At 71.2% G+C, this 111,684-nt stretch carries 103 protein-coding genes and 2 pseudogenes (1 of these 105 only partly in view); 46 read left to right on the top strand and 59 right to left on the bottom strand.

What is annotated here, in order from left to right:
- Positions 1 to 309: the 3' portion of an alkyl/aryl-sulfatase gene (locus tag D458_RS0101140; protein WP_017584888.1), read on the top strand. Its footprint begins 1,494 nt before the window's first position; 309 of the gene's 1,803 nt are visible here — the last part of the coding sequence; its start codon lies off the left edge, out of view; the stop codon is at positions 307 to 309.
- Positions 310 to 456: 147 nt separating this feature from the next.
- Here the strand turns inward: D458_RS0101140 and D458_RS0101135 are convergent, their stop codons facing one another.
- From D458_RS0101135 to D458_RS0101120, 4 genes are all read right to left on the bottom strand, one after another.
- A complete protein-coding gene (locus D458_RS0101135; protein ID WP_017584887.1) occupies positions 457 to 1,356 on the bottom strand; it encodes a GlxA family transcriptional regulator in 900 nt (299 codons plus the stop codon).
- A gap of 24 nt (positions 1,357 to 1,380) precedes the next feature.
- Positions 1,381 to 1,989, bottom strand: a complete 609-nt coding sequence (locus D458_RS0101130) for a cysteine hydrolase family protein (RefSeq protein WP_017584886.1) — start codon at positions 1,987 to 1,989, stop codon at positions 1,381 to 1,383.
- 68 nt (positions 1,990 to 2,057) lie between these two features.
- Positions 2,058 to 2,249 (bottom strand): hypothetical protein, encoded by a 192-nt coding sequence (locus D458_RS36665; protein WP_204366875.1) that lies wholly within the window; start codon positions 2,247 to 2,249, stop codon positions 2,058 to 2,060.
- Between the two features lie 23 nt (positions 2,250 to 2,272).
- On the bottom strand, positions 2,273 to 2,722 hold the full coding sequence (locus D458_RS0101120; protein WP_017584884.1) for a GNAT family N-acetyltransferase: 450 nt from the start codon (positions 2,720 to 2,722) through the stop codon (positions 2,273 to 2,275).
- A 107-nt stretch (positions 2,723 to 2,829) separates the two neighbouring features.
- Between D458_RS0101120 and D458_RS0101115 the strand changes: the two genes are divergently transcribed.
- Positions 2,830 to 3,066, top strand: a complete 237-nt coding sequence (locus D458_RS0101115; RefSeq protein ID WP_017584883.1) for a hypothetical protein — start codon at positions 2,830 to 2,832, stop codon at positions 3,064 to 3,066.
- A 152-nt stretch (positions 3,067 to 3,218) separates the two neighbouring features.
- Here the strand turns inward: D458_RS0101115 and D458_RS0101110 are convergent, their stop codons facing one another.
- From D458_RS0101110 to D458_RS0101100, 3 genes are all read right to left on the bottom strand, one after another.
- Positions 3,219 to 4,055: a TIGR03619 family F420-dependent LLM class oxidoreductase gene (locus D458_RS0101110; RefSeq protein WP_017584882.1), complete on the bottom strand. Its 837-nt coding sequence runs from the start codon at positions 4,053 to 4,055 to the stop codon at positions 3,219 to 3,221.
- Positions 4,056 to 4,119: 64 nt separating this feature from the next.
- Positions 4,120 to 5,103 carry an endonuclease/exonuclease/phosphatase family protein gene (locus tag D458_RS0101105; protein ID WP_017584881.1) on the bottom strand — a complete coding sequence of 328 codons (984 nt, stop codon included), beginning with the start codon at positions 5,101 to 5,103 and terminating at the stop codon, positions 4,120 to 4,122.
- A 144-nt stretch (positions 5,104 to 5,247) separates the two neighbouring features.
- Complete coding sequence (locus tag D458_RS0101100; RefSeq protein ID WP_026118875.1) at positions 5,248 to 8,586, bottom strand: BTAD domain-containing putative transcriptional regulator; 3,339 nt, start codon at positions 8,584 to 8,586, stop codon at positions 5,248 to 5,250.
- A 140-nt stretch (positions 8,587 to 8,726) separates the two neighbouring features.
- Between D458_RS0101100 and wrbA the strand changes: the two genes are divergently transcribed.
- The gene (gene wrbA, locus D458_RS0101095) at positions 8,727 to 9,356 is read left to right on the top strand and encodes an NAD(P)H:quinone oxidoreductase (protein ID WP_017584879.1); all 630 of its coding nucleotides are present in this window, start codon (positions 8,727 to 8,729) and stop codon (positions 9,354 to 9,356) included.
- Between the two features lie 78 nt (positions 9,357 to 9,434).
- A complete protein-coding gene (locus D458_RS32755) occupies positions 9,435 to 10,391 on the top strand; it encodes an arylamine N-acetyltransferase family protein (protein ID WP_017584878.1) in 957 nt (318 codons plus the stop codon).
- A gap of 21 nt (positions 10,392 to 10,412) precedes the next feature.
- On the opposite strand, the gene D458_RS0101085 is transcribed toward D458_RS32755, so the two are convergent.
- Positions 10,413 to 11,315, bottom strand: a complete 903-nt coding sequence (locus tag D458_RS0101085; protein WP_026118874.1) for a LysR family transcriptional regulator — start codon at positions 11,313 to 11,315, stop codon at positions 10,413 to 10,415.
- Positions 11,316 to 11,488: 173 nt separating this feature from the next.
- Here D458_RS0101085 and D458_RS0101080 point away from each other — a divergent pair, with 173 nt between their 5' ends.
- The 3 genes from D458_RS0101080 to D458_RS0101070 all read left to right on the top strand — a co-directional run bounded on the left by D458_RS0101080 (position 11,489) and on the right by D458_RS0101070 (position 14,865).
- Positions 11,489 to 12,496 carry an NADP-dependent oxidoreductase gene (locus D458_RS0101080; protein ID WP_017584876.1) on the top strand — a complete coding sequence of 336 codons (1,008 nt, stop codon included), beginning with the start codon at positions 11,489 to 11,491 and terminating at the stop codon, positions 12,494 to 12,496.
- A 192-nt stretch (positions 12,497 to 12,688) separates the two neighbouring features.
- Complete coding sequence (locus D458_RS0101075; RefSeq protein ID WP_017584875.1) at positions 12,689 to 13,507, top strand: aldo/keto reductase; 819 nt, start codon at positions 12,689 to 12,691, stop codon at positions 13,505 to 13,507.
- A 470-nt stretch (positions 13,508 to 13,977) separates the two neighbouring features.
- A complete protein-coding gene (locus D458_RS0101070) occupies positions 13,978 to 14,865 on the top strand; it encodes an alpha/beta fold hydrolase (RefSeq protein WP_017584874.1) in 888 nt (295 codons plus the stop codon).
- Positions 14,866 to 15,066: 201 nt separating this feature from the next.
- Here the strand turns inward: D458_RS0101070 and D458_RS0101065 are convergent, their stop codons facing one another.
- Complete coding sequence (locus D458_RS0101065; RefSeq protein ID WP_026118873.1) at positions 15,067 to 15,666, bottom strand: HAD family hydrolase; 600 nt, start codon at positions 15,664 to 15,666, stop codon at positions 15,067 to 15,069.
- A 473-nt stretch (positions 15,667 to 16,139) separates the two neighbouring features.
- Here D458_RS0101065 and D458_RS0101060 point away from each other — a divergent pair, with 473 nt between their 5' ends.
- On the top strand, positions 16,140 to 17,819 hold the full coding sequence (locus D458_RS0101060) for a BCCT family transporter (protein ID WP_017584872.1): 1,680 nt from the start codon (positions 16,140 to 16,142) through the stop codon (positions 17,817 to 17,819).
- A gap of 31 nt (positions 17,820 to 17,850) precedes the next feature.
- On the opposite strand, the gene D458_RS0101055 is transcribed toward D458_RS0101060, so the two are convergent.
- On the bottom strand, positions 17,851 to 18,693 hold the full coding sequence (locus D458_RS0101055) for an aminoglycoside phosphotransferase APH(3') (RefSeq protein WP_017584871.1): 843 nt from the start codon (positions 18,691 to 18,693) through the stop codon (positions 17,851 to 17,853).
- 253 nt (positions 18,694 to 18,946) lie between these two features.
- On the opposite strand from D458_RS0101055, the gene D458_RS0101050 reads away from it, so the two are divergent.
- Complete coding sequence (locus tag D458_RS0101050; RefSeq protein ID WP_017584870.1) at positions 18,947 to 19,717, top strand: nucleotidyltransferase domain-containing protein; 771 nt, start codon at positions 18,947 to 18,949, stop codon at positions 19,715 to 19,717.
- A 169-nt stretch (positions 19,718 to 19,886) separates the two neighbouring features.
- Here the strand turns inward: D458_RS0101050 and D458_RS0101045 are convergent, their stop codons facing one another.
- Positions 19,887 to 20,858, bottom strand: a complete 972-nt coding sequence (locus tag D458_RS0101045) for a GNAT family N-acetyltransferase (RefSeq protein WP_017584869.1) — start codon at positions 20,856 to 20,858, stop codon at positions 19,887 to 19,889.
- A 185-nt stretch (positions 20,859 to 21,043) separates the two neighbouring features.
- Positions 21,044 to 22,258 carry a benzoate/H(+) symporter BenE family transporter gene (locus tag D458_RS0101040; protein WP_017584868.1) on the bottom strand — a complete coding sequence of 405 codons (1,215 nt, stop codon included), beginning with the start codon at positions 22,256 to 22,258 and terminating at the stop codon, positions 21,044 to 21,046.
- 171 nt (positions 22,259 to 22,429) lie between these two features.
- On the opposite strand from D458_RS0101040, the gene D458_RS0101035 reads away from it, so the two are divergent.
- Complete coding sequence (locus D458_RS0101035) at positions 22,430 to 23,191, top strand: class I SAM-dependent methyltransferase (protein WP_017584867.1); 762 nt, start codon at positions 22,430 to 22,432, stop codon at positions 23,189 to 23,191.
- A 63-nt stretch (positions 23,192 to 23,254) separates the two neighbouring features.
- Here the strand turns inward: D458_RS0101035 and D458_RS0101030 are convergent, their stop codons facing one another.
- From D458_RS0101030 to D458_RS0101010, 5 genes are all read right to left on the bottom strand, one after another.
- A complete protein-coding gene (locus D458_RS0101030) occupies positions 23,255 to 23,608 on the bottom strand; it encodes an antibiotic biosynthesis monooxygenase family protein (protein ID WP_017583371.1) in 354 nt (117 codons plus the stop codon).
- Between the two features lie 555 nt (positions 23,609 to 24,163).
- Positions 24,164 to 25,012: an alpha/beta hydrolase gene (locus D458_RS0101025; protein WP_017584866.1), complete on the bottom strand. Its 849-nt coding sequence runs from the start codon at positions 25,010 to 25,012 to the stop codon at positions 24,164 to 24,166.
- 324 nt (positions 25,013 to 25,336) lie between these two features.
- A complete protein-coding gene (locus D458_RS0101020; RefSeq protein ID WP_017584865.1) occupies positions 25,337 to 25,768 on the bottom strand; it encodes a VOC family protein in 432 nt (143 codons plus the stop codon).
- Positions 25,769 to 25,858: 90 nt separating this feature from the next.
- The gene (locus tag D458_RS0101015) at positions 25,859 to 26,674 is read right to left on the bottom strand and encodes an SDR family oxidoreductase (RefSeq protein ID WP_017584864.1); all 816 of its coding nucleotides are present in this window, start codon (positions 26,672 to 26,674) and stop codon (positions 25,859 to 25,861) included.
- Between the two features lie 164 nt (positions 26,675 to 26,838).
- Positions 26,839 to 27,258 (bottom strand): hypothetical protein, encoded by a 420-nt coding sequence (locus tag D458_RS0101010; RefSeq protein WP_017584863.1) that lies wholly within the window; start codon positions 27,256 to 27,258, stop codon positions 26,839 to 26,841.
- Positions 27,259 to 27,510: 252 nt separating this feature from the next.
- Here D458_RS0101010 and D458_RS0101005 point away from each other — a divergent pair, with 252 nt between their 5' ends.
- Both D458_RS0101005 and D458_RS0101000 read left to right on the top strand, forming a co-directional pair.
- Positions 27,511 to 28,236: an SDR family NAD(P)-dependent oxidoreductase gene (locus D458_RS0101005; RefSeq protein WP_017584862.1), complete on the top strand. Its 726-nt coding sequence runs from the start codon at positions 27,511 to 27,513 to the stop codon at positions 28,234 to 28,236.
- Between the two features lie 127 nt (positions 28,237 to 28,363).
- Positions 28,364 to 28,870: a GNAT family N-acetyltransferase gene (locus D458_RS0101000; protein ID WP_040702043.1), complete on the top strand. Its 507-nt coding sequence runs from the start codon at positions 28,364 to 28,366 to the stop codon at positions 28,868 to 28,870.
- Positions 28,871 to 28,930: 60 nt separating this feature from the next.
- On the opposite strand, the gene D458_RS0100995 is transcribed toward D458_RS0101000, so the two are convergent.
- A complete protein-coding gene (locus D458_RS0100995) occupies positions 28,931 to 29,242 on the bottom strand; it encodes a hypothetical protein (RefSeq protein ID WP_017584860.1) in 312 nt (103 codons plus the stop codon).
- Positions 29,243 to 29,659: 417 nt separating this feature from the next.
- On the opposite strand from D458_RS0100995, the gene D458_RS0100990 reads away from it, so the two are divergent.
- Positions 29,660 to 30,514, top strand: coding sequence for an SGNH/GDSL hydrolase family protein (locus D458_RS0100990; RefSeq protein ID WP_017584859.1), 855 nt, complete (start codon positions 29,660 to 29,662; stop codon positions 30,512 to 30,514).
- A gap of 125 nt (positions 30,515 to 30,639) precedes the next feature.
- On the top strand, positions 30,640 to 31,644 hold the full coding sequence (locus D458_RS37815) for a GNAT family N-acetyltransferase (RefSeq protein WP_017584858.1): 1,005 nt from the start codon (positions 30,640 to 30,642) through the stop codon (positions 31,642 to 31,644).
- 39 nt (positions 31,645 to 31,683) lie between these two features.
- Here D458_RS37815 and D458_RS0100980 read toward each other — a convergent pair whose 3' ends face one another.
- Entirely contained in the window at positions 31,684 to 32,898 is a 1,215-nt protein-coding gene (locus D458_RS0100980; RefSeq protein ID WP_017584857.1) for an ADP-ribosylglycohydrolase family protein, read from the bottom strand.
- 240 nt (positions 32,899 to 33,138) lie between these two features.
- On the opposite strand from D458_RS0100980, the gene D458_RS0100975 reads away from it, so the two are divergent.
- Together D458_RS0100975 and D458_RS0100970 are read left to right on the top strand one after the other, a co-directional pair.
- Complete coding sequence (locus D458_RS0100975) at positions 33,139 to 33,711, top strand: NADPH-dependent FMN reductase (RefSeq protein ID WP_017584856.1); 573 nt, start codon at positions 33,139 to 33,141, stop codon at positions 33,709 to 33,711.
- A 223-nt stretch (positions 33,712 to 33,934) separates the two neighbouring features.
- Positions 33,935 to 34,768 carry a MetQ/NlpA family ABC transporter substrate-binding protein gene (locus D458_RS0100970; RefSeq protein WP_017584855.1) on the top strand — a complete coding sequence of 278 codons (834 nt, stop codon included), beginning with the start codon at positions 33,935 to 33,937 and terminating at the stop codon, positions 34,766 to 34,768.
- A 14-nt stretch (positions 34,769 to 34,782) separates the two neighbouring features.
- Here D458_RS0100970 and D458_RS0100965 read toward each other — a convergent pair whose 3' ends face one another.
- From D458_RS0100965 to D458_RS0100950, 4 genes are all read right to left on the bottom strand, one after another.
- Entirely contained in the window at positions 34,783 to 35,631 is an 849-nt protein-coding gene (locus tag D458_RS0100965; protein WP_017584854.1) for an alpha/beta fold hydrolase, read from the bottom strand.
- A gap of 134 nt (positions 35,632 to 35,765) precedes the next feature.
- A complete protein-coding gene (locus tag D458_RS0100960; protein ID WP_026118872.1) occupies positions 35,766 to 36,689 on the bottom strand; it encodes a F510_1955 family glycosylhydrolase in 924 nt (307 codons plus the stop codon).
- A gap of 94 nt (positions 36,690 to 36,783) precedes the next feature.
- Positions 36,784 to 37,458, bottom strand: a complete 675-nt coding sequence (locus tag D458_RS0100955) for a DUF305 domain-containing protein (protein ID WP_017584852.1) — start codon at positions 37,456 to 37,458, stop codon at positions 36,784 to 36,786.
- Positions 37,459 to 37,567: 109 nt separating this feature from the next.
- On the bottom strand, positions 37,568 to 38,101 hold the full coding sequence (locus D458_RS0100950) for a hypothetical protein (protein WP_026118871.1): 534 nt from the start codon (positions 38,099 to 38,101) through the stop codon (positions 37,568 to 37,570).
- A gap of 176 nt (positions 38,102 to 38,277) precedes the next feature.
- On the opposite strand from D458_RS0100950, the gene D458_RS0100945 reads away from it, so the two are divergent.
- On the top strand, positions 38,278 to 39,843 hold the full coding sequence (locus D458_RS0100945) for a long-chain-fatty-acid--CoA ligase (protein WP_017584850.1): 1,566 nt from the start codon (positions 38,278 to 38,280) through the stop codon (positions 39,841 to 39,843).
- A gap of 162 nt (positions 39,844 to 40,005) precedes the next feature.
- Here D458_RS0100945 and D458_RS0100940 read toward each other — a convergent pair whose 3' ends face one another.
- The 4 genes from D458_RS0100940 to D458_RS0100925 form a co-directional block, all read right to left on the bottom strand.
- Positions 40,006 to 41,658 carry a glycoside hydrolase family 10 protein gene (locus tag D458_RS0100940; RefSeq protein WP_017584849.1) on the bottom strand — a complete coding sequence of 551 codons (1,653 nt, stop codon included), beginning with the start codon at positions 41,656 to 41,658 and terminating at the stop codon, positions 40,006 to 40,008.
- 290 nt (positions 41,659 to 41,948) lie between these two features.
- Positions 41,949 to 42,515 (bottom strand): type I-E CRISPR-associated protein Cas6/Cse3/CasE, encoded by a 567-nt coding sequence (locus D458_RS0100935; protein ID WP_017584848.1) that lies wholly within the window; start codon positions 42,513 to 42,515, stop codon positions 41,949 to 41,951.
- 189 nt (positions 42,516 to 42,704) lie between these two features.
- Entirely contained in the window at positions 42,705 to 43,667 is a 963-nt protein-coding gene (locus D458_RS0100930; protein WP_017584847.1) for a GNAT family N-acetyltransferase, read from the bottom strand.
- Between the two features lie 269 nt (positions 43,668 to 43,936).
- Positions 43,937 to 44,935 (bottom strand): ABC transporter substrate-binding protein, encoded by a 999-nt coding sequence (locus D458_RS0100925; protein ID WP_017584846.1) that lies wholly within the window; start codon positions 44,933 to 44,935, stop codon positions 43,937 to 43,939.
- A gap of 336 nt (positions 44,936 to 45,271) precedes the next feature.
- Here D458_RS0100925 and D458_RS0100920 point away from each other — a divergent pair, with 336 nt between their 5' ends.
- Positions 45,272 to 46,117 carry a PP2C family protein-serine/threonine phosphatase gene (locus D458_RS0100920; protein WP_040702041.1) on the top strand — a complete coding sequence of 282 codons (846 nt, stop codon included), beginning with the start codon at positions 45,272 to 45,274 and terminating at the stop codon, positions 46,115 to 46,117.
- Here D458_RS0100920 and D458_RS0100915 read toward each other — a convergent pair.
- The gene (locus D458_RS0100915) at positions 46,077 to 46,277 is read right to left on the bottom strand and encodes a hypothetical protein (protein WP_017584844.1); all 201 of its coding nucleotides are present in this window, start codon (positions 46,275 to 46,277) and stop codon (positions 46,077 to 46,079) included. The two genes, D458_RS0100920 and D458_RS0100915, sit on opposite strands and share 41 nt — an antisense overlap.
- 458 nt (positions 46,278 to 46,735) lie before the next feature.
- On the opposite strand from D458_RS0100915, the gene D458_RS0100910 reads away from it, so the two are divergent.
- Positions 46,736 to 47,707: a TauD/TfdA dioxygenase family protein gene (locus tag D458_RS0100910; RefSeq protein ID WP_017584843.1), complete on the top strand. Its 972-nt coding sequence runs from the start codon at positions 46,736 to 46,738 to the stop codon at positions 47,705 to 47,707.
- A gap of 149 nt (positions 47,708 to 47,856) precedes the next feature.
- Positions 47,857 to 48,249 carry a RidA family protein gene (locus D458_RS0100905; RefSeq protein ID WP_017584842.1) on the top strand — a complete coding sequence of 131 codons (393 nt, stop codon included), beginning with the start codon at positions 47,857 to 47,859 and terminating at the stop codon, positions 48,247 to 48,249.
- Positions 48,250 to 48,288: 39 nt separating this feature from the next.
- Here the strand turns inward: D458_RS0100905 and D458_RS0100900 are convergent, their stop codons facing one another.
- From D458_RS0100900 to D458_RS0100890, 3 genes are read right to left on the bottom strand one after another with little or no spacing between them, the layout of a single operon-like run.
- Positions 48,289 to 49,599: an MFS transporter gene (locus D458_RS0100900; protein WP_017584841.1), complete on the bottom strand. Its 1,311-nt coding sequence runs from the start codon at positions 49,597 to 49,599 to the stop codon at positions 48,289 to 48,291.
- Between the two features lie 56 nt (positions 49,600 to 49,655).
- Positions 49,656 to 50,618 carry an NADP-dependent oxidoreductase gene (locus tag D458_RS32750; RefSeq protein ID WP_017584840.1) on the bottom strand — a complete coding sequence of 321 codons (963 nt, stop codon included), beginning with the start codon at positions 50,616 to 50,618 and terminating at the stop codon, positions 49,656 to 49,658.
- Between the two features lie 17 nt (positions 50,619 to 50,635).
- Entirely contained in the window at positions 50,636 to 51,319 is a 684-nt protein-coding gene (locus tag D458_RS0100890; RefSeq protein WP_026118870.1) for a DsbA family oxidoreductase, read from the bottom strand.
- A gap of 115 nt (positions 51,320 to 51,434) precedes the next feature.
- Between D458_RS0100890 and soxR the strand changes: the two genes are divergently transcribed.
- Together soxR and D458_RS0100880 are read left to right on the top strand one after the other, a co-directional pair.
- Positions 51,435 to 51,884 carry a redox-sensitive transcriptional activator SoxR gene (soxR, locus tag D458_RS0100885; protein ID WP_017584837.1) on the top strand — a complete coding sequence of 150 codons (450 nt, stop codon included), beginning with the start codon at positions 51,435 to 51,437 and terminating at the stop codon, positions 51,882 to 51,884.
- Between the two features lie 598 nt (positions 51,885 to 52,482).
- A complete protein-coding gene (locus D458_RS0100880) occupies positions 52,483 to 53,562 on the top strand; it encodes an RNA ligase (ATP) (protein WP_017584836.1) in 1,080 nt (359 codons plus the stop codon).
- Positions 53,563 to 53,694: 132 nt separating this feature from the next.
- Here D458_RS0100880 and D458_RS0100870 read toward each other — a convergent pair whose 3' ends face one another.
- The 3 genes from D458_RS0100870 to D458_RS36005 all read right to left on the bottom strand — a co-directional run bounded on the left by D458_RS0100870 (position 53,695) and on the right by D458_RS36005 (position 55,977).
- Entirely contained in the window at positions 53,695 to 54,321 is a 627-nt protein-coding gene (locus D458_RS0100870; protein WP_017584835.1) for a TetR/AcrR family transcriptional regulator, read from the bottom strand.
- A gap of 168 nt (positions 54,322 to 54,489) precedes the next feature.
- Positions 54,490 to 55,671 (bottom strand): anhydro-N-acetylmuramic acid kinase, encoded by a 1,182-nt coding sequence (locus D458_RS0100865; RefSeq protein ID WP_017584834.1) that lies wholly within the window; start codon positions 55,669 to 55,671, stop codon positions 54,490 to 54,492.
- Between the two features lie 135 nt (positions 55,672 to 55,806).
- Positions 55,807 to 55,977, bottom strand: a complete 171-nt coding sequence (locus D458_RS36005; protein WP_017584833.1) for a hypothetical protein — start codon at positions 55,975 to 55,977, stop codon at positions 55,807 to 55,809.
- A 156-nt stretch (positions 55,978 to 56,133) separates the two neighbouring features.
- Here D458_RS36005 and argG point away from each other — a divergent pair, with 156 nt between their 5' ends.
- Positions 56,134 to 57,582, top strand: a complete 1,449-nt coding sequence (gene argG / locus D458_RS0100855) for an argininosuccinate synthase (protein WP_017584832.1) — start codon at positions 56,134 to 56,136, stop codon at positions 57,580 to 57,582.
- Positions 57,583 to 57,688: 106 nt separating this feature from the next.
- Here the strand turns inward: argG and D458_RS0100850 are convergent, their stop codons facing one another.
- On the bottom strand, positions 57,689 to 58,447 hold the full coding sequence (locus tag D458_RS0100850; protein ID WP_239647875.1) for a class I SAM-dependent methyltransferase: 759 nt from the start codon (positions 58,445 to 58,447) through the stop codon (positions 57,689 to 57,691).
- Positions 58,448 to 58,631: 184 nt separating this feature from the next.
- Between D458_RS0100850 and D458_RS0100845 the strand changes: the two genes are divergently transcribed.
- Complete coding sequence (locus D458_RS0100845) at positions 58,632 to 59,138, top strand: HIT family protein (protein WP_017584830.1); 507 nt, start codon at positions 58,632 to 58,634, stop codon at positions 59,136 to 59,138.
- Positions 59,139 to 59,153: 15 nt separating this feature from the next.
- Here the strand turns inward: D458_RS0100845 and D458_RS0100840 are convergent, their stop codons facing one another.
- A complete protein-coding gene (locus D458_RS0100840; protein ID WP_017584829.1) occupies positions 59,154 to 60,836 on the bottom strand; it encodes a DUF885 domain-containing protein in 1,683 nt (560 codons plus the stop codon).
- Positions 60,837 to 60,956: 120 nt separating this feature from the next.
- Between D458_RS0100840 and D458_RS0100835 the strand changes: the two genes are divergently transcribed.
- A complete protein-coding gene (locus D458_RS0100835; RefSeq protein ID WP_026118868.1) occupies positions 60,957 to 61,388 on the top strand; it encodes a Fur family transcriptional regulator in 432 nt (143 codons plus the stop codon).
- A gap of 34 nt (positions 61,389 to 61,422) precedes the next feature.
- Entirely contained in the window at positions 61,423 to 63,642 is a 2,220-nt protein-coding gene (gene katG, locus D458_RS0100830) for a catalase/peroxidase HPI (protein ID WP_017584827.1), read from the top strand.
- A gap of 165 nt (positions 63,643 to 63,807) precedes the next feature.
- Here the strand turns inward: katG and D458_RS0100825 are convergent, their stop codons facing one another.
- From D458_RS0100825 to D458_RS0100810, 4 genes are all read right to left on the bottom strand, one after another.
- On the bottom strand, positions 63,808 to 64,464 hold the full coding sequence (locus tag D458_RS0100825) for a response regulator (protein WP_017584826.1): 657 nt from the start codon (positions 64,462 to 64,464) through the stop codon (positions 63,808 to 63,810).
- On the bottom strand, positions 64,461 to 65,816 hold the full coding sequence (locus D458_RS0100820; protein ID WP_017584825.1) for a sensor histidine kinase: 1,356 nt from the start codon (positions 65,814 to 65,816) through the stop codon (positions 64,461 to 64,463). Before D458_RS0100820 ends, D458_RS0100825 begins: the two co-directional genes overlap by 4 nt.
- A gap of 50 nt (positions 65,817 to 65,866) precedes the next feature.
- The gene (locus tag D458_RS0100815; protein ID WP_017584824.1) at positions 65,867 to 67,903 is read right to left on the bottom strand and encodes a serine hydrolase domain-containing protein; all 2,037 of its coding nucleotides are present in this window, start codon (positions 67,901 to 67,903) and stop codon (positions 65,867 to 65,869) included.
- Positions 67,904 to 68,089: 186 nt separating this feature from the next.
- A complete protein-coding gene (locus D458_RS0100810; RefSeq protein WP_017584823.1) occupies positions 68,090 to 68,704 on the bottom strand; it encodes a TetR/AcrR family transcriptional regulator in 615 nt (204 codons plus the stop codon).
- 74 nt (positions 68,705 to 68,778) lie between these two features.
- Between D458_RS0100810 and D458_RS0100805 the strand changes: the two genes are divergently transcribed.
- Positions 68,779 to 69,603 carry an SDR family NAD(P)-dependent oxidoreductase gene (locus tag D458_RS0100805; protein ID WP_051049561.1) on the top strand — a complete coding sequence of 275 codons (825 nt, stop codon included), beginning with the start codon at positions 68,779 to 68,781 and terminating at the stop codon, positions 69,601 to 69,603.
- A 79-nt stretch (positions 69,604 to 69,682) separates the two neighbouring features.
- Here D458_RS0100805 and D458_RS0100800 read toward each other — a convergent pair whose 3' ends face one another.
- Together D458_RS0100800 and D458_RS0100795 are read right to left on the bottom strand one after the other, a co-directional pair.
- Positions 69,683 to 70,285, bottom strand: a complete 603-nt coding sequence (locus tag D458_RS0100800; RefSeq protein ID WP_017584821.1) for a response regulator transcription factor — start codon at positions 70,283 to 70,285, stop codon at positions 69,683 to 69,685.
- Positions 70,282 to 71,418: a sensor histidine kinase gene (locus D458_RS0100795; RefSeq protein WP_017584820.1), complete on the bottom strand. Its 1,137-nt coding sequence runs from the start codon at positions 71,416 to 71,418 to the stop codon at positions 70,282 to 70,284. Before D458_RS0100795 ends, D458_RS0100800 begins: the two co-directional genes overlap by 4 nt.
- Positions 71,419 to 71,581: 163 nt before the next feature.
- Between D458_RS0100795 and D458_RS0100790 the strand changes: the two genes are divergently transcribed.
- The 5 genes from D458_RS0100790 (at position 71,582) to D458_RS0100770 (ending at position 75,363) form a co-directional block, all read left to right on the top strand.
- Positions 71,582 to 72,484 carry an ABC transporter ATP-binding protein gene (locus D458_RS0100790; RefSeq protein WP_017584819.1) on the top strand — a complete coding sequence of 301 codons (903 nt, stop codon included), beginning with the start codon at positions 71,582 to 71,584 and terminating at the stop codon, positions 72,482 to 72,484.
- 64 nt (positions 72,485 to 72,548) lie between these two features.
- Positions 72,549 to 73,265, top strand: coding sequence for an ABC transporter permease (locus D458_RS0100785; RefSeq protein WP_017584818.1), 717 nt, complete (start codon positions 72,549 to 72,551; stop codon positions 73,263 to 73,265).
- Positions 73,266 to 73,336: 71 nt separating this feature from the next.
- On the top strand, positions 73,337 to 73,978 hold the full coding sequence (locus D458_RS0100780) for a GOLPH3/VPS74 family protein (RefSeq protein ID WP_017584817.1): 642 nt from the start codon (positions 73,337 to 73,339) through the stop codon (positions 73,976 to 73,978).
- Between the two features lie 43 nt (positions 73,979 to 74,021).
- A complete protein-coding gene (locus D458_RS0100775) occupies positions 74,022 to 74,756 on the top strand; it encodes a CPBP family intramembrane glutamic endopeptidase (protein ID WP_017584816.1) in 735 nt (244 codons plus the stop codon).
- Between the two features lie 169 nt (positions 74,757 to 74,925).
- Positions 74,926 to 75,363 carry a ChaB family protein gene (locus D458_RS0100770; protein WP_017584815.1) on the top strand — a complete coding sequence of 146 codons (438 nt, stop codon included), beginning with the start codon at positions 74,926 to 74,928 and terminating at the stop codon, positions 75,361 to 75,363.
- Between the two features lie 40 nt (positions 75,364 to 75,403).
- Here D458_RS0100770 and D458_RS0100765 read toward each other — a convergent pair whose 3' ends face one another.
- On the bottom strand, positions 75,404 to 76,297 hold the full coding sequence (locus D458_RS0100765) for an SDR family NAD(P)-dependent oxidoreductase (protein ID WP_017584814.1): 894 nt from the start codon (positions 76,295 to 76,297) through the stop codon (positions 75,404 to 75,406).
- 110 nt (positions 76,298 to 76,407) lie between these two features.
- On the opposite strand from D458_RS0100765, the gene D458_RS0100760 reads away from it, so the two are divergent.
- The 3 genes from D458_RS0100760 (at position 76,408) to D458_RS0100750 (ending at position 80,008) form a co-directional block, all read left to right on the top strand.
- Positions 76,408 to 76,785 carry a winged helix-turn-helix transcriptional regulator gene (locus D458_RS0100760; RefSeq protein WP_017584813.1) on the top strand — a complete coding sequence of 126 codons (378 nt, stop codon included), beginning with the start codon at positions 76,408 to 76,410 and terminating at the stop codon, positions 76,783 to 76,785.
- Positions 76,786 to 76,909: 124 nt separating this feature from the next.
- On the top strand, positions 76,910 to 78,094 hold the full coding sequence (locus D458_RS0100755; protein ID WP_026118864.1) for an alcohol dehydrogenase catalytic domain-containing protein: 1,185 nt from the start codon (positions 76,910 to 76,912) through the stop codon (positions 78,092 to 78,094).
- A gap of 105 nt (positions 78,095 to 78,199) precedes the next feature.
- Positions 78,200 to 80,008, top strand: coding sequence for a thiamine pyrophosphate-requiring protein (locus D458_RS0100750; protein ID WP_017584811.1), 1,809 nt, complete (start codon positions 78,200 to 78,202; stop codon positions 80,006 to 80,008).
- Between the two features lie 53 nt (positions 80,009 to 80,061).
- Here D458_RS0100750 and nrfD read toward each other — a convergent pair whose 3' ends face one another.
- The 4 genes and pseudogenes from nrfD to D458_RS0100730 form a co-directional block, all read right to left on the bottom strand.
- Complete coding sequence (nrfD, locus tag D458_RS0100745) at positions 80,062 to 81,138, bottom strand: NrfD/PsrC family molybdoenzyme membrane anchor subunit (protein WP_017584810.1); 1,077 nt, start codon at positions 81,136 to 81,138, stop codon at positions 80,062 to 80,064.
- Positions 81,135 to 82,043: a 4Fe-4S dicluster domain-containing protein gene (locus D458_RS0100740; RefSeq protein ID WP_017584809.1), complete on the bottom strand. Its 909-nt coding sequence runs from the start codon at positions 82,041 to 82,043 to the stop codon at positions 81,135 to 81,137. The genes nrfD and D458_RS0100740 overlap by 4 nt, the downstream gene beginning before the upstream one ends.
- Positions 82,044 to 82,046: 3 nt before the next feature.
- Positions 82,047 to 85,316: pseudogene (gene fdh / locus D458_RS32745) on the bottom strand (formate dehydrogenase).
- Positions 85,317 to 85,368: 52 nt separating this feature from the next.
- Entirely contained in the window at positions 85,369 to 86,223 is an 855-nt protein-coding gene (locus tag D458_RS0100730; protein WP_017584806.1) for an SDR family oxidoreductase, read from the bottom strand.
- A 213-nt stretch (positions 86,224 to 86,436) separates the two neighbouring features.
- Between D458_RS0100730 and D458_RS0100725 the strand changes: the two genes are divergently transcribed.
- On the top strand, positions 86,437 to 87,414 hold the full coding sequence (locus D458_RS0100725) for a TIGR03557 family F420-dependent LLM class oxidoreductase (RefSeq protein ID WP_017584805.1): 978 nt from the start codon (positions 86,437 to 86,439) through the stop codon (positions 87,412 to 87,414).
- Positions 87,415 to 87,500: 86 nt separating this feature from the next.
- Here the strand turns inward: D458_RS0100725 and D458_RS0100720 are convergent, their stop codons facing one another.
- Entirely contained in the window at positions 87,501 to 88,631 is a 1,131-nt protein-coding gene (locus D458_RS0100720) for a helix-turn-helix domain-containing protein (protein WP_017584804.1), read from the bottom strand.
- A 130-nt stretch (positions 88,632 to 88,761) separates the two neighbouring features.
- On the opposite strand from D458_RS0100720, the gene D458_RS0100715 reads away from it, so the two are divergent.
- The 4 genes from D458_RS0100715 to D458_RS0100700 all read left to right on the top strand — a co-directional run bounded on the left by D458_RS0100715 (position 88,762) and on the right by D458_RS0100700 (position 95,092).
- Positions 88,762 to 90,084 carry an MFS transporter gene (locus tag D458_RS0100715; protein ID WP_017584803.1) on the top strand — a complete coding sequence of 441 codons (1,323 nt, stop codon included), beginning with the start codon at positions 88,762 to 88,764 and terminating at the stop codon, positions 90,082 to 90,084.
- 99 nt (positions 90,085 to 90,183) lie between these two features.
- Positions 90,184 to 91,467 (top strand): ArgE/DapE family deacylase, encoded by a 1,284-nt coding sequence (locus D458_RS0100710; RefSeq protein ID WP_017584802.1) that lies wholly within the window; start codon positions 90,184 to 90,186, stop codon positions 91,465 to 91,467.
- Positions 91,468 to 91,749: 282 nt separating this feature from the next.
- Positions 91,750 to 93,021, top strand: a complete 1,272-nt coding sequence (locus tag D458_RS0100705; protein ID WP_017584801.1) for a DUF418 domain-containing protein — start codon at positions 91,750 to 91,752, stop codon at positions 93,019 to 93,021.
- 178 nt (positions 93,022 to 93,199) lie between these two features.
- Positions 93,200 to 95,092 (top strand): calcineurin-like phosphoesterase C-terminal domain-containing protein, encoded by a 1,893-nt coding sequence (locus tag D458_RS0100700; protein WP_083936203.1) that lies wholly within the window; start codon positions 93,200 to 93,202, stop codon positions 95,090 to 95,092.
- Positions 95,093 to 95,185: 93 nt separating this feature from the next.
- On the opposite strand, the gene D458_RS0100695 is transcribed toward D458_RS0100700, so the two are convergent.
- From D458_RS0100695 to D458_RS0100675, 5 genes are all read right to left on the bottom strand, one after another.
- On the bottom strand, positions 95,186 to 95,572 hold the full coding sequence (locus D458_RS0100695; protein ID WP_017584799.1) for a VOC family protein: 387 nt from the start codon (positions 95,570 to 95,572) through the stop codon (positions 95,186 to 95,188).
- 190 nt (positions 95,573 to 95,762) lie between these two features.
- Positions 95,763 to 97,562 carry an ATP-binding cassette domain-containing protein gene (locus D458_RS0100690; protein ID WP_017584798.1) on the bottom strand — a complete coding sequence of 600 codons (1,800 nt, stop codon included), beginning with the start codon at positions 97,560 to 97,562 and terminating at the stop codon, positions 95,763 to 95,765.
- Positions 97,552 to 99,288 (bottom strand): ABC transporter ATP-binding protein, encoded by a 1,737-nt coding sequence (locus D458_RS0100685; RefSeq protein WP_239647865.1) that lies wholly within the window; start codon positions 99,286 to 99,288, stop codon positions 97,552 to 97,554. Before D458_RS0100685 ends, D458_RS0100690 begins: the two co-directional genes overlap by 11 nt.
- 485 nt (positions 99,289 to 99,773) lie before the next feature.
- The gene (locus D458_RS0100680; RefSeq protein ID WP_017584796.1) at positions 99,774 to 100,244 is read right to left on the bottom strand and encodes a hypothetical protein; all 471 of its coding nucleotides are present in this window, start codon (positions 100,242 to 100,244) and stop codon (positions 99,774 to 99,776) included.
- A gap of 48 nt (positions 100,245 to 100,292) precedes the next feature.
- Positions 100,293 to 101,174 (bottom strand): LysR family transcriptional regulator, encoded by an 882-nt coding sequence (locus tag D458_RS0100675; protein ID WP_017584795.1) that lies wholly within the window; start codon positions 101,172 to 101,174, stop codon positions 100,293 to 100,295.
- 82 nt (positions 101,175 to 101,256) lie between these two features.
- Here D458_RS0100675 and D458_RS0100670 point away from each other — a divergent pair, with 82 nt between their 5' ends.
- The gene (locus D458_RS0100670) at positions 101,257 to 101,991 is read left to right on the top strand and encodes an SDR family oxidoreductase (protein WP_017584794.1); all 735 of its coding nucleotides are present in this window, start codon (positions 101,257 to 101,259) and stop codon (positions 101,989 to 101,991) included.
- 93 nt (positions 101,992 to 102,084) lie between these two features.
- Here the strand turns inward: D458_RS0100670 and D458_RS0100665 are convergent, their stop codons facing one another.
- A complete protein-coding gene (locus D458_RS0100665; RefSeq protein ID WP_017584793.1) occupies positions 102,085 to 102,336 on the bottom strand; it encodes a PLD nuclease N-terminal domain-containing protein in 252 nt (83 codons plus the stop codon).
- A 617-nt stretch (positions 102,337 to 102,953) separates the two neighbouring features.
- Between D458_RS0100665 and D458_RS0100660 the strand changes: the two genes are divergently transcribed.
- Positions 102,954 to 103,667: a YwqG family protein gene (locus D458_RS0100660; RefSeq protein ID WP_239647863.1), complete on the top strand. Its 714-nt coding sequence runs from the start codon at positions 102,954 to 102,956 to the stop codon at positions 103,665 to 103,667.
- Positions 103,668 to 104,262: 595 nt separating this feature from the next.
- Here D458_RS0100660 and D458_RS32740 read toward each other — a convergent pair.
- A complete protein-coding gene (locus D458_RS32740; protein ID WP_152521023.1) occupies positions 104,263 to 105,114 on the bottom strand; it encodes a hypothetical protein in 852 nt (283 codons plus the stop codon).
- A 224-nt stretch (positions 105,115 to 105,338) separates the two neighbouring features.
- Between D458_RS32740 and D458_RS0100650 the strand changes: the two genes are divergently transcribed.
- Entirely contained in the window at positions 105,339 to 105,542 is a 204-nt protein-coding gene (locus tag D458_RS0100650) for a pentapeptide repeat-containing protein (protein WP_017584790.1), read from the top strand.
- A 213-nt stretch (positions 105,543 to 105,755) separates the two neighbouring features.
- Here the strand turns inward: D458_RS0100650 and D458_RS0100645 are convergent, their stop codons facing one another.
- The 4 genes from D458_RS0100645 to D458_RS0100630 all read right to left on the bottom strand — a co-directional run bounded on the left by D458_RS0100645 (position 105,756) and on the right by D458_RS0100630 (position 109,526).
- Complete coding sequence (locus tag D458_RS0100645; protein ID WP_017584789.1) at positions 105,756 to 106,919, bottom strand: oxygenase MpaB family protein; 1,164 nt, start codon at positions 106,917 to 106,919, stop codon at positions 105,756 to 105,758.
- Between the two features lie 18 nt (positions 106,920 to 106,937).
- Entirely contained in the window at positions 106,938 to 107,990 is a 1,053-nt protein-coding gene (locus D458_RS0100640) for a polyprenyl synthetase family protein (protein ID WP_017584788.1), read from the bottom strand.
- Positions 107,983 to 108,228 carry a hypothetical protein gene (locus D458_RS0100635; RefSeq protein WP_040702084.1) on the bottom strand — a complete coding sequence of 82 codons (246 nt, stop codon included), beginning with the start codon at positions 108,226 to 108,228 and terminating at the stop codon, positions 107,983 to 107,985. Before D458_RS0100635 ends, D458_RS0100640 begins: the two co-directional genes overlap by 8 nt.
- A 1,046-nt stretch (positions 108,229 to 109,274) precedes the next feature.
- Positions 109,275 to 109,526, bottom strand: coding sequence for a hypothetical protein (locus tag D458_RS0100630; protein ID WP_152521022.1), 252 nt, complete (start codon positions 109,524 to 109,526; stop codon positions 109,275 to 109,277).
- 9 nt (positions 109,527 to 109,535) lie between these two features.
- On the opposite strand from D458_RS0100630, the gene D458_RS32735 reads away from it, so the two are divergent.
- From D458_RS32735 to D458_RS32730, 3 genes and pseudogenes are all read left to right on the top strand, one after another.
- Positions 109,536 to 109,976 carry a TRM11 family SAM-dependent methyltransferase gene (locus D458_RS32735; RefSeq protein ID WP_017584785.1) on the top strand — a complete coding sequence of 147 codons (441 nt, stop codon included), beginning with the start codon at positions 109,536 to 109,538 and terminating at the stop codon, positions 109,974 to 109,976.
- Between the two features lie 83 nt (positions 109,977 to 110,059).
- A pseudogene (locus D458_RS35165) lies at positions 110,060 to 110,407 on the top strand (tyrosine-type recombinase/integrase); the annotation flags it as partial.
- A gap of 511 nt (positions 110,408 to 110,918) precedes the next feature.
- Positions 110,919 to 111,684: ice-binding family protein (locus D458_RS32730; RefSeq protein WP_017584782.1), on the top strand; the 766-nt coding region annotated here is incomplete at its 3' end.

Here is a 111,684-nt window from a genome sequence, read left to right as displayed (position 1 = left end):
TTCGAGTCCCTGGCGATCCGGGTCAACGGCCCCAAGGCCTGGGAGGAGCACTTCGTCATCGACTGGGTGTTCACCGACCGGGACACCACCTACCGGACCACGCTCTCCAACGGCGCCCTCACCACGAGGGAGAAGCCGCGCCGGGGCGAACCCGACCTCACCATCACCCTGAACAAGTTCCGGCTGCTGCGCCTGCTCGCGGGCAAGGGCACGGAGGGCATGGGGTTCTCCGGGGACGAGGGACTGCTGGACCGTCTGCTCGGCCTGCTGGACCGCCCCGACCCGGCCTTCGACATCGTCACCCCCTGACCGCGCCCCTCGGCGGAGGCAGCGAGCGGTTCCGCCGCAGGGGAGAGCGCCCGCCGAAGGACGGGACGCCCTCCTGCCACGGTGGAGCGCTCTTCGGAACGCGGGAGCGCTCTCCGGAACGCGGGAACGCTCTCCCGTGCGGCCGGGTCAGGCTCGCGAGCGCAGGCGGCGGAGCATCCGGGCGTCCTGGAAGCCCACGGTCCGCGCCGCCGAGTCCAGGGTCGAACCCTCACCGATCATCTGCTCGGCGCGTTCCAACCGCAGCTGCTGCTGGTACCGCAGCGGGGTCAGCCCGGTGGCCTCGGCGAAAGCCCGGGTGAGGGTGCGTTCGCTGACCCCGGCCGAGGCGGCGAGCTCGGCCAGCGGAAGGGGTTCGGTGAACCGGGCGTCGATGGTGTCCTGTACCCGGTGCACCACGTCCACCGGGTGGCCCCGGTGCCGCAGCATCGCGCTGGCCTGGGGTTCGTCGCCGTTGCGGCGAGCGTAGACCACCATCTCCCGGGCCACGGAGGCCGCCACGGAGGGCCCGTGCCACCGGGTCGCCAGATGGAGGGCGAGGTCGATACCGCTGGCGATGCCCGCCGAGGTCACCACCCGGCTGTCGGACACGTACAGCACGTCCGGTACGACACGGGCGCGCGGGTAGCGGCGGGCCAGATCGGCCTGGAGGGAGTGGTGGGTGGTGCACCGGCGCCCGTCCAGCAGTCCGGCCCGCGCCAGGACGAACGCCCCCGAGCACACGCTCGCCACCGTGCCCCCGGCCGCATGGTGCGCCGTCAGCGCCCCGACCTGGCCCGGAGTCGCACTGGGTGCGGGCCCGGAGGTCCGCCAGCCGGGGACCAGCACCAGGTCGTCGGGGCCGAGGGAGGGCCAGTCGACCGCGGCCCGCAGCCCCACTCCCTGGGCGGTGGGCACGTCGGAGGTGGCGGAGACGTGGTGGAGCTCCACCGGGTGGCCCAGGCCGGCCAGGGTGGAGAACACCTGGGCCGGGCCGGCCAGGTCCAGCAGGTGGAGCCCGGGCAGGAGCAGGAAGACGATCTTGCGCACGATCCGGTCACCCTAGCCGAACCCTCAGCGGTCGCCCGCGACGATCTCGTCCACCGTCCGCACACGGGCGAAGCGGCCGGACAGGGCGTAGACGGTGCGGGTGACGACGTCCTTGGGCAGAAGGGTGCCCGGGTCGTCGAGGACCTCCTGGAGGGAGCGGCCGGGAGCGCTTCCCGGAGCCTCGATGGGCTCGGTCGCCGTGGCGTCCACCGCGAAGGTCATGGTGAACCCCAGCTCCGAACCCGCTCGGGTGGTGGTCTCGCAGCACTGTTCGGTACGCACCCCGCAGACGGTGACCTCGCCGACACCCCAGTCGGTCAGCATACGTTGCAGGTCGGTGCCGGTGAACGCGCTGTGCGCGGTCTTGGTGAGCAGGGGTTCGCCGTCGGCCGGGGCCAGACCGGGCATCGGCTCCACGAACCCGCGGGCGGGGTCGAACACCGTTCCGCTTCCGGGTTCGGTGTGCATGACCCAGACGACCCGGTCGCCCCGGCTGCGGAAGTGGTCGACCAGCCTGCCGATCGGTTCGGCGACCCGGGGGTCGGAGGAGGCCTGCCAGCTCTCGCGCTGGAGGAAGGACCGCTGTGCGTCGACGACCAGGAGTGCTCTGCCGGTCCCGTGTTCAGTGCTCATACCTGAACCCTTCCAGCGGGCCGCGCCTCGGGCCAGGCACGATCCCGACCGCTACCGGACCGATCCGGTCACAGGTCCAGGGCCCGCTCCCGGCCGACGGGGCCGTGCCCGAAGCCGTGCTGGGGCTCCTCCGCCACCGGGGCGGCCCCGGGCTCCCGGAGCCCGGCGCAGCGCACCCGAAGCCTCGCCCCGCAGCGCGGAGCCCTGTCCGGCCTCCTCGCCACCGGCGACGCCGCCCGGGTGACCCGGGCGGTCCGCACCGACACCACCACCCTGTGACGGGTCAGATCAGCCGCTTCTTGAAGCCGATGTGGCTGGCCTCGTAGCCCAGCCGCTGGTAGAAGCGGTGGGCGTCCTGCCGTTTGACGTCCGAGGTCAGTTGCAGCATCACACAGCCGCGCCCCCGGGCCTCCCGTTCGGCCCACTCCAGCAGTTCGCTGCCCAACCCGCTGCCGCGCTCGTCCGCGTGCACCCGGACGCCCTCGATCTGCGCCCGTGTGGCGCCGCGCCGGGACAGGCCCGGGACGACGGTGAGCTGGAGGGTGCCGACCACACGGCCGTTCCGGCGGGCCACGGCCAGGTACTGGTGGGGGTCGGCGTCGATGACCTCGAAGGCCTCGCGGTAGTGGGACAGGTCTTCGGGGGTCTCCCGCTGGGCTCCCAGAGGGTCGTCGGCCAGCATGGCCACGATCGCCTCCACGTCGGTCTTCAGCGCGCGTTCGATGGTGAGCATGCACTCAACCTAGCGACCCGTTCTCCGGGGCCCCTTGGATACCGTTCGTTTTCCGCCGTCTGGTTCTGGACTCGCCCGATTCGGGATGGGTCAATTACAGTTGACCCATGGACACCGAACACCTCAGCGCGCTCGCCCGGGCCATGAACGGCGACGATCCCCTGGCGGGGTTGGGCGCGGTCGTCCAACTGCGCGGGGAGGCCGAGCGGGCCGAAGCCGTCCTGGTACGCCGCGCCCGCAACCAGGGCGCCACCTGGGCCCGGATCGCCGAGGCCCTCGGGGTGTCCAAGCAGGCCATCCACAAGAAGTACGGCGGCCGGGGCCTGCTGCGCAACCAGGAGTAGCTGGGGGCGGTCCGAAGGACTGCCCCGGAGAAGGGGCACGCCGGAGGGCCCCTCCGGGTGCGTCCACCCGGGCACACACCCGCGGCCCCACACCTGCGGGCACGCCTCCGCGGGCACACACACCCGCGGGGCGCGTCCGCCGGAGCGCGTCCTCAGCGCAGTGCCGCCACGAACCGCACCATGCGCTCCTCGAAGCCCTCCACCTCCCCGAACCAGACCGCCACCGAGTCCGCGCCCGACGCCGCCAGCTCACGGAAGCGCGCGACCGCCGCGGCGAACTCCTCCTCACCCCCGGCCCACGCCATCCGGACCCCGGCCCCGACCGGGCGGCGGGTGAGCTCGCGCAACCGGTTCCGGGCCGCCCGGAAGGCCTTCGGAGCCGGGTCGACCCCCTGCCACTCGTCGGCCCACTCCGCGGCCCGGCGCAACGCCGCCTCCGAGCCCCCGCCGACCATCACCCGGATCCGTTCCGCCGGACGCGGCTCGAACACCCCCTGCTCGTAGGCGTGGAACCTCCCCTGGAAGGCCCCCTCGCCCTCGAACAGGTGCCGGAGCAGCGCCAGCGCCTCGTCCGCCCGGGCGCCCCGGCTGGTGAAGTCGGACCCCACCGCCGCGAACTCCTCGCGTGCCCAGCCCACGCCCACTCCGAGCGTGAACCGGCCGCCCGACAGCCGGTCCAGTGTGGCCACCTGCTTCGCCAGGACGAACGGATCGCGCATCGGCAGCACCAGCACGGACGTGCCCAGCCGGACCCGCTTCGTGCGCGCCGCCAGGTACGCCAGGGTCACGAGGGGCTCGTACACGCCCCCGAAGGCGCTCCCGTAGGGCTCGGGCGGCAGCAGGTGGTCGGGCAGCCACACGGTGTGCGCGCCGAGTCCCTCGGCGCGCACACCCAGCTCCACGAGGGTCTTCGGGGACATGTCGGGCGACTCGTCGGGCAGGACGACCTGGAGACGGGGGCCGGTCAGGGGTTCGGTCAGCTCGCTCATGCGGCGACGGTAACCCGTCACACCGGTGTGAGGGTCAAAACGCCGTGATGAGCGCCGAACTTCCTCAGCCCTGCCCGCCCGGCAGGGTCAGTCGCGCCACCAGGGCCCGGTGCGGGGTCCCCGCCACGTCGAGGATCTCCAGCTCCTCCACGGAGATCCGCTCGTCCACCAGCACGTGGTCGATGGCGGCCTTGGGCAGCGGATCGCCCACCGGCCAGGTGCCGGTCAGGCCCTGCCCCAGGTGGGCGGCGGCGTCGGTGTAGCCGCCGGCCAGGACGTCACGCATCCCGGCGTGGTCGAGGGTGGCGTTGAAGTCGCCCGCGAGGACGCGGACGGTGTCGTCGCCGGCCTCGGGCAGCCCTCGCAGCCCGTCCCGCCAGGCGGCCATCGTGGAGGGGCGGCGCGGCGGCATCGGATGGACGGACACGACCTCCACCGGCCCCGAGGCGTCCGGGACGGCCAGCCCGGCACGCGGCATGGCCAGCGAACCGATGTCGTGCCCGATGTCGCCCAGGTCCTCGAGCGGGTACACCGAGTGCACCGTGCCCCCGGCCGCCGCCGGTGCGGAGTGGTCCACCGAGTACGGCAGCAGCTCGCCCAACCCGGCCGTGTCCAGCCCTTCGGCCATCTCGGGGGTGACCTCCTGGAGGGTGAGCAGCTCCACCCCGTGCTCGCGGACCAGGTCCACGACGGTGTCCGGTTCCACGTGCCCGAAGTGGACGTTGAGAGTGAGCAGCCCCAGGGGCGGCCCCTCCGACGCCACGGCCGGGCCCTCGAAGGCGCGCGGCAGGACCGCGGTCGCCAGCAGGACCCCGGCCAGGGCGATGGCCGCCGCCGACCACCAGCGCCGCAGCAGCGCGGCACCCACCAGGGCGACCGGGGCGGCGAACAGCACGAGAGGGGTGTAGGCCAGCAGGGGGACGAGCGGGAAGCCGCGCTCCAGGCCCAGGATCCGCACCAGTGCGTACAACAGGAACCCCGCCGCGGTCAGGGCGACCACTGCGGTCACGGCCCGGTGCCGCCTCGGGGCGGTCGTGTTCGGATCCACTCGGCGCTCAGCTCCTCGACTCGGGTATCGGTACCCGGGTGGGACGGCGCCCGGCCCCGCGGGGTTCGGAGGAGCCGCCCTCTTCGAGCACCTGCGCACCGGTCCCCTCCCCGGACGCTGCGCGCCGGTCCCCTCCCCGAACACCTATGCCTCGGGTCTTTCCCCGGACGCTGCCGCACTGTGCCCTTCTCCGAACGCTGCCGCGTAGGCGTCCCCTCCGAGCACACCCCGGGCCGCCGCGCTGATCCGGTCGACGTCCCCCCGCTCCGCCTCGGGCAGGGGCGCGCCCGCCGACTCCCGTTCGGCCGCCGCGGTGCCGAGCAGGCGCGCCGCCTCCGCCGCGTCCCCGGAGAGCACCGCGACCCCCGCCAGACCCTCGTGGGCCAGTGCCACCGCGCGTGGATCACCGGTGGCCCGTGCCGCGGCCAGCCCCTCCTCGTGCAGCTTCCGGGCGGTGTCGGCGTCACCGCGCATCTCCGCCACGAACCCCAGCTCGGCCTTGGCCAGCGCGATCCCCGGCAGGTAGCCGCTCGCGCTGTTCCACTCCACGAGCCGGGTCATCCGTTCCTCGGCCGCGTCGAGCCTGCCGCGTCTGCGGTCGGCCAGGGCCAGACCGTTCTCCGCGAACGCCGTGCCGCTGCCGTGAGCGCGCTCCCGGGCGATGCGCAGCGCGCGTTCGTGGAGTTCGGCCGCTGTGTCGAAGTCCCGTGTGAGCAGGGACAGTCTGCCCAGGCTGGACAGCTGTTCCGAGACGGACACCCACAGGTCCAGGTCCTCGGCCACGCGCAGGGCCTCGGTGTGCAGGGTGCGCGCGGTGTCGTGGTCACCGCCGATCTCCGTCAGCGTGCCGAGGATGCGGGTGGCGCCCAGGGCGCCACCCGCGTCCCCGAGCTCCCGGAACAGGTTCAGGGCGCTCTCGGCATCGGCCCGGGACCGGCTCAGGTCGCCGCTGACCATGCGCTGTTCGGCCCGCACCACCAGGGTCGAGGCGATGCCCCACCGGTCCCCGAGGCGGCGGAAGACGGCCAGCGCCTCCTCCGCGAGCCGCAGGGACACGACCAGGTCCCCGGTACCCAGCATGGCGCCCGCGCACAGCAGCCGGGCGTGCGCGGCGCCCTCCGGATCGTCCGCGCCCGCGTGGGCCTCGAGGAGGACCCGGAGCTGTTCGTTGGGGTCGCCGCCGCCGGGGCCCAGGTGATCGGAGGACAGGAAACCGAGCCCGGTGAGCCAGGCCATGGCCCGCAGCCGGGCGGGGGAGCTCCCGCCGACGTCACCGGCGCTCCTCCGGTCGGCTCCACCGGCAGCGAGCGCCGCGGTCAGCTGCCGGCGCGCCTCCCGCAGCCGTCCCCGCATCACCCAGTACCGCCCCAGGGAGGAGACCAGCCGGAGGGCGAGGTCGGCCTCACCTCCGCCGACAGCCCATTCGAGCGCGCACCGGAAGTTGCCGGACTCGGCGTCCAACCGGCGCAGCCACTCCCGCTGCCGGGCCCCGCGCAACCCGGCGTCGGAGGCCTCGGCCAGAGCGGTGTGGTGTTCGGCGTGGGCGCGCCGGGTCCGCTCGACCTCGCCGGCGTCCGCCAGCCGTTCCAGGCCGTACGCGGTCACCGACTCCAGCAGCCCGTACCTGGGGCCCGAACCGTCGTCCTCGACCACCACCAGGGAGCGGTCCGCCAGCCGGGCGACCACGTCCAGTACGTCCGCGCGCTCCACCCCGCCACCGGAGCAGACCAGCTCGGCGGCCTCCAGGGTGCAGCCGCCCCGGTGGACGGAGAGCCTGCGCAGGACCGCTCGCTCGTCGTCGGCGAGCAGATCCCAGCTCCAGGCCATCACCGCGCGCAGGGTCCGTTGGCGTTCGGGCGCTGTGCGATGGCCTCGTCCGAGCACCTGGAAGCGGTCGTCCAACCGCCGTGCGAGTTCACGGACCCCCAGGGTGCGGACCCGGGTGGCGGCCAGTTCGAGGGCGAGGGGCAGCCCGTCCAGGCGACGGCAGACGGCGGTCACCGTCTCAAGATTGTCCGCGGAGAGCACGAACCCCGGGGAGGAGCGCTCCGCGCGTTCGACGAAGAGGCGTACCGCGGCCGACTCCTCGGCCCCGCCGGTGTTTTCGGGCAGGTCCAGCGGCGGCACCGGGTGGACCCGCTCGTCGGCCAGCCCCAGCGGCTCGTGGCTGGTGGCCAGGGCACGGACCTGCGGTGCCGAACCGAGCAGCCGTTCGCACAGGCTGGCCACAGGGTCCAGCAGGTGCTCACAGGTGTCGAACAGAAGCAGCGCCCGCTGGTCGCCCAGAGCCGTGCAGAGCTGGTCGACGGCCCCTCCCGGGGCGTCCTCCCGCGGCGCGTGCCCGAGAGGCCCCTCCCGCAGTCCGAGGACGGCCGCCACCGTCTCGGCGATCTCCTCGGCGCCCACCGGGCCCTGAGCGGTCGCTGCCGTTCCCGGACCGGCTCCCGCTTCGGCCGCCTCCCGCGCGGCCGGTCCGGTGAGCCCGCCGAGCGCGATCATCCACACGCCGTCGGGGAACCGGTCGGTGATCCCGCGGAGGGCCTCCACCGCCAGCCGGGTCTTGCCGACCCCGCCCGGGCCCACCAGAGTGACGAACCGGTCCGCCGCCAGGAGCTCCCGCACCCGGGCGATCTGGGCGCTCCGGCCGATGAGGCCTCCGTCGGCCCTCGCGCTGAGCGGCTCGGGCAGGTTGCCGACACGTCGGGGGATCGGGGGAGCAGTCTCGGCCGGCGCGTCCAACGACGGGTCCCGGGCCAGCAGGGACCGGTGCAGGGCGGCCAGTTCCGCACCCGGGTCCAGGCCCAGCTCCTCGGCCAGACGCAGACGCAACCGCTCGTAGCTCTCGAGTGCCTCGCTCTGGCGGCCCGACCGGTGCAGGGCCAGCATGTGGGCGGCACGCAGGCCCTCGCGCAGCGGGTTCTGCTCCACCAGGTCGCCCAGCTCCCCGACCAGCAGCCGGTGTTCGCCCAGGTCGAGCCGGGCCCTGGCCAGTTCCTCCACCACGGTCAGCCGGAGTTCCTCCAGCCGGGCGGCCGCGTGGTGGGCGTACGCCGCCTCGGCGGAGTCGGCGTAGGCGGGGCCGCGCCACAGGCTGAGCGCCTCGCGCAGCAGCTCGGCCCCGGAACGCGGCTCGGCGGCGCTCCTGGCCCGGTCCACCAGGGCGCGCATCAGGTCCGCGTCCACCTCGGCCGCCTCCAGCGCCAGGCGGTACCCGGCCGGACCGTGTTCCACCAGTGCGCGACCGCCCGGTTCGGCCCGCTCCAGCGCCCCGCGCAGCCGGGACACCTTCGCCTGGAGCGCACCGGCCGTCCGCTCCGGCGGGCGGCCGTCCCACAGGGCGTCCACCAGCCGGTCCACGGAGACCGGGTGCCCCTCGTGGACCAGCAGGGCCAGCAGCAGGGCGCGGACCTTCGTTCCGGGTATCCGCACCGGCTCACCCCTGGAGGTCCACACGGCGAGTGGACCGAGCACCCCGAATCTCATGCCGCCCACGTTAGGCCGTCAGCGCCGACGGCGGAGGGTCAGCGGACGGTCAGCCGACGGTCAGCGCCGGAACCCAGAGTGGGACCGAGCCGGACAGCGCCGAACCCGAGGGCGCCGGCACCGACGCAAGGGAGGAACCGATGAGCGCGCAGAACGCCCGCATCACCGTCGTGTACTACTCGTCCACCGGCAACGTCCACCGGCTCGCCGAAGCGGTCGTGGACGGGGCCGCCGACGCGGGCGCCGAGGTCCGGCTGCGCCGGGTCCCCGAGCTGGCCCCCGCGGAGGTGGTCGAGGCCGATCCCGCCTGGCGGGCCCACCTGGACGCCACCGCACACGTCCCCGAACCCTCGCTCGACGACCTCCGCTGGGCCAACGGCTACGCCTTCGGCACACCCACCAGGTTCGGGAACGTCGCGGCCCAGCTGCGCCAGTTCCTGGACACGACCAGCGGGCCCTGGCAGGCGGGTGAGCTCGCGGACAAGCCGGCCACCGGCTTCACCGGGAGCTACGAGGAGCACGGCGGCCAGGAGTCCACCCTGCTCTCCCTCTACAACACGTTCTTCCACTGGGGAGCGGTCGTCGTGCCCACCGGATACGTCGACTACGAGGTGGTCCACCGGGCGGGCGGCAACCCGTACGGGGTCAGCCAGGTGGAGGAGCGGGCCGCGGTGGACGCCGACTACGCGAAGGCGGTGCTCACGGCCGCCCGCTACCAGGGCGGGCGGCTGGCGGCCTTCGCCGGAACCCTGGCCGCGGCCAGGCCGTAGCCCGACCCCGCCCACCCCGCTCACCCCGCTCGTCCCGACCGCCCCGCCGAGCAGCCCTTCAGCCTTCAGGAGTCACCGATGACCACTCAGAACACCGCTCCGAACAGCCAGAACACCCCTCGGGTACCCGAGGGACACTCCGGCGCGGGTGAACTCCCCGACCTGTCCGCGCGCTGGGACTCCGACCCCCTGGACCTCGCGGCCTACCTCGAACGGATCGGCTACGACGGACCCCTCGACCCCACCCTGGCCACCCTGCGCGCACTCCAGGCCGCCCACCTGGAGGCGATCCCCTTCGAGGGGATCAACCCCTACCTGGGCCTCCCGGTGCCCCTGGACATCGGCTCCCTCCAGGACAAGCTGGTGCACGGTCGGCGGGGCGGCTACTGCCACGAACAGAACATCCTGTTCGGCACGGTCCTCGACCGCCTCGGCTTCCAGGTCACCGGCCGCAACGCCCGCATGCTGATGGGCGCGGACGAAGGCGTCATGACCGCTCGCGGGCACGCCGTCCTGTCCGTGGTGATCGACGGGACGGACTGGCACGTGGACGTGGGCATCGGCAACGTCGGACCGCGCGAGCCGGTCCCCCTGACCGAGGGGGCGAGGGTGGCCACGGGACCGTGGGAGTACCGGATGGACCGCACGGACCTGGGGCACTGGCTGCTCCGCTACCGGAGGCCGGGGCCGGGCGACTGGTTCAACGTCGTGCAGTTCACGGAGGAACGCCACTACCGGTCCGACTACGAGGACGCCAACATCATCGCGGCCACGCACGGGTCGTCGCCGTTCACCCAGCAGCCCGTCGTCGCCCACAACGGCGCGCGGGTGCGGCGCTCGCTCGCGGGTCGGACCCTGAACACCTACCTGCCGAACGGGGAGAAGCACACCCGCGAGATCTCCGCGGAGGACGTGCCGGAGACCCTGCGCTCGGTGTTCGGAGTCCACCTGTCAGAGGCACGGGAACGCGAGCTGGTGGAGCGTCTGCGCGACTGGACCGGCCCGGACCCGGACGCTGCTCCGCACGGCCAGTAGCGGTGGCCCCGGGCCCGGCCCTCACCAGGTACGGGCGGCCCTGGTCAGGTGGGAGCGGACCAGCTCCAGGTGGGGGTTGTCGGACGCCCCGGGACGCCGGGCCAGGTAGACGGTGTTGAACGGCGGGTCCTCCGGCTCCAGCAGTGCCACCAGGCTCCCGTCGAGCAGGGCCCGCTGGCACAGGTAGCGCGGCAGGACGGACGCCCCCGCCCCGTTCACCACTGCGGACATCACCGAGCGCAGGTCCGGCACGGTGAGCTCGGGGGTGTGGGTCAACCGCACCCCGAACACGTGCCGCCAGTACCGGCGGGCGATGGGCAGGTCGTCGGCGTAGGTGACCAGGGGGACCCCGCACAGGGCGGCGCAGCCCTGGCGCTGGACCCGGGCGAGGCCGACCCGCTCCGCCCAGGAGGGCGCGGCGACCAGGACGAACTCCTCGTCCATCAGCGGTTCGGCGAGCACAGCCCGACCCCGGGGCCGGACCGTGGACAACACCAGGTCGTGCCGCCCCGCCCGCAACCCCTCCAGCAGGTCGTCGGTCAGCCCGGTGTGCACGCGCAGCCTCAGCTTCTCCCCGGCGACCAGCGGGGCCAGGGCCGGCAGGACGCGTTCGCCGATCAGCTCGGCCGGGCCCGCCAGCCGCAGCGGCGCGGTCGGCTCCGACTCGGTCCCGGGGTGGCTCTGGAACGCCACCGTCTCCAGGTCGTCGAGCGGCCCCGACACCCGGGCGGCGAGGTCGTTCGCGTCCGTGGTGGGTGCCACACCGCGGGGGAGGCGTTCGAAGAGCGCGTGCCCCAGGCGCCGTTCCAGGGCCCGTATCTGGGTGGTCACGGTCGGCTGTGACAGACGCAGCAACTGGGCCGCGGCCGTGAAGGAGCCCGAGCGGTGCACGGCGAGGAAAGTGCGGAGCAGCTGGAGGTCCAGCGGTCCGTCCGCCCTGGGGGTGGTTTCGATCGAGGCCGAACCATTGGAAATTCTATAGGTCACTTCGCCGATTCTATTGGTCCCCGTATGGCGTTCGGGTTTAGTGTCGGGAGCCCGTGGTCGTATCGATACCCCGATCCCACGAAGCCGCGTTCAGGGGGAGTGTTCCAACCATGCCCGTTTCCAAGGAAGTCCACCTCGTCGCCCGTCCCTCCGGGGAACCGAAGCCCGAGGACTTCGCCGTGGTCGAGACCACCGTCGCCGACCCCGCCCCGGGCCAGGTCCTGGTCCGCAACGACTGGATGTCGGTCGACCCCTACATGCGCGGTCGCATGAACGACGTGAAGTCCTACGTGCCGCCGTTCGAGCTCGGCAAGGTCATGGAGGGCGGCGCGATCGGCACCGTCGTCGCCTCCGAGAGCCCCGACGTCCCCGTCGGCGCCAGCGTCCTGCACTTCCAGGGATGGCGCCAGTACGCGCTCGTTGAGGCGTCCCGGGCCAAGGTCGTGGACACCGACGCCGTACCCGCCCAGGCCTACCTCGGCGCGCTCGGCATGGTCGGCCTCACCGCCTACGCGGGCCTGACCGCCGTCGCCGGGCTCAAGGAGGGCGACGTGGTGTTCGTCTCCGGCGCCGCGGGCGCGGTCGGCAGCCTCGCCGGCCAGATCGCCAAGCAGCTCGGCGCCTCCAAGGTGATCGGCTCCGCCGGCGGCCCGGAGAAGAAGCGCCGCCTGCTGGAGGAGTTCGGCTACGACGCCGCCATCGACTACCGCGAGGGCGACCTGGAGGGCCAGCTGGCGGAGGCCGCGCCCGAGGGCATCGACGTCTACTTCGACAACGTCGGCGGCGACCACCTGCGCGCCGCCATCCAGGGCATGCGCGTCCACGGCCGGGCCGCGCTCTGCGGGGCGATCTCGTCCTACAACGCCACCGAGCCGGTCCCGGGCCCGGACAACCTCGGGCTGCTGGTCGGCAAGCGGATCAAGCTCCAGGGCTTCCTCGTCGGAGACCACGGCGACCTCGCCCCCGAGTACTACAAGAACGCCGCCCAGTGGCTGGCCGAGGGCAAGCTGCGCACCGAGGAGACCGTGGTCGAGGGCATCGACAACGCCGTCGACGCGTTCCTCGGCATGATGCGCGGCGCCAACACCGGCAAGATGCTGGTGCGCCTGCCCGCCTGATCCCGGTCCGGTCCGTTCCTCAGGGGGTCCCCGCGATTTGCCTGGAGTGCACTCCAGGTCGGCATCATGGGGACCCCCGGGTCCCCGCCCCCGGCATCCCGGGGAATCCGCCGCCACGGGCCCGGACTCCGTGGGAGCAACCGCGGCACGTCCACAGCCGCGACCCGCACATCACCGTCGAAAGGCACCCCTTTGCAGTACGTCACGCTGAACAGCGGCCTCACCATGCCGCAGCTCGGTTTCGGTGTCTGGCAGGTCCCCGACGACGAGGCCTACAGCGCCGTCACGACCGCCATCGAGGCCGGTTACCGCAGCATCGACACCGCCCAGCTGTACCAGAACGAGAAGGGCACCGGCCGCGCCGTCGCCGACTCCGGTGTGGCCCGTGAGGACATCTTCCTCACCACCAAGCTGGGGAACGGTGACCAGGGCTACGACAAGGCACTGAAGGCCTTCGACGCCAGCCTGGAGCGCCTGGGCACCGAGTACGTCGACCTGTACCTGATCCACTGGCCGCTCCCGGAGCGCGACACCTACGTCGAGACCTGGAAGGCGCTGGAGCGCATCCACGCCGAGGGCCGTGCCAAGAGCATCGGCGTGTCCAACTTCACCGCGCAGCACCTGGAACGCCTGGTCGGTGAGACCGAGGTCGTGCCCGCGATCAACCAGATCGAGCTGCACCCCTACTTCTCGCAGACCGAGATGCGCGCGGCCAACGCCGCCAAGGGCCTGCTCACCGAGGCCTGGAGCCCCCTGGGACAGGGCAAGGAGCTGCTCGGGGACCCCGTCCTGGCCGAGCTCGGCACCGAGCACGGCAAGTCCGCCGCCCAGATCGTGCTGCGCTGGCACCTCCAGCTCGGCAACGTCGTCATCCCCAAGTCCGTGACCCCGTCGCGGATCCGGGAGAACTTCGACGTCTTCGACTTCGAGCTCACCGCCGAGGACATGGACCGGATCAACTCGCTGGACCGCGGCGGACGCATCGGCCCGAACCCCGACACGCTGAACTGACCCCGACCGACCGGACCGGTGCTCAGGACGGCCCGCCGTAGCCCCGGCGGTGTTCCTGGTCACGGTCGCGGCCACGGTCCCCAGGCCCGCCGAGTCGCACTCGGCGGGCCTGGGGCGTCCCGGAGGCCCCGGGTCCACCGGTCGGACGGGAGGGCCGTCCGTTGGTCCGTCCAGCGGCCGGACGCCGTGCCCGGACCGTCGGGAACCGCACCGCGACGGAAATAAACTCCGTGACGGCGGATGACCGCTTCCGGACGGGATCGACACCCCTCACACCAGGGGGAACACGCCCAACAGGGGACACTTCGCGAGGGGTAGGGACCTGTTGTGCGCAGCTCGTCGGCAACACCACACCGAGGACCCCGGGTCCTGAGTGGCGGGTGGCCGGACAGAGGCGTACAGTCCTCTCTGGTGCGCCGGGAAAGTTCACACGGCGGACACCACACCTCTCTCTAGGCGAAACCAGATCCATGACCGTCGTCCCCCTGCGCGCCGCGCGCGTCTACCGCTCCGAAACCGCTGAGCGGTCCGTGCACGCCTGGTGTCACAAAGCCCTGAGCCAGTGGCCCGAACTCGGACCCCTTCCGCCCGTGGAAACCCGTCTGGGCCCCACACAGGCCTTCCGCGCCTCGGGTGGAACCGGAACCCCGGTCCTGGTCCTGTCGGGTACCAACTTCAACGCCGCCACCACGGTTCCCGCAGCCCGCGCGCTCGCCGCGGACCGGCCGGTACTGCTGGTCGACCCACCGGGACAGCCCGGTCTGAGCTGCAGCCAGCGGACCGCGGGTTCCCGGACGGAGACCTACGGTGCGTGGCTCGACGAACTGCTGCCCCGGATCACCGACGGCCCGGTCATCGTCCTGGGCCACTCGCGGGGCGCCGCGATCGCGCTGGCCTCGACCCCGAACCCGCTCGTCGCGGGGATGCTGCTGCTCAACCCGGCCGGGTTGACCGCGGCGGGCGTCAGTTCGGAGTCGATGCGCGCCACCCTGCCGTGGATGATCCACCCCAACGAGCAGACCAGCACCCGGCTCGTGGAGTTCCTCAGCGGTCCGGCGACGGACACCGGCTGCGAGGAGCACCGCTCCGAGGCGGAGTGGCTGACACTGGTGTCGCGCCACTGCCGTACCCACTCCCACCCGACCCCGCTCCACGCGGAGTCCTTCCTCGCCTGGGCCGGGACCCCGGTCCGAGTGGCCACCGGCTCCCACGACCCGTTCTTCTCACCCGCGCGTCTGCACGGACCGGCCCGCCGGTTCCTCGACTCCGACGTGCACACCATCGAGGGGGCCGGGCACCTGTCCCTGTACGAGCAGCCCGAGAAGGTCGCCGAGCTCCTCCGCGAGCTCGACGCCTGAGCGGCACCCGCCCCACGGGCGGCCGACGACCACCGGTGGCGGTTTGCTGCCGCCACCGGAGCGTGGCTCCGGCCCCCGCGGCCGCCACACGGCGGTGGTGGCACGCCCCGGCCGATCCGGCGCCGACCGGTTCCGGCGGTCCTGCCGTTCCTGACGGCGCTGCGGTCCCCGTCGTCCCTGCCGGCCCCGTCGGTCGGGCCCTCAGCCGCGGCCCAGCGCCCGGCGCAGCTCCGGAGCCGATGTGAACACGTGCCCCTGGAGCCCGAGCCTTTCGGCGGCCTCGACGTTGGCCCGTTTGTCGTCCACGAACAGGACGTCCCCGGCCGGGACACCCATGCGCTCCAGACACCACTCGTAGGCTCCGGCCTCGGGCTTGGCGTGCCTGATCCGGCAGGAGAACCCCAGCGTCGGAAACAGGTCCAGTACGCGCGCGTGGTGTTCCTCGAAGCGGGCGGCCAACTCCGAGGGGATGTTCGAGAGCAGCCCGAGCGGCACCCCCGCCTCGGCGAGCTCCGACACCAGCGCCACCGAGTCCCCGTTCACCCGCGACCAGCTGTCCAGGTCCAGGGAGATGAACCGCTCGACCTGCTCGGGGCCGAAGGGCTCCCCGAGGAGGCCGCCCACCGTCTTCCAGTAGGAGGGGCCGTCCAGGTCGCCCCGGTCGTAGTCCTGGCGCGGCGCCCAGTAGGCGGCCCAGAAGGCGTCGTGGCCGTGACCGGAGTACTCCACCATCGTGGCGCGGACCGTCGGTGACTGGTCCATGGCGACCACGCCGAACATGTCGAACAGCACAGCGTTCAAGAGGCACTCCCAGGGTCGGCCGATCAGGGGCGTCGGGTTCGGGTACGAAAGGGCTTCTTCCCCACGAGACTCCCACGAACCACGGTGTCCTCGCGGCTCCGGAAGGCCGAGCCGCAGGAACGGCGACAGGCGGACGACACGCCGTGCCGCCCGCCGCACGCGGGGCGACGGAACTCCCCGGTCCCGTGTGCGGGTGTCCGCGGGCCCGGCCGGAGGACGGCCGGTGAGTTTTGCTTTCCCTTTGAAGGGCATATGAGCAGGGGAAGATTTGTCGTGTTTTGTAGGAGGATTTCCAACTTGTTCGTGATGTAATTCGAGTGTGCCACAGGAAAGACGGTTTCAGCTTTCAGGCAAAGGCAAGTGGCAGAGGCGGAATCGCTTTCCTTGTGCGTATCCTTGCCCGAGGTCGACACGTGGGCACAGGTATTCGCCCGCTCTGTCGAACAACCCCGAGACAGCAGAAAGCAGTCGGCATGTTCGAAAAGCTGGCACGGAAGCTGGGTTTGGAGACGAACCCGGCGATCTTCTTCATATCGGCCGGGTTGACCGTCCTGTTCGTCGTGTGCGCCATCGCCTTCACCGATACGGTCGACCTCGTCTTCGGCGCCACTTCGGACTGGATACTGTCCCAGATGGGGTGGCTCTACATCCTCGGGGTGACGTCGTTCCTGATTTTCCTGATCTGGATCGCGTTCAGCCGCTTCGGGCACATCCGCCTCGGCCCGCCGGACAGCACACCCGACTACACCAACCTCACCTGGTTCTGCATGCTGTTCGCGGCCGGGATCGGGAGCATCCTCATGTTCTGGGGGGTGGCCGAACCGATCAGCCATTTCGCCGAACCTCCGCAGGGGAACGCCCAACCCGGATCGGTGGAGGCCGCGGAGCAGGCCATGGGGTTCACGCTCTACCACTTCGGCCTGCACACCTGGACGATCTTCTGCCTGCCCGCCCTGGCCTTCGCCTACTTCGTCTACCGCAAGGGCCTGCCCTTCCGGGTCAGTTCGATCTTCTACCCCTTCCTCGGAGAGCGCGTCCACGGCCCGATCGGCCGGACGATCGACATCTTCGCGGTCCTGGGCACCCTGTTCGGCGTGGCGGTCACCATCGGCCTGGGCACCATGCAGATCAACAGCGGGCTCAACACGCTGTTCGGTCTCGAGGAGAGCCGCCTCACCCAGATCATCCTCATCTCCGTCATCACGCTCATCGCGGTGATATCCGTGATGACCGGTCTGGACGTCGGCATCAAGTGGCTCTCCTCCATCAACATCGTGATGGCGGTCGGGCTGCTCCTCTTCGTGTTCTTCGCCGGGTCCACCCTGTTCCTGGCCAAGGGCATCATCGAGACCACCGGCGTGTACCTGGAGTGGTTGGTCCCGCTCTCGTTCTGGAACGACACGTTCGGGAACACGGGATGGCAGGGCTCCTGGACGGTCTTCTACTGGGCGTGGACCATCACCTGGTCGCCGTTCGTGGGGATCTTCATCGCCCGCATCTCCAAGGGGCGCACCATCCGGGAGTTCGTCCTGGGGGTGCTGGGCCTGCCCACGGCCTTCAGCATCGTCTGGTTCAGCGTGTTCGGGCTCTCCTCCTTCGACATCGAGATGAACCAGGGCGGCGGCCTGGTCGAGGAGGTCGTGGAGCAGGAGGACATCCCCGGTGCGCTCTTCTCCTTCCTGACCCACTACCCGCTGGCGACCCTCCTCTCGATGGTGGCCATCGTCATCGTGGTCATCTTCTTCACCACCTCGTCGGACTCGGCGTCCCTGGTGGTGGACATGCTCTGCTCCGGCACCGCGGACTCCCCGACCCGGCAGCGGGTGTTCTGGGGCATCACTGAGGGGGTGGTCGCCGCCACCGTCCTCACCGCATCCGGGGTGGGCGGCCTCGACGCCCTGCAACAGACGATCATCGTGTTCGGGCTGCCGTTCTTCGTGATCGGCTTCTTCATGATGGCCGCGCTCGTGAAGGCCCTCCGGGCCGAGACGGCTGAGGGCTCCGGCGCGCAGCGGGAACGCACCGCACCGCTGGCCGTCCGGTCCCGCAGGATCCGCCGCCAGAACAGGCGAGCGGACGGAGGCGCTCCGGGCGGTGCCGGTGGCGAGGGTGCCGCCAACGGGAAACGGGGCAACGGCACCCCGGAACCCTGATCCCCGAGCCGGGAGTTCCGGGCCGGGCGGGTCAGTCCGGTGCCGCCGGCCAGAAGAAGGCGTCGACCTCGAAGTGCAGCGCGAGCATTTCGGGGTCGACGCGTTCCCGGCCGTAGGCGTCCAGGAACCGTTCGGCGTCCGCCTCACCGAAGTGCGGGTTCAGCCGACTGCGCAGGCTGCCCACCATGGCGGCCAGGTCCCGGTGCGAATCCGCGAGCCCGGCCCGGCCCAGATCCACGAACCCCCATCCGCCCTCCGGGGTGACCAGGACGTTCGGCAGGCAGAAGTCCCCGTGGGTCACCACCAAGGGGAGGCGGCCCGCCCGCTCGACCCGGCGTTCCACCTCGGCCAGCGCACGGACCGGGTCGGTTCCGGCCCGGCCGGTGCCCTGCCAGGAGCGCTGGACCACCCCCGAGGCCACCCGTTCCCGGGCCCGCTCCACCTCGTCCTCCAGCCGTTCGTACCGCAGCACGGAACCGGGGTGGGGCCGGTGGAGGCCGTGTGCGGCCTCGGCCAGGACCTCCACCAGGTCCGGGTGCTCCCGGAGGGCCCGGGGCTCGTGGGCGGGGGTTCCCGGCAGGTGGGAGGTGAGCATCCACCGGAGTCCCGGAACCCCGGTCCGTTCCGGCGGGGCACCGGTCTCCAGCAGGTTCGGGACCGCCGCTCCGGCCCTGGACAGCCGTTCCGTGTTCTCCGACTCGGCCATCAGCTCGGCCATGAGGTCGGGCCGGTCCGGCGGCACACTCTTGAACACGGCGACCGGACGGCCGGTGCCGTCGTGGAGGTGGAACACGCGCGCCCCGGAGAGGCCGACATGGACCTCCTCCGGACGGAGGGTGCGCAGCGCCGGGTCGCGGAAGCGGGGGAAGTCCATGCCCGCAGTCTAGGAACGCCGCCCGCGCGCGGACCAGGGGTTTTTCCCCGTCCCGATCCGGTCGGCGGGGGCGCCCCCGGGAGGGCGCTCCGGGTCCGGGGCGGCCGGGACGTTCCTGCGCCGGGTGACCTACGGGCGCCCCGGCAGCAGGGCACCGGACCCGGTCGCGGCCACCGCCGCCGCTGGAGGCCCTCCTGGCCCGCAGCCCGAAAAGGGCCTGCGGGCCCCCGGAGAGTGACGCCATCATGGAGGCATGACCCTCGCCGAACCCGACGAACGCTTCCTCGCCGCCACCGCTGACCGCCTCGCCGCCCTTCCCGGGGTCGAGGCGGTCACCCTCGGCGGTTCACGTGCCCAGGGCACACACCGGCCCGACAGCGACTGGGACCTCGCCGTCTACTACCGGGGCTCCAGGGGCGAGTTCGGCCCACAGGCGCTGCGGGACGTGGGCTGGGAGGGAGAGGTCTCGGAGTTCGGCGGCTGGAGCGAGGGGGTGTTCAACGGCGGTGCCTGGCTGCGGATCGACGGACGACCGGTGGACGTCCACTACCGCGACCTCGACGTGGTGGAACACGAGCTGGCAGAGGCCGAGCAGGGCCGGTTCCGGATCGAGCCGCTCATGTTCCACCTGGTGGGCATCCCCACCTACCTGGTGGTGGCGGAGCTCGCCGTGGGCCGGGTACTGGTCGGGGAGCTGCCCCGCCCCGAGTACCCGAACCCGCTCCGCCGGAGCGCGCCGCCGGTCTGGCGGGGGTTCGCCTCGGCCAACCTCGCCTACGCGGAGCGCAACCACGCCCCGCACGGCCGGGTGGCCCAGTGCGCGGGGCTGGTCGCCCAGGCCGCCTCGCAGGCGGCGCACGCCGTTCTGGCCGCCCGCGGCGAGTGGGCCACCAACGACAAGACCCTGCTGGCCAAGGCCGGTCTGGAGGAGGTGGACTTCGTGGTCGCCGGGATGACCGCCGACCCCCAGGACCTCCTCGCCGCGGTCGCCGAGACCGGACGCATCATCGCCGGAGCCCGTTAGCCGCGTTCGCCGGCCGCACCCCGCCGCGCGCGGTGCGGGCACGGCCGAGGGGAGGGGCGCCGCAGCACTCCTCCCCTCAGGGGTCAGCCCTCCGCGCGGGCGGCGGAGTCTTCCGCCACCTCCGCGGCCCGGCACCGGGGCCTGCCGCCGGGCCCGCTGCTCTGTGGGCCTACTTCTCCCAGGTCAGGTTCACCACTCCGCTGACGGTGTCGTAGCCGGCCCGGGTGAACGCCTGGGCCATGGGGACGTTCCCGACGTCCGTGGCGGCCCGGACGTTCCGAGCGCCCTCCTCGGCCAGGACCCGGGTGCCCTCGGCGAGCAGGTCGTCGATGTAGCCGTTGCCCCGGTACTCGGGCAGCACCGCGATGTAGGCGATGATCGGGTGGTAGGCGTTGCGGGCGGGGATCACGAAGCCCACGGGCTCACCGTCCGGGAGGGTCGCCACCCGCCACCAGGACCTGGGGGTCCGGTAGTTGGCGAACTCGTCGGCGAAGTTGGCCGCCGCGACCTCCTCGGCGGACTTCTCCGAGAGGTCGGCCCGGTCGTGGACGTCCAGGGTGCCGTCCAGGGCCCGGGCCATGAGGCCGAGGATGTCCTCGGTGCTCTCGATCTCCCGGAACCGCAGGCGGTCGCCGACCACGGGAACCGGGTTCTCGGCGAACCACTCGAAGCGCAGGCGCTCGACGAGCGGGACGGCGCCCACCCGCTCGACCGCGTGCACACGGTCCTCCACCACGCGTCGGGCCGCCTCGTCCTCGCGCCAGTTCGCGGGGACGAAACGCAGGTACTCGGGCGGGGGAGTGCCCTGGGCGACGGGGGTGCCGTCGGGGAACAGGGACGCGTGCGCGGTGCGCAGCAGCTGCTCGGCGACGGCGACACGGTCGACGTCGTGGGCGTCGTCGACCACGTCGAGGAGGTCCAGGAGGAACGGGGCGTCGTCCTGTTCGCGGCACCACCAGGACATCCGGGCCAGGAGGCGGTCGCCGTCGAGGGCCATCCACATCCAGGAGGGCCGGCGGCGGCCCTTGGCGAGGTCGTCTGCGAGCTCGTGGTTCTGCACGTAGGGAAGCCGGTTGAAGAGTTCGAGCTCCTCGGGACCGGTGATGGAACGGATGGTCAGGTCGTTCGGAAGAGCGGTCAAGCCAACACCTTCGGTGTGTGCGCCCGCTGTGACCGGGATCAGCGGTGGTCGCTGACCCGGGAGGACACGGACGCGGTGATCACGGGGAACATCGGATGTGCCTCCTTTCTCGTCGTCGCCGCTCCGGGGGTCGGTTGCGGCCTCAGTATGTATAGCGGTGCGAGTCCCGCCCGGGCAAGCCCTTTTCATCCCTTGACGCCCTCCGCGGGCCTCTTCGGCGTGGAACGGTAGGAGCGGGTCACCACCAGGGTGAGGACCCCGGCGAGCAGGCCCCAGAAGGCCGAACCCACCCCGAACAGCGTGAATCCTGAGGCCGTCGCCAGGAAGGTCACCACCGCGGCCTCCCGCGAGTCCTCGTCCGACATCGCGGAGGTCAGCGAACCGCCGATCGTGCCCAGCAGCCCCAGCCCGGCGATCGCCAGGACCAGGGTCGAGGGCAGTGTGGCCAGCAGGGACGCCACGGTCGCACCGAACACGCCCACGCACAGGTAGAAGACGCCCGCCCACACCCCTGCCAGGTAGCGGCGCTCCGGATCCGGGTGGGCCTGCGGGCCCGTGCAGATCGCCGCGGTGATCGCGGCCAGGTTCATCCCGTAGCAGCCGAACGGCGCCAGGACCAGGTTGGTCGCCCCGGTCCAGCCGATCACCGGGGAGATCGGCACCCGGTAGCCGTCACCGCGCAGCACCGCCACCCCGGGCAGGTTCTGCGAGGCCATCGTCACCACGAACAGCGGCAGACCGACGCTGACCAGCACCTGCCACGAGAACTCGGGGGCGACGAACACCGGTGCGGCCAGTGCCAGGTCCACCGACCCCAACCGCAGCGAACCCTGAGCGGCGGCCACCAGACCACCGGCGAGCAGGGACAGCAGGACCGCGTACCGGGGCAGCCACCGGCGGCACAGCAGGTAGGCCGCGAACATCGCGAACACCACCGTGAAGTCACCCTCCATGCTGGTGAACAGCCCGGTCCCGAACTGCAGCAGCACCCCCGCCAGCAGGCCCGCGGCCAGCGGAACCGGAATCCGGTCCATCACCCGCTCGAACCACCCCGTCACCCCGCTCAGCGTGATGAGGGCGGCGGAGAAGAGGAAGGCGCCCACGGCCTGGGCCATGGTCACCCCGTCCAGACCGACCGCCAGCAGCGCCGCGCCCGGCGTGGACCAGGCGGTCACCACGGGCGCCTTGTAACGCAGGGACAGGCCCACGCAGGTCACGGCCATACCCACGCCCAGAGCCAGCATCCACGAGGCGATCTGCCCGGGTGAGGCCCCGGCCGCCTCGGCGGCGGTGAACACGATCGCCGCGGAGCTGGTCACCCCGACCAGGACGGCGATGAGCCCCGCGGTCACGGCGGAGAGGGGAAAGGCGTGCTGGACGCTCCGAAGGACGGTTCTCATAGCGGACCATCCTGTCGCCCCATGACCGAACCCCGTGCACCGGGTGGCGGCCTCCGGGGTCCGGGGTCACCGGTGGCGAGGACCGGTGGACGAGTGGCGGGACGCGGAGTTGTCCACAGGCCGGAAACAAAGCGGTGGACTCGCGCCCCTGCTCCGGGCGACGATGCGGGTATGGACCGAACCTTCGACCGACTCATCGACGAGGCCGCAGCCGAACCGACCGAGGGCTGGGACTTCTCCTGGTTCGAGGGGCGCGCCACCGAGCAGCGGCCCTCCTGGGGCTACCAGCGCCTCATGGGTGGACGGATGGCCCGCGCCACCGCCGCCCTCGACATCCAGACCGGCGGCGGCGAGGTCCTCGCCGGGATCCCCGTACACCCTCCGCTGACCGTCGCCACCGAGGGGTGGCCGCCCAACGTCGTCAAGGCCACCCGCCTGCTGCACCCCAAGGGAGTGGCGGTGGTCGCCGACCCCGACGAACCGCCGCTGCCCTTCGCCGACGCCGCCTTCGACCTGGTCGTGTGCCGCCATCCCGTCACCGTGTGGTGGGACGAGATCGCCCGTGTCCTCGCGCCCGGCGGCACCTACCTGGCGCAGCACGTCGGACCGTCCAGCGTGTTCGAGCTGGTCGAGTACTTCCTCGGTCCGCAGCCGGAGGAGGTGCACGACTCCCGCCACCCCGACCACGACCGGGCCGGTGCCGAAGCGGCCGGCCTGGAGATCGTCGACCTGCGGTCCGAACGGCTCCGCATGGAGTTCGCGGACATCGGCGCGGTCGTGTACTTCCTGCGCAAGGTCGTGTGGATGGTCCCCGGATTCACCGTTGACCAGTACCGGGACCGGCTACGGGAACTGCACGAACAGATCGGGGAGAAGGGACCGTTCGTGGCCCATTCCGCCCGCCACCTGATCGAGGCCCGCAGACCGGAGTGAGGCGGCGGCGCGGACCCTCCCGGCGCGTGTGATCGAGCGGCCGGGAGGGCGGAGGGGCCGGGTTCAGCTCTTCGCGGTCACGTGCTGGACGACCTCGAAGCCCCAGATCTCACTGTTGGTCGCCGCCGGTCCACCGTGCCCGCCGTGGGCGTGGCCGTCCTTCTTCGCGTCGGCCGCGGCCTGGGCGTGGCCCTTCTTGAAGGCCTGTCCGCTCACCCAGTTCTGGAAGTCCTCCTCGGACCGCCAGCGGGTGTAGACGAGGTACTTGTCGGTGCCCTCGACCGGGCGCAGGAGCTGGAACTCCTCGAAGCCCTCCTGGTTCTCCACGAGCCCCGCGCGCTTGGCGAACCGCTCCTCCAGCGTGGAGCCCTCACCCTCGGGGACGGTCAGTACGTTGAACTTCACGACACTGGTCATGCGAGTACCTCCGGTCGAACCGATACCTACTGGGGTCAACCTAAGGGACCGGGTCCGCCCGCCCGCACCAGGCTCCCCGGCGCCGGGCGCCCCGTACTCCGGCGCACGGCCTTTCCGGGCGCCCGGTACCGGCTCGGTGCGGTGGGAGGTCGGGGTCCTCACCGCAGCGTCCGGGGGCGCCCGGCCCACGCCGGTGTACGCGGCGGAGGTGTCGCTGGTGTCTTCTGGCGTTCTCGTGGTGCGCCAGCCGCATGTCGCCCCGGCCCTTGCGGGGTGTCGTCCCCGGAAGGGCCTGTACCCCGGAGATCCGTGGTCTCAGGGGTTCGCGCCCCTCATGGGACGTGGGCGGTGCCTGCCCGACGCGGGTGAGGGGTGGGCGCACGGAGAGGATCGCGCATCTCGTTCTCCCGGTGTGGGGTTCGTCGTGCGTGGGGGAACCACGGACACGCCCCCGCGAAAGCGGGGGAGCACCGGCCCGTGCCGGTGCTCCGATTCTGCTCCGCTCCGCTTTCAAGGGACTTAAGGCCCTGGCCGCGAGGCACCCGAAGTCGGGGGTCAGGCTCCTGTCACCCGGTCCACCCACTCCACCAGCTCACCGCCGACCTCGGCCCGGTTGGTCTCGTTGAGCACCTCGTGCCGCGCGCCCGGGTAGGTGCGGTACACGAGGTCGGCCACGCCGGCCTTGCGGTAGCGCTCGACCAGGGCGTCGCTGAACTTCAGGCGGTGGTTGAGCGGGTCGTGGTCCCCGACCAGGACGTACAGGGGCAGGTCGGTACGGATCCCCGAGAGGTCCGTGAGCGGCCCGAAGGCCGCGGTGGCCAGCCCCACCAGCCCGTCCTCGTCCACCGCGAACCCGCACAGGGGGTCGGCGACGTAGAGGTCGACCTGCTCCTCGTCGCGGCTCAGCCAGTCCGCGGTGGTCCGGACCGGCTGGAAGGGGAGGTTGAACACCTCGTTGAGGTCGGTGGTGCCCGGCGGGACCGACCCCAGGAACAGGTCCACGGCGGTGGTACCACTGAGCGCGGCCCCGGTGAGCAGGTCCGCGTGCGCCAACAGGTACTGCTGGGCGGCGAAGGAACCGAGGCTGTGCCCGACCAGTACCAGGGGCAGGCCGGGGTGGCGGTCGCGCAGGATGCGGGAGAGCGCGGCCATGTCGGCGACCAGCAGGTTCCAGCCGTCGGCGCCCAGCTGACCGGGTTCTGCGTGCATGGTGGCCCCGTGGCCCCGGTGGTCGTTGGCGTACACCGCGTACCCGTGCTCGTTGAGCGCCCTGGCCAGGGGTGCGTAGCGAGGGGCGTGCTCGCCCATGCCGTGTGCCAGCTGCACGATCCCGCGCGGCGGGGTGTCGGGCTGCCATTCGTGGACGTGCACGGTGAGGCCGTCGCTGCTGTCGAAGGTGAACATCGCTCTCCCCGGGTGTGGGTGACAGGGCTTGGGTGGCAGATACACGGGTTGCAGAGGCCGGTTTGCGGATGCCGGGCCGCGGGGGCTTGCGTTGCGGAGCCCGGCCGCGGGGGCCGGGCCGCCGGGCCGACTCGAAGGGACCGGGTGCTGGTCCCGGGCTGCAGGCCTTGACCGCCGGAGCCGCGGGCCCGGTGGGGTACGGGAGGTCCGCCGTGCACCGATTGTGCCCCGGGATGCTCGTTCCTGCCCAGGGCGGGCCGGCCCGCCGTTCGGGAGGGCCGGTCGTCGCGGCCGCGTTCCACCGCTGGGCGCGAGGTCCCTCGGTCAGCCGAACACCACGTTTCCCGATCCGTCCACGTGCCATCCGGGGTTGTGCGCGATCTCCCAGACCACACCGTTGGGGTCGCGCACGTGCGCGTGGAAGACCCCGCCGAACTCGCCCTGCTGGGGCCGCTTCACCACGGTCGCCCCGGCCGCGGTCATCGCCTCGACGGTGGCCCCGACCTCCTCGGGGCTGTCCACGTTGTGCGACAGGGTGAGCCCCGAGACCCCCGTGATTCCGGAGCCGCCGCCGAGGTCGCGGTCGAACTTGCGCGTGTCGAACAGGCCCAGCACCAGCCCGGGCGCGACCTGGAAGAAGATGATCTCCCCCGGAACGTCCGCCAGGGGCTCCCAACCCAGGCCGTCCCGGTAGAAGCGCCGCGCCGCGTCCAGATCCGCCGTGGCCAGTGTCATGAAGTGCACCTGCTGCCGCATGTTCCCCCCGGTGTCCCGTCCGTGCCGGGAGCGTATCCACCCGCTACGACGAAGCGGCCGCACCACGCCCCGAGAGGGTTCCTCGGGCCGTCAGCGCAGGCCGTGCTTGCGGGCCACGATCCGCAGCATCACGGCGCGGGGCAGCAGACGGCGCAGCGCGAACACGACCGGCGCGTTGCTGCCCACCGCGTACAGCGGACGCGGCCGCTTCGCCTCGATCGCGCCGACCACGGTCGCCGCCACCCGTTCCGCCGGGATCCCCTTGGCCTCGTTGGCGTTGAGCGTGTCCACCATGGTCCGGTACTCCTCCCGGAACGGGGACCCCTCGCCCACGTACTGGGTACGGCGCTCACTGATCCCGGTGTTGATCGAACCCGGCTCCACCGTGGTCACACCCACCCCGAACGGCGAGAGCTCACGCCGCGCGGCGTCCGCGAACCCCTTCACCGCCGCCTTGGACGCCACGTACGAGGAGCGGTACGCCAGTGGGAAACTCGCCAGCATCGAACCCACCATCACCACACGCCCGTACCCCCGCGAGCGCATCCCCGGAAGGACGAGCTGGGTGAGGCGGACCGCGCCGAACACGTTGAGCCGGAACACCCGCTCCACCGCGTCCATGGGAAGTTCCTCGATCGGTCCGTTCTGGCTCTCGCCCGCGTTGTTGACCAGGACGTCCACCTCGCCCGCGGCCTCGGCGCAGGCCTCCACGGACGCGTAGTCGGTCAGGTCCAGGGCCAGGTACTCGACTCCCGGCACCGGCGCGGTGACGGCTCCGGGGTCGCGGCTGGTCCCGAACACGCGGTAGCCGCGCTCGACCAGGGCCGCGGCGACGGCCGCCCCGATCCCGGAGGAGGCACCGGTGACCAGCGCTGTACGGGGCGGGGAGGAAACGGCGGGGGACATGGGGAGGCCCTTCGGTTCGGGGGACGGGGTCCGAGGCGCACCACAGTAGTTGACCCGTGCTCAACAGCCCCGGCCCCGGGAGCCCCGGCCTCGGGAACTCCGCCCCCAGGAGCCCCGCCCCGTCTCTGAACCGTCCCGCGCCGCTCCACGGACGAGGCCGGGGATCAGTCCTGTTCGCAGCCCTCCAGGACCAGTGCCAGCCCGGCGCCGAGCAGCCACAGGTCCTTGGACAGGGGAATGCCCTCCGGGGTGGGCGCCAGGCTCCGGGGCTTGTGCATCCCGGGCGTGCGCAGGTAGAGGCCGAGCAGGCCGGACGCGAACGCGCTCAGCCCCGCTCCGGCGAGCTTGTTCGGCACGAGCGGCACCAGCAGCGCGGTGCCCAGGGCGATCTCCCCGGCGCAGAGGAGCCGGGTGAAGGTGACCGGGTCGACCTTGTCCAGGAACGGGTACGTGCCGACCGCCATCCCGTGGAGGCCCATCGCGGTGTCCTCGTCGGCACCGCGTTTGCTCAACCCGGAGTTGAGGATGGAGGCGCCGGTGGCGATGCGCAGGACCAGCTGGTGAGGTCTGACGGGCGACTTCATGGGAGCTCCAGGGTGGATCGACAGCATTCATGACTCTGTGTGTTCAGAATGCTACGTGCTGGAGTGGCGGAGTTCCGGTCAGGTCCGCCGGGTGTCGACCGTTCGTCGCCCCGGGCGGGGAGACCGTGCTCGCCGGGGCCTCACCCGACTTCGAGAGGTGCCCGAAGTGGAGGGGCGGTCCGGAGCGAAAGTCGGTTGCCCCGACACCCGGAGCGTGGTTTCCTGCGCCCGACCACCCCAGGAAGGACACACATGCGCAGAGTCATCGTGACCGGCGGCGGTACGGGTATGGGTAGGGCGATCGCCGAACGCCTTGCCTCCGCCGGGGACGAGGTCCACATCCTCGGACGCCGCAAGGAGCCCCTCGAACAGGTCGCGGCGGAGAACCCCGGAGCACGGATCGTCCCCCTGGCGGTCGACCTCACCGACGAGGACGCCGTCCTGGCCGCGGCCGAGCACCTCGCGGCCGGACCCGTCGACGTCCTCGTCAACAACGCGGGCGGGATCATCAAGGAGACCCCGGTCGACCTGAAGGGCACCTTCGACATCTACCGGCGCACCATCGACGCCAACCTGCTGTCCGCGATGATGCTGACCCAGGCGCTCTGGCCCGCCTTCCGGCGTCCGGGCGGCAGGGTCGTCAACATCAGTTCGATCGCCGCGCACCGGGGCGGCGGTGACGCCTACGCCGCGGCCAAGGCCGGGCTGTGCGGCTGGGGGATCGACCTCGCCAAACGCGGAGGCCCCGACGGCATCACCGTCAACACCCTCACCCCCGGCTACGTGCAGGACACCGAGTTCTTCACCAAGGAGGGGCGCTCGGGACGACACGACACACTCGCGGCCGAGACCATGGTCGGCCGCGCGGGCACCCCGGCCGACGTGGCCGCGGTGGTGGAGTTCCTCGCCTCACCCGAGGCGTCCTGGACGACCGGCCAGGTGCTGGGCGTCAACGGCGGTGCCCTGCCCGGCCGCTGACCACCACTCCCGCCGCCGGCGGGTCCACCGGCGGCGGTCGCCCTCCTCGGGGCCGGTCTTCCAGGAGGGCGCACCCGCGGACCCACGGCGGCTTTTCTTGCCGCCGCAACGTTCTAGGGTCGTGCCCATGACCCCCACTCCCCCCGGAACCCGCCTCGAGAAGATCACCCCGGAAAACGTCGGCGCTGCCTGTGCACTGCGAGTCCATCCGGACCAGGAGCGCTTCGTGGCTCCCGTGGAAAGATCCCTCGCCGAGGCCTACGCGGCCGGCCCCGGCGTCGCCTGGCCCAGGCTCGTGTCGGAGGAGGGCGAGGTGGTCGGCTTCGTCATGGGCGGGTTCGCGCCGGACGCCGAGGTCGAGGCCTTCCGCTGTGGGATCTGGCGACTGAACGTGTCCGCCGCGCATCAGGGGCGGGGCTACGGCAGGTTCGCCGTGGAGGCCGTGGTGGAGGAGGCCCGCCGGCGGGGGCAGAAGCGGATCACCGTGCTGTGGCTCCCGGGCGAGGGCGGTCCGGAGGGTTTCTACCGGGGGCTGGGATTCCGGCCGACCGGCGAGCTCATGGGTGACCAGGTGCTCGGGGAGGTGTTCCTGGACCGGTCGCCCTTCAGTGCCGGAGAGCGCTCTCACTCTTGAGGGAGCGCTCTCCCGAACGGCTCACCACTTTCGAGGGGCGAGCCAGCCCCGACCGAACGATCAGCCCTGTCCGCCGAGACGGTCGCGGGCCTCCTCCTCGGCGGCCCCCAGCGGGTCCTCCACGAACCCTCCGAAGGTCTGCGCCTGCTCCTGGAACCCCTGCGCGGTCTCGGTCACGCCCCCCATGGCCTCCTCGGCCGCAGCCTGTCCGTAGTCCCCGCCCGCGAGGTCCTGGCCGGTCTCCTGGACGTTGCCGAGGGCCTCCTCCGCGCCACCGCCCGCCTGGTCGAGTACCTGGCCCGCTCCGTCCACGGCCTGCTCGGACGCGTCACCGAGCAGCCCTTTGAACCAATCGATCACTTCACTGATCATCGCTCTTCAATTCTTCCCTGGGACAGAGCCCCGCTGTAGTGGACGCAGTCATCCTTCCCTTCCGGAGTAAGGCCTCTGTAAGGGATCCCAGAGGCCTGAGGGAGGCGTGTGCCGTCGAAACCGGTGAGGGCTGCGAGTGGTCGCCGGATCGCGGGTTTCCCCGGGCGCGGGCGAGGGCCGAGTGCCTTCGGGGGCGCGTCTGCCGGACCGGCGGCCGGACAACCCCGAGGCGGGCCTGGAGCCTCCCGCTGATCTGCGACTTCCCGGATCGCTCCGCGACACTTCGGTGGCCCGCGGTGGGTTTCGCACCCATGGGCCGGGTCCGCCCGGCATCATGTGAGAGCAGTGCGGGAAACAACGGAAAACAGCGGAGGCCCCGTGGGGAAGCAAGGGTTGGCCAGGGCAGTCGTGGCCACAGTGGCTACTGTAGGTATTGGGATCGCTACCTCAGGTCCGGCCCATGCGGACCACCAGGACACCGGGCCCACACCCCTCGACTACGTCGCACTCGGTGACTCGGCCGCGGCTGGCCCTCTCATTCCCGACCAGGATCCCAACATCGCGTGCCTGCGCTCCGATCGGAACTACCCCAGGGTCGCCGCGGAGGCACTGGGCGCCGACCTCACCGACGTTACCTGCTCCGGTGCCAGGCTCTCCGACTTCTCCGGCCGGCAGTTCGGCTTCCTGCCACCGCAGTACAGCGTCCTGGACGAGGACACCGACCTGGTCTCCCTCACCATCGGCGGCAACGACGTCGACCTGGTCAGCGCCGCCCTGAGCTGTGTCAACCTCCTCCGCGAACCCCACGGGGACTCCTGCGAGGAACGCTTCACCCAAGACGGGGCCGACCGGATCGCCGAGGACATCGAGGCCTGGGAGCCCGAACTCGACCGGGCCCTCACCGAGATCCGCGACCGTGCCCCCGACGCCGTGATCGTGGTCGCGGGTTACGGCACCTACGTCCGTGAGGGCGGATGCTGGCCCGTCCAGCCGGTCTGGGGGCGCGACGCCGACTACATCCAGGGGTCGGTGGACCTCCTCAACGAGGCCCTGGAACGCCAGGCCCTCGCACACGGCGGAACCTACGTCGACCTCGCCGAGGTCAGCGTCGGCCACGACGTGTGCGCCCCGCCGAGCGAGCGCTACCTGGAGGGCCTGGTCCCCACCAGCGTCGCGGCCCCGCTGCACCCCAACGCCCGGGGCATGGCCGCTTTCGGTGAAGCCCTCGCCGAGGCCGTCGGCGCTCCCGCCCGGCCGGAGGAGTCCCTCTGACCTGTGTCTCCCACCCGCCCTGAGGAGGCGGCCCCGGCGCCGGTGGTCCGGGAAAACCCTTGGATCGCAGCGGCGCCCCGAGTGCATGCTGTGGGGGCCGTTCCCACACCTGGAGGACCTCGCCCATGATCGCTCGGATCGACCCGCACGACGCCCACGCCTTCTCCGCCTGGTACGAGGCCAAACGGGAGGGGTGGCTGGCCGGTCGGGAGGAGGGCGCTGTCATCTCCCACGACCTCCTGCGCGGCAAGGTGACGGCGGACCGTGACGACGCCGCTTTCCAGCTGTACGCGGCCTGGGAGGGCGAACGGATCACGGGGGTCCTGATGGTGATGCTGCCCCTGAGGGAGAACCGGCAGGTCGCCGAAGTGACCATCGCCGTCGTGCCCGAACACCGGGGCCGGGGGCTGGGCACCCGCCTGCTCGCGGAGGCCGACCGGGTGCTGGCGGAGGAGGGGCGCACGGTCGCGACCACCGAGGTTCCCGTGCCGACGGGGCGGACCAGGCAGGCCTGGCCGGGCTCGCGCTTCGCCCTCCGGCACGGGTTCGAGGTGGGGCTGGAAGAGGACGCCCTGAAGCTCGCGCTCCCTGTGGACCCGGAACTCCTCACGTCACTCCGTCCCGACACCGGCTCCTACCGGCTGCGGGAGTGGACGGGCGCCTGCCCCGACGGGATGGTCGAGGCCTACGCCCACATGCGCACCGTCATACAACAGGACATGCCGACCGGGGACCTGGAGGTCGCTCCCACGATCTGGGACGTGGAGCGCGTCCGGGCCCTGGAGAGGCGTATGGCGGACGCGGGCACGGACGCTCTGGTCACCGCGGCCGAGTCCGCCGAGGGCGAGCTCGTCGGGTTCACGAGCCTCCTCCTGCCGGCCGGGCAGGACATCGTCCACCAGGAGGACACCCTGGTGGTGGACGCGCACCGGGGCCACCGCCTCGGCACGGCGCTGAAGGTGCGCAACCTGGAACGTCTGGCCGGAGCCTTCCCGGACCGTTCGGTCGTGCGTACCTGGAACGCCGTCGACAACACGTACATGCGTGCCGTCAACCTGGCCCTGGGCTTCGAGGTGGACGAGCGCTACCTCGAACTCCAGCGCCCGGGCCCGCGGACACCGGCCTCCTGACGTCCGGTGTCCCGGGGCGGGCACGCGCCCGGCTCTGACTCAGTACCCGGAGTGGGCGGCGGCCCAGGCCCCGTGCACCCCCTCGCGGGCCGGCTCGGACGGCGGACACGGCCCGAACTCCAACGCGGCGTCGGCGGCCAGCCCGATCACCCGCTCCCGCACCTCCAGCTGTGACTGCCAGTGACCGGGGAAGGCGTGCACCCCGTACCGGGCGCCGATCAGGCTTCCGCACAGGGCCCCGATGCTGTCGCTGTCCCCCGAATGGTTCACCGCCAGCCGGAGTCCGTACCTGCCGACCTCGGGGATCCCCCTGTGCGAGGAGTACCCGGGTTCCAGGACCGGGGCGGTGGCGGGCGAGGCGAGGTCCTCGGCGCGCAGGGCCACACACGCCGCCACCGCCAGGGCCTCCTCCGAGGTCCAGCCGTCACCGAGCCCGGCCAGGTCCCAGGCGGTGGGAACACCACGGGAGGCCGTCTCGACCGCCGCGTCCAACGCCCGTGAAACCTCCTCGTGGCCGCTGCGGCCCTCCAGCAGACCCCGGGCCTCTCCCAGGGAGTCGGCGATCTCCCCGTCGCGGACCAACCCCCACACCGTCGCGGCGAACACCCCCGCCGCCAGCTGGGCCGTGCGGTGTCCGTGCGTCAGGGCGGCCACGCGCACGGCCAGGTCGAAGGCGTACTCGGCCTTGCCCGCCCCGAACCCGCACGGGGCCACCCGCACCACGGCGGCGCACCCCTTGGAGTTGTTGACCGGTTCCTCCACGGTGCCCAGCGGCCGCCCCGGTTCCTTGCGCGCCTCGGCCTCACGCAGCGCCGCGACCGTGGCGGCCCCGTAGCCGCGTGGGGAGTCCAGGGGGTCCGGGAAGGCCAGAGGCGCCCGAGGCCCTCCTGCCGGGGCCGGGGCAGGGGCCGTTCCGGCCGAGGGGCCCGGTTCGGTTCCGTCCCGGTGGATGCGCACCCACCCGAGGTATGCCGTCTGGACCATGCCCACGGCGGCCCCGCCGATGCCCTTGTCCCGTTCCCGTACCGACGCCCGGATCAGGGCGTCGGCGGTGCGCAGGGTCAGTTGGGTCTCGTCGGTGATCGCCCCGACCCCGTAGGAGCCCTCGGCGTACTCGGTCAGGCCTCGCGGCCCGTACCGTTCGTGGATCTGGTCGAGCCCGAGCCCTTCGACGGGTGCTCCGAGCGCGTCGCCGATGGCGCCGCCCATCAGGCAGCCGGTCAGCCGGTCGGGAACGGGTGAGGGGGTGTGCATTGCAGGATGTTAGGCGGCTTCGGTCCGGCTTACAAGCCCTGTGCGGCCGGGCTTCGCGGTGCGGGGAGGGGCCTTCCGCCCCGCCCGGCCGGACGGCGCCGAGGAGCTCTCCCGGAGGTGTGTGAGAGCGCTTCCCGGAGGTCGGAGAGTGCCCCGTGGGGAGGTTCGGGGCCTCGGCGTGCCACTCTGGGTGAGGTGCGTCGGAGCGGTACGCGGACGAGGGTCCGGTGAGGGGCGGGTATGGCGGAGCGGGTGGTCCTGGGGATCTGCGGGAGTCTGCGACAGGGGTCCTACAACGCCGCGCTGTTGCGCCTTGCCGAGCGGGTGCGTCCGCAGATCCGTGTGGTCGGCGCGGACCTGGCGGGACGCCTGCCCCTGTTCAACCCGGACGTGGAGGCCGACGAAGCCGTCTGGCCCGACGCGGTGCGCGAGTTCCGCGAGCACGCCTCCCGGGCCGACGGGGTGCTGATCGCCACCCCCGAGTACGCGCACGGCCCCGCCGGGGTCACCAAGAACGCGATCGACTGGCTGGTGGGCGCGGGAGGCCTGGTCGGCAAACCCACCGTTCTGATGAGCGCCTCACCGGGGCAGGCGGGCGGGATGCGCGCCCACACCCCGCTCATGCCCACGCTGACCCTGTTGGGCGCGGTGCTCGTGGACTGTGTGGTGGTCTCCCGGGCCGGTGCGCGGACGGACGCTTCGGGGGAGTACGTCGATCCGGCGGTGGTGGAGCGGATGGGACTGGCCATGGGTGAGTTCGCGGACGCGCTGTCGTACGCGGACCGCAGGAGTACAGGGCTCGCCGGTCGGTGATCCGCCCCGGTCGGGCAGGTGACCCGGCGTGGGGGCGGTGGTTCCCGGTGTGCGATCCTCTCAGGGGCGCCGATCGCCCTTCGGGCTGGTCAGAGCGTGTGCGCTTGGTCACTGAACTTGTGTTCCCGGGGTAGTCCTGATTTAAGATCGGGTAAATAGGAAATTTGGTACATCGAACCCGGATTTCCTGGATCCACCCGTCCGCAGTACGCAAAGGACCCTCATGCGCCGCGCCACCCTCGCCGTCCCCGCCGCCCTGGCCCTGTTCGCGGTGACCGCCTGCGGTGCCCCCTCCGAGAACGCCTCGGACGCGGCCAGCGGCGAGGACACCCTCGTCGTCGGCGCCACCGCGGTCCCCGCCGGTGACATCCTCGACTTCATCGACGCCGAGCTGGCCGCCGACGCCGGTCTCGAGCTGGAGATCCACGAGTACTCCGACTACATCGCGCCCAACGCCGCACTCGCCGAGGGCCAGCTGGACGTCAACCTCTACCAGCACGAGCCGTTCCTGCTGGAGTACAACGAGGGCAACGGCACCGACCTCGTCGCCGTCGAGCAGGTCTACCTGCCCCCGCTCGGCCTCTACTCCAACGTCGTCGACAGTGTCGACGACCTCGAGGAGGGCTCCGAGGTCGCGCTGCCCAACGACCCCACCAACGAGTTCCGCGCGCTGCTCCTGCTGGAGGAGAGCGGGCTGATCACCCTCGCCGACGGGATCGACGAGGCCACCTTCAGCCTGGGCGACATCGAGGAGAACCCGCTCGACCTCCGGTTCCGTGAGGTCGAGGCGGCGCAGCTGCCCCGCTCGCTGGACGACGTCGACGCCGCCATCGTCAACAACAACTACGCGCAGGAGGCCGGGCTGGACTTCGAGGAGGACTCGATCCTGCTCGAGGAGTTCGAGGGCAACCCCTACGTGAACGTCCTCGCGGCCCGCTCCGACAACGCCGACGACCCGCGTATCGCCACCCTCGTCGAGCTGCTGACCTCACCGGAGACGGTCCGCTTCATCGAGGACGAGTACCAGGGCAGCGTCATCCCGGCCACCGCCGAGTAGCGCCGGGCCCGTGCTCAGGGCGCGGAGAGGAAGGCGTCCAGGGCGTCGAGCCAGGCCTCCGGCCGGTCCACGTGCGCCATGTGCCCCGCGCCCTCCAGCACCACGGCCCGGGCGTTCGGCAGGAACCCGGCCGCGCGCTCGGCGAGGGAGGCGGGGAAGGTCATGTCCTCCCGCCCGTGCAGGAACAGCAGAGGAGCGGCCAGAGCACGCAGCCGTTCAGGGCCGTCGGGCGGCCTCGGTGAGTCCAGCGAACCCGCCAGGAAGCCGGGCACCCACTCGGCGGACCAGGAGACGCGGTCGAGCAGGGACAGGTAGGAAGGAAGCCGGTCCGGGTCGCGGACGGCGGCCGGCGCCCCCGCGACGGCGGCCTCCCGGACCAGGTCGGGGCCGGTCAGGCCGGACTCGGACCACACCCTGGCCTCGGCCCCGCGCAGGGCGTCCCGTTCCGGCCAGGGCCCGAAGTCGGTGTCGGCGACCGGCCACAGGGTGCTGGACGCGATCACCGTCCGCCGCACTCGGTCTGGTGCGGACAGGAGGACGCGCTGGGCGATCTGCCCGCCGGTGGAGAACCCGAGCAGGTCGAACCGATCCAGCCCCAGCCGGTCGGCGAGGACCACCAGGTCATCGGCGGCGGCCTCGAAGGAGTACCCGGCCGGGCCGAGCCCCCGCGTCGACCGCCCGCAGCCCCGCAGGTCCGGCAGGAGGACGGGGCGGCCCAGCCGGTCCAGGGGTTGGCGCAGGTAACTGTGGTCCCAGTCGGGGCCGCCGTGGACCACCAGCAGCGGTGTGTCCCCGGGCGGCCCGAGGGACGAGCAGAACAGGCTGACTTCGGGGTTCTCCCGAATGGTGACGAACTCTCCCATGCCCCGAGTCTGACACCGGGCCCGCCCGCTGGAGGCCGTCCGTCACGGGCGGTCCCGCCGAGCGTCGACTCGGAGGCCCGGGGGAGCGCTCCCCTGAGAACGGAGAGCGCCCCCGGGGCCCCACACCACCGGCCTCACCAGGCGTCGAAGGTGGAACCCCCGTCCGTGGAGCGCGCCACGTGGAGGTCGGCCACCACGATGACCTGCTCCTCGTCGGCGTGCAGTGCCTCCGGAGTACCCGGAAGCCCTCCGGCGCGCTCCCAGCCGGCACCGGCGTCGTCGCTCCGGTAGACGCCGCCGTCCACCGCGACCCCGAACACCGTCTCGCTGCCGGGGACCCAGTCGACCAGCGCCAACGGGGGAGCGTCCGCCACCGCGTCGAACCCGGCCCCGCCGTCGGTCGAGCGCACCGGGCCCTCCTGGGTGGTGGCCACGACGGTCCCGCCGTCGTCGGACACGGCCAGGGCGAAGACCTCCACCCCGGGGGACAGGTCCGCCCAGGTGACGCCGTCCTCGGTGACGCGGAGCGCGCCGTCGAAGCCGACCACCAGATCACCGGCGGAGGCCAGTGCGTGGAAGTCGGACTCGCCCGCCAGGGACAGGGCCTCCCAGTTCCGGCCGCCGTCACGGGTCTCGATCAGGCCGACCGGGTCGGGCATGTCGGTGTCCCCCGCGGGGTGGCCGCTCGCCAGGTAGTGACCGGGCCCCTGGACGGTGAAGCCCATGAGGTCGATCGCGGGCCCGACGTGCGCCGGTACCGTCGCCTCACGGGTCAGCCGATCGGGGGCGGGCACCGTGAACAGGCCCGAGTGCGTGGCCACCAGGACCTCCCCGGACTCGGGGTCGACCCCGACCCCGTGCACGTGTCCGGCCTCCTCGGGAAGGGCGACCCCGACAGTGTTCGCCGCGCCGCCTCCGTCCGGTCCAGCGGGTCTCTCCGCTCCGGCCTGCGCGTGCACGCCCGCCTCCGGTTCCGCACATGCCGTGGCGGCGGCGAGCAGTCCCGCCGCGGCGAGCGACGCGAGGGTTCGGGCGGGTGTTCGTGTTCGGCTTCGCATGGCTCTCTTCCGGGTTCTCGGGTGACACCTCGGTCTCACCCAGGGGCGGGGTCCGGCACCCGTGTACCGGACCCCTGGGCTCTCTCCGCGAACCTCAGTGCCCCGAGTGGTCGTCGTCGGTGGCGTCCCCGTCCGGGGTCTCGGTCCCGGACCCCTCGGAACCCGGTTCCGCGTCCTCGTCACCCAGCATCTCGTTCATCTGCTCGATCTCGCTCTCCTGGGCCGTGATGATCTCCTCGGCCAGCTCGCGGGCCTCGGGGTTGACCCCGTCGTCGAGCTCGGTTCGGGCCATGTCCACGGCGCCCTCGTGGTGCAGGACCATGGACTGCAGGAACAGGGTGTCGAAGGCCTCCCCCTCGGCGGCTTCCAGCTCGGCCATCTGCTCGTCGGAGAGCATGCCGTCCATCTGGGAGTCGTCCATGCCGTGCTCCACCCCGGCTCCCCAGGTGTCGAGCAGCGTCTCCATCTGCTCGATCTCCGGCCCCTGGGCCTCACGGATCTCCTCAGCCAGAGCCAGGACCTCGTCGCCCGCGCGGGTGTCGGCGAGGTCGGCCATCTCGACGGCCTGCTCGTGGTGGGGGATCATCATCTGCGCGAAGTGCACGTCCGCGTCGTTGAACTCGGCGGACTGCTCCTCGCTCTCCGGGGTGGTGGTCACGGTGTCCCCGCCGCCTCCGTCGCCGCAGGCCGCGGCGAACAGGGCGGTGGCGAAGGCGGCGGTGGCCGCGGTGAGGACCCGCTTCTTCAGGGCACGCTCGTACGAGGTCATGGCGACCTTTCCTCTCTGGGTTCTCCTCGCCGCACGGGTCCGGGCCCGTGCGGCCGTCTGCGGTGCGTGGCGCGTGGCCGGCACGGGAGGTGCCGGCCGGCGCGGGCATCTAGACGCGCAGCACCTGTAAACGGGCCAGAGAGGGTTCGTCGGGTGTGGGGAAGGGGGACCGCGGAAGGCGGGGGACCGGTCCTGCGGGGCTCAGGGGTGGCCCGGGCCAGCGGGTGAAGGCGATGGCGGCCACGCCCAGCAGCACGACCGCGAAGGATCCGAGGGTGAGACAGGCCGAGGTCGGGTCGAGTTCGGGGAGCGCGGCCGCGTGCTCCCCGTCGCCCCAGGACGCGCTGTCCCAGGTCGGGGAGTGTGTTCCGGCTTCCGCGGCGGGACCGGTCGCCGAACCGTGGCCGGACCCGGCCGGGACCCCGGTCGCCGCGGTGTGACCGGCTCCGGCACCGCCGTGCACGTGGGGCGCCGGAGTGGGGGCGGCGAGCTGGGCGCCGGGGGACGCGGTCGAGGCGTGCGCCTCGTGCTGGAGGTGGCCGAGCGTGTGCATGGCCCCGAAGCCGAGCAGCAGCACACCGATCAGCAGGACCCGCGTCCAGGCGGGTCCCGTGCGGCTGCGGCGCGGCGGGGACGGCGACATGTGCGCCAGCATACCCCTACCCCGGTGGGGTACTCGATCGGGGCGGGCGGAGTGTCGCCCGGAGTCGGAAATGTCCGCCGACCGTGTTTCCGGAAAATCCACCATTGACACCGCGGCGTCCTCGTATATACGTTCCGGAAACATACCGTCTGGTCGGTTAAATCCTAGGTGGGTGCATGAGTTTCAACCTCGCGACGATCCTTCAGGAATCACGGCGGGAGAACCCGGACAAACCCCTCTGCCACATCAACGACCTGGAGTTCAGTTACGCCCAGGTCGACGAGATCTCCGGGCGGGTCGCCGGCGCCCTGCGCGGCCTCGGGCTGGAGACCGGCGACCGGGTCGCCGTCCAACTGCCCAACCTCCCGCAGTTCCTCTTCACCTACTTCGGCATTCTCAAGGCGGGCCTGGTCATGGTCCCCCTGAACCCCCTCCTCAAGGCGCCCGAGACCGCCTACCACCTGAACGACTCGGGGGCGCGGGTGTTCGTGACCTTCGAGATGTTCGCCGAGGAGGCGGTGCGGGCGGTCGACCTGGCCGGGGAGGCAGCGGACGGAACCGGGGAGGGGATCCGCACGTACGTCGTGAACGTGCCCGGCAACGACGAACGCCCCGAGGGCACCCTCCACTTCGACGAGCTCTACTTCGCCGAGGACATCGGTGACCCCGAACCCACCGGGTCGGACGACACCGCCGTGCTGCTCTACACCAGCGGCACGACCGGCAGGCCCAAGGGCGCCGAACTCACCCACTTCCAGATGTACATGAACTGCACGGTGGGCGGGGACCTCTTCGGGTTCCGCGACGACGACATCGGCCTCGCGGCCCTGCCGCTCTTCCACATCTTCGGCCTGTCCAGCGTGCTCAACGTGGCGGTGCGCAACGGCGGCACCGTCGTGCTGGTGCCCCGGTTCGAGACCGCCGCGGCGCTGGAGGCCATGGAGCGGCACCGGTGCACGATCCTCACCGGGGTACCGACCATGTACCAGGAGATCCTGCACAGCGACACCGGGGGCCGGGACCTGTCGTCCCTGCGCGTGGGGGTGTCCGGTGGCGCGTCCATGCCGGGCGAGGTCATGCGCGCCTTCGAGGAGAAGTTCCCCGGGGTGGTGATCCTGGAGGGGTACGGGCTCTCGGAGACCTCGGCCGGGGCCACCTTCAACATCAACGCCGAACAGCGCAAGGTCGGCTCGATCGGGAAGCCGCTCTGGGGCGTGAGCGTGCGCGTGGTCGACCCCGACGACCAGCCGCTCCCTCCCGGACCCGACCACGTGGGCGAGATCGTGGTCCGCGGCCACAACGTGATGAAGGGGTACTGGAACCGTCCGGAGGCGACCGCCGAGGCCTTCCGCGGCGGCTGGTTCCACACCGGCGACCTGGGTTACGCCGACGAGGAGGGATACCTGTTCGTCGTCGACCGCAAGAAGGACCTCGTCATCCGCGGCGGGTACAACGTCTACCCGCGTGAGGTCGAGGAGGTGCTGTACGAGCACCCCGAGGTGACCGGGGCGGCGGTGATCGGCCGCCCGGACGAGCGCCTCGGGGAGGAGGTCGTGGCCTGCGTGTCCCTGGCCCCGGACGCCCAGGCCACCGAGGAGGACCTGGTGGCCTTCTGCAAGGAGCGGCTGGCCGCCTACAAGTACCCGCGTGAGGTGCGCCTGCTGGACGAGCTCCCGGTGGGGCCGACCGGCAAGATCCTCAAGAAGGAACTGCGCCCCCGGGTCACCGGGAGCAACGGGTAGGTCCCGCCGGCGGGCAGATCCGGTCAGCGGGCCGGTCCTGGGAGCGCCCGCCCCGGCCCCGGGCACCCGAAGGGCCCGGCACCTGCGTGGTGCCGGGCCCTTCGAGCGCTCTTCGTCACTGCCCCGGGTCGGCGGCCCGGGTCCGGGACGCCTCACAGGTTCCTAGGGCAGGTACCGCGGTGTGCTGGCGCGGCTCTCGTGGTGCAGCCGGTGCAGGGCGGTCACGTAGTACGTGGTGTCGGTGCCGGCGGGCGCGGTGAAGGTCGCGGAGCCGTCGTCTCCCGCACGCACCGTGCCGAGCATGGCGCGCGGGTCCTCGATGCCGCACCGGGCCTGCTCCTGATCGGGCCGGCCGTCGAAGGCGTACACCGCGTAGTAGGCGGGCGCCTCGCCGGTGCCGGGCCTGATGTCCAGGACGGTGCCGTCCCCGCCGGCCCGCGCCTTCACCTTCGGCGGGGCGGGGGCGGTTCCGCCGAGGTCCTGCTTGACCGGCACCAGGGCGGGGCTGGAGTAGTGGTCCTCGACCAGGATCCCCATGGCCTCCTGGGCGTTGGTGCGCAGCGAGGTCGCGCTGAAGTAGACGTCGCCGTGGACCCCGGGGTGGTCCTTGTTGAAGTCCAGGTGGCCGGAGAGTTCGTTCGGGTCCTCCCAGGCGCCCGCGTTGCCGACCTTGTAGGCGGCCTGCCCGATGTACAGGTGCGTGCCGGTCTCCGCGGCGACCTCCTCCCACCAGGGGACGAGGACCGAGTAGTCCGCGACGGGCAGCCCGATCTCCCAGTAGACCTGCGGGTTGATGTAGTCGAGCCAGCCCTCCATGACCCACTTGCGGCTGTCGGCGTACTGGTTGTCGTAGGACTGCGAGCCGTTGGTGTCGGAGCCCTCGGGGTCGGTGCTGGAGTTGCGCCAGATCCCGAAGGGGCTGATGCCGAACTTCACGTGCGGCTTGGCGGCCTTCACCGCCTCGCTCATCCCCTGGACCATGAGGTCGACGTTGTCGCGCCGCCAGTCACCGATGTCGTCGAACTCCGCCCCGTACTCGGCGTAGGTGTCCTCGTCCGGGAGCTCCAGGTCCGCCACCGGGTAGGGGTAGAAGTAGTCGTCGAAGTGCACCCCGTCCAGGTCGTAGTTCTCGACCGAGTGCATCATCGCCTCGATCACGAACTCGCGGGCCTCGGGGATTCCGGGGTCGTAGTAGAGCTTGCCGCCGTACTCGAACACCCAGTCGGGGTTCTGCCGGGCCGGGTGGTCCTCGACCAGGGCGTCGAGGTCGTCGTGCATGGCCACCCGGTACGGGTTGTACCAGGCGTGGAACTCCAGGTTCCGGGCGTGGGCCTCCTCGACCGCGAACTCCAGCGGGTCGTACCCGGGGTCGCCGCCCTGTTCCCCGGTGAGCCACTCGGACCAGGGTTCGTACGGTGACGGCCAGAAGGCGTCAGCGGTGGGTCTGATCTGCACGAACACCGCGTTCAGGCCGTTGTCGACGGCCTCGTCGTACAGGTCGACCAGGTCGGCCTGCTGCTCCTCGGGGCTCTGCCCCTGTTCGACGGGCCAGTCGATGTTGTGTACCCCGGCGATCCACTCGGCCCGCATCTGGTGCTTGGGCGGGGCCTCGGGGTCGGCCACGCAGGGCGCCTGGTCCTCGGGTGCGGGTTCGGCGGCGGCCTGCGGGGCGTGGAGCAGCGCCGCGGTCAGTGCCGCGGTGAGGGCCCCGCCGAGGAAGGCGGTCCGGGAGAGGGCGCGCGGTGCGGTGGTGCGGGGGAACGGAGCCGAGGGTTCGGGCCGTGCGGCGGGTCGGTTCCGGTGCGGGTACGCCAAGGTTGCTCCTTCAGGCTTGCGTCGTACGGTCGGGGACCTGGGAGGAGCGCCGCCTTTCGGGCGCTGCTCCGGCGAGTCCTTGTGCGACGGTCAGCTCGGGCTTAGGAGAAAACCTTCATGATTTAACCGCTGATTGCAACACTCCTACGCGAGGTTGGGTCAAATGGGCTGAATGTGAGCTTTCAGATCAGAAATCCCTTTGTGGGTGAATTCTGACTGCGCTCCCTGCCCGCCCCCGCGCTCACCTGCGTCTTTCCCGCCTTCCTAGGGGGCGTCCCCGCCGGTGTGCCTCACGGCGCTTCCAGCGGCGAGGCGAGGAGCAGCCCGGCGCCGGTGGCGGTGCCCGCACCGATGCCGTTCAGGGCCAGCTCCTGGAGCGCCTCACTGTCCTGGACGATGGCTTCCCCGGTGAAGTGGTAGCGGGCGGGGCGGCCGCCCAGGCGCTTCCACTTCGCCGACGTGACGCGCAGGGCGCTCCCCAGCTTGAGGTCCAGCCACTCCTCGAACTCCGGCTCCGGCAGGGCCACCTTCTTCACACGCGGCTCGGGGTTCGCCTCGGTGGGCTCAGCCTCGCGCTGGGTGGTGGGTGCCGTGATGAGCTCCCAGCGGATGGTCTCGCCCTCCGTGTGACGGGTCATCGGCAGGATCGAGGCGGCGTAGGCGCCGGTGATCTTGCCCCAGGCAGGCGCGGTGTCGGAGCTGATCACGAGCGTGGTCGGCGAGATGCGCGCCCACAGCACCCGCGCGTCGGACCCGGGGTCGGGGTCGACGGACCTGCGTACGATCTTGCCCATCACCGCCCACTGGTCCATGCCGACGGCGCGCTTGGGATCGAGGCTGATGCGGGACAGGTACAAGGATTTCCGATCTGGGTCGTCCCGCCGGGGCGGGGAACGTGTGCGGACACGGGTCGAAGGGAGAGTCCCGGACCCGCGGTGAGGCTTTCAGCCTACGAGGGGTGGGCCCCTGGTCAGCCCACCCCTCGCTGCGTCAGTGCCCCGCGCGCCGCTTCGGCGCCCGGGACACCGCCGACGTGCCGCCCGCTGTCACTCCCAGGTCGTGTGGATGGCGCGCTCGGAGTCGGCGTACCCGGCCCGCAGGAAGGCGTTGACCATCGGGACGTTGCCCACGTCCGTCGCCGCCCTGATGCGGGGAACGCCCAGACCGGCCAGGAGACGTGTGCCCTCGGCGAGGATGTCGTCGATGTACCCGTTTCCCCGGTGCTCCGGCAGGACCGCGAGGTAGCCGATCACCGGGTTGTACTCGTTGCGCGCGGGGGTGGCGAACCCGACGGGCGTGCCGTCGGGCAGCGTCGCGATCCGCCACCAGTCCCTCGGACTGGTGTACCGGGCGAGTTCGTCCTCGAACATCCGCTCGGCCTCCTGCCGGGCGGTCAGCCGGGTGAGGCCGGCGAGGCTGTGCGCGTCCAGGGTGCCGTCCAGGACGCGGACCATCAGGCCCAGGAGCTCCTCGGCGTCCCGGATCCGGCGGAACAGCAGTCGCCCGCTCGGCGGCGGGACGGGTGTCCCGGGGCGCCACTCGAAGCGGACCCGTTCCACGAGCACGCGGGCCCCGGTCCGTTCCAGGGCGGCCAACCGCTCCTGGACCGGCCGTTCGGTCGCCGGTTCCGCACGCCAGTCACGGGGGACGAAGCGGATGTGGTTGGGCGGTGGGGTGCCCGGGGACAGGACACGGGCCATGGCGGTGCGCAGGAGCTGTTCCGCGGTGTCGACACGGCCGGAGGCCTCCGGAGGGGAGTCATCGTCGTCGACGTCGAGGATGTCCAGCAGCGAGGGGGTGTCGCCGCCCGACGAGGTCCACCAGGCGGCCCGGGCGACGAGCCGGTCGCCGCGCAGGGCGACCCACATCCACTCGGGGCGGCGCCGTCCGGAGTCGAGGTCGTCGGCGAGCTCGTGGTTGAGGGTGTAGGGGAGCCGGTTGAAGAGGTCGAGCTCCGCGCGCCCGGTGATCGGGCGCAGGGTGAGGCTGTGGTGCTGTTCGGTGGTCAAGGCACACTCCAGTGAGAGCGCCCGAAACTTCAGCGGGTCAGCGGTGGTCCGCCGACCGGTGGAACTCGGGCGTGGTGACGGTGATAAGCATGTCCATCGCTTATCCCTCCTCTTCCTCGAAGATGCACCGGCACGGTGCCGGTGACGGAACCAACCGTTCTACCGGATCGGGCGCCGCACCGCATCCTCTTTCGCGGGTCCCACGGCCCTCCGCGCTGCCCGCACCACTGCCCTCGTACCCCTGCCCCCGCGCCCGACCTTCGGGCCCTCTAGGAGAGGGCTTCGTCGATCCGCGGCGCCAGGTGTTCCAGCGCGTACGGCACGGACAGCACGGAGTTGTAGGTGACGGCGCCGCGCTCGTCCAGGGTGGTGGTGACGACGGCGTCCTCACGCACCACGTCGAGGGTGTCGAACACGCTGGAACCCTCGGTGATGTCGAAGTCCTCGTCGTCGCTCATCACGAGCAGCAGGTCACCGTCGAGCAGGTCCACGCGCTCCGACGACAGTTCCACGAAGAACTCGTCGCCGCTGTCCTGCTCGGTGACGGCCTCGGGGATGACGAAACCGAGCGACATGAGGAACCGGCCGCGGGCGTCCCCGGGCAGGTAGGCGCCGTACTTGCCGTCGTAGGGCAGGACCGCGGTCCCGGTCAGCCCCTCGAACTCCGGGTACTCGGCGCGCGCCTGCTCGACGAGCGCGTCGGTGGCCTCGTTGAGGGCGGCGCCCTCCTCCGGGCGGCCGAGCGCGGTGGCGATGACCTCCGTCGCCTCGTCGCGGGGCACGGTGTAGGCGGCGGTCCCGGAGGGGCGGGCGACCACGGGGGCGATCTGGGAGAGGCTCTCGTAGACGGCCTCGTCGAACCCGGCGGAGACGCCGATGATGAGGTCGGGCGCGAGGTTGGCGATCTGTTCGATGTTGGGCTCGGAGTCAGAATCGATCCGGGTCAGCTCGGCGCCCTCGACCAGTTCGTCGGTCCACGGGCCGAGGCCGGACTCGTAGAAGGTGTAGCCGGTGTTGCCGACCGGGACGAGGTCCAGGGCGAGGACCGCGTCGGCGTCCGTGACCCCGAGGGTGACCACCCGCTCGGGCTCCTCCTCGACGGTGGTGCTGCCGAACTCGTGCTCGATGGTCACGGGGAAGGCGCCCTCCGCCGTCCGCGAAGCGGAGCCGGTCTCCGGAGGGCCGTCGTCGGCGGTTCCGCAGGCGGTGAGGGGGAGGAGGGCGACGAGGGCGCACGCGATCGAGCGCGGGGCGGGGCCGGGGGACATGGTGCTCCGTTCGACTAAGGTGAGGCACGCCTACCTTAATGTCCGGGTTCGGTGGGTATGCCTGTGGCCCCCGGCGCACGTGCGCGGTCCCCGGCAGTGAGCTCGCTGTTCCGGTGGGAGTTTCTCGATCGCCGCGCGCAGCAGAGGGCCCGAGGGCCGGGCCACGTGGGCCTCCAGGAAGGCCTCGAGCCGCCCGCGGAGCGCAGCATCACCCCGTCACTGCGGTGGGTGTCCAGTCGGGCCGCGAAGGCCTCTGCGGTCAGGTCGTCGGCCACGGGCGGAAGATCACCGGACGGGGCCTTCCCGGGGCCGGGGCCCAGTGGGAGAATCCCGGGAATGAACCGGAGCCCGGGATGTGTCGCGTGTGAAGGGACGGTCGCCCCCGACGGCCACTGCTGGGACTGCGGCGCGGACCAACCGGACTTCCGACTGCGCATGGAGGTCACCGGGCCCGGCGGCGCCGCGGGGGTGAGCGACCGCGGACTGCGGCGCGGGGTCAACGCGGACGCGCTCACCGTCGTCGACGCGGGCGGTGCCCGAGGGCCCGAGACTTCGGGAAACACACGGGCGTGGACGGTCGGGGTGGTCTGCGACGGGGTGTCCATGTCGCCTCGGGCCGAACGCGCCGCACAGCTCGCGGTGGAGGTCGGCGGCGCAGCCCTGGCCGAGCGGCTGACCGCCGGGGACCTTCCCGAAACCGCTCTGTGCCGCTCCGTCGCGCGTGCCGGTCAGGCCGTCGCCGCCCTGGCGGGCACCGAACCCACCGCGCCCGCCTGCACCTACGTGGCGGGCGCGGTCGGACCCGAGGGCCTGTGGGTGGCCTGGGTCGGGGACAGCCGCGCCTACTGGCTCCCGGAACGTGGCGGCCCGGCCCTGCCGCTGACCGAGGACGACGCCGGGGAGTTCGGCGCGATCTCGGCGTGGCTGGGCGCCGACGCGGAACCGGGCGAACCGGGCGTCCGAAGCCTGCGCCCCACGGGCCCGGGGGCGCTCCTGCTGTGCACCGACGGCCTGACCCGCTATCTCCCCGCGGCGGAGGACCTCCGGGCCGCGATCCCGCACCCCTGGCCCCGGAACTCGTTCCTGCCGGCCGCCCGCGGCCTGGTCGGACACGCCCTGGACCGGGGCGGGCACGACAACGTCACCGCGCTGCTCCTGCCGGTGGGTACTCGGTGCCCGTGAGGGCTTCCCAGACCACGGGGAGGTCGATGCCGACCACCGCCATCGTCCAGGTCCCTTCGTCGGTGTCGAAGGTGATGACGGTGTGGTCGCTCAACCCCTTGACGAGAACCTCGGCGGTGGTCGTGTCCCGCGTGGTGAAGTGTTCGCGCCGCTCCGGCACGTGGACGGGATCACGGGAATCCTACGGAGAGGACTGCCCGAGCCGGTTCGCCGGGTCGGAAACCCTGTTGCGGGTGGGGAGGCCGGGACCTGGGACGGTTGACAGACGGCGCACGGTGCCCCACCCTCACAGCTATGAGAACCCCCTTGTTGAGCCGCCCGACCGCCAGCCGGTCCGCCAGGGCCGCTGACAGGGCGCGTCGCGGCACGCCGGGCATCATCCTGCGCCGCGGACGCCTGGGTTCCCCTCCGCGCCGTTGATCCTCCGGCGCGTCCCTTCCGCTCCGTGAGCCCTGCTCCGGTGGGGCCGCCGACCGTCCAGTGCGCTTTCTCCGGACCGTCCGGGCCGTCCCGCCGACGGCCTCGGCCGGCCTCCGTTCCGGTTCCTTCGAACCCGTGACTCAGTTCCTCCCTCCAGCGACCGCATTGCCGTTATTCCCGACCAGAAAGACAGAGAATATGAGTTCGACCCTCAGCCCGAGAGCCGCAGCGGAGGCCGCCGAGGCCACCCGGCCCGCCGAGCCCGCCCTTCGTGAGAGCGGCGCCGTGGACACCGCCCTGGTCGAGGGGCCGCGCACGCTGCGCCGACTCCCCGAGGGCGAGGTGTCCCGCCCCTACGAGCTGTTCGAGGTCCGGCCGCTCGGCGCCCTCATCGGGGCGGAGATCCACGGCATCGACCTGCGCCGGGAGATCGGCGAGGAGCTGCGCGCCGAGCTCAACCGCGCGCTGCTGGAGTTCAAGGTGGTCTTCTTCCGGGGCCAGCCCATCGACTCCACGCGCCAGCAGGAGATCGCCCGGTTGTGGGGCGAGCTGGAGACCAACCCGTTCATCGACCAGGGCGACGACGCCCACGTCGCCCGGTTCGCGAAGGGCGAGGCCCCGCCCAGCTACGAGAACGTCTGGCACACCGACGTCACCTGGCGGGAGGCGCCCGCCCTCGGGGCGATCCTGCGCCTGGTGGAGGTCCCGCCGGTCGGCGGCGACACCCTGTGGGCGGACATGGCCGCCGCCTACGACAACCTTCCCGAGGAGGTCAAGAAGCGGATCGAGGGGCGTACCGCCGTCCACGACGTGATCCCCGGCTTCTCCCGCTTCCTGGACAGGGACCGGCTGCTGTCGTGGCAGGACCGGTTCCCGCCGGTCGAGCACCCCGTCGTGCGCGTCCACCCCGAGACCGGGCGCAGGACGCTGTTCGTCAACGTCTCCTTCACCACCCGGATCGTCGGGATGGACGACGCGGAGAGCGACGAGCTGCTGCGCTTCCTCTTCCAGCAGGCGCACACCCCCGAGTTCCAGGTGCGCTTCCGGTGGGAGCGGAACTCGATCGCCTTCTGGGACAACCGCGCCACCCAGCACTACGCCGTGAACGACTACCACCCCCACCCGCGCGTGGCCGAGCGCGTCGCCATTGTCGGCGACCGGCCCTTCTGATCCCGCTCCCGGCCTCCGGCCCGACCAGGACCTGAACCGCCGTCCGCCCCCCCCCGGGAGCCGGCCCCGGGGGGGCGGGTATTGACCTGAAGTCCCCTTGAGGTTTTAGCGTTGGCGTCCGTCAGGTTCCCCTACCGGAAGGCCTCCTCATGCGCCGCACCACCGTCAACCCATGGACCTACCCGGAGGGCATGGACCACGGAGTCCTCATCGAGGGGCACCAGCGGTTGCTCTTCGTCAGCGGACAGTGCTCGGTCTCTGCCACGGGGGAGTCGCTGCACCCCGGCGACATGCGCGCCCAGACCGCGGCCGCCCTCGACAACGTCGAGGCGGTACTGCGCAAGGCGGGGATGGGTCTGGGGAACATCGTCCGTATGAACACCTACGTCACCGACGTGGACGCCTTCTTCGCCGAGGCGGGGGAGATGATGGCGGACCGGCTGGCCGCCTTCGACGTGCGCCCGCCCGGGGTCTGCGCCGAGATCAGCCGCCTCGGTCGCCCCGAGCTGCTCGTGGAGCTGGAGGCCTTCGCCGCCGACTGACCTCCTGGGCGGGCCGATCCCGTTTTCGGCCCCTGGCCCTCACCCGCCCCCGTCGGCGGTGCCCCTGACCGGGCGCAGGGTGAGTGCGACGGTCAGAGCCAGCGCCCCCACCGCTCCGGTCAGCGCGTAGACAGCCAGGTAACCGCCGAGGTGCGCGGCGGCCAGCACCGCCCCGGTGACCGCGATCAGGGTGGACGTGAGCACGGACTCCGAGACCTGGAGAGCCGAGCTGTTGCGGCCCCGCAGTTCCTCGGGGGACAGCACCAGCACCGTCGAACTGATCTGCGGGACGGCCATCCCCATGCCGACACCCATGAGGACGAAGGCCCCGGCCGCCGCGACGACGGGGACCAGCCCGGCGACCATCAGTGCGGCGCCCACCGGGCCGCAGAGGACCAGTGCGGCGGCGCGCCACAGAAGGTCGGGGCGGTGCGGACGGCTACGGGTGCGCCCCTGGAGCCAGGCGCCCAGGGCCCAACCCAGCGCCCCGACCGCGATCACCAGCCCGGAGAGCGCCGGAGCGTAGCCCAGTTCGTCCTGGAGGTACAGCGGGACGTAGACGTCGGCGACGGCGGCCCCGCCCAGCAGGGCGCGCAGGACCACCAGCCGGGGGATGCCCGCGCGTGCGGTCAGCGTCCCCCTGGGCAGTAGCCGGGCGGCCGTGACCAGGACCAGGGCCACGCTGACCACCGTCCCCAGGGCCGACCAGGTTCCCGGCTGCTGCCCGGACAGGTGGAGCCCCAGGAGCGCCGCGGCCCCGACGATCGACCAGACCACCCGCCGGTCCAGTACCGAACCCCCGCCGTGGCCGGGCCCCGCGTGACGCACCACCCCCACCAGGCACAACAGTGAGACGGCGGACCCGGCCAGCACGAGCGCGAACACCATTCGCCAGTGCACCGCCTGCACCAGGAGTCCGGAGACCAGCGGCCCGGCGACCGACGGCAGCAGCCACGCGGCGGTCAGCAGCCCGAACATGCGCGGACGTACGTCCTCGTGCACGAACCGGGCGATGACCACGTACAGGACCACGGAGTCGATGCCGCCGCCGATCCCCTGGAGCAGTCGGCCGACCACGAAGACACCCATGCCGGGTGCGGCCACACACAGGGCGAGCCCGGTCAGGAACGCCGCCCCGCCGAACAGCAGGGGCCGCAGCGGTCCGTGCCGGTCCGCCCATGTGCCGCCGAGGGTCATGCCCACGAGACCGGTGGTCACCGCTGCCGCGAAGGCCAGCGAGTACCACCGCTCGGCACCGAGGTCCCGGGCCACGACCGGCAGGGCGGTGGTGACGGCGAAGATCTCGAAGGCGATGAAGGTCATCAGCACGAACACGCCGGCCACCAGCATGCGGCTTCCGGGAGCCCAGAGGCGGACCGGAGGCTGCGCAGAGCTCACTTCGGCGGTCACGGGGTCCTGCCGCCGGCCGGGGGGACGCCGGTCACCGCGTCGTCGTCCGTGCTGATCACCAGGGCGTTCTTGCCCCGGCCGTGCCCGGTCTCCACGTCCAGGTGTGCCTTGTACGCCTCGTCGAGCGGGTGGGTGGCCCGGATCGTCACGGCGAGCTCACCGCGGTCGCACAGGTCGAGCAGCTCACGGAGCCGGGCCGCGGAACGGTTGCTGTTGATCCACAGGCATCCCAGCTCCCGGGTGAGCCCGATGTCGACGACGGTCCCGATCCGGTTCCGGTCCTCGACCAGCTCCACCGCGGTTCGCAGGTTGCCGTGACCAGCCGTGTCCAGGGCCGCGTCCACGCCCTGGGGAGCCGCGGCGCGGATGCGCCGAAGCTGCCCGGAGCCGTACTCCACCGGCACCGCGCCCAGGGAACGCACGTACTCGTGGTTGACCGGGGCCGTGGTCCCCACGACCCGCACCCCGCGCGCCACCGCCAGCTGTACGGCCATGCTGCCGACCCCGCCCGCGGCTCCGTGCACCAGCAGGGTCTCACCCTCCACCGCACCCAGCCGTTCGAGCGCGGTGTGCGCGGTCTGCCCCGACGCCGACAGCGCGCCCGCGGTCAGCCACGACACCCCCGCGGGCTTGTGGACGACCTGCTCAGCCGGCACGTTCACGTACTCGGCGTAACAGCCGAGCACCCGGTAGCCGGCGACCTCGTCTCCCACCGCGAACCCGACCGCCCCGGGGCCGACCTCGGCGACGATTCCGGCGAACTCGTTGCCGAGGATCTGCGGGAACCCGATGGTGGCACCCGGTGGTGTCCAGCCGGCCCTGATCGCGGCGTCCGTCGGCTGGACCCCGGCGGTGCGGACCCGGACCAGGACCTCACCCGTTCCCGCCGAGGGAAGCGGCAGGTCGCGCACGGTCAGGGCCTCGGCCGGACCGAACGCGTCGATCGCGGCGGCCCGCATCGTTCTCGTGGAGCCGCTCATCGGACCGCCTCCGCACCGTTCAGGAACGCCACCAGTTCGTCCGTGCTCCGGGCGCCTCCCAGGGCCCGGCCCTCGCGCACGAAGGCGGGGATGGAGCTGACACCCTGCTCCACCGCCGCCCGGTGGTCGGCCTCCACCTCGGCGGCGAACCCGCCCGAGTCCAGCAGGGCGTCGACCGCACCCCCGTCGAGTCCGAGCTCCGTGCCGATCCGGCGCAGCGTCCCCGGGTCCTCCAGGTCCTCGCGCTGCTCCAGGTGCGCCGAGAAGAGCCGGTCCCACGCGCGCTCCGGGTCGGTCCCGTGGGTGACCGCGAGCTTGATCAGGCGGTGGGCGGGGTATGGGGAGAGCTGCGCCGTAGGCGACCGTTGAGGGTGGTGGCGGGCGACGGGTGGGCCGATGCTCCGTACCCCGTCCATCTCGATCTCCAGACCGTCCTCGCGGCCCCCCTTCGCCACCCGGTTCCGGACGGCGTCCCACTCGGCCTCACTCATGCCCCACGAGTTCAACGCCGCCCCGCGCACCGTCCGGTCCGGTGCGTCCGGGCCCGCGGGCTCCAACAAGAAACTGCGGCGCACGACGGTGACCTCCCGTCCCAACCGCTCCAGTGCTGCTCCCAGCCGCCGGTGGCCCATCCAGCACCACGGGCACCTGATGTCGGCCCACACGGTGATCGTCGTCATCGAGTTCTCCGAACCCTCGCCTGTCATGTCCGTCGCGTAGAGTCCACTTCATCAAGTGAACTTGATGTCAAGCCGCCTGGTGGGGCCGGTGACGGCCTGGTGAGGAGAGTGCGCGGTGCCGCAGTTGGATCCCGACATCATCTGGCTGAAGCCCGGCCAGATAGCCCAGCGGGCAGGCGTCGCGGTCTCCGCGCTGCACTACTACGAGAGCCTCGGGCTGATCAGGAGCCGGCGCACGGCCGGCAACCGGCGCGAGTACAACCGGGGGACGCTCCGCGTCATCGCGTTCATCCGTACCGCTCAGCGCCTCGGCCTCTCCCTGGACCGGATCAAGGAGGCCCTCGACCAGCTCCCGGACGAGGGGTTGCCGACCAAGCGTGACTGGGCTCGGATCTCACGCCAGTGGCACGACGAGCTGACCGAACGCATCGAGGAACTGACCGCGCTGCGGGACCGGTTCTCCAGCTGCATCGGTTGCGGATGCCTGTCGCTGGTGGCGTGTCCCTACTCCAATCCCGAGGATGTTCTGGGCCGTGGCGGCAGCGGAGCCCAGCGCTTCCCCTGAGCCTCTCCCCTCACCCCCGACCGAAAGACGCACCCCTCGTGCCCGAATTAATCCCTCGTTCTGTGATCAACGTATTTCGTGTCCCGGTCGATCGAGGCGGGCAGCGAAAAGCAGTACCGAAGACAAGGCGGTCGTGGGCCGGGGCGGGCGCTCCTGTGTTCGGGGGCGGCCTGAGAAAGCTGGGCGAGGTCAAGGCATTCGACAGCTGTTCCTGGAAGGGCTTGGGGTGTGATTTCCGTGAGACTTGCGTTGAGGATGCTGAAATTTGCTTCCCTGATTTTTGGGGCGGTGGTTGTCGCCGGGTTTCTGGAATTCGGTCCAGGTATTGGTTCCCTGCTTTTCGGGATTGACGGTACGTGGGGTCGGTTGGTGAGTGGTGTTGTTGGATTTGTGCTTTACGTTTTTCTTTTGGTGGGGTTCATCCATGTGCTGAACAGGCCGTCTTCCCGCTGACCGGGTGGAAGGGGAGCTGGGGACGGGAAGGCCTGGGGGAAAAGGCGTTGTGGCTCGGGGAGGGCCTCGGTCACACTGGCTCGGACACCCCGTCCTTCGGACCGACTACCGTCCGAAGAGGACCCCCACACACACCGGGAGAACCATGTCCACCCTCCGAGTCACCGCTGAGCGGCTCACGATCCTTCCGCACCCCGACGCCGACGCGCTGGAGCTCGCGCAGGTCGGTTTGTTCCGTGCGGTCGTCGCGAAGGGTGCGTACCGGACCGGGGACTGGGCGGTCTACATCCCGGAGAACGCGATCCTCCCCGAGGAGCTCATCGAGGAGATCGGTCTCACCGGCAAGCTCTCCGGTGCGAAGAAGAACCGGGTGAGGCCGATCCGGCTGAGGGGCGAGCTGTCCCAGGGCATCGTCTGCCGACCGGGCCGGCTCAGCGACCGCGATCTCGCGGCCGAGCACGAGGCCGGGACCGACTTCGCGGCGGACCTCGGGGTCACCAAGTGGGTGCCGGAGGTCCCGCTGCACATGAGCGGCGACATGGTGCCCGCCCCCGACCTGGTCAGGTGGATCGAGGTCGAGAACATCAAGCGCTACCCGGACGTGTTCGAGCCCGGGGAGAGGGTCGTGGCCACGGAGAAGATCCACGGCACCGCCTGCCTGTACACCCTGGTCGCCGAGACCGGCGAGGAGTTCGTCTCCTCCAAGGGCCAGGGCGCCAAGGGTCTGGCGCTGGTGCGTTCCGAGCAGAACCTCTACTGGAAGGCCGTCACGGCCCACGGCGTCGCCAAGGCCGCTCGTGCTCTCGCGGAGCGCTTCGGGGCCGACCGCGTAGGCGTGTTCGGTGAGGTGTTCGGAGCCGGGGTGCAGGACCTCAAGTACGGCGAGACCGGCCGCAGCGACCGTCCCGGCTACGCGGTGTTCGACGTCCGGCTGGACATCGCCGGCACCCCCCGCTGGATCGACTCCGCCGACCTGGTGGACGTGCTGGCGGAGGTGGACCTGCCCGCGGTACCCGTGCTCTACGACGGTCCCTACGACGAGGCCGCGCTGTTCGCCGAGGCCGAGGGCAGGGAGACCTGGAGCGGTTCCGCCCTGCACCTGCGGGAGGGCGTCGTCGTCCGCCCCGCCCGGGAGCGCTTCTCGGAGGTCCTGGCCGGGCGCGCGATCGCCAAGTTCGTCTCCGACGCCTACCTCACCCGCAAGGGCGGCACGGAGTTCGAGTGAAAACGGTGAGTGGACACCGCGTGTGAGCGCCGACCGTGGCCGTTCCGCCCCCTCTTCAGCGGGTCGGGGCGGCCACACGCTCCTCGGCGGAGAGGAAGCGGAAGGAGCCGGGGTCGCCGGGCCCGGCGGCGCTCACCCGTCCCCCCGGCGTATCGCGTGGTGGATGAAGTCGAGCAAGGTGTCCAACCGGCTCTCGAGGTCGACGCTCTCGTCCATGGCCCATGCGCTGAGCAGGCCCTCGACACCGTGCAGGATGATCCCGGCGGTGGCGTGCGGATCGAACTCCCGGAACTCCCCGTCCTCCTGCCCGCGCCGGAGCAGCCGCGCGAACTCCTCGACCTCCTCGTTCAGCGCGTCGGCGAAAGGGCTCGAACCGTCGGGGGAGCGGTGGTTCGAAACGATGCCGACCATGGCGAGGAAGCCGGTCCGGTGTGCGCCGTAGTACTCCACCTGGCCGCTGATCCACGCGCTGACCTGACCGGACGCGGTCGTCTCCGCCTCGACCCGGGCGGACATGTACTCCGCGGCCGCCTCGATGAACTGTTCCGCGACCAGGACCATGAGTTCGTCCTTGCCCGAGAAGTGGTAGGAGATCACGCTCTTGCTGATCCCCGCCTGCTCGGCGATCCGGGACAGGGAGGCGTGCGCGTAGCCGGTTCGGGCCACCGTCTCCGCGGCGGCCTCGACGACCTGCCCCCGCCGCGCCTGTTCGATGAACGAGGCCCGCTTCCGTCCGGACGGACCGGTTCCAGTCTGCATATTCTTATTTTAGGCCGGTCGGACTGAAAAAGGTCAAGCCGGACCCGCCGGGAGGCGGAGCCGCGGTCCTCCTCCCGGTCGGCGGGTTCGCGGCGATGACGACGCGCCCATCGGTTCGCCCGGTGTCCTCCGGGGCGAGGGCTGGGGCAGGGAGCGGGGTGGTCGGGGTCAGCCGTCCGAGGCCTCGACGTACAGGCGGCGGGGGGTGGCGGCGGGTTCGGGCATGCGCAGCGGTGCGGTGCCGGGGGTGATGCGCCCGGCGATCGGGGCCCGGAGGGCGCCGGTGCAGTCCGGGACGGATCCGGCCAGCCCGTGCCAGCTGAGGAACCCGATCAGGGCGAACAGGTAGGCCTCCTTGGCGTCGCCGTCCAGGCCGAGCCGGTCGGAGGAGTCCAGCCGCGCGGGGGCGAGCCGGGCGGCCAGCCGCTCCATCAGCACGGGGTTGCGGGTGCCGCCGCCGGAGGCGAGCACGTCCTTCACCCCGAAGGGGCGCAGCGCGTCGGCGACGGTGACGGCGGTGACCTCCACCAGGGTCGCGAGCAGGTCCCCGTCGGAGGGCCTGCCGGCGATCTCGAGGGCCGCGTCGAGGTGGTCGGGGCCGAACAGCTCCAGCCCGGTGGTCTTGGGCGGGGCCAGCCGGTAGTACGGCTCGGCGAGCAGGTGGTCCAGGAGCGCGGGGTCGGGGCGGCCGGTCCGGGCGAGGGCCCCGTCAGCGTCGAAGTCGGCCCGCCCGTCCGTGACCAGGCGCATGGCGGCGTCCACGAGGGCGTTGGCGGGACCGGTGTCGAAGGCCCGGGGCGGTTCCCCCTCGCGGACCACCGTCACGTTGGCGATGCCGCCGAGGTTGAGGGCGGCGGTCGGTTCGGGGCTGCCGGCGAGCAGCAGCAGGTCCAGGGTGCTCGCCAGCGGAGCGCCCTGGCCCCCGGCGGCCACGTCGGCCACCCGCAGGTCCGAGACCACGGGAAGGCCGGTTGCCTCGGCGATCCAGGCGGGCTGGCCGAGTTGGAGGGTGCCGTGGACGGTGTTGCCGTCGGCCCAGTGGAAGAGGGTCTGGCCGTGTGAGGCGACCAGGTCGGCCCGCCCGTCGGCGAACTCCTCGATGCCGCCGGCCACCGCCGCCGCGAACTCCTGGCCGATCCGGGTGTCCAGCCGGCAGACGGTCTCCATGGTGGTGGCGGCCGGCGGGAGGGCGCCGCGGATCTCCTCGTAGAGGGAGTCCGAGTAGGGCGTGGTCCGGAACCCCAACGGGACCAGTCGGACGCGTTCGCCGCCCTCCTCCAGGTCGAGGCGGGCGGCGGCGACGTCGATGCCGTCCGCCGAGGTCCCGGAGGACGCACCGATGACGATCAATGGGGCTCCTACAGCAGAGGTCGGGGCGGGCTGGGTGCCCGTCCGTGGACGATACCCGGCCCGCCCCGGTCAGGCACCCACCGGGCGACGTCGCACCGTGTGCGACGGTCGTGCCGGGACCGGTGCCCTTTCGGCTCAGCGGCGTCGGCGCCCCGTGCGGGTTCCGTAGCCGCCTATGTGCAGGGCGAGGAAGATCAGTCCGGTGAGCATGAGGGTGGTGGTCGTCACGATGCCCTCGATGTTCAGGCCGAGGATCTCGAAGAGGACTGCGATGCCGAACAGCACCGCCGCGATGATCGCGAACACTGTGCCTCCAAGGGGTTTGGGTGGCACTGGGGTTGGGCTTGTGGTGTACCCGTAGAACGCCCGGGTAACCGGTCCGGACCCGCTGCGGGGCAGGGGATCCGGGCGAGGTCACGGCACTGGTTTGCATGTTCATACATTTAGGTGCATACTTTTTGCATGTCCAAGGTGCTCACTTCCCTGCCAGTCGGTGAACGTGTCGGAATCGCCTTCTCCGGAGGCCTCGACACGTCCGTAGCGGTCGCGTGGATGCGCGAGAAGGGCGCTGTGCCCTGCGCCTACACCGCCGACATCGGCCAGTACGACGAACCCGACATCGCCTCGGTGCCGGGCCGTGCCACTGACTACGGCGCGGAGATCGGGCGCCTGGTCGACTGCCGCGAGGCCCTGGTGGAGGAAGGGCTGGCCGCACTCGCCTGCGGGGCCTTCCACATCCGCTCCGGTGGTCGCGTCTACTTCAACACCACCCCGATCGGCCGCGCCGTCACCGGCACGCTGCTGGTCCGGGCCATGCTCGAGGACGGCGTCCAGATCTGGGGCGACGGCTCCACCTACAAGGGCAACGACATCGAGCGGTTCTACCGCTACGGCCTGCTCGCCAACCCCTCCCTGCGCATCTACAAGCCGTGGCTCGACGCCGACTTCGTCACCGAGCTCGGCGGCCGCAAGGAGATGTCCGAGTGGCTGCAGGAGCGGGACCTCCCGTACCGCGACAGCACCGAGAAGGCCTACTCCACCGACGCCAACATCTGGGGCGCCACCCACGAGGCCAAGGCGCTCGAACACCTCGACACCGGCATCGAGATCGTCGACCCGATCATGGGCGTGCGGTTCTGGGACCCCGAGGTCGAGGTCGTCACCGAGGACGTGACGATCGGTTTCGAGAAGGGCCGCCCGGTCACGATCAACGGCAAGAGCTTCGCGAACTCCGTGGAGCTGGTCCTGGAGGCCAACGCCGTCGGCGGCCGCCACGGCATGGGCATGTCCGACCAGATCGAGAACCGGGTCATCGAGGCCAAGAGCCGCGGCATCTACGAGGCCCCCGGCATGGCGCTGCTGTTCGCCGCCTACGAGCGGCTGGTCAACGCCATCCACAACGAGGACACCCTCGCCACCTACCACAACGAGGGTCGCCGCCTCGGCCGCCTCATGTACGAGGGCCGCTGGCTGGAGCCCCAGGCCCTCATGCAGCGCGAGGCGCTCCAGCGCTGGGTGGGCACCGCCGTCACCGGCGAGGTCACCCTGCGCCTGCGGCGCGGCGACGACTACTCGATCATGGACACCACCGGCCCGGCGTTCAGCTACCACCCGGACAAGCTGTCCATGGAGCGCACCGAGGACTCCGCGTTCGGTCCCAGCGACCGGATCGGCCAGCTGACCATGCGCAACCTGGACATCGCCGACTCCCGTGCCAAGCTGGAGGAGTACTCCGCCCTGGGCATGGTCGGCGACAGCTCGCACCCGACCTCGATCGGTGCCGCCCAGGCTGCCTCGACCGGCCTGATCGGCGCGATGCCCGAGGGCGGCGCCGAGACCATCGCCTCCCGCGGCGAGGGCTCCGGCGACGACCTGCTCGACCACGCGGCCATGGAGTCCGGCACCGACTGACCGGTCGGACCGGCGAAAGCCACGTCGGCGCGCGTTCGCCCCGACCGTCCCGTCCGCCCCGCCTGGGACACCCGGGCGGGGCGGACGCGCGTGAGCACCGTCGCGGTCAGGCGGGGGCGGAGGCCCCGACCGCGCCCCAGGACAACTCTTCCAGGTACGGCTGGACCGCATCGGCCTCGGCGAGCAGGGTGTCGGTGGCCACGTCCCCCATCTGCGCGCGCAGCTCCCGCTGGTGCTCGCGGACGGACGCGTAGAGCCGCCCCCATGCCGCGTCCTCGCCGGGGAGTTCGTGACGTGTCCCGGGGACGAGCCCGGCCGCGCGCAGCGGCTCCGTCCAGGCCGATTCCCCGCCCGGCCCCAGCCCCGCGGCCGGCTCGGCCGCTGTGAACAGCAGGCGTCCGCCCGGACGCAGCACCCGCCGCACCTCGGTGAGCGCGGCGTGCGGGTCCGGTGCCAGGGCCAGGGCGTCGACGCTGATCACACTGTCGGCCGAGGCCGTGTCGAGCCCGGTGGCGTCGAAGGTCCCCGTGCGGAACCGGACCCGGGCCGAAGGCAGCCAGGCGTGCGCGCGCTCGCGGGCGATCCCCACCGCCGCAGCGGACCAGTCCACTCCCACCAGCCGTGTCCCGGTCGCCCGCGCCAGCCACAGGCCCGGCCCGCCCAGGCCGCAGCCCAGGTCGACGAGTGCGGACCCGGGTGCGGGGCGCAGGGACGCGACCATGAGTCCGAGCAGGCGCCACGGGCAGCCGCTGGAGGGCGCCACCTCGGCGGGGTACTGCTCGCCCCAGGCGTTCGCCCACAGCTCCCCGAGCAGCAGGCTGCGGTGCTGGGCCCGGAACTGGGCGTCGAAGGCCTCCGGGGTCATGCTCTCCACGCGGTTCCTCCTCAGTGGTGTCGAGGCGCGGACCGCCGAGTCTGGCACCTGCGCGGGCCCCGGGACCAGCGACCTTGGTAGGGGGTGCCCCCTACTCGTTACCCTGTTCCCGCCCCGGCCCTGTGCTTCCCCCGGCCCTGGGCCTGCCCCGACCCCCGACGACAGGAGCGCCCGCATGGAGCGGCGGCCCATGGACATCGAGGCCTACACCGAGCGGACCCGCAACGGCCCCTGTTTCATCTGCGCCCTCCTGGCCGGTGAGCCGGGGTTCGAGCACGAGGTGGTGTTCGAGGACGAGAACCACATCGCCTTCTTCGACCGTTACCCCACGCTCCCCGGGCGCACCCTGGTGGCGCCCAAGCCCCACCTGGAGCACGTCGTCCGGGACCTCGACGAGGCCGCCTATCTCCGAACCATGCTGGTGGTCCGGGAGGTGGCGCTCGCCGTCGAGGAGGTCTTCGAGACCGAGCGCACCTACCTGCTCTCCCTCGGCAGCCGACAGGGCAACTCCCATCTGCACTGGCACATCGCCGCCCTGCCGCCCGGCGTCCCCTACGGGGAGCAGCAGTTCCACGCACTGATGACGGAGAACGGAGTCCTGGACACCGACCCGGCCGAGGCCACCGCCCAGGCCGCCCGGGTCCGCCGGGCCCTCCTGGACCGGGGGCGTATCACGGCCTGACACGGCGGGGGAGGGTCAACGCCCGCCGCCCGTCTGCCGTTCGGTCCAGGCGCGGACCACGTCGTCGAGCACGCCCATGGGCACCGGGCCGTGGCCCAGCACGGTGTCGTGGAAGGCCCTGACGTCGAACCGCCCGCCCAGCGCGGACTCCGCCGAGGTCCGGATGCGCTGGATCTCCATCCGGCCGACCATGTAGGCCAGAGCCCGGCCGGGGGAGGCGAGGAACCCGTCGACCTCGGCCGTGATCTCCAGCGGGTTGGTGGCGGTTCGGGCGGTCATGAAGTCCACCGCCCGCTGCCGGCTCCACCCCCTGGCGTGCAGTCCGGTGTCGGCGACCAGGCGGCAGGCGCGCAGCGAGTCCTCGCTGAGCATGCCCAGTCGGGCGACGTCGTCGCCGTACAGGCCCATCTCGTCGGCCAGCCGCTCCGCGTACAGCCCCCAGCCCTCGTCGAACACCGTGACCGAGGCGAGGCGGCGCAGCAGCGGCAGCCCGGTCAGTTCCTGGGCGGTGGTCAGCTGGAGGTGGTGGCCCGGGACGGCCTCGTGGAAGGCGATCGCCTCCGCGCTGTGCCGGTCCCGCCGGTCCGCGCCGTGGGTGTTGACGAAGTAGGTGCCCGGCCGGCTGCCGTCCAGGGCCGGTGCCATGTAGTGGGCGACCGGGGCGCTGGGAGCCTCGGCCGCGGGGGTCGGACGGACCGTGCAGCGCTGGGACGGCAGTCGGCCGAACCAGTGCGGCGCCGCCCGCTCGGCGCGCTCGACGGTGGCGCGGGTGGCCGCGAGGAGTTCGTCGGCGTCGCGCCAGCGCATCGCCGGGTCGGTGCGCAGCCGGTCGCGGACCCGCGCCGGATCACCGGTGCCGAACACCCGGCGGCCGACGCGCGCGTACTCCTCGTCGATCCGCTCCAGGAGGTCGAGTCCGGTCCGGTGCAGTTCGTCGGGCGTGCGCGCCGTGGTGGTGTGGGTCCGGACCAGACGGGAGTAGTCGTCCTCGCCGCCGGGCAGCCGGCACAGTCCGGCGCGGTCGTCGGGGCGGCCGTGCGGTGCGAGTTCGGCGAGGGTGTCGCGGTAGCGGGCCAGGGCCGGGCGGACGACCCCGGCCAGGAGCCGGTCCCGCTCGGCACGGAAGGCCGCTGCGTCGAACTCCGGCTCCGGACCGGGGCCGGGGCCGCGCAGGGGGTCCTCCTCGGGGGAGGCCAGGCGCCGGGTGAGGTGTTCGGCGGCGGCCTCTGCCAGTCGGCGCACGGGCGGCCGGCCGGCGGCGGCCCCGGCGCGGTGCCGCTCGGCGAGGGTGTCGAACAGGGCGGGCAGGCCGGCCAGGCGGGCCAGGTAGCCGTCGGCGTGGGCGGGTTCGGTGACGCCGAGCACGGCCAGGTTCGACAGGGTGCCGACGGCGGGCGTGAGGAAGGACCCGGAGACGTGGTGTTCGACCCCGCGGGTCCCGATCCGGGTCAGCTCGGCCTCCGCCTGGTGCAGGACCACCGCCCGGGTGACGCGGTCGCCCTCGTCCAGGGAGCCCGGGTCGACCGCCTCGGCCTTCGCGGCCAGGTCCGCGAACCGGCGGCCCTGCGCGGCCTCGCCGGCCTCGGAGTGGTCGGGCAGCCGGTCCTCGCGGTCGCGCACGCCCAGCAGTGAGGCCTTGACGGGATGGGCGTCGAACACGGCGTCCATGAGTTCGTCGGCGATTCGGCTGATGGTCATCCGCGTCTCCTCCGGGCGTCCGGTTCTCCGCGGGAGGCTATCCGGAGACCCTTGCTCAGGGCTATACCAGATCAACTCCATCATTTGACTAATTCCAGAAAAGGCGGCAGACTCCTGGGTATGCCAACCTCTTCGGATTTCGAGCAAATGCTGCGCGAGTCCGCTCTGAGGGTGACGAGCCCTCGGTTAGCTGTGCTCTCCGCCGTGCACGAGAACCCCCACGCGGACACGGAGTCGATCATCGACGTCGTGCGCGGGGAACTCGGCGCGGTGTCCGCCCAGGCCGTCTACGACGTGCTCAAGGCACTGACCGGTGCCGGCCTGGTGAGGCGTATCCAGCCGCAGGGCTCCGTGGCCCGCTACGAAACGCGGGTGGGAGACAACCACCACCACGTCGTATGCAGGTCGTGCGGTGCCATAGCGGACGTCGACTGCGCCGTTGGCCACGCACCGTGCCTGACCGCGTCCGCTGACCACGGCTTCTCGATCGACGAGGCCGAGGTCGTCTACTGGGGCCGGTGCGCTGAGTGCCACAGCGCGCAGAGCTCCTGAACCAGTAAGTTCAACTCTTCCCGTAAGGAAGTCGATGTCTGAGAACAACGAGGTCGTTGCCCCCACCCCGCAGGAGACCGGTGGCTGCCCGGTCGCGCACGGCCAGACCGTGCACCCCACCCAGGGCGACGGCAACCGCGGCTGGTGGCCCAACCAGCTCAACCTGAAGATCCTCGCCAAGAACACCCCCGTGTCCAACCCGCTCGGTGAGGGCTTCGACTACGCGAAGGCCTTCGAGGCGCTCGACCTGGACGCCGTGAAGGCCGACATCGCCGCGCTCCTGACGGACTCCCAGGACTGGTGGCCCGCCGACTTCGGCCACTACGGCCCGCTCATGATCCGCATGGCGTGGCACAGCGCCGGCACCTACCGCTCGCACGACGGCCGCGGCGGCGGCAGCGCCGGCCAGCAGCGCTTCGCCCCCCTGAACAGCTGGCCCGACAACGGCAACCTGGACAAGGCCCGCCGTCTGCTGTGGCCCGTGAAGAAGAAGTACGGCCAGAACATCTCCTGGGCCGACCTCTTCATCCTCACCGGCAACGTCGCCCTCGAGTCGATGGGCTTCGAGACCTTCGGCTTCGGCGGTGGCCGCGAGGACGTGTGGGAGCCGGAGGCCGACGTCTACTGGGGCCCCGAGACCACCTGGCTCGACGACCAGCGCTACACCGGGGACCGTGACCTCGAGAAGCCCCTGGCCGCTGTCCAGATGGGCCTCATCTACGTCAACCCGGAGGGCCCCAACGGCAACCCGGACCCGATGGCCGCCGCCCGCGACATCCGCGAGACCTTCGGCCGCATGGGCATGAACGACGAGGAGACCGTCGCCCTCATCGCCGGCGGCCACACCTTCGGCAAGACCCACGGTGCCGCCCCCGACAGCAACGTCGAGGCCGAGCCCGAGCGCGCCGGCCTGGAGATGCAGGGCCTGGGCTGGAAGAACAACCACGGTACCGGCAAGGCCGGCGACACCATCACCTCGGGCCTCGAGGTCACCTGGACCACCACCCCCGCGCAGTGGAGCGAGGGCTTCTTCAGGAACCTCTTCGAGTTCGAGTACGAGCTCACCAAGAGCCCGGCCGGCGCGAACCAGTGGGTCGCCAAGGACGCCGAGGAGATCATCCCCGACGCCCACGTCCCCGGTAAGAAGCACAAGCCGACCATGCTCACCACCGACCTGTCGCTGCGTGTCGACCCGGTCTACGAGCAGATCTCGCGCCGCTTCTACGAGGACCACCAGGCCTTCAAGGACGCCTTCGCCCGCGCCTGGTTCAAGCTGACCCACCGCGACATGGGCCCGAAGGCCCGCTACCTCGGCCCCGAGGTCCCCTCCGAGGACCTCATCTGGCAGGACCCGCTGCCCGCTCAGGAGGGTGAGGTCATCGGGGACGCGGAGATCGCCGCCCTCAAGGCGAAGATCGCCGAGTCCGGCCTGTCCGTCGCCCAGCTGGTGTCCACCGCGTGGGCCTCGGCCTCGACCTACCGCGACAGCGACAAGCGCGGCGGCGCCAACGGTGCCCGCATCCGTCTCGAGCCGCAGATCGACTGGGAGGTCAACAACCCGGCCGAGCTGCGCGGTGTCCTGGCCAAGCTCGAGGCCGTCGTCGAGGAGTTCAACGCCTCCTCGGCCAAGAAGGTCTCCCTCGCCGACCTGATCGTCCTCGCGGGCGGCGTCGGTGTCGAGCAGGCCGCCAAGGCCGCCGGCCAGGAGGTCACCGTCCCGTTCACCCCGGGCCGCGTGGACGCCACCGAGGAGCACACCGACGTCGAGCAGTTCGCCTTCCTCGAGCCGACCGCCGACGGTTTCCGCAACTACTACGGCAAGGACAACCGCCTCCCCGCCGAGTACCTGCTGCTGGACCGCGCGAACCTGATCGGCCTCAGCGCCCCGGAGACCACCGTCCTGGTGGGCGGCCTGCGTGTGCTGGGCGCCAACTTCGACGGCTCCGACCTGGGTGTCTTCACCGACAAGCCGGGCGCGCTGACGAACGACTTCTTCGTCAACCTGCTCGACCTGGGTACCAAGTGGTACGCGACCGGTGAGACCTCCGAGACGTCGGAGACCTTCGTCGCCAAGGACGACTCCGGCGCGGTCAAGTGGACCGGCAGCCGCGTCGACCTGGTGTTCGGCTCCAACTCCGAGCTGCGCGCCGTGGCCGAGGTGTACGCCTCCGACGACGCGAAGGAGAAGTTCGTCCAGGACTTCGTCGCCGCGTGGAACAAGGTCATGAACGCCGACCGGTTCGACCTGGTCTAGTTCCGACGGGGTTTCTGTCCCGGGCTCCCGGAGCCCCCGGGCGATGACCCCCGGGTTCACAGAACCCGGACCGGCCCGACCTGCACAGGTCGGGCCGGTCCTCTGTGTTCGGGGCCGCGAGGACCCGGGGCAGGACGGCTCAGGAGCGGGGCTCCGGGTGAGGTGTCAGGGCCTGGCCACACCGGTGCGGTAGGCCCAGACGACGGTCTGGAGGCGGTCGCGGGCCCCGATCTTGGCCATGGCCCGGCCCAGGTGCGACTTCACCGTGCTGGTCTCGATGAACAGCGCCCCGGCGATCTCCGCGTTCGACATCCCCTTCGCGAGCATCCGCACGATGTCGGCCTCGCGTGCGGTGAGCAGGGCCAGGGCGTCGGAGTCGTCGGTGCTCGGCGGGCGGCGCCGGGCGAACTCCCGCATCACACGGCGGGTCACCGACCGGTCCACCAGGCCCTGGCCCCGGGCGAGCCCGCGGACCGCGTCCACGAGGTCGTCGGGGTCGGTGTCCTTGAGCACGAACCCGGCCGCGCCCGCCTCCAGCGCGCCGAACACGTACTCGTCCAGGTCGAACGTGGTGACGACGAGGACCTCGGGCCGCCTCCCCGCGGTCCTGTCGAGGATCTCCCGGGTCGCGGAGAGCCCGTCGCCCCCGGGCATGCGCACGTCCATGCAGATGACGTCGGGCTGGAGCCGGGCGGCGAGCTCCACCGCGGTGGGCCCGTCCCCGGCCTCGCCGACCACCTCGATGTCCTCGGCGAGGTTCAGGATCACCCGGAACCCCGCCCGGACGATGGCCTGGTCGTCCACCAGCAGAACCCTGATCACCGTTGGCTCCTCCGCTCGTCCCGCTCCACCGGTACCTCCCACCGCACCCGCCAGCCTCCGGCTCCGGTCGGCCCGGTCTCCAGCGCCGCGCCGACCACCTGTGCGCGTTCACGCATGCCCAGAACCCCGAGGCCGCGGTGCTCCCGGCCGGTGTCCCGGGTACCGCCCGGACCGTTCTCCACCTCCAGGGCCACCCGTGAGGGCTCGTAGCGCAGCGCCATCCGGACGGGCGCCCCGCGGGCGTGGTCGCGCGCGTTGGACAACGACTCCTGCACGACCCGGTAGGCGGTGACGTCGGCGATCGGGGGCAGCGGGTACGGTTCGCCCTCCCGCGTGACCTCGAGGGCCGTGCCCAGCTCCCGCTCGGCGGCGACGAGCCGGTCGAGTGCGGCCAGTCCCGGCACGGGCGCTCCCCGGGCGCCGGGCTCGCCCCGGTGCCGCAGCCCTTCGGTCTCCTCACCCGGGTCGCGCAGCGCCCCCACGACCAGGCGCAGGCTGTCGAGGGTCTCCCTGCCCTGGGTCCGGACCCAGTTCATCGCCTCGCGGGCCGCCTGGTCGTCGCGGCCCACCAGCCGCTCGGCCGCCCCCGCCTGCACGACCATGCCGGACAGGTGGTGGGCGGCGATGTCGTGGAGTTCGCGGGCCATCCGGGTGCGCTCGGCGCGGACGACGTTCTCCAGCCGCTCGTGCTGTGCCCGGGCCTCCTCGGCCGCGCGCGTCCTCAGCAGTTCGACATAGCGGCGCCGTGTTCCCACGTAGGCGCCGAACAGCGCCGGAACCACGAACGACGCGATGCCCGAAACCACGAAACCCACCCCCAGGGCCAGGTCGCTCTCCCCCGGGACCAAAGGGGAGACCGAGGGCGCCAGCCGCCCCATGGCCAGGCCCCCGGCCACAGCGTGCACCAGCACGCAGGACAGGAGGACCGCCGCGAGCCGGAACGGGGCCAGCCGGGTGCCGCAGGTGTAGACGGCGACGAACAGGGCGAGTCCCTGGAACCCGATTCCGGCGGGCAGGAGCGCCACGATCAGTACCTGGAGCGAGGTGACCCCCAGCACGCACAGGAGCGGACGCGAGCGGCGCAGGCACAGCAGAAGGGACTGCGCGGTCAACACGACGGTGAGGACGAGCGCCGACTCCCTGGGGACCAGAACCCCCTCCAGAACCGCCAGCGGTGTCAGTGACGCCCACAGCAGCCCGACGGAAAGCGCCGCCACCAGCACACCCAGGGCGCAGTCGCGGAGAGTCTCCCCGCGCAGCCCGCAGCGGTACAACAGTTCGTCGATCCGGTTCGCCGCACCGGCGAACGGGGGATCCGACACCGTCACCGCCGCGTGATCACGGTCGCTCATCGTCGGGTCTCCCGTTCGTTCGGTCACGGCCACTGCCGCGGTCTCGGAGCTCAGTACGACACGCTCGGGGACAGCAGCCCGAAGGTGATCGCGAACCACTGCACGCCCAACAGGGCGGCCAGGACGAGCGCGCTCCCCACCCAGCGCTTCCAACCCTCACGGTGGCGGACGTCGTGGAACACCGTCCAAGCCGCCGGGAGGATCGCCAGGAGGCCCAGCACCTGCAGCCCCTGCACCGATCGCACCGCTATGGCGGGCACCTCTTGGAAACCCAGGACGAGAACGATGACCACTGCCCAGGAGATTAGCGCCGTCAGGGCGCAACCCGCGCCGACCCGGGCCAGCACGCGGGCCAGGCGTCCGTCCCGGCCCCGCGCGGGCAGGGAGAGGACACGGCGCCGTACGGCCCTGATCGGCCATGACAGCACCGCCACCAGGAGCACGGCCACGGAGGCGAGGATGATCGGCACGGCCAGTGCCGCCTGGCGTTCGGGGTCGGCGCGCAGCAGGGTGAACGCCGACGCGTAACCGATCGCCTCCACGCTCTCGCCGTCCTCGGCGGGCCGCATCGAGAGCACGCTCTGGCCCCCGACCTCACGCCACACCCACGGTTCGATCTCCTCGTAGACCGTCGGCACGAACGTCTCCGGGCCGGGGGAGACCAGGATCCTCCCGTCGGCGAGCGCACGCACCCGCGTCTCGCCCAGGACGTCGATGGCGGACAGGAACGTGCTGTGCATCGCCCGGGAGCTCACATAGGTGCCCTGGGCCAGGGCGGCGTGCTCGGCGGCGGTCTCCTCCACCGGCCCGCCTCCGCCACCCGCTTCCTCGGCGGGGAAGTAGCGGTCGAAGAAGCCGTCCACGACGTCCAGGCGCAGGAGGTGGCTGGCCATGGCGGTGTTGCCGCTTCCGTTGAGGGTCACGAAGACCCCGGTGCCCTCCTCCGGGAGGATCTGCATCTCACTGTGGAAGTAGTTCGTGTCACCGCCGTGCCCGATGATGCGGTGGCCGTTGCGGTCCTCCTCGAAGAACCCCAGGGTCATCCGGGAGCCCTGGGCCAGGGTTCCCAGGGAGTCGGCGTCGAGAGCGGGGGAGTGCATCTGCTCCAGGGTCCCGGGCTCCAGCAGCTCCTCCTCGCGGTCCGCCTGTTCCATGTGCGCGAGCATGAACCGTGCCATGTCAGTGGCCGAGGAGGTCAGCGCGCCCGCGGGGGCCTCCGTCACGGTCTCGAACGGAGCGGCCGGGGTCCCGGTGGCCTCGTAGCCGCCGGCCATGCGGTCGCGGAGCGGCTCCGGGAGCGGCTGGACGAAGGTGGAGGAGGTCATACCCGCCGGCTCCAGCACGTGCTCGCCCACGTACTCCTCGAAGGGCGTTCCGCTGACCCGTTCGACGATGTAGCCGACCAGGGCGTTGCCGTAGTTGGAGTAGGCCGGGACGGTGCCGGGCGGGTAGACCTGTTCGGGCGGGTCGGTGCGAAGGCGTTCTCCCAGGTCGGCCTCGGAACCGTCGAAGAGGATCAGCCCCGCGACGCGTTCCTCGAAGCCGGGCGTGTGGGTCAGCAGGTGGCGCACGGTGACGGGTTCGTCGAACTCGGTGGGGACGGTGAAATCGAGGTACTCGTGGATGTCGGTGTCGAGGTCGACCCTGCCCTCCTCCACCAGTTGCATCATCGCCGTGGCGGTGAACAGCTTGGAGACGGAGCCGACCCGGAAGAGGGTGTCCTCCGGGTCGACGGGCACCGGCTCACCCCCGTCGGTCCCCGTGTCGGCGTGCCCGTAGCCGCGGGCGGTGAGAAGTTCGCCGTCGTGGACGACGGAGACCGCTGCCCCGGGGATGTCCGTGCGTTCCAGCGCGGCGGGTACCAGCCCGTCGAGCCAGGCGTTGACGTCCTGCTCGGTGAGGTCGGCGGCGGGTACCGGGGTGCCGGGGGAGGGAACGCCGTCGGCCGCCGGGGCTGCGCAGCCGGAGGCGAGCACAGCGAGGGCGCCCAGTGCCGCGGCCCATGAGGCAGCTCTCGACACGGCCCTCGGGGCGGCACCTGAGGCGGCCCTCGGAACGGCGCGCGGGGTGGTCTTCGCGGGGATCACGGTTCTTCCTTCCGGTGGTGTGATCCCAGCTTCGCGAAACGCACCCGCCCGGCACATCGGCCGCAGATCGGTGATCCGCCTACGACCTTTGGGGGAGACGGGCTCCTCACGAGGGGGCAACCGCTCCGCTCGGCGTAGGAACGTCCCCTTCCGGACAGGGCGCGGGAGGTGGGGCGGGACGGGGCCTCAGGAGCGGACCGCGGCTACGGCCTCGTCCCACAGGTCCTCCAGCGGAACGGTGCCGTCCAGCCGGAGCCAGGTTTCGCCGGCCACGTCGAGGCAGGCCAGGGCCGTGGCGACGAGGGCGGCGGCGCGGTGTTCGGCCGAGGCCGGGTCCAGGCCGTCCGCGGCGCGCAGGCGCCGGGCGAGTTCGGGCACGAGCAGTTCCTGCCAGGCGAGGTGCTTCTCCAGGCTGCGGGCGCGCAACGAGGGGGAGCGGTACAGCATGCGGCCGATCCGGAGCTCGGTCTCGGGCCGGGTGTCGATCGCCGTGTCCTCGCGCAGCGCCATCAGCGCGGCTCGCAGGGCCTCCCAGGGGCCCTCCTCGGCCGGCCGTTCCAGCAACGCCGCGTGGACGTTCCGGCCCCGGTCGATCAGGTCGCCGAGGACCACGTCCTCCTTCGACGCGAAGTAGCGGAAGAAGGAGCGGCGGGAGATCCCGGCGGCCTCCGCGATCTGGTCGATGGTCGTCTCCTCGAAGCCGTGCTCGAGGAAGAGGGCCATGCCGGTCTCGGCGATCTCGCGGTGGACCGCCCGTCGCGTGCGTTCCCGCAGGCCGGGGCGGGGCTCTTCGTTGGACACGCCTCGACTGTACGCAGGTGGGCACTTCGCGGCAAAGCTGGCACTTGGTGTCAAGTTTGGCGTACAGTGTCATCATGACGATCGACCATGCCGCTCAGACCACGCTCATCACCGGAGCCAGCTCGGGAATTGGGGCCGCCGTGGCCCGCGAACTCGCCGCGCGGGGATCGGACCTCGTGCTCGTCGCCCGCCGCACCGAACGGCTGGAGGCGCTCTCGGCGGAGCTGCGCGCCGCCCACGGGGTCGGGGCCGAGACCGTCCCCGCCGACCTCACACGGCCGGGCGCGGGCAGGGAACTGGCCGCGGAGGTCGACCGCCGCGGCATCCGCGTCACCGGCCTCGTCAACAACGCCGGGATCGGCGCGGACGGAGCCTTCCGGGACCAGGACCCCGCCGAGCTCGAGAGGATGCTCGCGCTGAACGTGTCCGCGGTCGTGGACGTCAGCCGCGCGTTCGTGGGCCGCCTGACCGAGGCGAGGGGCGGCTACCTGGTCAACATCGCCAGCATGGCCGCCTACCAGCCGATCCCGGGGATGGCCGTCTACGCGGCGAGCAAGGCGTTCGTGCTCAGCTTCACCGAGGCGCTGTGGTGGGAGACCCGGGGCAGCGGGCTGCGCACCATGGCGTTCTCCCCGGGCCTGACCCGGACGGAGTTCTTCGACGGCATCGGTGACGAGGGGTACCCGAACAGCGGTTTCCAGACCCCGGAGCAGGTCGCCGCGGCCCTGGTGCGGGCACTCGGCCGCCGCAGGTCCACTCCGAGCACCGTGTCGCGCCCGGGCAACGTGTTCGCCACGTCCGTGGCGCGGTTCCTCAGCCGCCGGGCCGCCGTGTCGGCCACGGCGACCGCCGCCCGCTCCGCGGAGCTGATGGGGAAGAGGGGGTCGGTCAAGCCCTAGCCGGTGCCACCCGCCGCTGCCACCGGGCACTGCCACCCGCCACGGCCACCCGCCGCTGCCGTCAGGCAGTGCCGGGTGGCTAGAGCCAGTCGTGCTCGCGGGCGTACCGCGCGGCCTCGTGCCGGTTCCGGGTCTGGGTCTTCTGCATCGCGTTCGAGAGGTAGTTGCGCACCGTGCCCTCCGCCAGGTGGAGCCGGGCGGCGATGTCGGCGGCCGAGTACCCGTCGCTGGTCGCCCGCAGCACGTCGAGCTCGCGGTCGGTGAGCGGGTTGTCGTCGATGATCGCGAGCGCGGAGACGTCCGGGTCCACCCACCGCCTGCCCTCGTGCAGGGCCGTGATGACCGAGGTGATGTGCGCCGGTTCCGCCGACTTGCTCACGAAGCCCTGCACCCCGAGCTTGAGCGCCCTGCGCAGCACCCCGGGGCGGGCGTGCCGGGTCAGCATCAGGATCACCTGGTCGGGCAGCTCGCGTCGGATCGCCGCCACGGCACCGAGCCCGTCCACGCCGGGCATCTCCAGGTCGATGACGAGCACGTCCGGCCGGTGGCCCAGCGTGGCGGCGACCGCGGACTCCCCGTCCTCGGCCTCGGCCAGCACGGTGATCTCGCCCTCCAACGGGAGCAGCGCGGCCAGGGCCTTGCGCAGGAGCGCCTCGTCGTCGGCGAGTACCACGGTGGTCATCGGTCGTCCTTCCGCTGGGGGAATGCCGCGGCGGTCAGGAACCGCCCGTCCTCGTGCTCCACTGTCAGTGTGCCGCCGTCGCGCTCCACCCGTTCCCGGAGGGCGGAGAGCCCTCTGAGCTCGGGCGGCCCGTCCTCGCCCGCGCCGTCGTTGACGACGGTGATACCGGACTCGGAGAGCGTGATCCGCACCCGCTCGGCACGGGCGTGCCGCAGGATGTTGGTGGTCGTCTCCCGGAGGACCTGGCCGAGCAGCTCACCCGCGGCGGTGGCGGGTCCGGGGCCGCTGTCGTTCGGGGCGTCACGGTCGATGTCGACCCGGATGCCCGCGGCCTCGAAGAGGTTCTTCGCGTTCTCCAGCTCGGCGGACAGGTTGAGCCGCCGCTGCGCGTAGGCGAGCTCCTTGGTCTGGGAGATGGTGTCGCCGACCAGCTCGTACACCTCTCCCAGTTCCCGTTCCACCTGGTCGGTGTCGCTGCGCAGCAGCTTCCGGGCCAGCGCGACCTTCAGCTTCACCACGTGCAGCGTGTGGCCCTGGATGTCGTGCAGGTCGCCGGCGAAACGTACGCGTTCCCGGGCCACGGCCAACTCCGCGTCGCGCTCCCGGGCCTCCTCCAGTTCCCCGATGAGTCCGGCGAGTGTCTGGTTGAGGGACACGAAGACGATTCCCGCCACGGAGACGCTCGTGGCGCCGACGGCGTACTCCAGCAGAACACCCCCGGCGTCGTCCGGGGACATCAGCACTCTCACCGCGATCACCACGACGACGAAGGCGACCAATCCGACGGTGACCACGGCGCGGCGGCGACGCGGCAGCTGGAAGACGACCACGGCGCCCGCCACGGCCAGGCCGAAGGCCGCGGACGCGGTGTCCGTCACCAGCGCCCCGTAGAGCCACACGCCCGAGGCGATGAGCAGGCAGGGGAGGGCGACCAGGAGCGGCCGCTCCACCGACCACGCCTTGAGGGCCACCAGGGCCGCCGCCAGGCCCAGAGCCAGGAGGAGGGCCTGCCACAGGTTCTCGGCGTTGATCGTGATCAGCAGTGCCCCCACCGCGGAGAGCGACGCGAACACGATGTTGAGGTTGAGCGAGCGCAGGTGTCCCTGCGTCACCTCGGTGCGCTCGAACGTCATGTGGGCCCTTCCGGGAGCCGGCAGCGGGGTCCCACCCAGTATTCTTCCGGCCGCGCCGCGCCACCAGTGACACCACGTCATGTCTTCACCTGGAGAAACGTCACGCCGAAGAGGTGACGTGGCCGCACTGCCGGGAAAGCGCTCCGGCGGCTGGAATGGGTGCATGACCTCATCAGCCGCGACACCAGTCATCGACGTCGAGCGCCTCAACGTCAGGTACGGCGACTTCCACGCCGTCAAGGACCTGTCCTTCCAGGTGGGGCGGGGGGAGTTCTACGCCCTGCTCGGCACGAACGGCGCGGGCAAGACCTCCACCCTGGAGACGGTCGAGGGCCACCGCGCCGCCAGCTCGGGCACCGTGCGGGTCTTCGGCCGGAATCCGCGCGAGCGGGCCGCCGTGCGCCCCCGGACCGGGATCATGCTGCAGGAGAGCGGGTTCTCCCCGGACCTGACCGTGCGGGAGTCGGTCCGGCTGATCGGCAGCCTCACCCGGCGCACGGACCGGGTCGAGCGCCTGCTCGGCGTCGTCGGCCTCACGGACAAGGCCGGGACGAAGGTGTCCCAGCTCTCCGGCGGCGAGAAACGGCGTCTGGACTTCGCCACCGCCGTGTACGGAACCCCGGAACTGGTCTTCCTGGACGAGCCCACCACCGGACTGGACATCCAGTCCAGGGACGACCTGTGGGACGCCGTGGACCGGCTCCGTGAGGACGGCTCCACCATCGTGCTGACCACGCACTACCTGGAGGAGGCGCAGCAGCGCGCGGACCGGATCGGGCTCATGCACCAGGGGGTCTTCCACCGGGAGGGGACCGTCGCCGAACTGACGCGGACCCTGCCCGCCACGATCCGCTTCGCCCTTCCGCCGTCCGCCCCGGAGCTGCCGATCCCGGCGACCCGCGAGAGCGACGGGACCTTCCTCGTGGAGACCCTCGGGCTCCAGAAGGACCTGCACGTACTCCTCGGCTGGGCCGAGGACCACGCGGTGGAGCTGCGGGAACTCCAGGCCGGACCGACCCGGCTCGACGACGTCTTCCGCTCCATCGGCAGCGAGCGGGCCGCGTAGACCGCAGCCGCAGCCGCCGCCCTTCACCGCCCGTCCCGCACCTTCCGACAAGAGGACCTTCACCATGCTCGCGATCGCTCGGAGTGAGCTGATCCAGATCTTCCGGAACCGGCTGGTTCTGGTGACCATGCTCATCATCCCCGCTGCTTCCAGCGCGTTCTACATGTACCTGCACGACCGCATTCCGGGCCTGGACCTCGGGGCCGTCGCCGCCGTTCTGATGTTCCTCGTGGTGACGATGGGGCTCTACACCACCGCTGTGACCACGCTCGCCTCACGCCGCCAGAACCTCTTCCTCAAGCGGCTGCGCTCCACGGCGCTGGACGACCCCCGCATCCTCGCCGGGCTGCTGCTGCCGGTCACCCTCATCACGGTGGCCCAGGTGGCCGTGATCCTGACCGTGCTGTCCGTGGTCGCCGACCCGCCCGCCGAACTGCTCCTGCTGGTCGTGTCCGTCCTCGCGACGGTGGTCATGATGGTCGGCCTGGCACTGGCCACGGCCGGGGTGACCAACTCGCCCGAACACGCCCAGGTGACCACGCTGCCCGTCCTCGTCGGGGTGCTCGCGATCGTCGGATGGGTGGGGTTCACCGGCACCGAGGAGCTCACCCAGCTCAAGCGCCTGCTCCCCGGCGGTTCCGCCGCCGAGCTGGTCGTCAACGCCTGGAACGGCGGCGCGTCCGTCGCGGACTCCCTGTTCCTGCTGGCGCCCACCCTGGCCTGGGTCGCCGTCGCCGTCGTCCTGGCCGCCCGGGTCTTCCGTTGGGAGCCGCGTCGCTGACGGTCCCGCGAGGGGCCTGTGGCCAGGGTGGTACCGACACCCGACTCCGCGAAGAACCAAGGGAGAACGACATGGACCCGACACTGCCGCAACGCCTCTACCTGATCAGCTACGACATCGACAAGGGCCGGTTCGACCCGGTCAGCACCACCTACCGCGGCAGCCTGCTGCGCGCCGCCGCCCTCACCGAGCTGATCCTCGGCGGGCTGCTCCGCGACCGCGGCGGCAGGGCGGAGCGCGACCCCGCCCGGACCCCGGACGACCCGTTCCTGGCCGAGGTGCTGGCGGGTCTGTCCCCGAAGGAGCCGAGCCACTGGGTCAACGCCGTTCCGGACCGGGCGTGGACGGCGGAGGGCGCCGTGCGCGAGCAGCTCGCCGCGAACGGCTCGGTCACGGTGGCCCGCCGCCGGGTGCTGGGGGTGTTCCCCACACGCGAGGTCACGCCCAGCCACCCCGACCGGGTCCGTGAACTCCGGGAGCGGGTGCGCGCCGCGGTTCTCGCCGGGTCCGGCCCGGCCACCGCCCCCGCCGAGGACGTCGCCCTGGCCGCGATCGCGGTCGACGGCGACGTCTGGACGGTCTTCAGCACGAAGGAACGCCAGCGGCACCGCGCGGAGTTCAAGGCGCTCCACGAACGCTTCGAGGCCGAGGTCCCCGGTATGCGCAACGCGGTCCTCGCCGCCGTCGTCAACCGCAGGGCCGGCACCAACTAGCCGCGACCGGAGCCGACCGGTCCCACCGAAGAAGGAGCCCCTCATGCCGACCGACCACCCCACCCGACCGCCGCGCCAGGTCCCGGCCGACAGCGCGCCACCGGTACGCCCGGGCTGGCCGGAGATCGCGCTCGGCCTCCTGGCCATGGCGATCAGCGTGGTCGCGCTGCTGTTCTTCGGATCGCTCGGGCCCCTGGACCTGGGCCCGGTGGCCTTCGGGCTCCTCGTGTCCGCGTGGTCCGGGATCGGCGGGCTCGCCGGTTTCGCCGTGGCCTACCTGGCGCGCGTCCGCTCGCTCGCGGCCTTCGGCGTCCGCCGCACCACCTGGCGCTGGATGCTCGTCGGCGCGGCCTGGGGCGTGGCCGCGCTGGTCGCCAAGGGCGCGCTGGTTCTCGGCATCACCGCCCTGACCGGCTTCGACGACAACCCGCAGGGCATGTACTACGAGGCCGCGGGCGGGGGCACGGTCGCCCTGATCCTGACCATCCTGTTCCTGTCCGTGCTGACCCCCGTCGGCGAGGAGTTCCTCTTCCGCGGTGTGATCGCCAACGCCCTGCTGCGCCACGGCCCCCTCGTCGGGGTCCTGGGCAGCTCCGCGATCTTCGCGCTCTTCCACGGCGTCAACATCATCCTGCCCGCGGCGTTCGTGGTGGGCGTCGTCGCCGCGGAGGTGATGCGGCGCAGCGGTTCGATCTGGCCCGCCGTGGCCGTGCACGTCGTCAACAACCTCGCCCTGCCCCTGCTGGTGCTCTTCACCGGCTCCACCGGCCCGGCCTGACCGGCGGCCCCACCTGTTCATGAACCTCCAAGAGCGGCTCGGGAACGGCCCGGGGAGGCCGACGTTTGTCCGGAGCCGGTTCCGGTTAGGGCGATGAGGGAGAACGGCATGGCGGCGGAGCCGCCACCAGGGAGGACGAAGGACCCCGAACCGACGGGAGATGAGAACGATGCCGGGAGTGGACGAACTGCCGGACACCCTGCGCCGGTCGCCGGAGAAGGCGCAGCGCACCTGGATCGAGGCGCACGACAGCGCGGTCGAGGAGTACGGGGAGGGCGAGCGGGCCCACCGGGTCGCCTTCGCCGCTGTCAAACGCGGGTTCGAGAAGGTGGGTGACCACTGGGAGGCCAAGCAGGGGAACAAGAAGGGCCCGTCGGACCAGCAGGCGAAGAACCCGAGTGCCGGGAAACGCCCTGGTCGGGACCGGCCCACGGCGGGCGGGATCGACGCCGAGGCCACCAAGGACCACCTGTACGAGCGGGCCAAGCAGCTCGACATCTCCGGCCGGTCCCGGATGACCAAGAAGGAGCTGGTCGACGCCCTCCAGAAGGAGAGCAACCGCCGCACCTCGGGAAGCGGGGGCGGTAGCTCAGGGGGCTCCCGCTGAACCATCCGGCCCCGGGCCGGGATCGCCGTCCGGGGCCGTGTCAGGCCTCCTCGGCGTCCTCTTCGGGGGCGACGGACCGGAGGAGTTCGCGGGTGGCCCGGTCCAGTCGTGCGGCGTCGGAGGGATCGAGCGTTTCGAGATCGAGCGGCAGGGGCCTGCCGCGGTCGACCGCTGTCAACGGCGCCTCCGGCGGGGTCTCGATGAAGCCGTGGACAGGTGCGACGGAGCGGTCCACGGAACGGGCGGCGAGCGCCGAGAGCGTGCGGAGCGCCAGCCGTACCGGCGCCCGGAACGGGGTGAGGTCACCGCTTCTGGTGAAGCCCGGGTGGTAGAGCACGTAGCGAACCGGGTTGTCGGGCTGCGCGGCGAACGACACTCCCAGGAGATCGTTCGCGCGCCCGGCCTGGAGCTGCGCGGCGACCGTGCTGTAACCGCTCTCGAGCTGCAGGTCGTCCCAGTGGAGACGGCCCGCCCTCGTGCCCACACCGGCGACGTTGACGACGACGGGGGTCGCGCTCCGCCGCAGCAGAGGGCTGAGCCCGTGGCTGAGCAGGTAACGACTCAGGTAGTAGACGGAGAAGGTCCGTTCCAGACCGTCCGCGGTGAGGGTCCGGCCGGGGTTCTGCCGGTTGGCGAACAGGGCGAGGGCGTCGACCACGTCGTGGCGCTCGCTGATCCGGCGGACAGCGGAACGGGTCCCCGAGATGTCGGCCAGGTCGACCCGGACGAACTCGACCCCGCCCCTCGCGCCGAGGCGGACGGCGTCGTCGAGGAGCCGCTCGCCCTTCACCGCGTTGCTGCCGAGCACGATGACCGTGTCACCGAGCCTCGCCCGGGCGAGCGCGAGCGCGCGTCCCATCCCGTCCGTTCCGCCGCTGACGACGATGACGCGCTGACGGCCCGTCCCACCCGAACGCTGGTCCTTCGATCTCATGGCACTTCCGTTCTGTGGCACCCGCGGTTACTTTCGGTACGCGCCCCCATCTTCGACAACCGCACGCCAACAGGGAAGAAGGCAGTTCGTTGTCAGGTACGCACACGGATGTGCCCCTCATCGTCGGTACACCCCTGCCGAGCCCGGTCCCGGCGGACGAGCACGAGCAGTGCCCGGTGACGGACGTGCTCCGGCGCGTCGGCGACAAGTGGACGGTCCTGGTGGTCGTCCTGCTCGGTCAGCGCCCTCACCGCTTCAACGAACTCCACCGCGGTATCGAGGCGATCAGCCAACGGATGCTGACCCGCACCCTGCGGGGGTTGGAGAACGACGGCCTGGTCCACCGGGAGGTCTTCCCGACCGTTCCGCCGAGCGTCGAGTACAGCCTCACCCCGATGGGACGCACCTTGCTCGAACCGCTCTCCGCCCTCGCCGCGTGGGCGGTCGAGCACCGGGCCGGGATCGCCGCCGCCCGGGGAACCGACTGACCCCTGACAACCAGCTCCAGGCCGCCTCCGGTCCGAAACCCGGGGGCGGCCGGTGTTTTGCGCGGGTGGCGTCGGGTTAGTGCGGTGGTAGAGGACGGAAGGACTTCACGACCTGGGGGAGACCATGAGGGCAGTGTTGTGGAACGGTACGCGTGACGTCAGGACCGAGACGGTTCCGGACCCCCGTGTCGAGAGGCCCGACGATGCTGTCATCAGGGTGACCAGCTCCGGGCTGTGCGGCTCCGACCTGCATCTGTACGAGGTGCTCGGACCGTTCATGAGCCCCGGGGACGTCCTCGGTCACGAACCGATGGGCGTGGTCGAGGAGGTCGGGCCGGAGGTCACCTCCCTGGCGCCGGGGCAACGGGTGGTCGTCCCCTTCCAGATCTCCTGCGGGCACTGCCCGATGTGCGAGTCGGGGCTCCAGACCCAGTGCGACAACACCCGCGTCGAGGAACAGGGGATGGGTGCGAGCATCTACGGATACAGCTCGCTCTACGGTTCGGTGCCGGGCGCGCAGGCGGAGTACCTCCGGGTGCCGCGTGCCGACGACAACGCCATCCCCGTCTCCAACCAGGGGTCCGACGACCGCTACGTGTTCCTGTCGGACGTGCTGCCCACGGCCTGGCAGGCCGTCAGGTACGCGGACGTCCCGCAGGGCGGTTCCGTGGCCGTCCTGGGTCTGGGGCCGATCGGGGAGATGTCCTGCCGGGTCGCCCGGCACCTGGGCGCGGGGCGGGTCTTCGGGGTCGACCCGGTCTCCGACCGGCGCGCCCGCGCCGCGGCGCGGGGGGTCGAGGTGTTCGACTCCTCCGCGGGGACCGACGACCTCGTCGCGGAGATCCGCGACCGCACCGACGGCCGGGGGCCGGACGCGGTGATCGACGCGGTGGGCATGGAGGCCCAGGGCCACGGTTCGGCCCGGCTCGCCCAGCGCGCCGCCTCCCTGCTGCCCAAGGGCGCGGCGGCCAAACTCATGGAGACCGCCGGGGTGGACCGCCTGGCCGCGTTCCAGACCGCGATCGACCTCGTGCGGCGCGGCGGGACGATCTCCCTGATCGGTGTCTACGGGGGTATGGCCGACCCGCTGCCCATGCTCACGCTCTTCGACAAGCAGATCCAGTTGCGCATGGGGCAGGCCAACGTCCGCCACTGGGCACCGGAGATCCTTCCGCTGCTGGACGACGAGGACGTCCTGGGTGTGGAGGACTTCGCCACCCACCACCTGTCGCTGGAGGAGGCTCCTCAGGCCTACCGGGATTTCCAGCACAAGGCGGACGGGACTTTCAAGGTGGTGTTCCGGCCCTGACCGCGGCTGGTCTCGGAAGGACACCGGTGGAGGCCGCACCGGCTCCACCGAAAGCGCTCCGGGGCCGGTGAAGGGCTCCGGAGCCACCCGACGGAGGAGGGGGACATGGTTCAGAACGTCGCCGACCACCTGTTGCGCCGGCTGTCGCAGTGGGGTGTCACCGAGATCTTCGGCTACCCCGGGGACAGCGTCAACGGCCTGGTCGCCCAGATGGCCGAGGTCGAGGACGGGCCGCGGTTCATCCAGAGCCGACACGAGGAGATGTCCGCCTTCGAGGCCGTCGGCTACGCCAAGTTCGGCGGTCGGCTGGGCGTGTGCATGGCCACCGGGGGACCCGGGGCGGTCCACCTCCTCAACGGCCTCTACGACGCCAAGCTCGACCACGTGCCGGTGCTGGCGATCGTGGGCCAGGCCAGCCGCAGCGCCATGGGCGGCGCCTACCAGCAGGAGATCGACCTGCACAGCCTGTTCAAGGACGTCTCGTCGGCCTTCCTGGAGACGGTCAACGTGCCCCAGCAGCTCCCCAACGTGCTGGACCGCGCCGTCCGTACGGCCCTGTCCGAGCGGGCGCCGACCACGGTGATCATCCCCGCCGACGTGCAGGAGCTGGACTACGCTCCGCCGGAGCACGCGTTCAAGCACGTGCCCTCGAGCGCTCCCGACCGGGTGGTCGGCGGTGGGACCGTGCTCCCGCCCGAGAGCGAGCTGGACCGCGCCGCCGAGGTGATCGACGCCGGCGAGAGGGTGGCGATCCTGGTGGGCCAGGGCGCCCGGGGGGCGTCCGAGGAGGTACTGGCCCTCGCCGACGCGACCGGGGCGGGTATCGCCAAGGCACTCCTGGGCAAGGACGTGCTGCCCGACGCCCTTCCACAGGTCACCGGGTCCATCGGCCTGCTGGGGACCAAACCGTCCTGGGAGCTGATGCGTGACTGCGACACCCTGGTCATCGTGGGCTCCAACCTGCCCTACTCCCAGTTCCTGCCGCCCTTCGGCAGACGGGCCGTGGAGATCGACATCGACCCCCGGTACATCGGCATGCGCTACCCCACCGAGGTCAACCTCGTGGGCGACGCGGCCGGCACACTGCGCGCTCTGCTCGAACGCCTGGACCCGGCGGACGAACTGCGCAAGGGACGGAACCACTGGCGTGCCACGGTCGAGAAGAACGTTCGCCGCTGGTGGGAGGTCCTGGACGCCCAGGCGGGAGTGGCCGCGGACCCGGTCAATCCGATGCTGGCCGTCAGCGAGCTCTCCCCCCGGCTGCCCGACGACGCCGTGGTGACCGCGGACTCCGGTTCGGCCACCAACTGGTACGCGCGCTTCCTGCGCTTCGGTGAGGACAACCGGGGCTCGCTCTCGGGCACCCTCGCCACCATGGGGTGCGCCGTCCCCTACGCGATCGGCGCCAAGTTCGCGGCCCCCACCCGGCCGGTGATCGCGCTGGTGGGCGACGGGGCCATGCAGATGAACGGGCTCATGGAGCTGCTGACCGCGCGCCGCTACCAGGACCTGTGGGACGACCCGCGCCTGGTGGTGTGCGTACTGCACAACAACGACCTCAACCAGGTCACCTGGGAGCTGCGGGCGATGGCGGGGTCACCGAAGACCCCCTACTCCCAGGAGCTGCCGGACATGTCGTACGCGGCCTTCGCCGAGTCGGTGGGGCTGGTGGGCATCGTTGTGGAGCGCCCCGAGGAGATGGGCCCGGCCTGGGACCGGGCCCTGGAGGCCCAGGGGCCCGTGGTGATCGACGTGCACTGCGACGGCGACGTCCCGCCGATCCCGCCCCAGGCCGAGTGGTCGCAGGTCACCGACACCGTCAAGTCCCTCCTGAACGGTGACCCCGACGGGGCGGGGGTCGCCGCCCGCGGCCTGGCCACCAAGATCCAGGAGTTCCTGCCCCACGGCCGGTGACCCCCGGCCGCCACCGAGGGGGCGCCTGATCGTCGGCCGTAGGGGCCCGACGATCAGGCGCGCTCCTCCGAGTGCTGCCGTTCCTCCAGCCGCTGCCGCTGCGGGACCACCGTGTACTTGGGATCGGCGGCCGACTGGACACCGGCCTGGAAGACCCCCAGCCGGGTCAGCGCCGACCCCGCGACCAGCGCGGCCCCGCTCAGGGCCGACAGCGCACGGCTCCGGCGCCCCAGCACCGCGCCGGCGGCGCCTCCCAGGGTGAGGGCCTTGGCGGCCCGGGTGAGCGCCCCGGCCCGCCCCTGCCCGTAGGGTTCGCCGACCAGGCCCATGCGGTGCTCCATGAAGGAGGACACCGCGACCTCGGTCAGCGCGCCGCCCACCGCGACCCGGCGGGCCGGACCGCTCTGTGCGGTGGGGGAGGCGAGCAGCCCCACGCCTCCGGCGGCGGCCGCGGCCGAGGACGCGAAGACGAAGGGCATCTCGCGGTACCCCTCGTGCCACGAGGGAACGGCGGTGTCGCAGATCAACGGGGCCGTGTAGGTGGCGACGAGCGGGCCCAGCGCCCCGGCGCCGATCGTGGCGGCCGTCCCCGTGCGGGGGAACCAGCCGGTGGCGGCGGTCACGGCCGCCGCCCCGGCCAGGGGCCCGTACCCCATGAGGAGCCACGAACCCACGCTCATCGGCGAGGTCGGTTTGAACACCCGCAGCATGTTGAGGAAGCGCTCGGGCCGGCCGAGGTCGTGGATCAGTGCCGCCGTCGACCCGGAGATCGCCGCCAGCGCGGTGTACTTGAGCGGGCGGGCCAGGCCGGGCCGCCCGGTGACCTCTGCCCCCGCGGCCAGCACCGACGAGGCCCCGGCCAGTCCGCCGAGGAAGAGGTAACCGCCGATGTCGCGGGCCTCCCACACGATCTGGTTGAGGACGGGCCTGCCGTGGTAGGAGCGGAAGTCGGCGTCGGGCACACGGGTGGGTTCGCCCCGTCGGCGGCCGCCCCGCCGCCCGGACCGCTGTCCGCCTTCCCGTTCGCCCCGTCGCGCGCGCTGCTCCTCGGAGACGACGCCGGCCGCGCCGGTGATCGCGTCGCGTCCGCTCACGGCCGCGCCCTCGCCCGTGTGCTCCGGGTTCGTCATGACCGCCTCCCCGCGAACGCCGCGGCCGCCCCCGCGAGCAGGACCACCGCGGCCGCACCGGCGTGGCGCCACATCGACGGCAGGTCCCGGGTGGTCACCACCGGGTCGGGCGGCAGGCCGTAGACCTCGGGTTCGTCGAGGAGCAGGAAGAACGCCCCGGCTCCGTCCACACCGTTGCCGGGGTCCTCCCCGTACAGCCGGGCGGAGGACACCCCCGCCTCCTGGAGGTCCTCCACCCGCCGCTCGGCCCGCTCCCGCAGTTCGTCCAGGTCGCCGAACTGGATCGAGTCGGTGGGGCAGGCCTTGGCGCAGGCGGGTTCGAGCCCGTCCCCGAGCCGGTCGTAGCAGAGGGTGCACTTCCAGGCCCGGCCGTCGACCTCGCGGCGGTCGATGACCCCGTAGGGGCAGGCGGGCACGCAGTACCCGCACCCGTTGCAGATGTCCTCCTGCACGACCACCGTGTCGAACTCGGTGCGAAAGAGCGCTCCCGTGGGGCACACGTCCAGGCAGGCGGCGCTCGTGCAGTGCTTGCACACGTCCGAGGACATCAGCCAGCGGAAGTCGCCCCCGCCGCTCCCGCCGTCCTCGCCGGTGCGCTGCCCCGGCAGGTCGAAGGAGGGCATGCCCAGGTCCACCGGCCCGGGAGCGTCCCCGGCTCCGCCCTCCGGCCTGCCCACGCCCGGGTCCTGGTGGCCCAGGGGCTGTCGCTGTTCGATGAAGGCCACGTGGCGCCAGGTGTCGGCGCTCAGCCGACCGCTGTTGTCGAAGGACGAGGCCAGGAAGTCCAACCCGTCCTCGGGCACCTGGTTCCACTCCTTGCAGGCCACCTCGCACGCCTTGCACCCGATGCACACGCTGGTGTCGGTGAAGAACCCCTTGCGTGAGGGTTGTCCGTCCGCTGCCATCGGTCAGTCCTCCGTTCCGGTCCGCTCGGTGACACCGGCCCTGCGCCGGTACTCCTCCACCAGGGCCACCCGTTCCCGCCCGCGGGGGCGCCGCCCCGGCCGGATGTCGGCCGTCAGCGCCTTGACCTCCTGGATGTGCACGTTGGGGTCCAACGCCATGGACGCCAGTTCGTTGGCCGAGTCGCCGGTCGAGTAGCCGTTGGGCCCCCAGTGGTAGGGCATGCCGATCTGGTGCACGGATCTGCCCTGGACCCGCAGCGGACGCATGCGGTCGGTGACCAGCACACGGGCCTCGACGGCGTTGCGCGCGGTGACGACCGTGGCCCAGCCCCCGTGCTCCAGCTTCCGTTCGGCCGCCAGCTCCGGGCCGACCTCGCAGAAGAACTCCGGCTGCAGCTCGGACAGGTAGGGCGTCCACCGGCTCATCCCGCCCGCGGTGAAGTGCTCGGTGAGCCGGTAGGTCGTCACCACGTACGGGTACACCCCGGCCCCGGGCGTGTCCGGCGCGGGGTGGTAGCGGTTGAGCTCGTGCTGGAAGAGCAGGCGGGTGGGGTTGCGCTGGTGCCCGTACAACGGGTTGGTGAACGGTGTGTCCTGCGGCTCGTAGTGGGTGGGCATGGGGCCGTCGTTGAGACCGGCGGGGGCGAACAGTCACCCCTTGCCGTCGGCCTGCATGATGAACGGGTCCACGCCGCTCAGGGCCGCCACCCCCGACGCGTCCTCGGGAGGCCGGTAGCCGGGCGCCTTGTCGGGTTCGAAGTCGGCCACATCGTACCCGGTCCAGCGCTCCGCCTCCCCGTCCCACCACACCAGGGCCTTGCGGTCGCTCCAGGGGCGCCCCTCGGGGTCGGCCGAGGCCCGGTTGTACAGGACCCGCCGGTTGTCCGGCCACGACCAGGCCCACTCCGCGGCGATCCAGTCCTGCTCCTGCCCCGGTTTCTTGCGCGCGGACTGGTTGACCCCGTCCTTGAACACCCCGCAGTAGATCCAGCAGCCGCACGAGGTGGAACCGTCGTCCCGCAGCTGCGTGTACAGGCTCAGGGGCCGCCCGTCCGCGTCGCGTCCGTTGATCTCGCGCAGCACCGCCTCGGCGCTGGGCTCGCCCCACCCCTGCCCTCCACCCTCCTCCAGGGGGTAGTCCCAGGTCAGTTCGAGCACCGGCAGGTCCCTGGGGTCCTCGGAACCGGCCAGCCGCTCCCGGAGCAGCCGTCCCAGGTGGTACATGAACCACAGGTCGCTGCGCCGGTCGCCGCTGGGCGCCACCGCCCGGTCGTGCCACTGCAGCGTCCGGTTGGTGTTGGTGAAGGTGCCGGACTTCTCCGTGTGCGCCGCGGCGGGGAAGAAGAACACCTCCGTGCCGATGTCCTCGGTGCGCATCTCGCCGGACTCGATCTCCGGACCGTCCTTCCACCAGGTGGCGCTCTCGATCAGGGAGAAGTCGCGCACCACCAGCCAGTCCAGCTCCGCCATGCCGAAGCGCTGCGCCCTGCTGTTGGCGGACCCCACGGCGGGGTTCTCACCCATGAGGAAGTAGCCCTTGCAGGCCCCCTCGATCTGGGCCATGACGGTGTCGTAGGTGCTGTGCGACCCGGTGAGCCGGGGCAGGTGGTCGAAGCGGAAGTCGTTGTCGGCGGTGGCGTGCTCGCCCCACCAGGCTCTGAGCAGGCTGACGGTGTAGGCCCGCATGTTCGACCAGAACCCCTTGTGCGGGTATCCGGCCGCCCTGACGTACCCCTCCAGGTCCTGCTCCTCGTGGGCGTGCGGCATGGGCAGGTAGCCGGGCAGCAGGTCGAAGAGCGTGGGCACGTCGCTGGAGCCCTGGATGCTCGCGTGGCCGCGCAGGGCCTGGATACCGCCGCCGGGCCGTCCGACGTTGCCCAGCAGCAGCTGCAGGATCGAGGCGGTCCGGATGTACTGCGAACCCACGGTGTGCTGGGTCCAGCCCACCGCGTAGCAGAACGCGCTGGTGCGGTCCGGCCCGGAGTTCTCGGTGAGGTGGTCGCACACCCGCCGGAACACGTCCTGCGGGATGCCGCACACCTCCTCGACGAGCTCGGGCGTGTATCGCGAGTAGTGGCGCTTGAGGACCTGGAACACGCACCGCGGGTCCGTGAGGGTGCGGTCCTCCTCGGGCCGGTCACGGAGCACGGCCCCGCCCGCGCCCTGCTGCTCCGGGCGGCCCGCGTGGCTGGTCCCCGGATCGTCCTCCCTGCGGGTCCGGTGCAGCTGGTTGCGGTCGCCCGCGGCCGCCGCCACCTCCGCGCCCCGGTAACCCCAGGAGGTGACGTCGTAGGAGCGGCCCTTCTCCGAGAAGCCGGAGAACACCCCGTCCAGGTCCTCGGTGTCCTGGAAGTCCTCTCCGACGACGGTCGCCGCGTTGGTGTACTCCAGAACGTAGTCGTGGAAGTACTTCTCCTCCGTGAGCACGTGGTTGATGACGGCGCCGAGGAAGGCGATGTCGGTGCCCGCGCGGATGGGCACGTGCAGGTCGGCCAGGGCGCTGGTGCGGCTGAACCGGGGGTCCACGTGGATGACGACGGCACCGCGCGCCTTGGCCTCCATCACCCACTGGAAACCCACCGGGTGGGCCTCGGCGAAGTTGGAGCCCTCGATCACGATGCAGTCGGAGTTCTGCAGGTCCTGGAGGAACATGGTCGCCCCGCCCCGGCCGAAGGAGGTGCCCAGGCCCGCCACCGTGGAGCTGTGGCACACGCGCGCCTGGTTCTCCACCTGGACCACCCCCAGGGCGGTGAGGAGCTTCTTGATCAGGTAGTTCTCCTCGTTGTCGAGGGTCGCCCCGCCCAGACTGGCGATACCGAGCGTGCGCGCCACCCGCTGCCCGTCCCTCTCCTGCTCCCAGGTCTGCTCACGGGTGCGCACCACGCGGTCGGCCACCATCCGCATGGCCGTCTCCAGGTCCAGTTCCTCCCAGTCGGCGCCGTACGGGGGGCGGTACAGGACCTTGTCCCGCCGCGCCGATCCGGTGGTCAGCTGGAGACTCGCCGAACCCTTGGGGCACAGGCGTCCCCGGCTGACGGGCGAGTCGGGGTCCCCCTCGATCTGGATGACCTGCTCGTCACGCACGTAGACGTTCTGTCCGCAGCCCACCGCGCAGTACGGGCAGACGGACTTCACCACCCGGTCGGCCTCCGCCGTACGCGGACGCAGCCGTTCGCTGCGCGCCGACTTCGCGGCCTCGCCCAGCCCCATCCGGTCCTCGCCGGTGACCTGCCTCAGCACCGGCCATGACGCGAGCCATGTCCACAAGCCCATGGAACACCTCCCGGGCCCGGGGGTACGCCCCCGGGCCCGCTCTCGTGCGACGTCAGCTTCCCTGGATCTCGCCACCGGTCGGGGTGAGGGTCTCACCCGTGTAGTAGGACGAGAGCTGGTTGCTCGCGAAGAACACGTAGGAGGGGGCGATCTCGTCCGGATCGGCGGCACGCCCCATGGGTGCCTGCTTGCCGAAGCCCTCGGCGCCCTTCTCCCCGAGCGTGGAGGGGATCAGCGGTGTCCACACCGGCCCCGGGGCCACGCAGTTCACCCTGATGCCCTGGTCCATCAGCACCTGGGACAGCGACAGGGACAGGTTCATCACGGCCGACTTGCTGGAGGCGTAGTCGATCAGCGAGTCGTTCCCGCGCAGCCCGTTGATCGAGCCGGTGATGATGATCGAGCCGCCCTCCGACATGTGCGGGAGCGCCTCACGGACCGTCCAGAACACCCCCATCACGTTGACGTCGAAGGTGCGGCGCAGCTGTTCGGTGGTCAGGTCCGTGAACTTCTCCACCGGGGTCTGGGTGGCGGCGTGCTCCACCAGGATGTCGATGCCGCCGAGTTCCTCCACGGCCCGTCGGACCAGGTGCGCGCAGTGCGACTCGTCCGCCAGATCACCCCGTACCCCCACGGCCCGGCGGCCCTCCTGCTGGACCAGGCCGACCGTGTGCTGGGCCTCGGCGTCCTCGCTCAGGTAGCCGAAGACGACGTCGGCCCCCTCCTTGGCGAAGGCCACCGCCACGGCGCGGCCGATCCCGGAGTCGCCTCCGGTGATCAGGGCGCGGCGTCCCTCGAGCAGGCCCCTGCCCTCGTACTCGCGCATCTCGTCGCGCGGCTGCGGGTCCATGGGCTCGGTGCGTCCCGGGTGCGGCTGGCTCTGTGCCGGCGGTTGTCTGTCGTTCATGGTCGTCCTCCTTTCCCTTCCTTGGACCGCCCTGCCCGACAGGCACCGCGCGCACACGTGCCCCGGCGCTCCGTGTCGGATCCTTTGCCGCGCCTTCCCTGGGTGAAGGGGGGCGTTTTCCCGGTCGGGGTGTTTCCCCGGGGGCCGACCCGGTCAGGGCAACACATGGAGTCAGGGCGAGCGCAGTCAGGACAACACGTGCAGGAGGCACCCATGCGAGTCGGCTACAAGCTCTTCGCCGAGGGCTACGGGCCCCGGGAAATGGTGGAACAGGCGGTGCGCGCCGAGCAGGCCGGGTTCGACTTCGTCGAGATCAGCGACCACTTTCACCCCTGGTTGTTCAGCCACCAGCACTCCGGCTTCGTGTGGTCGATGCTGGCCGCCATCGCCGAACGGACCGAACGGATCGAGATCGCCACCGGTGTGACCTGCCCGTTCCTGCGGATCCACCCGGCGATCATCGCGCAGGCGGCCGCGACCACGTCGCTGCTCTCCGAGGGCCGTTTCACCCTGGGCGTCGGGGCGGGGGAGCGCCTCAACGAACACGTGGTGGGGCGGGGGTGGCCCAACGCGTCCACCCGGCACGAGATGCTGCGTGAGGCGATCGAGATCATGCGGCTGCTGTGGTCCGGGGGCTACCACTCCTACAAGGGCGAACACCTGGTCCTGGAGGACGCGCGGGTGTTCGACCTGCCCGAGGAGCCGCCGCGGGTGGTGGTGGCGGCGGGAGGCGAGGAGGCCGCCAAGCTCGCCGCCGAGTCCGGTGACGGGCTCTTCGCCACCGAACCCAGCTCGGCGCTCACCGACACCTACCGCGCCCAGGGCGGCGACGGCCCCTGCTACGGCGAGGTGCCCCTGGCCTGGGCCGCCGACGAGGGCACCGCGCTGGAGTCCGCGCGCGAGGTCTTCCGCTTCGGGCTCACCGGCTGGAAGGTCCAGGCCGAGCTGCCCAACCCGGTGAACTTCGAGGCGGCGACCGCGCTGATCAGCAGGGACGCCATGGCGGACGTGTTCGGGTACGGCCCCGACCCGGAGAACCACCTGAAGGTGGTCCGGGAGTTCGTCGGGGCCGGGTTCGACCACCTCGCCCTGATCAACGCCGGACCCGACCCGGAGGGTTTCTTCACCTTCTTCGAGAACGAGCTGGCCGGACCGATCCGGGACCTGGCGAAGACGCCCACCGACCTCTGAGGCGCCCACCGTCCGGCACCCCGGTGCCCGCGTCCCCGCCCGCACCCGCCGCGCGGACTCCGACAGCGCCGTCCCTGGCCACAGGGCTAGCGGGCGGCCTCCAGAGCGAGGCGGGCGGCGGACGCGCCCATCGGTTTCGAGACGTCCAGACCGGTGGCGTCCGCGAACCTTCTCAGACGGTTGACCACCGTGTTCCGATGGCAGAACATCCTCTGTGAAACCCCGGTCACGGAGCCGATCCTGAGGAAGTTCAGCACGGTCTCGATCTGCAGGTCCACCTCCCGCTCGGAGAACTGGCCGAGCGAATCGAGGACGTCCCTGGAGAAGGCGTCGGAAACCGGACTCAGGCGGGCGCGTGCCAGCTGGGCCCAGTGGCGTCCGACCGTCGCGGCCTCACCGTCCTCGGCCCAGTGGGAGAGTTCGCGGGCCACCCGCCACATCGCGGCGATCTCTCCCACGCCGTGGGCGCTGGGTGAGATCCCGACGGGCTTCTCCAGGAGCGCCCTCTCGGTCGGGCCCGTCACGTCCCCGGCGGGGGCGATGCCGAACTCCACCCCGTCGAGCCGGAGCAGAACGGTGGTGGGCAGGGTCCGGCCGACCCAGTCCGTGAAATCGCGTGCGTGGTTCCGGTTGGCCACGAAGACGATGTGGACGCCGTCCGCCTGGAGCCCCAGAGCCTCCGCGGCCTGGGCGTGCAGGCGTTCGTCCGTGCTGGACTCGCTCAACAGGTGGCGGAGGAGGAACGCGTGCTCCAGTTCCAGTTCCGCCCGCACCCGGGCGATCTCGTCGGTGTACCCGGCCTGCACGTGCGTGGTGTGGATCTCCACGGCCTCCCAGATCGAGATGACCTCCTCGGAGAACTCCAGGAACTCCCCGGGCGGAACGTGCCCGCGCATCGCTTCCCAGAGGAAGCGGAAGTCCATGCGTACCGCGCGCAGCAGTGACTCCAGGGGGATGCCCTGTCGGGCGCGTGCGCGTCCCACCCCGAGGGAGTGGCTCCGCAGTTCCTCGAACCGCTCCTGCCCCTGCAGGAGGCCCAGGAGGAGGTTCAGCGTGCCCCTGGCCGTGCCGTACAGCTCCGCGTCACCGATGACGGTCTCGGCGTAACCGGTGAGTTCGCGGACGCTGCGGACGTAGTGCCAGGCGACGGCCTCCAGTTCCCCCAGGCAGGCCTCCGCGGAGCGAGCGATGACACCGGACCGCTCGAACTTGTGCATGTGCACATTCTAACGAGGTTTTTCGTGGCGAAGTGCGCTTGTGAAAGTCCGTTTTTTCCAAGACGATGAGCGACATATCTCCTGGTCGTTCATGTTCTGACTGGCCGGTGTCCATCTCCCGGAGGATCACATGTCACAACCGGACCAGATCGCCCCCCGCACAGGGGCCCCGACGGTCAACGCCGCCGACGCGCGACGGATCGCCTTCGCCGCCTTCGTCGGCACCGCACTGGAGTGGTACGACTACTTCCTGTTCGGTATGGCCGCGGCACTGGTCTTCGACCGCCTGTTCTTCACCGACCTCGACCCGAACGCCGGTCTCATGGCGGCCCTGGCGACCTTCGGCGTGGGGTTCGCCGCCAGGCCGATCGGCGCCCTGGTCTTCGGGTACGTCGGTGACCGCTACGGACGGCGTCCGGCGCTGTTGACGACGATCGTCATGATCGGCTGCGCGACCGGGCTGATCGGGCTGCTCCCCGACTACCTCTCGATCGGACTCGCGGCACCGATCCTGCTGGCGGTCCTGCGACTCCTGCAGGGACTGGCCGTGGGCGGAGAGTGGGGCGGTGCGATCACCATCGCCATCGAACACGCCCCCGAACGGCAGCGCGCCCGGTACGCGGCCCTGGTCCAGGTCGGATCCCCGGTGGGCACGCTCGTCTCCTCCGCGGTCTTCTCCGCGGTGCTGCTCCTGCCCAGCGCCGACTTCGACGCGTGGGGGTGGCGTATCCCGTTCCTCGCGGCGTTCCCGCTGCTGGGGATCGCGCTCTACATCCGCCTCAAGGTCGAGGAGTCCCCGGTCTTCCAGGAGCTCGTGGAGCTGGAGGACCGCGCCAAGGTGCCCGCCCTGGCCCTGTTCCGCGAGGCCGGCGGACGACTGCTCGTGGCGGTCGCGGCGGCCCTGTTGGGCGTCGGCGGCTTCTACATGATGACGACGTTCGTGGTCTCCTACGCCTCCAGCGTCCTGGAGGTCGACCGCCAGGTGGTCGTGAACGCGACGCTCGTCGCCGCCGTCTTCCAGATCGCCGTGACCCTGGTCGCCGGTCGCGTGGCCGAGCGCTTCGGGCCCGGCCGCATGACGGTGATCGGCGCCGTGGCCACGGGTGCGGCGGCCTTCCCCCTGTTCTGGCTGATCGACACCGCCGAACCGTGGGCGATCACGGTCGCGGTGACCACCGGGATCTGCCTCATCACGCTCGCCTACGCCGTGACCGGAACCCTCCTGGCCGACCTCTTCCCGCCGCGCCTGCGCTACAGCGGCGTCTCCCTGGGCTACAACCTCGCCGGGGCCTTCAGCGGCTTCCTCCCCCTCATCGCGACCGCGCTGCTGGTCGTCGACGACGGCGCCTCCTGGCCCGCCGTGCTCGTCCTCATCGGCATCTGCGCCGTCACCGCGCTCGGCGGCGCCGCCGGTGAGCGGATCCGGGTCAAGGACGCCCGGAACGAGGGCTGACACCTCCGCACCGCCCGCAGTGGGCGCACGTCCTTACCGAGCGCACCACCCGCAGTGAACGCACCGACCACCCCGACGTCCGATACAGGAGTTCCGCACATGAGCCTCACACCCGACATCGCCGCACGCATCGAACAGGCGGTGGACGAAGCCTTCGACGCCCAGCTGGCCTTCACCCAGGAACTCGTGCGCCACCCCTCCCTGCGCACACAGGAGTCCTCCGCACAGGACCTCCTGTACCGGGCCATGGCTGAGCGCGGCCTGGCCATGGACCGCTGGGAGCTCGACCCCGAAGCGATCGCCGCCCACCCCGGCGCGGGCAGGATCAAGGTCTCCTACGAGGGCGTCGAGAACGTGGTGGGCACCTACGCCCCCGCCGCGGAGGAAGGGCGCTCCCTGATCCTCAACGGGCACGTCGACGTCGTCCCGGAGGGACCCGTGGAGGCCTGGTCCAGGTCGCCCTGGGACGCACCGATCATCGACGGCTGGCTCTACGGCCGGGGCAGCGGTGACATGAAGGCGGGGCTGGCCGCCAACCTGTTCGCCTACGACGCCGTGCTCAGGGCCGGGTTCGCCCCGGCCGGACGCATCCACTTCCAGTCGGTGGCCGAGGAGGAGTGCACCGGCAACGGTGCGCTGGCGACGATCCAACGCGGTTACACGGCCGACGCGGTGCTGATCCCCGAGCCGGAGGAGGACATGCTCGTCCGCGCCAACGTCGGCGTCATCTGGTTCGACGTGCGCGTCGCGGGCCACCCCACGCACCCCCGGGAGATGTCCGCGGGCTTCAACGCCATCGACGCGGCCCACCACGTCATGGGAAGGCTGCGCGAGCTCGAGGAGCGCTGGAACGAGCAGAGGAAGGAGCACCCCTACTTCGAGGACCTGGACCACCCCATCAACTTCAACCTCGGCGGCATCACCGGTGGTGACTGGCCCTCCAGCGTCCCCGCCTGGTGCGAGCTCCAGGTCCGCGCAGCGATCTACCCCGGTATGAGCGCCGACGAGGCGTGGGAGCAGATCCAGGACGTCCTGCGGAGCACCACCACCGACGACGCGGGCCACCCCATCGAGGCGGTGGGGGAACGGACCGGTTTCTACGCGGAGGGCTACGTCCTCCCCGAGGGGACGGACGCCGAGAACGCGCTGCGCCGGGCCCACCGGGCCGTGTTCGAGGAGGAACTGCGCACCTTCACCACCCCCGGCTACCTCGACGGCCGGGTCTACGCCCTCTACCAGGGCATTCCGGCACTGGTCTACGGCCCGGTCTCCGAGGCCATCCACGGGTACGACGAGCGCGTCGACATCGAGTCCGTCAGGCGGATCACCAAGTCGATCGCCCTGTTCATCGCCGAGTGGTGCGGTCTCACCGAGGCCTCCTGACGGGCTCCTCACGCCACTCCGGGCCGGGGAGCCGGTGGAGGAAACGGCTCCCCGGTGCCTGCCCGAGGAGTTCCGACCGGTGCCCCTGTGTTCCGCGGTCCTCCGTGCCGGGCGTCAGCGGTGCGCCCCCACTCCGCTGGAGCCCGGCCGGGGCACCAGTGACACCGTGTCACGGGTTCGCCCTCGGAAATGTCACGGGAGAAGGGTGACACGGCCGCACTGCCCGGGGCGGCCGTGGTCGGGCGAGGGTGGAGTCATCATGACGACCACCTGGAGCCCACGATGACGACCCGCCGTGACGCGGCCCCGCCCTCCACACCCGACACCGGATCCCGGACGCGCCCGGACCGAGCACTCTCCACCCCGGTCGCGGAGCGCGTCCTGGCACCGGACCTCGCCCGCGGAATGATGCTGCTGCTGATCGCAATGGCCCACATTCCGTGGTTCATCTACGAGGCACCCGCCGGCGCGGCCATGCTGCACCCCGCCGACGGCAACCTCGCCGACCGGATCGCCCAGGCCCTGACGATCGTGGTCGTGGACGCCCGGACGCACACCATGTTCGGCTTCCTCTTCGCCTACGGCATCGGGCAGATGCACGCCCGGCAGAGAGCACGCGGAACGGAGCACCGGGAGGTCCGCAGGCTGCTGCGCACACGGCACCTGTGGCTGCTCGCCTTCGGCGCGGTGCACGCCCTCCTGCTGTGGCAGGGCGACATCCTGGGGGTCTACGGGCTCATCGGCCTGATCATGGTGCCGCTGTTCCTCGGCCGCAGCGACCGCACACTCAAGGTCTGGGTGGTGGTCCTCCTGGCCCTGGGCGCCCTGATCACCCTCCTCTCGGCGGCCTCCGCCCTCCTGGCCTCCCAGGCCGAGCCCGCGTTCTCGGCGGCCGACTTCCAGAGGACCAGCATCGCCGAGCCCGCCTACCTGCTCTCCGCCGTGCTCCGTCTCCCCGCCTGGGGCGTGGGCCTGTTCTCCGGCCTGTCCACCCTCGCCCTGCCGACCGCCTTCCTGATCGGACTCCTCGCCGCACGGCACCGGATCCTGGAGGAGCCGTCGCGCCACCTGCCGCTGCTCCGGTGGGTCGCGGGCGCGGGGATCACCGTCGGGTGGGCCGCCGGTGCGGCGCTCGCCCTCCAGCACGTGGGCGCCCTCCACATCGGCGACGCCATGGTGCTCTCCTCGGTGCACTTCTACACCGGGATCTTCACCGGGGTGGGATACGCGGCGCTCTTCGGGCTCATCGCGCACCGGATCACCGTCCGGGGCACGCGCGACAGCCTCCCCGTGCGAGGGATGGCCGCCCTCGGCCGCCGCTCCCTCAGCGGCTACCTCACCCAGTCGGTGCTCTTCGCGCCGTTCCTGGCCGCCTGGGGCCTGGGGCTGGGCGTGTACCTGTCGAGCTGGTCCGCGGCGCTGGTCGCCCTCACCATCTGGCTGATCACCGTGGCGGCGGCCCTGCTGATGGACCGTTCCGGCGTCCGCGGACCGGCGGAGACCCTGTTGCGCCGGCTGACCTACCGGACGCGCCGTCCCCGCGTGCGGTCCTGAACCCCGGACGGACAGTCGCGCGGAGTCCGAGCTGTTGTCACTGAACGGAGTCAGGCGTCACCCATCCGTAGTCATCTGTTGGCTGGCGCCTGGGTCCTCGTTCAGCCGTGTCGACAAGGGTGGTGCTCGCCGGTCCCCCTGACCGGTGAAGCCCCTAGCGTCTCGGAGAGCAAACCGCATGCTCACGACACACCCCCGACCTGTGCCGACACCGCCTTCCCCGCGGGCGCACCGTGCCCTGTGCGCCGTACTGACCGCCTCGACGGCCGCCGCCCTCACCCTCGTGCCCGCCTCGGTGGTCGCGTCGCCCACGGTCGATCCCGCCGCCTCCGACTACCGCGGCGGGATCGAGGTCGTCCCGGCGTCCGACGGTCCCACCGACGACTCGGTGGTGACCGGCAGGGTCTTCGTCGACACCGACCAGGACAGTGCCGGCGGCAGTGACGAACCCGGCCTGGCCGGGGTCATGGTCACCAACGGCCGTGACGTGGTGCTGACCGACGACGAGGGCGGCTACGAGCTGCCCGCCTTCGACAACATGACCGTCTCGATCACCCAGCCCTCGGGCTACCAGGTGCCGCTGGACGAGTACAACATCCCGCAGTTCCACTACAACCACCTGCCCGAGGGCTCCCCGGAGCTGCGCTACGGCGGTATCGAACCGACCGGCCCGCTGCCGTCCGCGATCAACTTCCCGCTCGTCGAGAGCGAGCTGACCGCCGCCGAGGCGCAGAGCTGCGTCATCGCGGGCGACCTGCAGACCTACACCCCGGAGGAGGTGGAGTACGCGCGCGCCGGGGCCATCAAGGACCTGTCCGAGCGCGACGACTACGCCGGCTGCGGCACGCTGTTCGTCGGTGACGTCGTCGGGGACGACCTGTCGCTCTACCCCGACATCAAGGAGCTGGTGGCCGAGACCAACGGCCCGGCCCGCTTCCTACCCGGCAACCACGACCTGGACTTCGACGCCCCCGGCGCCGAGCACTCCTTCGACACCTTCCGCGCGCAGCTGGCACCCGCGTACTACTCCTACGACGTCGGCAACGCGCACGTCGTCGCCCTGAACACCGTCGACCACCCGTGCACCGCGGGGGCCGACAGCCCCGAGGGCATCGAGGAGCACTGCGACCCCGGGGACAGCCCGTCCTACAACGGCCGCATCAGCGACGACCAGCTCACCTGGCTCGAACACGACCTGGCCAACGTCGACCGGGACAAGCTCGTCGTCGTGGCCGGCCACATCAGCCTGCTCAACTACGTCGACGAGGGCTCCCCGGTCCACCAGGTCGACCAGGTCGCCCGGGTGCACGAACTCCTGCGGGGCCGCAGCGCCGTGGCGGTGTCCGGCCACAGCCACACCATCGAGAACCTCAGGACCGGCGACGGCGTCGAGGGCTGGCGCGACCTCTTCGGCGTCGAGGGCCTGCCCTTCCCGCACATCACCGCGGGAGCGATCTCGGGAGACTGGTACTCGGGCGAGGTCGGCGACAACGGATACCCGACCGCGCTCGGCCGCGACGGGGGCCGCCCCGGCGTGGTGACCCTGGACGTCGAGGGCAGCGAGTTCCAGGAGCGCTTCACCGTCACCGGAGAGCCCGACGACGTGCAGACGCAGCTGGGCGTCAACAGCCCCACCTACCGCACCTGGTTCGAGGAGCGCCAGGAGTGGAACTCCGACCCCGTCGGTGAGGCGCCGGAACTGGACGAGCCCCTGGTCCTGGACCGCGCCGACCTGGACGGGGGCAGCTGGCTGACGACCAACGTCTTCTTCGGCTCCACCGGCTCGACCGTCGAGGTCAGCCTGGACGGCGGCCCGGCCGAGGACGCCACCCGCACCCAGCAGATGACGGGGGAAGCGGTCAACGTCGGAGCCGAGTACTCCGACCCGTACGCGGTCTCCCAGCAGCTGGTCCACGGCGGCAGTGTCGCCGACCGCACCATGCACCTGTGGCGGTTCGACCTGCCCGGCGACCTCGACGCCGGTCAGCACATCGCCGAGGTGACCGTGACCGACCCCTACGGCCGCGAGTTCACCGACCTCCTGGAGTTCGAGGTCGTGGACCTGCCGTAACCGGTCCCGTCCCACAGGAGGGCCGCCACCCGCCCGGGTGGCGGCCCTCCGCGCTCGCGAGCGCGGAATGATCCAAAAAACAGGGCCTGGGGGTCAGGGGCGGCGGGAGGCGAGGACGCAGAACTCGTTGCCCTCGGGGTCGGCCAGGGTCACCCAGCTCGCATCCCCCTGACCGACGTCGGCGTGGCTGGCGCCCAGGGCGAGCAGCCGGCGGACCTCCTCGTCCTGTTCCCGGTCGGTGGGGTCGACGTCGATGTGCAGGCGGTTCTTGACCGTCTTGCCCTCGGGCACACGCGCGAACGTCAGCACCGGCGGCACCGGTCCGGAGCGGTCCTCACCGTCCGGGGCGGGGCCGATGGTGACGGTCCCGTCCTCCTCGTCCACGTCGTGCACCTCGTAGTCGAGGACCGAGCACCAGAACCGGGCGAGTTCCCGGGGGTCGGCGCAGTCGACCGCGAGCTCGGTGAACCTGCTGGCCATGTGTGGATCTCCTGTTCCTCAAGGGTTGGAAGGGCAGGGCTCGAGGGCCGTGACGACCACGACCGCCTCGGCCGGGGGCCGGTGCCCCGGTGGACCCGCCGCCGGGGCGGAGCTCCGGAACGGGACGCACGACGATCGTTCCGGAAACCTCCCCGAGCCGGAGCCTGTGGGAAGGGGCGGCACCCACCCGTCACGTCGCGGTCCGGTAGGCGCGGGCCTGGATCCCGTACAGCTCGGCGTAGCGCCCGCCGAGCGCGACGAGCTCCTCGTGGCTGCCCTGTTCACACACCCGGGCCCCGTCCATCACGACGATGAGGTCGGCCATGCGCACGGTGGAGAAGCGGTGCGAGACCAGGAGCGTGACGCGGTCGCGGTCCCTGAGGGCCCGGGCGCGCTCGGCGTACCGCTCGAACAACAGGTGTTCGGTCTCGGCGTCCAGGGCGGAGGCGGGCTCGTCCAGAAGCAGGAGCAGCGGCTGGTCGCGCATGTAGCCGCGGGCGAGCGCGACCTTCTGCCACTGCCCCTCGGACAGTTCGGCCCCCTCGGCCCAGGTGTTGCCGAGCTGGGTGTCCAGCCCCCGGTCGAGCCCCTCGACCAGGGTGCGGGCGTCGGCCCGCTCGACCGCCCGGTCGACGGCCTCCTCGTCCTCGGCCCTGGCCAGGTCGCCCACCCCGACGGACAGCCGCAGCGGGTACTCGAAACGCGCGAAGTCCTGGAAGGCACCCGAGAGCCGTTCGCGCCAGGCGTCGGCCGGCACGTCCGCGAGGGGGACGCCGTCGACCAGGATCCGCCCGGAGTCGGGTTCGTACATCTTCGCCAGCAGCTTGACCAGCGTGGACTTGCCCGCGCCGTTCTCGCCGACGACAGCCACCACGGCCCCGGCGGGCAGGTGGAGCGTGACGTCGTCCAGAACCCGCCGGTCCGTTCCGGGGTAGGTGAACGAGACCCCGTGCAGGGTGATGCCGGAGCGCATCCGGTCCGGGGGAGGGGCCGGGCTCCGTCCGGCCGCCAGGGAGGACAACTCCTCCAGCCACAGCAGGCGGCGCCCTCCCTCCAGCCAGATGGTGCGCAGGAAGTGGACCTGGCCGAGCGTCTCGCCGAGGTACTGGGCCAGACGGCTGCCGGCGGTGAGCAGGAGGACGACCTCGGCCGCCGAACCGCCGTTCAGCGCGACCGCGGCGACGGCGCCCGCGAACGCGCCGCCGAAGACCGTGAGCGCGACCGACTGCCACACGGTGGTCGTCCAGCGGGCCCGGGCCAGGGCACGGTGGCGTTCGGCCCAGGCCCGGTGCCGTCCCTGACGGACCCGGTCCCGGGTACGGGAGACGCGCAGTTCGCGCCCGGGGGAGGCGTTCGTGCCCAGCAGGAAGAGGTGCCGGGCCAGCCGCTCGTGGTGGCCGAGCCGCTCCTCCAGGGTGTGTTCGGCCCCTCCGCGCCAGTGGGAGACCAGGGCGATGGGCACGGCGAACAGGCCCAGCAGGCCCAGCAGGGGGTGGACGGTCATCAGCAGGGAGACGGTCAGAACCAGGCGCAGGACGGCGCCGACCGCCTGGAACAGGTACTGGTAGACCTCGCTCAACGTGTCCGCGTGGTCGCGGACGAGCTGGGCGCGGTTGACGTAGGAGGGGCGTTCGTGGTGCTCCAGGGAGGGGATACCGCTCTGGAGCCGGACCACGTGCGCCTCCATGAACACCGCGGCGCGGTCGGCGAAGCGCCGGTTGGCCCGCTCGCTCAACAGCCGCAGCAGCCAGCTCGTGACCGCCAGCGCGCCCAGGAGCACGGCGGCGGCGACCACGCCGGCCTGGTTCCCGGAGAGCACGGCGTCGGCGAGCAGCGCCAGGGCGGCGGCGATCAGGACGTCGGGCAGGGCGGCGCCGACCGTCGTGGCGAACGCGACGGCGATGAGCCCGGGGGAGGCGCTCCAGCCCAGGCGCAGCGTACGGCGCAGGCCCCGCCAGGAGGAGGGGAGGGGGTGGTCCTCAGCCGGCACGGTCGGCTCCGTCCTGTTCGTCGTCGAACCGCGTGTTCGCGTCGAGCGGTGTGCCGTCGTCGAACCGTGCGGCCTGGAGCTCGAAGAGCCGTCTGTAGGTGCCCCCGAGGGCCATGAGTTCGTCGTGGCTCCCGAGTTCCACGACCCGGCCCCGGTCGATGACGCAGATCCGGTCGGCGCGGCGGACCGTGGAGAAGCGGTGGGAGATGAGGACGGTCGTGCACCCCCGGGTGGCCTCCAGGACGCGGTCGAAGACCTCTGCCTCGCCGCGTACGTCCAGCTGGGCGGTGGGCTCGTCCAGGACGATCACCCCGGCTCCCCGGTTCACGGCGTGCAGGACCCGGGCCAGGGCGACACGCTGCCACTGCCCTCCGGACAGGTCGGTGCCGTTCTCGTATCCGGGGGAGAGGATCCGGTCGAGGCCGCGCAGGTCCGCGGCGCCCGCCGTGGTCAGGGCCTCGATCACCTCCTCGGGGGCGGCGCCCAGCGGCGCCACGTTGTCCCTGAGGGAGAGCTCGTAGCGGACGAAGTCCTGGAAGATCGCGCTGGTCCGGCGGCGCCAGGACTCCAGGTCCAGGTCCCTGAGGTCCGTGCCGTCGACCTCGATCCTTCCCGAGACCGGATCGTAGAGGCGGCACAGGAGCTTGACCAGGGTCGACTTCCCGGCGCCGTTGACCCCGACCACGGCCAGCGAGCTCCCGGCCGGGACGGTGAGGTCGAGGCCGTCCAGGACCGGCTTCGACATACCGGGGTAGGTGAAGGCCACGTCGCGGAACCTGATCCCGACCGCCGGCATCCCCTCGGCCGGGGTCTGCCCGGAGACCACGCCGCGGACCGCGCTGCCCGAGGACATCGTCCCCTCCACACGTAGCACCGACGCGACCCCGTCGGCGGCCAGGGACAGGGCCCAGTTCAGCCCGCCGAAGGCCAGCGCGCTCGCACCCACCGCCGCGTAGGCGAAGGTGCTCACCTGGCCCAGACCGACGGCGCCCGAGGCGGCGTCCCGTCCCAGGGACCAGAAGAACAGCCCTCCCGAGACCGCCAGGACCACCACGGCCCAGCGCATCGGCTTCTGCCGCAGCCGGGTGGCGTGCCATCGCAGTTCGACGAGGGTCCGGCGGTCCGAGGCGAAGCGGTCGGTCAACCAGCTCGCGAGGCCGAAGAGCCGGATCTCCTTGGCGGCGGGGGAGTCCACCGCCAGCCGGTAGGAGTACTCGGCGCGGCGCTGGGCGTCCAGGACCTCCCCCGTGTTGCGGTCCCACTGCGAGCTCTCGCGGAGCAGCCAGTGGGTGGAGAGCCAGGCGCCGCCCACCAGGAACGGCGCCCACCACGCGTAGGCGGCCAGGACCACGGCCTGCGCCAGACCCGAGACCGCCTCCACCAGGCCGCCCGCGATGATGCCCATGGACAGGTGCAGGGGAGGACCGGTCATCCCGAGGTCGAAGTCCCGGGCGGAGGTCAGCTCGTCCATGTGCGCACGGTTCTCCAGGTGCGCGACACCCTCGGGGGCGCCCGCGGCCACGAGCAGGCGGTCGTGCAGCCGGTCGGAGACGTACGAGCCCAGCAGCGAGCCGACCTGGTTCTGCAGCGGTGTCAGGACCTGCATCAGGACGAAGACGGCGCCGATCAGCAGCAGCGGTGTCAGCAGGGGGCCGTTGTCGGCCACGGCGCCGATGAGCACCCCGACCGCCACCACGAAGGCGGCGGGAAGGACCCCCTGGAACACGATCAGGGCCCACCACAGGGCCGTCAGCCCCGGACGGGACCGCCACAGGGTGGCGAAGAAAACCCATTCCCTCCGTGCTCTGAGCAGGACCGTCGGGCTGCGCTTTCCCGGGTTTCCCCTTCTGTCGGGGACAGGTTCGTCGGGGGCAGGGTCGGACACCCTGTGCACCAGCCTTTCCTGTGTCGGACGGCGATTCGGAGGAAGACCGCCTTGAAGGGGTACCGGTATCGGAAAAGACAGGCATGGCGGATCAGCGCCGCAGCGGATCGGCGGTGTGGAACCTATCCCCGGTCCCAGTGGGGGGTCAAGTCATTTATGCGGAACCAGCCGTAGGGGTCAGGCGCCTCGAAGGACAAGCGAAATCCAGGCACACCTTTCGGGTGTTCATCGGGGCGGAGTGCGTCTGTACGGACGAGGAGACGCAGCGGGGCCGAGCGGAAACCAGGTCCAGGGGCATTCCCTGCCGACCGGAGGCGGAGCGCGACTCAGGAAATCATCTTCCCGTAGTTCTCCGAGAAGTCCTGAGCGATTTCCCGGATCGCGGGATCCCTGCTCCCCGAGGCCTGCTCGACCACAACCCCCAAGGCCTGCCATGCTCCGACATCGGCCAGCACGCAGCAGACCGATCGGTAGTCCTCGACATCCTCACGGCCTGTAGCCCTCCTGGCCACCTCGACGAATCGGGAGGGTGAGATGTCCTGACGGGCCGCACGGATCGCTTCGCCGGCCTGCTTCAGCCACCCCGGCGACAACGACAGGTCGACAAGGATCTCGAGCAGCCGGGGAACATCCTCAGGAAAGTCGCGCAGAAACTCCAGGGCGACAGAGCGATCCCAGACCGAACCGTTGAGCAACGCCCCCGTCAGGATCTCAGGGCGTGAGGGCAGGCGGTTCACCTCGGCACGGCGCCGAGCGACCTCCTGCTCCAGTTCCACCAGCGAGCGCCATTCGTCCATTTCGTCGCTCCCCGTCAATTCCAGAGCCCTTTCCCATGGTTTCCCAGTTCACCCCGGCGGATGAACAGGCGGCGCGGTGCCGCGGAGCCCGGCTGCCGAGCGGACGAGTGACGCCACTTCCCGGGAGCGGCTGCTGGGCGGCCACGCGATCACCGTGGTGGCCTCCGGTGCGTCCACGACGGGCACCGCGACGTGGTCGGGCCACTGCCAGGCGCGGCTGGAGGCGGGGATGACCAGCAGTGTCCTGCCGAGCGCCACGAGCTGGGCGAGCTGCGACTGGGTGCGCACCTGCGGTCCGGGCCCGTCCGGATAGGACCCGTCGAGCCGGGGCCAACGGGCGATCGGCAGGCCGGGTACATCGCGGACCTCCGCCAGTGTGAGCTGGTCGCGCGAGGCGAGCGGATGCCCGGCCGGAAGAAGTGCGATCTGGCCCTCGACCAGGAGGTCCTCGGTGTCGAACCCGGTGAGGTCGTCGAACGGCCGGTGCATGAGGGCCACGTCGGCACTCCCGTCGCGCAGGAGCCGGGCCTGCTCACCGACCTCGCACAGAAGGACCTCGACCGGTGGTGCGCCGGGCTCGTCCGCCAGCACGCCGAGGAGGCGTTGCAGGAGCTCGTGAGAGGCGCCGGCCTTCGTCACCAGCACCAGCGGCCGCTTCGAGTCCCCGGCCCGCTGTGTCCGACGCGCGGCGGCCGCGACCGCGTCGAGGGCCGCCCGCGCCTCCCGGAGCAGCACCTCGCCGGCGCCGGTGAGCGCCGCGCCACGGCGGTCGCGGTCCAGGAGTCGGACACCGAGCCGGTGCTCCAACTGGCGGATCGCACGTGAGAGCGGCGGTTGCGCGATCCCGAGCCGAACCGCGGCACGGCCGAAGTGCAGTTCCTCGGCGACGGCCACGAAGTACCGGAGCTCGCGGGTTTCGAGATGGTCCACAGGCGGAGCCTACCGCCTGATACCGGGCCGGTATCAGAGCTTGCCGAACCAGTCTTGGACAACGACCGTGCGACTCACGAGCATGGACCGTGTGAACGACACAAGGGAAACGAAGACCGCGCTGATCACCGGTGCGAACAAGGGAATCGGCTTTGCCGTCGCCCAGGGCCTCGGATCGATCGGATTCACGGTCGCGGTGGGCGCACGGGACGGCGCCAGGCGGGAGGAGGCCGTCGAACGCCTGCGCGGCACGGGCGTCGACGCCTTCGGGGTCGCCCTGGACGTCACCTCCGACGACAGCGTCGCCGCGGCGGCGAAGACCGTCGAGCACACAGCGGGAAGGCTCGACGTGCTCGTCAACAACGCGGGCGTCTCCGGACGCACCGACGGCGGGGCGCAGGACCCGTCCACACTCGACCTCGACGTGCTCCGTGCCGTCCTGGACACGAACGTGTTCGGGGTGGTCCGGGTCACCAACGCGGTACTCCCGCTGCTGCGCCGCGCGGACTCGCCGCGCATCGTCAACATGTCGAGCAACATGGGCTCGCTGACGCTGCGGACCGGACCGGTCCTGGCCGCGTACGCACCGTCCAAGTCGATGCTCAACAGCATCACGGCACAGTACGCCCGCGAACTCGCCGACACGAACGTCATCGTGAACGCCGCCTGCCCCGGCTACGTCGCGACCGACTTCACCGGTTTCAACGCGCCGCGCACACCCGAACAGGGCGCCGCGATCGCGATCCGGCTCGCCACCCTGCCGGATGACGGACCACGCGGCGGCTTCTTCGACGACGAGGGCGCCGTCCCCTGGTGATCCCGGACGGACAGGGCGGAGCCGTCTCGTGCCGCTCGCGTCAGGTTTCGCCGAAGCCGCGCCGGTAGGCGCCCCCGGGCCGGCCCGGGGGCGTCACCAGTGGCGGACCGGGGTGCGGCTGCGGCCGACGAGGAACCACAGCAGGGCTCCGATCACGGGTGCGATGACGACGAAGACCAGCCAGACGACCTTCATCCCGCCGTCGATCCGCGCGAAGAGGATGCTGAACACCGCGGCGACGACCAGCCCGATCACCGCCAGGAGACCGGCCACGAACAGCACCGCGAATCCGAGCCCGAAGTAGGTCTCCTGAGGGATGTCGGCCAGTGGGTTCGCCAGGGTCATGATCGTTGCCTCTCTGCTCGGACGGCGGCCCGTCTCTCGGCCGTCGGGGACGTTGTCCACGCTAGGAGCGGGGCACCGGCCGGAGCATCCACCGGTGGGACGTTCCGGTCGACGCCTTCGAAGGCACGGGTTCGGGGAGCGGCGTCGCCATGGTCGGTGCGCGGCACCGACTTTCGTCGGGGGTACGCGCCCGCCCCCGCAGCCCGCCCGGCCGACTCACGGCTCACCCGGCGCAGGGTGTGCGAGAAGCGGTTGACCACATCAGCACCACCGGAGACCCGAGCCGGGGATGGACCTAGGAGACCAGGTCAGGTCGATCGTGCTGGGTGATAACGCGCGCTGGACGGTGCGGACCGAACGCACCCGCCCCTCAACGGGGTGGACACACGTGACACCACGAGTGCCGACCTCATGTGGAGGAAGAAATGCGATTCGCTGTCGTGTTCACCTTTTCGAGTGGTCCACCAAATTCTGCGAATAGCAGACGCCGATTGATGTGCGCTGCGGAGACGAAAGAAGCCTGTGTCGAGGATGCGGGTGCGCCATCCTGGACTGGGGTTTCCTTGCGGCCGGGGCCGGTGGACCATCGGATCAAAGGTCCGCTCTAGAGTGGTCCGGTGCTCGAATCTGATCCAAGGCAGCCCGAAGAAGTGTTTCCCGCGTACGCGGTCGATGTCGGCAGTGAGGTGTTGGAGCGACCGGCGCGGAACTCGATCGGTGGCTGGCCCTTCCTCGACGAGGGCCAGGAGTGGCCCGAGTGCTTCTGCGGCGAGCGGTTGGTGTTGTTCTTCCAGCTCGACCTGCCCCTGGACCTGGGGCCCTTCGGCGGGGACCACCTGTTGCTCTTCCACTGCCGTACACACGAGGAAGCCGCGATCCCGGACACGTCCGAGGACGGTCGGATCGTGCCCGAGTACTGGGACGCTCCCTACGCCGGCGAGGACCGGCCGTTCTGGCGTGTGCTGCTCCAGAGCCGGGCAGCGAAACCGTGGGCGGATCCCGAGCCGTTCTTGCGTGCTCTGCCGCTGACGTTGCGGGCCTTCACGGAGACTCTCAGCGAGCGGGGCAAGGGCGCCCAGATCTTCAAGGTGGGCGGAACGCCCTCGTGGGCGCAAGATCCCGAGCGTCACCGGTGCGCGTGCGGTGCTGAACTGGTGTACGTGTGCCAGGTCCCGGAGAGCATGGAGTTCGCCGTTGCCCCGGGCCAGCCGGAGCAGCCCGATGGTGGTGGACATGGCCACTACGGACTGTTCCTGGGCAACGAGGTCTACCTGATGGCCTGCCCGGAACACTGTGATCCAGCGGCGACATGGCCGGTGAACCAGAACTGAGCTCCGCCTGATCAAGGGCCCGGTACTCATTTCGTACCTATCTTGACTGCTTGCCTTGCTTGGTGCTCCATCGATGCGAGTTTGAAGTGAATTCAGGGCAGTCGTTTTGCATTCTAGTTTGTGACCCTTTTCGTGTGGCAATTTCCGGGCTGGATTTGCCTTCTGAAGGATCCTCAGTCAGAAATAACCCAGTGGTCATCGTCGCAGATTGGAGGCTCGTGCACGAACTTGCGTCCGTCTTCGGCTTCGACAATCAAGTAGAGGTCGTCCCGGCAGGAGGCAGGTGACCAATAACTGATCGGCCAGATCCCCCAAGGAAAGTCAGGATCATCGTAAGAAGGATAAACTTCAAGGGAAGTGCCAGGTGCTGTTGGGTAACTTGGGTATTCGGAACCTGATGGTTCGTTGGGGTCCAATCCCCTCCAATGTCGGATTGGTACATCTAGTTCATTCGTGATCAGGAAAGGATCATCGGCTCGGGTGCAGCCCGCCAAGCCGATCAGGAGGACAGACGCTAGAACGATCCGAATGAAACCGTGGACCCTCACTCTTCGTTCTCCTCCCGAGCAGGCAGTCCGGTGGGCATGTGTTGGCGCTACTGCATGACGGTGTGGTGGGGGTGTTCCGGGGAGGCGGGACAGTGGTGGAGACCGAGGGAGTAGCCGCGGCTGATGACGAGGCGCTCCAGGCCGCCCGGTTCCATGCTGTCGATCTGGAACAGGTGTTCCATGGGGGTGCCGCATTCGCACTCGATGGGGGCGGGGTCGGTGAGGCTCCAGCGGTGGTAGCCGCCGAGCTTCATGCCTCTGCGGTGGGCGAGGTCGTAGAAGTAGCTGGGCTTGGGGACTACGTGCCCGGTCTGGGGGACGTCTTCTTCCCACTCCTGGATGCGGTCGGCGAGTTCTTCGGGCAGGAAGGCGCCGGAGGGGTAGTCGGTGATCTCCTCGATGGCCAGGAGACAGGGCGGGAGCGTGTACTCCTTGGCGGCGGTGTGCGCGAGCGGTTGTTCCCGGAGCGGTCGCAGGTTCGTTGTGTCGTGTCGCGAGCGGATGGTGAGCCAGGGGGTGTAGCCGTGCCCGAAGGCGTCGGGCGGTTGCGGATGGCTGTTAGGGCACCACAGGACCTGGAGTAGTTCGGCTCCGCCGTGCAGGGCGTGTTCGTCGGGCAGGTCACGGGCGAACAGTTGGAGCACCGGCTGCAGGGCGACGGGAGCGTCGAAGTGGATTTCCTCGGCTCCCTGTGGGGCGTCGAAGTCGTAATGGAGGAAGTCGCAGGTGGGCCAGGGTTCGTCGGCGGGCCACAGCAAGGGACCGCCGACGGAGCTGTCCTGAGGTCCGGGGTTTCCCAGGTGGGGGTGGAGCAGGAGTGCGGGCGTGCCGTACTCGTGGAGTTCGGGGAACGCGGTGAGGAGTCGGTCGCGTCCGGTCGGGGTGGTGGGTCTGGGCATGGAGGGAGCCTTGATCATGGGGGCGGTGCTGTGTCGGGGGCAGGGTAGCTCTGCTGGGTGACAGCCTGGCCTGCGGTGGGCCGTGAAGTGGCTTGAGGAGGTGCCGCCACCGGGCTGTCCTCGCCGTTGCCGATCCAGACGCTCACCAGGCCTCGCCTGCGGAGTGGAAGAACCTCGCTTCAGGTCGCAGGGACCACACCGATCCGGAGTGCACTGGACTGCGCTTGATACGAGGTGAGGAGAACCTGCGAGGTGCGGACACCAAGAACACCAAGATGTCCGGCACCGACCTGCGCGGCAGCGACCTGTCCAACCTGACCGGGCCGGCCTCGCTCCACGGCGCGAAGGTGACCGAGATCCAGCTCCGGCAGTTGAGCGAGGTCATGATCCGCGATGTGGACTTCACGATCGCGGAGAGCCCGCTGTAGGCGCGGCGGCACCAGCCAGAAACGAGGGGCTTCGCCCAGAGAAACCGGGCGAGGCCCCTCGGCGCGCCATGTGTCGAGAGCGGCGAGGAATCCCCGTATACCGCTCATGGCAGCATCGGCCGACCCCGGGACGATCCGTTCCTCTTTCTCATCCCGTGCAGCACATGATGGGGCGGTCGCTGTTCGGGTCCCGGTCCCGCCAGCGGCCGTGGCTCAGGGGTGGAGTGTCAGGGGCGGTGGAGTCCAGCGGCCGGTGCGGTTGGCAGTAGAGGTGACGCCGTACTCGTCCTTGAGCTGATCGGGGATGGAGTACTGCATGACCCGGCCACGGGTGAGGGAGCTGAGTTCCAGGTGCGTGGTGAGGTGGCCGAGTCGGTCCAGGGCCCACTCTCCCAGCGGAGAGCGCTCCTCGATGCGTTCGAGGACGCCGAGCAGGGCGGGAGAGAGCTTGACGGCCGTGTCCCAGCCGGTGCGCGGAACCTCGAGCCAGTCGGCGCAGGTGTCGCCGATGAGATAGCGGATGAGAGCGGCGACCACCGGATCGAGGAAGGTTCCCGGGACGACTTCCTCGTAGAGTTCGATGAGCTGGCGGGTCAGCCGCGCCCCTTCCTCGGAAGGGCCCATGTACCTGGTCATGTACAGGTCGGAGAACTTCCGGGCGTCGTCCAGGTCAGCCGGAGCATGCTCGGGACTGATACCGAGCATCTCGCCGACGACGCGCCAGACGTAGAAGTAGGACTCCGCGCCGTCGGCCGACATGTGGATGCCCAGGCGGTGCAGTGCGTCCAGGACCTGGAGGGAAAACATCATCTGGCCACCGATCATGTCCTCCTGACAGATCGGCGTGCCTAGTGCGGCCACGTCCCAACGGCCTTCACGAAGCATGTGGTGGCGGATGGAGGCATGCAGCAGACGCACCTTCTGGACCGCCGGGACGAACCGGCTCCCCGCTTCGAAGGCGTCGGGCTGCATCAGGTAGACGGTGAACTGTCCGGTCTCGGCCATGCGCCGCGAGGGGTACTCCAGGGCGTGGGTGGCGCTGAGCAGCTTGGCCACGTGTGGAATGACGTAGCAGGCGGGCATGGCGGAGAAGGCCAGGGCGGTCGAGATGTGCACGTTGTTGTCGATGAAGAACAGCCGTGCCTTCTCCATCTCACCCCAGTCGACCCAGGCCGGTGGTGTGGAGGTGGCGTGCAGGTACTCACGGGCGACGTCCGGCAGTCCGTCGGGCAGGTCCTGGCCGGTGGTGGAGAAGTAGCGCATGAGGGTGTTGAACTTGCCGACCTCCCCGCGTTCGAACAGTGTCTCCACCGTCGCGTCGGCGAGTTCGTCTCCCAGGGGCCGCAGTGCGTCCATGGACTCTGGTGTGTAGGACATGGGATTCCTTTCGGCGGGTCAGCAACGGCGGGACGCGGCCGAGGCCACCATGCGGGAGAGGGCCGTGGCTGCTTCGGCCGGCAGGTCCGCGCGGGCGAGAACAGCGGTCGCTGCCTGGACACGCCGGGCGATCATCTCCTCGACACGGTCGAGGGCACCGGTGCGTCGCGTGATCGCCTGCACTCTCGAAAGGCCCTCGCCATCGAGGCCTCGTCGGCCGAGCAGACCGCGCAGCTCCCGGCGTTCGGTCGCGGTGGCGGCTGACCAGGTCTCGGCGAACAGGACGGTCGGCCGGTTGCCTCGTACGTCGTCCAGGTTCGACTTGCCTGTGCGTTCAGGATCTCCGAAGAGGCCCAGCAGGTCGTCGCGCAGTTGGAACGCCTCGCCGAGGGGGAGCCCGTAGGCGGTGAAGGCCTCCATCAGCGTGCCCGGTGCTCCGGCCATCGCGCCGCCGATGCGCAGGGGGTGCTCGACCGTGTACTTGGCGGTCTTGTAACGGATCACCTGGAGCGATCTGCCCGTGTCGGGTCGAGAACCGGTGCTGAGGACCTCCAGGCACTCTCCGGCGATCAGTTCCCTGGTCATGTCCGACCACAGCTCGCGGGCGCGGGAGAGGTAGGCCGCGGGCAGGCCGCAGTCGAGGAACAGCTGGGCCGCCCACGACATCAGCAGGTCCCCGGTCAGCAGGGCCAGGGCGCGCCCTCCGGCGTGGGGCCGCGCCCGACCGGTGAACGCGGTGCGCAGCGCCACGTGGGCGCTCGGCACGCCACGTCGCATCGGGCTCTCGTCGATGAGGTCGTCGTGGATGACGGCAGCGGCGTGCACCAGTTCCATCGCTGTGGCCGCCCTGACCAGAGCATCGCTGTCCGGCTGGCCCGCCGCGCGCCAGCCCCAGTAGCAGAACGCGGCGCGCAGACGCTTGCCGTCGGCGACCGCCACAGCCAGCTGCTCTGTCACCGGCAACAGGTCGGCGTCGATGGCGAGGAGCCGCTCCGTCTCCTGCCGTGCGAACTCGTGCAACGCGGAGTCCACCCGGGTGCGGAGCAGGAGCTGCTCCTCGACCTCAGACATCGCTCTGACCGGGCCGGGACACGGCCCGTCGAGCAAGCAGTTCCAGATGGGATTCGGGTGCGGGGACGTACCGCTGCAGTGCCAGCCGCCCCCGCTGCCTCAGTTCCTCCCGGCCGTCCTGGGACAGCTCCACCAGGTCCGACCGGACCATCAGCGTCCTCGCTTGTCTCAGAGCCGCCCCGATACCGCTGAACGCCAGGTCGGCCACCCCCGCCGCGATCAGCACCGGCTCACTCACGTGGTCGGCCCTCGCATCGTCACCGGCATGCGCCACAGCGTCCCCTATCTTCAGCTGACATGAAAAGAACCGCAGCAGAAATCGGACAAAAGATCCGGAGCAATCTTGGTCCGGACAATCGCATATGCGTTCAGGGGTCCTTGCATGTCAAGCATCTTGGGTAATCACGGGTTTTGTCAATGCGATGAGGCGATCTGGTCTGCTTTGGGGGTCTTCGGAAAAAAGCGGCATGTGAAGAAACCGGACAATGCAAAGAAAAGGGGGTAGAAGGAATGTGAGTAAACCGGGTCAGGCGTCCCGTGGTGAAGCAGGAGGCCGCCTCATGTTGCTCGGCCCACGGTGTCCACCCCTTCTTGAGGTCGGGGCGAATCCTGCTGAAGAAGAGGTCGAAGCCTGGAGAGGGAGCCTGGTGCGGAGCGGGCGAGTTTGGGTGAGGCGGGTGGGCCTCAAGGGCAGTAGGCTTTTCGAGTGTGTGTGCCATGTTCCGTGTCCCTTCAGTGGTCTTTGTTCATCATGAAGGCGATATGCGCGGTTCAGGTTTTTTCGAATATAATGTTTCTCTGTTTTTTCTGGCCAGGGGTTCTCTTTGTTCTTGCCGTGCGTGCTCGAGGGCGGGGCGTTCGGGGGCGGACCTGGCTGTGCGGGGCCGGCCCGCCCCCGACCGCTGGAATGAGGGTGAATTACCAGACCGACGCTGTCCCTCCCCCTGTCCAGCATCAGCGGACTTGATCCGACGACAGGTGGTTGATCCACTGTGTCAGCCGTTTTGTCCCGCAGGTTGAGGCCGGCTGTGCCAGCCACAGCGCACTTGGAGTAGCACTGTGATGAGCCACGACCGGTAGCAACCGGGTCGGGCGGACTTCTGTCAAGCACTCGGAGTGGGACCGGGCCGGTGTCGACCGCCTTGTGGCCCGGACGGACAGAACACTTCCAGGACACCCGCTCCTGCCGAGGAGGCAGGCACCGGCCACGGGAGCCAGGTCCGGGCCAGTGCAGCGGTCGACACCCACCCTGCCGGCTGGCTCCAGACCAGCCGATGTCCACACTCACAGTGGGTATGCGGCCGATCCGACCTCGATGTCGTCGAGGAGGTCGTCCAGGTCGTCCTCTTGGGGCACCGATCGGGCGGGCCTCATCGACTGCGGGAGCGTCGGCTGCGAGAGCAGGCGTCCGGCGACGAGGAAGAGCCCGCCATTGGCCACGAGGAGGAGGCCGATGAGGAGGAGTCCCGCGCTGGGCATGACGAAGTTCGCGGCGTCGAACGCCTCGACCGGTACTCGCGGTTGTCGGTGGAGCACCCAGCCAAGATGCTGCCGGAGATCGCCCGCCACGCCATCGCCGCCTACACCCGGCCTGGGGAGGTGGTGTTGGACCCGATGTGCGGGATCGGTACCACCCTGGTCGAGGCCGCACACCTGGGCCGGAGTGGGGTGGGGATCGAGTTGGAGCCCAAGTGGGCCTCCATCGCCCGGCTCAACCTGGAGACCGCGCAGGTCCAGGGCGCCACCGGGCAGGGGCAGGTCCACACCGGCGAGGGCGCCGAGACCGCCGCGGCTTTGACGCCGACCTCGTTGGTAGACCGGGTGTCGTTGGTGTCCCGGTCCTCGTTCTTCCAGTTGATCGAGACCCGCCGGTTGGGCAAAGAGGGCTGCCCGGTGCACCTGATCCAGCACGAGGACGTGCTGGTCTTCACCGACCCTGACCCCTACTACCAGCAGCACACCAGTGGCGAAGGGCAGGCGGTATGAGACGGACCAACCCGGACCACAACACCGATAACGAGCAGGGGAGCGGCCTCTACCTGCCCGAGCAGGGGTTCTTCACCGATGCCGCGGGCCCGGAGTGGTCGGATTCGGGGTCGGTGTTCACCCGCTAGAACCGGCAGGGGTGGTTGCCCTCACATGTCAGCGACTGGTTCTCCCGCATCGCCCGAGCGGCCGGGCTCTCGCCGATCACGTTGCACGGGCTGCGTCACGGGGCGGCCTCGATGGCGTCGGCCGCGGGAACGGACGTGAAGGTGGTCTCGGCCGAGCTGGGTCACTCCACCACGCACTTCACCCAGGTCACCTACCAGAGCGTGTTCCCGGACGTGGTCAAAGCGGCTGCCGAGGCCACCGCCGCCCTGCTACGCGGAGCATCGGTACCGGCTGAGGTGGGTGGTTTGGTGCCGGTGCGGTAGCCGGTTCAGGAGAGCACACCAGGAGCCGCAGGAAGGGCACAGGCCCCAGGCAAACAGACTGGTTCACCCGTTCTGGCCTGGGGTTTTCTCGTGTCCGGCGTCTGTGGACCATTGGATCAAAGGTCCCCTGACCGGTTCAATTCCCGGGGAGATTTCCCCTTCAAGCGGTGCCGCCCTGATTTTTTGTACCTCTCATACTTTTCATCCGTCAATTAAAAAGATATAACCCACAGTTTCGGAATGGGAAGCTTCAAATCACTCCGTATGCACACATCGAGAACTATTGGTAAGTCGGCCTCAGGTGGACGCCGCCTTTTTCTTTGTGCGGCGGTTCGGTGCTGGGATTCGGGAGTATCTGTGTACAGTCCCTGTGGGCGGGCCCCAGGCTTCCTCTCGTGCCTGGGATCTGTTCGGGTGACATTTGAATATTGAAGATGCATGGCTAGGAAGAGAGTCGCCATGTGTGTTTCATCTTCGGCCTAAATTCCAATCCAAGGATTCGGTGTCTTACATGCAAGATATCTCTGTCCGGGCTTACCGGTTTTCGCCTCTGGCGGCGGCTGGATTTGCCCTCCTGCTGGTCCTCGCCGTGCTGGGTCTCACGCCGACCGGTGCGCAAGCGCAGCCGGAGCCGGTCGAACTCGGCACCGCAGACAGCTTCGCTGTCCTGGCCGGCCAAACAGTGACCAACACTGGCCCCACGGTTGTCACCGGGGACCTGGGTCTGCACCCGGGTACCGCGGTGACTGGATTCCCTCCGGGGGCCGTCAACGGATCGGTGCACATCGCGGATGCCGTCGCGCTCCAAGCTCAGTCCGACCTGACCACCGCCTACAACGATGCCGCTGGCCGTCCTGCGACCGCCAGCGTCTCCGGTGACCTCGTGGGGCAGACATTCACTCCCGGCGTCTACAACGCCAGTTCGTCGCTCGGCCTGACTGGCACAGTGACGCTGGATGCCGAGGGGGATCCTGACGCGGCTTTCATCTTCCAGATCGGCTCCACCCTCATCACCGGGTCGGCCAGTGAGGTGGACCTGATCAACGGTGCTCAGGCATGCAACGTCTTCTGGCAGGTCGGGAGTTCGGCGACGCTGGGAACGAACTCCACTTTCGTGGGCAATGTCCTTGCTCTGACCTCGATCAGCGCGAACTCGGGTGCCACTGTCGACGGTCGTCTGCTGGCTCGTAACGGGGAAGTCACGCTGGACAACAACGTGATCCAGAGGGCCGACTGTGCCGACGACGGGAACGGAGATGGCAACGGTGACGGGAACG

Origin of the sequence: Nocardiopsis ganjiahuensis DSM 45031 (genome assembly GCF_000341085.1) — a bacterium.
Taxonomy (GTDB): domain Bacteria; phylum Actinomycetota; class Actinomycetes; order Streptosporangiales; family Streptosporangiaceae; genus Nocardiopsis; species Nocardiopsis ganjiahuensis.
This window is presented reverse-complemented; position numbering and strand designations above follow the sequence as displayed.

What these genes read in the sequence shown, in the direction of transcription:
- D458_RS0101130 (WP_017584886.1), bottom strand. Translation starts at nt 1,989, where the DNA reads ATGAGCACTGAACACGGGACCGGCAGAGCACTCCTGGTCGTCGACGCA.
- D458_RS0101120 (WP_017584884.1), bottom strand. Translation starts at nt 2,722, where the DNA reads ATGCTCACCATCGAACGCGCGCTGAAGACCGACGTGGAGGCGATCGTG.
- D458_RS0101115 (WP_017584883.1), top strand. Translation starts at nt 2,830, where the DNA reads ATGGACACCGAACACCTCAGCGCGCTCGCCCGGGCCATGAACGGCGAC.
- D458_RS0101110 (WP_017584882.1), bottom strand. Translation starts at nt 4,055, where the DNA reads ATGAGCGAGCTGACCGAACCCCTGACCGGCCCCCGTCTCCAGGTCGTC.
- D458_RS0101100 (WP_026118875.1), bottom strand. Translation starts at nt 8,586, where the DNA reads ATGAGATTCGGGGTGCTCGGTCCACTCGCCGTGTGGACCTCCAGGGGT.
- wrbA (WP_017584879.1), top strand. Translation starts at nt 8,727, where the DNA reads ATGAGCGCGCAGAACGCCCGCATCACCGTCGTGTACTACTCGTCCACC.
- D458_RS32755 (WP_017584878.1), top strand. Translation starts at nt 9,435, where the DNA reads ATGACCACTCAGAACACCGCTCCGAACAGCCAGAACACCCCTCGGGTA.
- D458_RS0101080 (WP_017584876.1), top strand. Translation starts at nt 11,489, where the DNA reads ATGCCCGTTTCCAAGGAAGTCCACCTCGTCGCCCGTCCCTCCGGGGAA.
- D458_RS0101070 (WP_017584874.1), top strand. Translation starts at nt 13,978, where the DNA reads ATGACCGTCGTCCCCCTGCGCGCCGCGCGCGTCTACCGCTCCGAAACC.
- D458_RS0101060 (WP_017584872.1), top strand. Translation starts at nt 16,140, where the DNA reads ATGTTCGAAAAGCTGGCACGGAAGCTGGGTTTGGAGACGAACCCGGCG.
- D458_RS0101055 (WP_017584871.1), bottom strand. Translation starts at nt 18,693, where the DNA reads ATGGACTTCCCCCGCTTCCGCGACCCGGCGCTGCGCACCCTCCGTCCG.
- D458_RS0101050 (WP_017584870.1), top strand. Translation starts at nt 18,947, where the DNA reads ATGACCCTCGCCGAACCCGACGAACGCTTCCTCGCCGCCACCGCTGAC.
- D458_RS0101040 (WP_017584868.1), bottom strand. Translation starts at nt 22,258, where the DNA reads ATGAGAACCGTCCTTCGGAGCGTCCAGCACGCCTTTCCCCTCTCCGCC.
- D458_RS0101035 (WP_017584867.1), top strand. Translation starts at nt 22,430, where the DNA reads ATGGACCGAACCTTCGACCGACTCATCGACGAGGCCGCAGCCGAACCG.
- D458_RS0101030 (WP_017583371.1), bottom strand. Translation starts at nt 23,608, where the DNA reads ATGACCAGTGTCGTGAAGTTCAACGTACTGACCGTCCCCGAGGGTGAG.
- D458_RS0101025 (WP_017584866.1), bottom strand. Translation starts at nt 25,012, where the DNA reads ATGTTCACCTTCGACAGCAGCGACGGCCTCACCGTGCACGTCCACGAA.
- D458_RS0101020 (WP_017584865.1), bottom strand. Translation starts at nt 25,768, where the DNA reads ATGCGGCAGCAGGTGCACTTCATGACACTGGCCACGGCGGATCTGGAC.
- D458_RS0101015 (WP_017584864.1), bottom strand. Translation starts at nt 26,674, where the DNA reads ATGTCCCCCGCCGTTTCCTCCCCGCCCCGTACAGCGCTGGTCACCGGT.
- D458_RS0101010 (WP_017584863.1), bottom strand. Translation starts at nt 27,258, where the DNA reads ATGAAGTCGCCCGTCAGACCTCACCAGCTGGTCCTGCGCATCGCCACC.
- D458_RS0101005 (WP_017584862.1), top strand. Translation starts at nt 27,511, where the DNA reads ATGCGCAGAGTCATCGTGACCGGCGGCGGTACGGGTATGGGTAGGGCG.
- D458_RS0101000 (WP_040702043.1), top strand. Translation starts at nt 28,364, where the DNA reads ATGACCCCCACTCCCCCCGGAACCCGCCTCGAGAAGATCACCCCGGAA.
- D458_RS0100995 (WP_017584860.1), bottom strand. Translation starts at nt 29,242, where the DNA reads ATGATCAGTGAAGTGATCGATTGGTTCAAAGGGCTGCTCGGTGACGCG.
- D458_RS37815 (WP_017584858.1), top strand. Translation starts at nt 30,640, where the DNA reads ATGATCGCTCGGATCGACCCGCACGACGCCCACGCCTTCTCCGCCTGG.
- D458_RS0100980 (WP_017584857.1), bottom strand. Translation starts at nt 32,898, where the DNA reads ATGCACACCCCCTCACCCGTTCCCGACCGGCTGACCGGCTGCCTGATG.
- D458_RS0100975 (WP_017584856.1), top strand. Translation starts at nt 33,139, where the DNA reads ATGGCGGAGCGGGTGGTCCTGGGGATCTGCGGGAGTCTGCGACAGGGG.
- D458_RS0100970 (WP_017584855.1), top strand. Translation starts at nt 33,935, where the DNA reads ATGCGCCGCGCCACCCTCGCCGTCCCCGCCGCCCTGGCCCTGTTCGCG.
- D458_RS0100965 (WP_017584854.1), bottom strand. Translation starts at nt 35,631, where the DNA reads ATGGGAGAGTTCGTCACCATTCGGGAGAACCCCGAAGTCAGCCTGTTC.
- D458_RS0100960 (WP_026118872.1), bottom strand. Translation starts at nt 36,689, where the DNA reads ATGCGAAGCCGAACACGAACACCCGCCCGAACCCTCGCGTCGCTCGCC.
- D458_RS0100955 (WP_017584852.1), bottom strand. Translation starts at nt 37,458, where the DNA reads ATGACCTCGTACGAGCGTGCCCTGAAGAAGCGGGTCCTCACCGCGGCC.
- D458_RS0100950 (WP_026118871.1), bottom strand. Translation starts at nt 38,101, where the DNA reads ATGTCGCCGTCCCCGCCGCGCCGCAGCCGCACGGGACCCGCCTGGACG.
- D458_RS0100945 (WP_017584850.1), top strand. Translation starts at nt 38,278, where the DNA reads ATGAGTTTCAACCTCGCGACGATCCTTCAGGAATCACGGCGGGAGAAC.
- D458_RS0100925 (WP_017584846.1), bottom strand. Translation starts at nt 44,935, where the DNA reads ATGTCCCCCGGCCCCGCCCCGCGCTCGATCGCGTGCGCCCTCGTCGCC.
- D458_RS0100920 (WP_040702041.1), top strand. Translation starts at nt 45,272, where the DNA reads ATGAACCGGAGCCCGGGATGTGTCGCGTGTGAAGGGACGGTCGCCCCC.
- D458_RS0100910 (WP_017584843.1), top strand. Translation starts at nt 46,736, where the DNA reads ATGAGTTCGACCCTCAGCCCGAGAGCCGCAGCGGAGGCCGCCGAGGCC.
- D458_RS0100905 (WP_017584842.1), top strand. Translation starts at nt 47,857, where the DNA reads ATGCGCCGCACCACCGTCAACCCATGGACCTACCCGGAGGGCATGGAC.
- D458_RS0100900 (WP_017584841.1), bottom strand. Translation starts at nt 49,599, where the DNA reads ATGCTGGTGGCCGGCGTGTTCGTGCTGATGACCTTCATCGCCTTCGAG.
- D458_RS32750 (WP_017584840.1), bottom strand. Translation starts at nt 50,618, where the DNA reads ATGCGGGCCGCCGCGATCGACGCGTTCGGTCCGGCCGAGGCCCTGACC.
- D458_RS0100890 (WP_026118870.1), bottom strand. Translation starts at nt 51,319, where the DNA reads ATGACGACGATCACCGTGTGGGCCGACATCAGGTGCCCGTGGTGCTGG.
- D458_RS0100880 (WP_017584836.1), top strand. Translation starts at nt 52,483, where the DNA reads ATGTCCACCCTCCGAGTCACCGCTGAGCGGCTCACGATCCTTCCGCAC.
- D458_RS0100870 (WP_017584835.1), bottom strand. Translation starts at nt 54,321, where the DNA reads ATGCAGACTGGAACCGGTCCGTCCGGACGGAAGCGGGCCTCGTTCATC.
- argG (WP_017584832.1), top strand. Translation starts at nt 56,134, where the DNA reads ATGTCCAAGGTGCTCACTTCCCTGCCAGTCGGTGAACGTGTCGGAATC.
- D458_RS0100850 (WP_239647875.1), bottom strand. Translation starts at nt 58,447, where the DNA reads ATGACCCCGGAGGCCTTCGACGCCCAGTTCCGGGCCCAGCACCGCAGC.
- D458_RS0100845 (WP_017584830.1), top strand. Translation starts at nt 58,632, where the DNA reads ATGGAGCGGCGGCCCATGGACATCGAGGCCTACACCGAGCGGACCCGC.
- D458_RS0100840 (WP_017584829.1), bottom strand. Translation starts at nt 60,836, where the DNA reads ATGACCATCAGCCGAATCGCCGACGAACTCATGGACGCCGTGTTCGAC.
- D458_RS0100835 (WP_026118868.1), top strand. Translation starts at nt 60,957, where the DNA reads ATGCCAACCTCTTCGGATTTCGAGCAAATGCTGCGCGAGTCCGCTCTG.
- katG (WP_017584827.1), top strand. Translation starts at nt 61,423, where the DNA reads ATGTCTGAGAACAACGAGGTCGTTGCCCCCACCCCGCAGGAGACCGGT.
- D458_RS0100820 (WP_017584825.1), bottom strand. Translation starts at nt 65,816, where the DNA reads ATGAGCGACCGTGATCACGCGGCGGTGACGGTGTCGGATCCCCCGTTC.
- D458_RS0100805 (WP_051049561.1), top strand. Translation starts at nt 68,779, where the DNA reads ATGACGATCGACCATGCCGCTCAGACCACGCTCATCACCGGAGCCAGC.
- D458_RS0100800 (WP_017584821.1), bottom strand. Translation starts at nt 70,285, where the DNA reads ATGACCACCGTGGTACTCGCCGACGACGAGGCGCTCCTGCGCAAGGCC.
- D458_RS0100795 (WP_017584820.1), bottom strand. Translation starts at nt 71,418, where the DNA reads ATGACGTTCGAGCGCACCGAGGTGACGCAGGGACACCTGCGCTCGCTC.
- D458_RS0100790 (WP_017584819.1), top strand. Translation starts at nt 71,582, where the DNA reads ATGACCTCATCAGCCGCGACACCAGTCATCGACGTCGAGCGCCTCAAC.
- D458_RS0100785 (WP_017584818.1), top strand. Translation starts at nt 72,549, where the DNA reads ATGCTCGCGATCGCTCGGAGTGAGCTGATCCAGATCTTCCGGAACCGG.
- D458_RS0100780 (WP_017584817.1), top strand. Translation starts at nt 73,337, where the DNA reads ATGGACCCGACACTGCCGCAACGCCTCTACCTGATCAGCTACGACATC.
- D458_RS0100775 (WP_017584816.1), top strand. Translation starts at nt 74,022, where the DNA reads ATGCCGACCGACCACCCCACCCGACCGCCGCGCCAGGTCCCGGCCGAC.
- D458_RS0100770 (WP_017584815.1), top strand. Translation starts at nt 74,926, where the DNA reads ATGCCGGGAGTGGACGAACTGCCGGACACCCTGCGCCGGTCGCCGGAG.
- D458_RS0100765 (WP_017584814.1), bottom strand. Translation starts at nt 76,297, where the DNA reads ATGAGATCGAAGGACCAGCGTTCGGGTGGGACGGGCCGTCAGCGCGTC.
- D458_RS0100755 (WP_026118864.1), top strand. Translation starts at nt 76,910, where the DNA reads ATGAGGGCAGTGTTGTGGAACGGTACGCGTGACGTCAGGACCGAGACG.
- D458_RS0100750 (WP_017584811.1), top strand. Translation starts at nt 78,200, where the DNA reads ATGGTTCAGAACGTCGCCGACCACCTGTTGCGCCGGCTGTCGCAGTGG.
- nrfD (WP_017584810.1), bottom strand. Translation starts at nt 81,138, where the DNA reads ATGACGAACCCGGAGCACACGGGCGAGGGCGCGGCCGTGAGCGGACGC.
- D458_RS0100740 (WP_017584809.1), bottom strand. Translation starts at nt 82,043, where the DNA reads ATGGCAGCGGACGGACAACCCTCACGCAAGGGGTTCTTCACCGACACC.
- D458_RS0100730 (WP_017584806.1), bottom strand. Translation starts at nt 86,223, where the DNA reads ATGAACGACAGACAACCGCCGGCACAGAGCCAGCCGCACCCGGGACGC.
- D458_RS0100725 (WP_017584805.1), top strand. Translation starts at nt 86,437, where the DNA reads ATGCGAGTCGGCTACAAGCTCTTCGCCGAGGGCTACGGGCCCCGGGAA.
- D458_RS0100720 (WP_017584804.1), bottom strand. Translation starts at nt 88,631, where the DNA reads ATGCACAAGTTCGAGCGGTCCGGTGTCATCGCTCGCTCCGCGGAGGCC.
- D458_RS0100715 (WP_017584803.1), top strand. Translation starts at nt 88,762, where the DNA reads ATGTCACAACCGGACCAGATCGCCCCCCGCACAGGGGCCCCGACGGTC.
- D458_RS0100710 (WP_017584802.1), top strand. Translation starts at nt 90,184, where the DNA reads ATGAGCCTCACACCCGACATCGCCGCACGCATCGAACAGGCGGTGGAC.
- D458_RS0100705 (WP_017584801.1), top strand. Translation starts at nt 91,750, where the DNA reads ATGACGACCCGCCGTGACGCGGCCCCGCCCTCCACACCCGACACCGGA.
- D458_RS0100700 (WP_083936203.1), top strand. Translation starts at nt 93,200, where the DNA reads ATGCTCACGACACACCCCCGACCTGTGCCGACACCGCCTTCCCCGCGG.
- D458_RS0100695 (WP_017584799.1), bottom strand. Translation starts at nt 95,572, where the DNA reads ATGGCCAGCAGGTTCACCGAGCTCGCGGTCGACTGCGCCGACCCCCGG.
- D458_RS0100680 (WP_017584796.1), bottom strand. Translation starts at nt 100,244, where the DNA reads ATGGACGAATGGCGCTCGCTGGTGGAACTGGAGCAGGAGGTCGCTCGG.
- D458_RS0100670 (WP_017584794.1), top strand. Translation starts at nt 101,257, where the DNA reads ATGGACCGTGTGAACGACACAAGGGAAACGAAGACCGCGCTGATCACC.
- D458_RS0100665 (WP_017584793.1), bottom strand. Translation starts at nt 102,336, where the DNA reads ATGACCCTGGCGAACCCACTGGCCGACATCCCTCAGGAGACCTACTTC.
- D458_RS32740 (WP_152521023.1), bottom strand. Translation starts at nt 105,114, where the DNA reads ATGCCCAGACCCACCACCCCGACCGGACGCGACCGACTCCTCACCGCG.
- D458_RS0100645 (WP_017584789.1), bottom strand. Translation starts at nt 106,919, where the DNA reads ATGTCCTACACACCAGAGTCCATGGACGCACTGCGGCCCCTGGGAGAC.
- D458_RS0100640 (WP_017584788.1), bottom strand. Translation starts at nt 107,990, where the DNA reads ATGTCTGAGGTCGAGGAGCAGCTCCTGCTCCGCACCCGGGTGGACTCC.
- D458_RS32735 (WP_017584785.1), top strand. Translation starts at nt 109,536, where the DNA reads ATGCTGCCGGAGATCGCCCGCCACGCCATCGCCGCCTACACCCGGCCT.